The 115,343-nt window shown below is 42.6% G+C and carries 99 protein-coding genes, 2 tRNA genes and 1 riboswitch (2 of these 102 only partly in view); of the genes, 66 read left to right on the top strand and 35 right to left on the bottom strand.

Going from position 1 to position 115,343, the window contains the following annotated elements; genetic code table 11:
* The 3 genes from AAFN85_RS09790 to AAFN85_RS09780 form a co-directional block, all read left to right on the top strand.
* A protein-coding gene (locus AAFN85_RS09790) for a hypothetical protein (RefSeq protein WP_347526999.1) crosses the window boundary here: on the top strand, positions 1–371 show its 3' portion. 253 nt of this gene lie to the left of the window's left edge; only the last 371 of its 624 coding nucleotides appear in the window; its start codon lies beyond the left edge, outside the window; the stop codon is at positions 369–371.
* Between the two features lie 193 nt (positions 372–564).
* Complete coding sequence (locus AAFN85_RS09785) at positions 565–834, top strand: autorepressor SdpR family transcription factor (RefSeq protein ID WP_119407300.1); 270 nt, start codon at positions 565–567, stop codon at positions 832–834.
* On the top strand, positions 835–1,494 hold the full coding sequence (locus tag AAFN85_RS09780; RefSeq protein ID WP_347526998.1) for an SdpI family protein: 660 nt from the start codon (positions 835–837) through the stop codon (positions 1,492–1,494).
* A 111-nt stretch (positions 1,495–1,605) separates the two neighbouring features.
* Here AAFN85_RS09780 and AAFN85_RS09775 read toward each other — a convergent pair whose 3' ends face one another.
* Both AAFN85_RS09775 and AAFN85_RS09770 read right to left on the bottom strand, forming a co-directional pair.
* Positions 1,606–2,412 carry a phytanoyl-CoA dioxygenase family protein gene (locus tag AAFN85_RS09775; RefSeq protein ID WP_347526996.1) on the bottom strand — a complete coding sequence of 269 codons (807 nt, stop codon included), beginning with the start codon at positions 2,410–2,412 and terminating at the stop codon, positions 1,606–1,608.
* A gap of 271 nt (positions 2,413–2,683) precedes the next feature.
* Positions 2,684–3,460, bottom strand: coding sequence for an SDR family oxidoreductase (locus tag AAFN85_RS09770; RefSeq protein WP_347526995.1), 777 nt, complete (start codon positions 3,458–3,460; stop codon positions 2,684–2,686).
* A 220-nt stretch (positions 3,461–3,680) separates the two neighbouring features.
* Between AAFN85_RS09770 and AAFN85_RS09765 the strand changes: the two genes are divergently transcribed.
* Positions 3,681–4,820: a hypothetical protein gene (locus AAFN85_RS09765; protein WP_347526993.1), complete on the top strand. Its 1,140-nt coding sequence runs from the start codon at positions 3,681–3,683 to the stop codon at positions 4,818–4,820.
* A gap of 193 nt (positions 4,821–5,013) precedes the next feature.
* Here the strand turns inward: AAFN85_RS09765 and AAFN85_RS09760 are convergent, their stop codons facing one another.
* Positions 5,014–5,814, bottom strand: coding sequence for a DUF5995 family protein (locus tag AAFN85_RS09760; RefSeq protein WP_347526992.1), 801 nt, complete (start codon positions 5,812–5,814; stop codon positions 5,014–5,016).
* A 216-nt stretch (positions 5,815–6,030) separates the two neighbouring features.
* Positions 6,031–6,144: riboswitch (SAM riboswitch) on the top strand.
* Between the two features lie 93 nt (positions 6,145–6,237).
* Between AAFN85_RS09760 and AAFN85_RS09755 the strand changes: the two genes are divergently transcribed.
* The 5 genes from AAFN85_RS09755 to AAFN85_RS09735 all read left to right on the top strand — a co-directional run bounded on the left by AAFN85_RS09755 (position 6,238) and on the right by AAFN85_RS09735 (position 13,051).
* Positions 6,238–6,807, top strand: coding sequence for a TlpA disulfide reductase family protein (locus tag AAFN85_RS09755; RefSeq protein WP_347526991.1), 570 nt, complete (start codon positions 6,238–6,240; stop codon positions 6,805–6,807).
* A gap of 390 nt (positions 6,808–7,197) precedes the next feature.
* Positions 7,198–10,380, top strand: coding sequence for a SusC/RagA family TonB-linked outer membrane protein (locus AAFN85_RS09750; protein WP_347526989.1), 3,183 nt, complete (start codon positions 7,198–7,200; stop codon positions 10,378–10,380).
* A gap of 5 nt (positions 10,381–10,385) precedes the next feature.
* Positions 10,386–11,822 carry a SusD/RagB family nutrient-binding outer membrane lipoprotein gene (locus tag AAFN85_RS09745; RefSeq protein WP_347526987.1) on the top strand — a complete coding sequence of 479 codons (1,437 nt, stop codon included), beginning with the start codon at positions 10,386–10,388 and terminating at the stop codon, positions 11,820–11,822.
* Between the two features lie 42 nt (positions 11,823–11,864).
* Positions 11,865–11,936 (top strand) — tRNA-Cys (locus AAFN85_RS09740).
* Positions 11,937–12,115: 179 nt separating this feature from the next.
* Positions 12,116–13,051 carry a PIG-L family deacetylase gene (locus AAFN85_RS09735; protein ID WP_347526985.1) on the top strand — a complete coding sequence of 312 codons (936 nt, stop codon included), beginning with the start codon at positions 12,116–12,118 and terminating at the stop codon, positions 13,049–13,051.
* A 13-nt stretch (positions 13,052–13,064) separates the two neighbouring features.
* Here AAFN85_RS09735 and AAFN85_RS09730 read toward each other — a convergent pair whose 3' ends face one another.
* Both AAFN85_RS09730 and AAFN85_RS09725 read right to left on the bottom strand, forming a co-directional pair.
* Positions 13,065–14,282, bottom strand: coding sequence for an MFS transporter (locus tag AAFN85_RS09730; RefSeq protein WP_347526983.1), 1,218 nt, complete (start codon positions 14,280–14,282; stop codon positions 13,065–13,067).
* Between the two features lie 177 nt (positions 14,283–14,459).
* Entirely contained in the window at positions 14,460–15,158 is a 699-nt protein-coding gene (locus AAFN85_RS09725) for a DUF2461 domain-containing protein (RefSeq protein WP_347526981.1), read from the bottom strand.
* 173 nt (positions 15,159–15,331) lie between these two features.
* Between AAFN85_RS09725 and AAFN85_RS09720 the strand changes: the two genes are divergently transcribed.
* From AAFN85_RS09720 to AAFN85_RS09700, 5 genes are all read left to right on the top strand, one after another.
* Positions 15,332–15,553, top strand: coding sequence for a YdeI/OmpD-associated family protein (locus tag AAFN85_RS09720; protein ID WP_347526979.1), 222 nt, complete (start codon positions 15,332–15,334; stop codon positions 15,551–15,553).
* A 246-nt stretch (positions 15,554–15,799) separates the two neighbouring features.
* Positions 15,800–17,413: a tetratricopeptide repeat protein gene (locus AAFN85_RS09715; RefSeq protein WP_347526978.1), complete on the top strand. Its 1,614-nt coding sequence runs from the start codon at positions 15,800–15,802 to the stop codon at positions 17,411–17,413.
* A gap of 264 nt (positions 17,414–17,677) precedes the next feature.
* The gene (locus AAFN85_RS09710; protein ID WP_347526976.1) at positions 17,678–20,452 is read left to right on the top strand and encodes a TonB-dependent receptor; all 2,775 of its coding nucleotides are present in this window, start codon (positions 17,678–17,680) and stop codon (positions 20,450–20,452) included.
* Between the two features lie 25 nt (positions 20,453–20,477).
* Positions 20,478–21,743 (top strand): right-handed parallel beta-helix repeat-containing protein, encoded by a 1,266-nt coding sequence (locus AAFN85_RS09705; RefSeq protein ID WP_347526975.1) that lies wholly within the window; start codon positions 20,478–20,480, stop codon positions 21,741–21,743.
* A gap of 45 nt (positions 21,744–21,788) precedes the next feature.
* Positions 21,789–22,808: a phytase gene (locus tag AAFN85_RS09700; RefSeq protein ID WP_347526974.1), complete on the top strand. Its 1,020-nt coding sequence runs from the start codon at positions 21,789–21,791 to the stop codon at positions 22,806–22,808.
* 362 nt (positions 22,809–23,170) lie between these two features.
* On the opposite strand, the gene AAFN85_RS09695 is transcribed toward AAFN85_RS09700, so the two are convergent.
* A complete protein-coding gene (locus tag AAFN85_RS09695) occupies positions 23,171–25,603 on the bottom strand; it encodes a TonB-dependent receptor (RefSeq protein WP_347526973.1) in 2,433 nt (810 codons plus the stop codon).
* Positions 25,604–25,960: 357 nt separating this feature from the next.
* Between AAFN85_RS09695 and AAFN85_RS09690 the strand changes: the two genes are divergently transcribed.
* Positions 25,961–26,212: a hypothetical protein gene (locus tag AAFN85_RS09690; RefSeq protein WP_347526972.1), complete on the top strand. Its 252-nt coding sequence runs from the start codon at positions 25,961–25,963 to the stop codon at positions 26,210–26,212.
* An 11-nt stretch (positions 26,213–26,223) separates the two neighbouring features.
* Here the strand turns inward: AAFN85_RS09690 and AAFN85_RS09685 are convergent, their stop codons facing one another.
* The gene (locus AAFN85_RS09685) at positions 26,224–26,577 is read right to left on the bottom strand and encodes a DUF1801 domain-containing protein (protein WP_347526970.1); all 354 of its coding nucleotides are present in this window, start codon (positions 26,575–26,577) and stop codon (positions 26,224–26,226) included.
* 76 nt (positions 26,578–26,653) lie between these two features.
* Here AAFN85_RS09685 and AAFN85_RS09680 point away from each other — a divergent pair, with 76 nt between their 5' ends.
* The 5 genes from AAFN85_RS09680 to AAFN85_RS09660 all read left to right on the top strand — a co-directional run bounded on the left by AAFN85_RS09680 (position 26,654) and on the right by AAFN85_RS09660 (position 31,754).
* Positions 26,654–27,256 (top strand): TetR/AcrR family transcriptional regulator, encoded by a 603-nt coding sequence (locus tag AAFN85_RS09680; RefSeq protein ID WP_347526969.1) that lies wholly within the window; start codon positions 26,654–26,656, stop codon positions 27,254–27,256.
* Positions 27,257–27,363: 107 nt separating this feature from the next.
* Positions 27,364–27,834, top strand: a complete 471-nt coding sequence (locus AAFN85_RS09675; protein WP_347526967.1) for a (2Fe-2S)-binding protein — start codon at positions 27,364–27,366, stop codon at positions 27,832–27,834.
* Between the two features lie 26 nt (positions 27,835–27,860).
* Positions 27,861–28,439 carry a hypothetical protein gene (locus tag AAFN85_RS09670; protein WP_347526966.1) on the top strand — a complete coding sequence of 193 codons (579 nt, stop codon included), beginning with the start codon at positions 27,861–27,863 and terminating at the stop codon, positions 28,437–28,439.
* A 26-nt stretch (positions 28,440–28,465) separates the two neighbouring features.
* On the top strand, positions 28,466–30,616 hold the full coding sequence (locus tag AAFN85_RS09665; RefSeq protein WP_347526965.1) for a molybdopterin cofactor-binding domain-containing protein: 2,151 nt from the start codon (positions 28,466–28,468) through the stop codon (positions 30,614–30,616).
* A 31-nt stretch (positions 30,617–30,647) separates the two neighbouring features.
* Positions 30,648–31,754, top strand: coding sequence for an XdhC/CoxI family protein (locus tag AAFN85_RS09660; RefSeq protein ID WP_347526964.1), 1,107 nt, complete (start codon positions 30,648–30,650; stop codon positions 31,752–31,754).
* Positions 31,755–32,002: 248 nt separating this feature from the next.
* On the opposite strand, the gene AAFN85_RS09655 is transcribed toward AAFN85_RS09660, so the two are convergent.
* Positions 32,003–33,439: a DUF4419 domain-containing protein gene (locus tag AAFN85_RS09655; protein WP_347526963.1), complete on the bottom strand. Its 1,437-nt coding sequence runs from the start codon at positions 33,437–33,439 to the stop codon at positions 32,003–32,005.
* Between the two features lie 204 nt (positions 33,440–33,643).
* Here AAFN85_RS09655 and AAFN85_RS09650 point away from each other — a divergent pair, with 204 nt between their 5' ends.
* From AAFN85_RS09650 to AAFN85_RS09625, 6 genes are all read left to right on the top strand, one after another.
* Positions 33,644–34,741: a histidine kinase gene (locus tag AAFN85_RS09650; RefSeq protein WP_347526962.1), complete on the top strand. Its 1,098-nt coding sequence runs from the start codon at positions 33,644–33,646 to the stop codon at positions 34,739–34,741.
* Positions 34,741–35,463, top strand: a complete 723-nt coding sequence (locus tag AAFN85_RS09645) for a response regulator transcription factor (protein ID WP_347526961.1) — start codon at positions 34,741–34,743, stop codon at positions 35,461–35,463. Before AAFN85_RS09650 ends, AAFN85_RS09645 begins: the two co-directional genes overlap by 1 nt.
* Positions 35,464–35,488: 25 nt before the next feature.
* On the top strand, positions 35,489–36,367 hold the full coding sequence (locus AAFN85_RS09640) for a hypothetical protein (protein WP_347526960.1): 879 nt from the start codon (positions 35,489–35,491) through the stop codon (positions 36,365–36,367).
* Between the two features lie 90 nt (positions 36,368–36,457).
* Positions 36,458–39,346, top strand: a complete 2,889-nt coding sequence (locus tag AAFN85_RS09635; RefSeq protein ID WP_347526959.1) for an outer membrane beta-barrel protein — start codon at positions 36,458–36,460, stop codon at positions 39,344–39,346.
* A 137-nt stretch (positions 39,347–39,483) separates the two neighbouring features.
* Positions 39,484–40,929, top strand: a complete 1,446-nt coding sequence (locus AAFN85_RS09630) for an MFS transporter (RefSeq protein WP_347526958.1) — start codon at positions 39,484–39,486, stop codon at positions 40,927–40,929.
* 32 nt (positions 40,930–40,961) lie between these two features.
* The gene (locus tag AAFN85_RS09625) at positions 40,962–41,531 is read left to right on the top strand and encodes a Crp/Fnr family transcriptional regulator (RefSeq protein WP_347526957.1); all 570 of its coding nucleotides are present in this window, start codon (positions 40,962–40,964) and stop codon (positions 41,529–41,531) included.
* Between the two features lie 42 nt (positions 41,532–41,573).
* Here AAFN85_RS09625 and AAFN85_RS09620 read toward each other — a convergent pair whose 3' ends face one another.
* Positions 41,574–43,664 (bottom strand): hypothetical protein, encoded by a 2,091-nt coding sequence (locus AAFN85_RS09620; RefSeq protein ID WP_347526956.1) that lies wholly within the window; start codon positions 43,662–43,664, stop codon positions 41,574–41,576.
* Positions 43,665–43,819: 155 nt separating this feature from the next.
* Here AAFN85_RS09620 and AAFN85_RS09615 point away from each other — a divergent pair, with 155 nt between their 5' ends.
* Positions 43,820–44,221 (top strand): hypothetical protein, encoded by a 402-nt coding sequence (locus AAFN85_RS09615; protein WP_347526954.1) that lies wholly within the window; start codon positions 43,820–43,822, stop codon positions 44,219–44,221.
* Positions 44,222–44,346: 125 nt separating this feature from the next.
* Positions 44,347–44,853, top strand: coding sequence for a DUF3347 domain-containing protein (locus tag AAFN85_RS09610; RefSeq protein WP_347526953.1), 507 nt, complete (start codon positions 44,347–44,349; stop codon positions 44,851–44,853).
* A 79-nt stretch (positions 44,854–44,932) separates the two neighbouring features.
* Here the strand turns inward: AAFN85_RS09610 and AAFN85_RS09605 are convergent, their stop codons facing one another.
* Both AAFN85_RS09605 and AAFN85_RS09600 read right to left on the bottom strand, forming a co-directional pair.
* Positions 44,933–45,724: a (Fe-S)-binding protein gene (locus AAFN85_RS09605; protein WP_347526951.1), complete on the bottom strand. Its 792-nt coding sequence runs from the start codon at positions 45,722–45,724 to the stop codon at positions 44,933–44,935.
* A 72-nt stretch (positions 45,725–45,796) separates the two neighbouring features.
* On the bottom strand, positions 45,797–47,095 hold the full coding sequence (locus AAFN85_RS09600; RefSeq protein ID WP_347526950.1) for a (Fe-S)-binding protein: 1,299 nt from the start codon (positions 47,093–47,095) through the stop codon (positions 45,797–45,799).
* 206 nt (positions 47,096–47,301) lie between these two features.
* On the opposite strand from AAFN85_RS09600, the gene AAFN85_RS09595 reads away from it, so the two are divergent.
* Positions 47,302–47,374 (top strand) — tRNA-Phe (locus tag AAFN85_RS09595).
* Positions 47,375–47,849: 475 nt separating this feature from the next.
* Here AAFN85_RS09595 and AAFN85_RS09590 read toward each other — a convergent pair.
* Together AAFN85_RS09590 and AAFN85_RS09585 are read right to left on the bottom strand one after the other, a co-directional pair.
* A complete protein-coding gene (locus AAFN85_RS09590; protein WP_347526949.1) occupies positions 47,850–48,695 on the bottom strand; it encodes a hypothetical protein in 846 nt (281 codons plus the stop codon).
* Positions 48,695–49,360, bottom strand: coding sequence for a hypothetical protein (locus AAFN85_RS09585; protein ID WP_347526948.1), 666 nt, complete (start codon positions 49,358–49,360; stop codon positions 48,695–48,697). The genes AAFN85_RS09590 and AAFN85_RS09585 overlap by 1 nt, the downstream gene beginning before the upstream one ends.
* Positions 49,361–49,655: 295 nt before the next feature.
* On the opposite strand from AAFN85_RS09585, the gene AAFN85_RS09580 reads away from it, so the two are divergent.
* Complete coding sequence (locus tag AAFN85_RS09580; RefSeq protein ID WP_347526947.1) at positions 49,656–49,799, top strand: hypothetical protein; 144 nt, start codon at positions 49,656–49,658, stop codon at positions 49,797–49,799.
* Positions 49,800–50,163: 364 nt separating this feature from the next.
* Here AAFN85_RS09580 and AAFN85_RS09575 read toward each other — a convergent pair whose 3' ends face one another.
* From AAFN85_RS09575 to AAFN85_RS09545, 7 genes are all read right to left on the bottom strand, one after another.
* Positions 50,164–52,353 (bottom strand): peptidase domain-containing ABC transporter, encoded by a 2,190-nt coding sequence (locus AAFN85_RS09575; RefSeq protein WP_347526946.1) that lies wholly within the window; start codon positions 52,351–52,353, stop codon positions 50,164–50,166.
* A 6-nt stretch (positions 52,354–52,359) separates the two neighbouring features.
* On the bottom strand, positions 52,360–53,415 hold the full coding sequence (locus AAFN85_RS09570; protein ID WP_347526945.1) for a hypothetical protein: 1,056 nt from the start codon (positions 53,413–53,415) through the stop codon (positions 52,360–52,362).
* Positions 53,396–54,586, bottom strand: coding sequence for a radical SAM protein (locus AAFN85_RS09565; RefSeq protein WP_347526944.1), 1,191 nt, complete (start codon positions 54,584–54,586; stop codon positions 53,396–53,398). The genes AAFN85_RS09570 and AAFN85_RS09565 overlap by 20 nt, the downstream gene beginning before the upstream one ends.
* 223 nt (positions 54,587–54,809) lie before the next feature.
* Positions 54,810–55,019, bottom strand: a complete 210-nt coding sequence (locus tag AAFN85_RS09560) for a hypothetical protein (RefSeq protein ID WP_347526943.1) — start codon at positions 55,017–55,019, stop codon at positions 54,810–54,812.
* Positions 55,020–55,195: 176 nt separating this feature from the next.
* Positions 55,196–55,405, bottom strand: a complete 210-nt coding sequence (locus AAFN85_RS09555) for a hypothetical protein (protein WP_347526942.1) — start codon at positions 55,403–55,405, stop codon at positions 55,196–55,198.
* 107 nt (positions 55,406–55,512) lie between these two features.
* Positions 55,513–57,960, bottom strand: coding sequence for a TonB-dependent receptor (locus tag AAFN85_RS09550; protein ID WP_347526941.1), 2,448 nt, complete (start codon positions 57,958–57,960; stop codon positions 55,513–55,515).
* A gap of 464 nt (positions 57,961–58,424) precedes the next feature.
* On the bottom strand, positions 58,425–58,742 hold the full coding sequence (locus tag AAFN85_RS09545; RefSeq protein WP_347526940.1) for a DUF6249 domain-containing protein: 318 nt from the start codon (positions 58,740–58,742) through the stop codon (positions 58,425–58,427).
* Between the two features lie 150 nt (positions 58,743–58,892).
* Between AAFN85_RS09545 and AAFN85_RS09540 the strand changes: the two genes are divergently transcribed.
* Together AAFN85_RS09540 and AAFN85_RS09535 are read left to right on the top strand one after the other, a co-directional pair.
* The gene (locus tag AAFN85_RS09540; protein WP_347526939.1) at positions 58,893–59,432 is read left to right on the top strand and encodes a sigma-70 family RNA polymerase sigma factor; all 540 of its coding nucleotides are present in this window, start codon (positions 58,893–58,895) and stop codon (positions 59,430–59,432) included.
* Positions 59,433–59,435: 3 nt separating this feature from the next.
* Entirely contained in the window at positions 59,436–59,852 is a 417-nt protein-coding gene (locus AAFN85_RS09535) for a hypothetical protein (protein ID WP_347526938.1), read from the top strand.
* Positions 59,853–60,351: 499 nt separating this feature from the next.
* Here the strand turns inward: AAFN85_RS09535 and AAFN85_RS09530 are convergent, their stop codons facing one another.
* Positions 60,352–60,834: a hypothetical protein gene (locus tag AAFN85_RS09530; protein ID WP_347526936.1), complete on the bottom strand. Its 483-nt coding sequence runs from the start codon at positions 60,832–60,834 to the stop codon at positions 60,352–60,354.
* Between the two features lie 46 nt (positions 60,835–60,880).
* On the opposite strand from AAFN85_RS09530, the gene AAFN85_RS09525 reads away from it, so the two are divergent.
* Both AAFN85_RS09525 and AAFN85_RS09520 read left to right on the top strand, forming a co-directional pair.
* Positions 60,881–61,366: an ABC transporter ATPase gene (locus tag AAFN85_RS09525; RefSeq protein ID WP_347526935.1), complete on the top strand. Its 486-nt coding sequence runs from the start codon at positions 60,881–60,883 to the stop codon at positions 61,364–61,366.
* 168 nt (positions 61,367–61,534) lie between these two features.
* Positions 61,535–61,951, top strand: coding sequence for a hypothetical protein (locus AAFN85_RS09520; protein ID WP_347526934.1), 417 nt, complete (start codon positions 61,535–61,537; stop codon positions 61,949–61,951).
* Between the two features lie 90 nt (positions 61,952–62,041).
* On the opposite strand, the gene AAFN85_RS09515 is transcribed toward AAFN85_RS09520, so the two are convergent.
* The gene (locus AAFN85_RS09515) at positions 62,042–62,176 is read right to left on the bottom strand and encodes a hypothetical protein (RefSeq protein ID WP_347526932.1); all 135 of its coding nucleotides are present in this window, start codon (positions 62,174–62,176) and stop codon (positions 62,042–62,044) included.
* Between the two features lie 324 nt (positions 62,177–62,500).
* Here AAFN85_RS09515 and AAFN85_RS09510 point away from each other — a divergent pair, with 324 nt between their 5' ends.
* Both AAFN85_RS09510 and AAFN85_RS09505 read left to right on the top strand, forming a co-directional pair.
* Positions 62,501–62,902 (top strand): hypothetical protein, encoded by a 402-nt coding sequence (locus AAFN85_RS09510; RefSeq protein ID WP_347526931.1) that lies wholly within the window; start codon positions 62,501–62,503, stop codon positions 62,900–62,902.
* A 135-nt stretch (positions 62,903–63,037) separates the two neighbouring features.
* The gene (locus tag AAFN85_RS09505; protein WP_347526930.1) at positions 63,038–64,240 is read left to right on the top strand and encodes a DUF3472 domain-containing protein; all 1,203 of its coding nucleotides are present in this window, start codon (positions 63,038–63,040) and stop codon (positions 64,238–64,240) included.
* A gap of 5 nt (positions 64,241–64,245) precedes the next feature.
* Here AAFN85_RS09505 and AAFN85_RS09500 read toward each other — a convergent pair whose 3' ends face one another.
* Both AAFN85_RS09500 and AAFN85_RS09495 read right to left on the bottom strand, forming a co-directional pair.
* Positions 64,246–64,932, bottom strand: a complete 687-nt coding sequence (locus AAFN85_RS09500; RefSeq protein WP_347526929.1) for a PAS domain S-box protein — start codon at positions 64,930–64,932, stop codon at positions 64,246–64,248.
* Positions 64,933–65,010: 78 nt separating this feature from the next.
* Positions 65,011–66,213: a BamA/TamA family outer membrane protein gene (locus AAFN85_RS09495; RefSeq protein WP_347526928.1), complete on the bottom strand. Its 1,203-nt coding sequence runs from the start codon at positions 66,211–66,213 to the stop codon at positions 65,011–65,013.
* Positions 66,214–66,568: 355 nt separating this feature from the next.
* On the opposite strand from AAFN85_RS09495, the gene AAFN85_RS09490 reads away from it, so the two are divergent.
* From AAFN85_RS09490 to AAFN85_RS09455, 8 genes are all read left to right on the top strand, one after another.
* On the top strand, positions 66,569–67,042 hold the full coding sequence (locus AAFN85_RS09490; protein WP_347526927.1) for a hypothetical protein: 474 nt from the start codon (positions 66,569–66,571) through the stop codon (positions 67,040–67,042).
* 256 nt (positions 67,043–67,298) lie between these two features.
* Positions 67,299–67,736 (top strand): 50S ribosomal protein L13, encoded by a 438-nt coding sequence (gene rplM / locus AAFN85_RS09485; RefSeq protein WP_090529488.1) that lies wholly within the window; start codon positions 67,299–67,301, stop codon positions 67,734–67,736.
* Positions 67,737–67,762: 26 nt separating this feature from the next.
* Positions 67,763–68,149: a 30S ribosomal protein S9 gene (gene rpsI / locus AAFN85_RS09480; protein ID WP_119407418.1), complete on the top strand. Its 387-nt coding sequence runs from the start codon at positions 67,763–67,765 to the stop codon at positions 68,147–68,149.
* A gap of 18 nt (positions 68,150–68,167) precedes the next feature.
* Positions 68,168–69,010, top strand: a complete 843-nt coding sequence (gene rpsB, locus AAFN85_RS09475) for a 30S ribosomal protein S2 (protein WP_347526926.1) — start codon at positions 68,168–68,170, stop codon at positions 69,008–69,010.
* 174 nt (positions 69,011–69,184) lie between these two features.
* The gene (gene tsf / locus AAFN85_RS09470; RefSeq protein ID WP_347526925.1) at positions 69,185–70,036 is read left to right on the top strand and encodes a translation elongation factor Ts; all 852 of its coding nucleotides are present in this window, start codon (positions 69,185–69,187) and stop codon (positions 70,034–70,036) included.
* Positions 70,037–70,338: 302 nt separating this feature from the next.
* A complete protein-coding gene (gene nagA / locus AAFN85_RS09465; RefSeq protein WP_347526924.1) occupies positions 70,339–71,463 on the top strand; it encodes an N-acetylglucosamine-6-phosphate deacetylase in 1,125 nt (374 codons plus the stop codon).
* A gap of 125 nt (positions 71,464–71,588) precedes the next feature.
* Entirely contained in the window at positions 71,589–72,293 is a 705-nt protein-coding gene (gene pyrH, locus AAFN85_RS09460; RefSeq protein ID WP_347526923.1) for a UMP kinase, read from the top strand.
* Between the two features lie 125 nt (positions 72,294–72,418).
* A complete protein-coding gene (locus AAFN85_RS09455; protein WP_347526922.1) occupies positions 72,419–72,925 on the top strand; it encodes a lipocalin family protein in 507 nt (168 codons plus the stop codon).
* Between the two features lie 182 nt (positions 72,926–73,107).
* Here AAFN85_RS09455 and AAFN85_RS09450 read toward each other — a convergent pair whose 3' ends face one another.
* Entirely contained in the window at positions 73,108–75,606 is a 2,499-nt protein-coding gene (locus AAFN85_RS09450; RefSeq protein ID WP_347526921.1) for a M1 family metallopeptidase, read from the bottom strand.
* 481 nt (positions 75,607–76,087) lie between these two features.
* Here AAFN85_RS09450 and AAFN85_RS09445 point away from each other — a divergent pair, with 481 nt between their 5' ends.
* From AAFN85_RS09445 to AAFN85_RS09430, 4 genes are all read left to right on the top strand, one after another.
* Positions 76,088–78,871: an ABC transporter permease gene (locus AAFN85_RS09445; RefSeq protein WP_347526920.1), complete on the top strand. Its 2,784-nt coding sequence runs from the start codon at positions 76,088–76,090 to the stop codon at positions 78,869–78,871.
* A gap of 159 nt (positions 78,872–79,030) precedes the next feature.
* Positions 79,031–81,460, top strand: a complete 2,430-nt coding sequence (locus tag AAFN85_RS09440; protein ID WP_347526919.1) for an FtsX-like permease family protein — start codon at positions 79,031–79,033, stop codon at positions 81,458–81,460.
* Positions 81,461–81,656: 196 nt separating this feature from the next.
* Entirely contained in the window at positions 81,657–83,981 is a 2,325-nt protein-coding gene (locus tag AAFN85_RS09435; RefSeq protein ID WP_347526917.1) for an ABC transporter permease, read from the top strand.
* A gap of 169 nt (positions 83,982–84,150) precedes the next feature.
* Positions 84,151–86,544, top strand: coding sequence for an ABC transporter permease (locus AAFN85_RS09430; RefSeq protein ID WP_347526916.1), 2,394 nt, complete (start codon positions 84,151–84,153; stop codon positions 86,542–86,544).
* A gap of 419 nt (positions 86,545–86,963) precedes the next feature.
* Here the strand turns inward: AAFN85_RS09430 and AAFN85_RS09425 are convergent, their stop codons facing one another.
* Positions 86,964–87,374 (bottom strand): BrxA/BrxB family bacilliredoxin, encoded by a 411-nt coding sequence (locus AAFN85_RS09425; RefSeq protein WP_347527117.1) that lies wholly within the window; start codon positions 87,372–87,374, stop codon positions 86,964–86,966.
* Positions 87,375–87,575: 201 nt separating this feature from the next.
* On the opposite strand from AAFN85_RS09425, the gene AAFN85_RS09420 reads away from it, so the two are divergent.
* The 7 genes from AAFN85_RS09420 to AAFN85_RS09390 all read left to right on the top strand — a co-directional run bounded on the left by AAFN85_RS09420 (position 87,576) and on the right by AAFN85_RS09390 (position 93,808).
* Positions 87,576–88,448, top strand: coding sequence for a M23 family metallopeptidase (locus AAFN85_RS09420; RefSeq protein ID WP_347526915.1), 873 nt, complete (start codon positions 87,576–87,578; stop codon positions 88,446–88,448).
* A gap of 87 nt (positions 88,449–88,535) precedes the next feature.
* On the top strand, positions 88,536–88,919 hold the full coding sequence (locus AAFN85_RS09415; RefSeq protein ID WP_347526914.1) for a polymer-forming cytoskeletal protein: 384 nt from the start codon (positions 88,536–88,538) through the stop codon (positions 88,917–88,919).
* 271 nt (positions 88,920–89,190) lie between these two features.
* Positions 89,191–90,507: an adenosylhomocysteinase gene (gene ahcY, locus AAFN85_RS09410; protein ID WP_347526913.1), complete on the top strand. Its 1,317-nt coding sequence runs from the start codon at positions 89,191–89,193 to the stop codon at positions 90,505–90,507.
* A gap of 199 nt (positions 90,508–90,706) precedes the next feature.
* Positions 90,707–91,432 (top strand): BatD family protein, encoded by a 726-nt coding sequence (locus AAFN85_RS09405; RefSeq protein ID WP_347526912.1) that lies wholly within the window; start codon positions 90,707–90,709, stop codon positions 91,430–91,432.
* A gap of 85 nt (positions 91,433–91,517) precedes the next feature.
* Positions 91,518–91,787: a hypothetical protein gene (locus AAFN85_RS09400; protein ID WP_347526911.1), complete on the top strand. Its 270-nt coding sequence runs from the start codon at positions 91,518–91,520 to the stop codon at positions 91,785–91,787.
* 174 nt (positions 91,788–91,961) lie between these two features.
* Positions 91,962–92,333 carry a BlaI/MecI/CopY family transcriptional regulator gene (locus AAFN85_RS09395; protein WP_347526910.1) on the top strand — a complete coding sequence of 124 codons (372 nt, stop codon included), beginning with the start codon at positions 91,962–91,964 and terminating at the stop codon, positions 92,331–92,333.
* Positions 92,330–93,808, top strand: a complete 1,479-nt coding sequence (locus AAFN85_RS09390) for a M56 family metallopeptidase (RefSeq protein WP_347526909.1) — start codon at positions 92,330–92,332, stop codon at positions 93,806–93,808. Before AAFN85_RS09395 ends, AAFN85_RS09390 begins: the two co-directional genes overlap by 4 nt.
* Before the next feature lie 190 nt (positions 93,809–93,998).
* On the opposite strand, the gene AAFN85_RS09385 is transcribed toward AAFN85_RS09390, so the two are convergent.
* Positions 93,999–94,997 (bottom strand): polysaccharide deacetylase, encoded by a 999-nt coding sequence (locus tag AAFN85_RS09385; RefSeq protein ID WP_347526907.1) that lies wholly within the window; start codon positions 94,995–94,997, stop codon positions 93,999–94,001.
* On the bottom strand, positions 94,978–95,499 hold the full coding sequence (locus tag AAFN85_RS09380) for a hypothetical protein (RefSeq protein ID WP_347526906.1): 522 nt from the start codon (positions 95,497–95,499) through the stop codon (positions 94,978–94,980). Before AAFN85_RS09380 ends, AAFN85_RS09385 begins: the two co-directional genes overlap by 20 nt.
* A 56-nt stretch (positions 95,500–95,555) precedes the next feature.
* On the opposite strand from AAFN85_RS09380, the gene AAFN85_RS09375 reads away from it, so the two are divergent.
* Positions 95,556–96,275, top strand: a complete 720-nt coding sequence (locus tag AAFN85_RS09375; protein WP_347527116.1) for a pyridoxine 5'-phosphate synthase — start codon at positions 95,556–95,558, stop codon at positions 96,273–96,275.
* On the opposite strand, the gene AAFN85_RS09370 is transcribed toward AAFN85_RS09375, so the two are convergent.
* Positions 96,268–99,648, bottom strand: coding sequence for a gliding motility-associated C-terminal domain-containing protein (locus AAFN85_RS09370; protein WP_347526905.1), 3,381 nt, complete (start codon positions 99,646–99,648; stop codon positions 96,268–96,270). The two genes, AAFN85_RS09375 and AAFN85_RS09370, sit on opposite strands and share 8 nt — an antisense overlap.
* A gap of 126 nt (positions 99,649–99,774) precedes the next feature.
* On the opposite strand from AAFN85_RS09370, the gene gcvP reads away from it, so the two are divergent.
* The 3 genes from gcvP to AAFN85_RS09355 all read left to right on the top strand — a co-directional run bounded on the left by gcvP (position 99,775) and on the right by AAFN85_RS09355 (position 103,724).
* The gene (gene gcvP / locus AAFN85_RS09365; protein ID WP_347526904.1) at positions 99,775–102,666 is read left to right on the top strand and encodes an aminomethyl-transferring glycine dehydrogenase; all 2,892 of its coding nucleotides are present in this window, start codon (positions 99,775–99,777) and stop codon (positions 102,664–102,666) included.
* 55 nt (positions 102,667–102,721) lie between these two features.
* The gene (locus AAFN85_RS09360; RefSeq protein WP_347526903.1) at positions 102,722–103,099 is read left to right on the top strand and encodes an antibiotic biosynthesis monooxygenase; all 378 of its coding nucleotides are present in this window, start codon (positions 102,722–102,724) and stop codon (positions 103,097–103,099) included.
* Positions 103,100–103,304: 205 nt separating this feature from the next.
* Complete coding sequence (locus AAFN85_RS09355; RefSeq protein WP_119407438.1) at positions 103,305–103,724, top strand: response regulator; 420 nt, start codon at positions 103,305–103,307, stop codon at positions 103,722–103,724.
* Here the strand turns inward: AAFN85_RS09355 and AAFN85_RS09350 are convergent.
* Positions 103,721–104,491, bottom strand: a complete 771-nt coding sequence (locus AAFN85_RS09350; RefSeq protein WP_347526902.1) for an MBL fold metallo-hydrolase — start codon at positions 104,489–104,491, stop codon at positions 103,721–103,723. The genes AAFN85_RS09355 and AAFN85_RS09350 overlap by 4 nt on opposite strands.
* Positions 104,492–104,573: 82 nt before the next feature.
* Between AAFN85_RS09350 and recJ the strand changes: the two genes are divergently transcribed.
* The 3 genes from recJ to AAFN85_RS09335 all read left to right on the top strand — a co-directional run bounded on the left by recJ (position 104,574) and on the right by AAFN85_RS09335 (position 108,824).
* Positions 104,574–106,277: a single-stranded-DNA-specific exonuclease RecJ gene (recJ, locus tag AAFN85_RS09345; RefSeq protein ID WP_347526901.1), complete on the top strand. Its 1,704-nt coding sequence runs from the start codon at positions 104,574–104,576 to the stop codon at positions 106,275–106,277.
* Positions 106,278–106,529: 252 nt separating this feature from the next.
* The gene (gene lptB / locus AAFN85_RS09340; protein ID WP_347526900.1) at positions 106,530–107,270 is read left to right on the top strand and encodes an LPS export ABC transporter ATP-binding protein; all 741 of its coding nucleotides are present in this window, start codon (positions 106,530–106,532) and stop codon (positions 107,268–107,270) included.
* A gap of 9 nt (positions 107,271–107,279) precedes the next feature.
* Positions 107,280–108,824: a GH3 auxin-responsive promoter family protein gene (locus tag AAFN85_RS09335; RefSeq protein ID WP_347526899.1), complete on the top strand. Its 1,545-nt coding sequence runs from the start codon at positions 107,280–107,282 to the stop codon at positions 108,822–108,824.
* A gap of 272 nt (positions 108,825–109,096) precedes the next feature.
* Here the strand turns inward: AAFN85_RS09335 and folP are convergent, their stop codons facing one another.
* Positions 109,097–109,951 (bottom strand): dihydropteroate synthase, encoded by an 855-nt coding sequence (gene folP, locus AAFN85_RS09330; protein WP_347526897.1) that lies wholly within the window; start codon positions 109,949–109,951, stop codon positions 109,097–109,099.
* A 165-nt stretch (positions 109,952–110,116) separates the two neighbouring features.
* Here folP and AAFN85_RS09325 point away from each other — a divergent pair, with 165 nt between their 5' ends.
* Genes AAFN85_RS09325 through AAFN85_RS09310 form a run of 4 tightly spaced genes read left to right on the top strand, consistent with a single transcriptional unit; the run spans position 110,117 to position 113,351 of the window.
* Positions 110,117–110,608, top strand: coding sequence for a DUF1599 domain-containing protein (locus AAFN85_RS09325; RefSeq protein WP_347526896.1), 492 nt, complete (start codon positions 110,117–110,119; stop codon positions 110,606–110,608).
* 5 nt (positions 110,609–110,613) lie between these two features.
* The gene (locus AAFN85_RS09320; protein ID WP_347526895.1) at positions 110,614–111,777 is read left to right on the top strand and encodes a BT_3928 family protein; all 1,164 of its coding nucleotides are present in this window, start codon (positions 110,614–110,616) and stop codon (positions 111,775–111,777) included.
* A 4-nt stretch (positions 111,778–111,781) separates the two neighbouring features.
* Positions 111,782–112,840: an ABC transporter permease gene (locus AAFN85_RS09315; protein WP_347526894.1), complete on the top strand. Its 1,059-nt coding sequence runs from the start codon at positions 111,782–111,784 to the stop codon at positions 112,838–112,840.
* A 10-nt stretch (positions 112,841–112,850) separates the two neighbouring features.
* Positions 112,851–113,351, top strand: coding sequence for a shikimate kinase (locus AAFN85_RS09310; protein WP_347526893.1), 501 nt, complete (start codon positions 112,851–112,853; stop codon positions 113,349–113,351).
* A 256-nt stretch (positions 113,352–113,607) separates the two neighbouring features.
* On the opposite strand, the gene AAFN85_RS09305 is transcribed toward AAFN85_RS09310, so the two are convergent.
* The 4 genes from AAFN85_RS09305 to rlmD all read right to left on the bottom strand — a co-directional run.
* Positions 113,608–113,751 carry a hypothetical protein gene (locus tag AAFN85_RS09305; protein WP_347526892.1) on the bottom strand — a complete coding sequence of 48 codons (144 nt, stop codon included), beginning with the start codon at positions 113,749–113,751 and terminating at the stop codon, positions 113,608–113,610.
* A 29-nt stretch (positions 113,752–113,780) separates the two neighbouring features.
* Positions 113,781–114,293, bottom strand: a complete 513-nt coding sequence (locus tag AAFN85_RS09300; protein ID WP_347526891.1) for a phosphoribosyltransferase family protein — start codon at positions 114,291–114,293, stop codon at positions 113,781–113,783.
* Positions 114,294–114,374: 81 nt separating this feature from the next.
* Positions 114,375–114,770, bottom strand: coding sequence for a hypothetical protein (locus AAFN85_RS09295; RefSeq protein ID WP_347526890.1), 396 nt, complete (start codon positions 114,768–114,770; stop codon positions 114,375–114,377).
* Positions 114,771–114,924: 154 nt separating this feature from the next.
* A protein-coding gene (rlmD, locus tag AAFN85_RS09290) for a 23S rRNA (uracil(1939)-C(5))-methyltransferase RlmD (protein WP_347526889.1) crosses the window boundary here: on the bottom strand, positions 114,925–115,343 show its 3' portion. It continues 988 nt past the right edge of the window; only the last 419 of its 1,407 coding nucleotides appear in the window; its start codon lies beyond the right edge, outside the window; the stop codon is at positions 114,925–114,927.

Here is a 115,343-nt window from a genome sequence, read left to right as displayed (position 1 = left end):
AAAATGAATCAAGCTTTCAAAAGGATATTGACGTTCCAAATGAAATTGTGATTAATTATGATTTTAATTCCAGGAAGGCAACCAGCGTAACCTTCTATCTCAATCATTTTAAGACGAATAATATTAAGATGCGCGATTGTAGGAAGTTAGTTGAATTTATAGATTTCTTTGACTCGAACGCTTCAAAATATTTGAAACAGAATTTCAATACAATTTTTTACGATGAAGCGGCTAAAGAGAAATTAAATAATTATAAAACCAATGTTATTGAAATGTTTATCGACCATAATTTATTTGACGCACGAAAATTTGACAAAAACAGCGATGGATCAACCACATCTCAATATGTTGATTGTATAATTAAATTTTAAGCATAGTAACATCCTGGTCGAAGTTTAACGCAGCGTACCTTCGACCAGGTATTGACTTAAGTAATTTTACACCACGGGTTACGCTATCGCTAAACCCGCGGCAGATTACATATTATAAAGAGGATTAATCACCTCTTTTTTTGTAACAAAATATTTAGATATTTGTCTAAATATATAAATATCCAAAATCAAATTGAACGCACTATTTAAAGCCCTTAATGACCCAACCCGCCGCGAAATACTCGAGCTGCTAAAAGATAAAGACATGACGGCCGGTGACATAGCCGACCAGTTCTCCATCTCCAAGCCAAGTATCTCGCACCACCTCGACCTATTGCGTCAGGCCGGTTTGGTTGTTTCGGTAAAAGAGGGGCAGTTTATCTATTACTCTATCAACACCACCGTAATGGACGAAATGCTGAAATGGATAATGCAATTTAAATCATCACAAAAAAATAAATAAATGAAAAAGTTTACCTGGATCGATGCCGCAGCCTTGATCATTTGGCTATTGCCGGTTGCCTATATCGCTTATATTTATTCTTCATTGCCGGTTTCGGTACCGGTACATTTTGGTCCGGGTGGGCAACCAGATCGTTATGGTAGCAAGGGAGAATTTATTGGGGGTGAAGCCATTTTGATGGGCGCATCCTCCCTGGTATACTTGTTAATGAAGTTCTTGCCCGCTATCGACCCTAAAAAATATGTAAAATATGGCGAGGCAACGTTTCAGAAACTGGCTTTTGGTATGGTGGCGTTTTTTGCAGCATTAGGTATTGCTATAGCTTTCGCTACGCTAAATCACGCGTTCCAGATTGATAAGCTGATATATCCTATTATCGGGTTGTTGTTTGCATTTATTGGTAACATGATGCACAGCATCAAACCAAACTATTTCGCGGGCATCCGCACACCCTGGACTTTAGAAGACGATGATACCTGGCGCGCAACCCACCGCCTTGCAGGTAAACTTTGGTTTACGGCGGGCATTTCGTTAACTGCTTTGGTGTTGTTTCTCCCGGCCAAGGCAAGTACAGTAGTTTTTTTGGTGGGTGTTGGTATTATGGTGCTCATCCCGGTTGTTTACTCGTACACTTATTTTAAAAAGCATAGGCCGCGGTAAACAGGTTATGCTACCTGTTTACCGGGCAATTTTGCAGAGAGATAATTTTTAACGGCAGCTATTTTGCCTGTGCGTACCAGATAGCTGATGAATAAGGCTATTAACATATTTTTATTTTACTATACCTGCAAAGCGTTGATAAAAAGCCGTTGGGCTATCGGCATGTTTCGGCTCGAATTTACCGGCGATGATGGGAATGTATATTACCCGGCGGCGGCTTTTTTCACCGATTACTGATGATTGGGCTACGCGGTGCCACAGGCGGCCATCATGAATGGTAAGGTCGCCCGCGGTGGGGGTAATAGCAATCTCATTTTCATCGGTATCGTGATCCAGGAAATACTTTTTACGGAAAAGCAACTGGTAAAGGTTTTGCTTGTGCGTGCCAGGCAAAATGCGCAAACCTCCGTTTTCAGGCTTTAAAGTACTGAGGTGGATGCCCACATTCAGCATCGGGTTTAGTTTTTGCCCCTGGAAAATATCGCGCAGGCCATCAGTATGCCAGCCCATTTTAGTAAAACTGCTGTTTGGGCCGTTTACGTAGTGGTTAAAAACCATTCCGTCCTTCTCTTCAGTTCCTAAGCGTGCGCCTTCGCCAACAAGGTTTAACAGAATCTGGAAACGCGGATCTTTTGAAAATTCATCAAGCGTGCTGCTATGTTTATTAATAAAGGCGAAACGCTGTACAATTGGCGAGCCATCAAGGTCTTTACCATATTTAATCGGCACTCCGTTCACTTTTTCGGTTTTCTCGTCAATCCATTTTTGCTCAACCTGTTTTGATGCATTGATGATATCGTTTACCGTTTCTGGTTTGATGAAATTTTTAAAGTGGATATAACCGTGTTGATTAAAAAAAGCTTGTTGTTCGGGCGTAATAGTTGAGCCTAAGGTGAATTTTTGATACGAAGCAGCCATGAGTGGAATGATTAAAATGCTGGAAATGAATTTGTAAACCTGGGTGTTACCCTGGGTGTTACCTGCTGAGGCAACGGTAGAAGGACCGAAATCCGATAGGGAGAATTAGCAACAACAGCTACACATCACCCTTGTTAACAAGGGCATTCGCATTGGGCATGCAGATGATATGTGGTGGTTATTATTCAATGTATATTAAGTCTATCTTTTTAGTGGACTAATGCAAATGTAAACAAATTGTTAATCGTACCAAATATTTTTGAAAATATTTTTAATGCTTGTAAAGATTGGCCGCAATGCCTTCGCTAAAGCTTTTAGGGATATGCCGCACCCCGAATACCGAAAGCCTGTTTAAAAATCCCGGCACTATTTCCGCTTTTTTATTGAACATACCTTTAAGGCCAATGCGGGCAACATCATCAGCCTGCATATTAAATTTTTCGGCCAGTTCGGCAAGGGCTTCCATTCCGGCGCGTTTGGCAAAACCGGTATCGGTAGGGCCGGGGCTAAGGCAGCTTACTGCTATCGCGGTGTCTTTTAGCTCATACCTCAACGCCCTGCTGAATGATAATACAAATGCCTTAGTTGCCGAATATACTGCCAACACCGGTACAGCCTGGTAAGCAGCGGTGCTTGCTATATTAAGGATATTTGCCTGTTTTTGCTGTTTTAGTAAGGGGATAAACAAATGCGAAAGTTCAACAAGGGCATTCATGTTCACCTGCATCATGTTGGTTTGGCCGTCAAGAGGCAGGGCTTCAAAATCGCCCCAAAGGCCATGGCCTGCGTTATTGATCAATATAGATACCGGAACGGCGATTGTGTTAACCCAGTTAAGTACGGTTAAAGCAGCAGCATTTACGGAAAGATCGACAGAGAGATACTCAACATTAATTTTATAGTCGGCAATAAGCTGGGTAGCCAGGCTTTGCAAGTCGCCTTGTGAGCGTGAAACCAGCAGTAAATTATACCCTTTTTGTGCAAGTTGTAAAGCCATTTCCCGGCCAATGCCTTTGCCTGCACCGGTTATTAAAGCGTATCCATCCATCCGTATCGCAATTGTTGATGAATTGCAAGTTTAAATAAAAATAATCTACTAAACTTGTAGACTATTTAAAATGTTTTTACGTTTGTAGTGATATAGCAAAACATTATGCTCCGTTTTCATATTTTAAGCTGTAGCCCGCCAGGGTGTTGTTGTTGCCGATGCTGATTAACAATTAGTCGTTAAGCACTATCGTACAATAATAACCGTTTAAAAAATTGCCATGAAAACCTTTAACATAAAGTATTTTTTTACTGCTTTTACAGTTATCAGTTTTGTTCTTTTTACTTCTACGGCCTCGGCTCAGCTCTCGGCATCGTTAAGATTTAAGAATAAACTGCCCGATACACTGCTGCATAATATTATCGATGATAATTACATGGCTGCCATTGCCAGCCCTAAAGCTGATAATAAGTTAAGCACTGAAAGTATAACAAGCTTTGAAAGCAATATCGAAAGTCAGCTGGATACCCGTGCCGGTCGCGAAAAACTGTTAGGCTATTTAAAAGATCTGAGCGATAACAACAGCAACGAGCTTGCATATAATCAGGCAAAAGCGCGAGGTTACTACAAACTGGCCAGCGTGTTTGCCAAATTACGCATGTATCCCCTGGCTATGAAGTGTTTTTTTAAAACGATGGGCTACAAGCAGAAGGGGCAAAGCAAGTCGGATTCGGTGGTGGCGGATACCGCGTTTAGGTTTAACGGCAATGCCCTCACCATTAATGCCGCCGATGATTCAGTATTTGTAAATAATCCGGTTCAGATCAAAGAGAAGAAGGAAAAGAAAAGCAAGTCTATCACTTACAATCGCATCCTCAATACATTTAACGATGGTAAAAAAGCTGCCGCTTATGCTTTGCTATTTCACGTTAAACAGCCAAAACCAGGCAAGCCAACCGTATTTGTGCGGGCTAATACCGGGCATACTTTTATCACGCTTATAAAATATAATACCGATTCAACCTCGGTTTCGGTGTCGTTTGGGTTTTATCCTATTAAGGACAATATCTTTTCGGCCACTCCTTGGGAGCCTGAAACTACCGGAGGTTTCAAAAATGACTCGGAACATCACTGGGACGAGGTTATGGGTAAGTTCATTTCCGAACGGAAGTTTAAACGCATCCTGAAACTAACCCAGCGTTACGAGGGGTTGGAATATCATCTATCAAAAAATAACTGTACCGATTTTGCTTTGCAGGCCGCGGCCTTCGCTGGCTTTGGGGTAACCAACTCTAAAGGGGCATGGCCGCTGGGAAGTGGTAATAATCCGGGGATAACCGGGCAAAGTATTATCGCCGGCGGTGTTTATGATGATGATAACGATGATGTTTTTATCAATTTTGATGAGGCGGTGAAGTAGATTTTTACCCTTGTTTAGCAAGAAAAAAGCGAGGGCTTGTGCGATTCCCTCCCTTGGGAGGGTGTAGGGAGGGGTTTCGCCTCTATGCATATTCGCTTAGCATAACGTACAAACCCCTCCCTGCAACTACACTTCTCCATCGCGCCCCTCCCAAGGAGGGAATTAAAAAAAAATCTCCGATTGTGGCGTTACTTTACCCCGCTTTCACCACCATTTTATCATCCACACTAAAATATTTCTTCTGATCTTCCTGTAGCAATTCAATCACTTTTGCCGGATTTTTCCATTCAAAAAGATGGATGAGCCAAACTGTAAACCTTAAAAAGCCGGTTTGGTTAATGAGGCTTTTACCTATGGCCAAAACATTCTGGTCGCGGGCTTTGATCTCGGTTGGTCTGTCGGTTATTGTTTTGGCGTATAGTTCTTCGGCAAAACACCAGGCACCATCACGGGCATTATCGATGCTAAATTGGATGAGTACCGAATTGCTGTTACCCGCGTGCAGGCCAAGTAAAGAGAGCAGGGGGGATGATCGGTCAATTTCGCTCAGCACCTGGTAGGTTAGTGAGGATATGATGGTATTGATCATATTAAAATCATTATGCAGATCCTGCATCGGTTTATCTCCCGATACTTCAACTGCCGCTACCCCAAGATCAAGGTTGATATGGGCATTCATCCCCAATAACAAATGCTGTAAAATTAAAGGTGAGGAGCGCTTGGCTGTTTCAAACGCGAATTTCCAACAGGCCGATGGTTCGGCACCCTGTTGCCACAAAGTGTAGGCTTCGAGATAGCGGTTGGCAAAAATAACATCCAGCTTTTCCATCCGTGGGCCATCCTGAAACTGGCCGTTCCGAATGCCGTCGCGTACGCTGGCGGTCACTTTATAGTACAAAACCGCGAAGTAACCGAGGCGGTTGTTACTTTTCTTGCTATCATCAATAATAGTTTGCAAAGCGGTTATCACTTCATCAATGCTTGTTGCCTGCATAAGGTAGGTAGGGTTTAATTGTTGGTTAATGCGCTGTAAAATAGATAAATAACCGGCGTAATGCAAGCCTTGTAACGTTTTAATAATTAAATCCGCAATAGCCCGGCAGGTAATTTAAATGTCATTTGAAAGAAAAATATAATTAATTCTATAATATCTATGTGATTAGTAGTTTATTTATATATATTTGCACCATCAAATGGTTCTTTAATATTTTAATTATCAAGAAAGACTGAGGGAAAGGCCCTGTGATGTCTTAGCAACCTGTAAGCCCATTGTTATAAAGGTGCTAATTCCTGTCTGCCGGTTTTATGGCAGTGAAGATAATAAAAGTAAATAGCGCATGATTTACATACCGTGCATCTTCTCCTTTTATTCTCCGTTTTTCCTGATAATTAAGTATTGAGGTTAATACGTACAACGATGAATATTAAACATCTACTTTTTACTTTCTCGCTGGTTGTTACTACCGCGTTTGCATCGGCCCAAACAAAAACAGCTGCCAATCCTGCCGATGTGGATAGGGGATATATTGTAAAAGTTGGCGATACCGCCCCTGCTGATTTTGAACTGGCTTTAACCGATGGCACGAAAACATCGCTGAAACAACTGCGTGGCAAAGTGGTGATACTACAATTTATCGCAAGCTGGTGCAGTGTATGCCGCGAAGAAATGCCACACCTGGAAAGCGACATATGGCAGGCTTATAAAGATAAAGGCTTGGTGCTGATAGGCGTTGACCGCGATGAGCCGCTGGAAAAAGTAAAAGGTTTCCATCAGCAAATGAACATCAGCTATCCGCTGGCACTTGATCCCGGTGCTGATATTTTTGGCCGCTTTGCCAACAAAAAAAGCGGCGTAACCCGCAACGTGGTAATTGATAGGGATGGCAAAATAGTGTACCTCACCCGCTTGTATGATAAGCAGGAATTTGCATCAATGCTTAAAGCTGTTGATGCTTTGGTGAACAATAAAACCGCATCACTAAACTAAAACTATAAACACTATGGTGACCGGCTTGGCTGGTCGCCATTTACAAAAGCAACACTATCTATCGCATTTATATTTATACTATCGTCATGAACAAAACCATTACCCCCGTAGCACAAAGCGGCCTGGTTCCTGCCTCAAATTCATCATTGCAGTTTGCCTGCACAACCTCCTTTTTAAGTATGCAAAGCATGCGTTGTTGCTGTTGATCCTAAACAGCAGGTGATAAACGCTTAGGCCATTAGCGGCTTAAGGGCATGTTATCTACCTCAACAATCAATCAATTCTTTACAGTTTTAAGCTTTTCGGCAGGACTTTACACACCTGTTTCAGCTACTGCTATGCTTTGTTTAAGCTGTATCGACATTAAAAATCAATCACAATTATTTGATCATGTTAAAAATTTACAAAGTATTACTGGCAGTTTTATTGCCATTTATTCTCATCCAAACGGTTGCGGCGCAATCTGTTAAAATAAGCGGCCTGGTAACCGCCAAAGCCGATGGCTTACCCCTGCCCGGCGTAAGTGTATCAGTTAAAGGAAAAAATACCGGTAGCCAAACAGATGTGAACGGTAAATTTACGGTTACCGCCAATGTTAACGATGTACTTAGGATAGCCTATATCGGTTTTACCACGCAGGAGATCCCGGTAACCGGCAACACTACCTCACTCAATGTGGTATTGGTTGAACAAGCCAACTCACTTAACGAAGTTGTGGTTACGGCCCTTAACATCTCTAAGGATAAAAAATCACTGGGCTATTCGGTTCAGGGGTTAAAAGCAAAAGATATTTCTGAGGCTAAAGAAAGCAATTTTGTTAATGCTCTTGCCGGTAAAATTGCAGGTGTACAGGTAACCAACAGCCAGGGCGATATGGGGTCATCGCGTATCGTTATCCGCGGTGAAACTTCTATCTCGAAAGATAATCAGCCATTATTTGTGGTTGATGGTGTTATTGTTGATAACAGCCAGCTTTTAGGTTCTGGTGGTTCGAGGGATTTCGGCAATGCCCTTTCTGATCTCAACTCAGAAGATATTGAATCGATAAGCGTATTAAAAGGCCCCAACGCGGCTGCTTTATATGGCTCACGTGCAGCTGCAGGTGTGGTGCTGATCCGTACCAAAACGGGTAAAGGCGTAAAAGGACTTGGCGTAACTGTTAACTCAAACACCAGTTTTTCGAGCGTACAGATCTTGCCCGAATACCAAAACCAATATGGACAGGGTTCGAATGGCAAATTTAGTTACGTAGATGGCAAAGGCGGCGGCGTAAACGACGGTGTTGACGAAAGCTGGGGCCCGGCGCTTGATGGTGCTTTGATCCCGCAATTTAACTCTAACGGTGTGGCTGTTCCGTTTGTGGCACACCCTAACAACGTAAAAGATTTTTTTAATACCGGTGTTACATTAAATAACGGTATCGCATTAGCAGGTAGTAATGAAAAAAGCGATTTCCGGGTATCGTACAATAACCTGCACCAAACAGGTATCGTGCCTAATACATCGCAAGGTCGTAACTCATTTGCGTTTAATGCAAGCTACAGGTTAAGCCCTAAATTAACAGTAAACACATCTGCCAATTATATTAAAGATGATGCCGATAACCTGCCGGGTACTTACGGCAAGCGTGCTACCAGTACCATGTTGCAATTTACCTGGTTTGGCCGCCAGGTTGATATCAGCCAATTAAAAAATTATAAAGATGCCAATGGCAATACCTTTAACTGGAACAACAGCTACTATAGCAACCCGTACTGGTTGGCTTATGAAAATACAGTTGGTCAGCATAAAAACCACCTGATCGGTAATGTTGAGTTGAATTATAAAATTATTGACGGTTTATCGGCAAACTTCCGCACCGGTACCGATTATTATAATGACCGCCGTAAAATAAAAGTAGCTTATGGTACTAATGGTACACCTTTCGGCTCGTACGAAGAAGATGCTTATAGTGTAAATGAAAACAACACCGAAGGCAGGTTACAGTACACTAAAAAGCTAAGCAATGATTTTTCGCTGGATGCTTTTGTGGGTGGTAATATCTCGGTAAAAACATTCGAGCAAAATGACCAGGTAGCACCTAAACTTGCCATTGCCGGTTTATACAACATGAGCAACTCGCGCGATCCGCTGGTATCAACAAACTACTACTACAAACTGAAAACCAACAGTGTGTTTGGATCGGCACAGCTTGGGTTCAGGAACTATGCCTTTATTAACGTAACAGCACGTAATGATTGGTCGTCATCATTGCCAATCGAAAACATGTCGTACTTCTATCCATCGGTAAACGGTAGTTTGGTATTATCAGAAGCTTTGGATATTAAAAGCGACGTACTTACCTATGCTAAGGTAAGAGGCGGCTGGTCGAAAGTGGGTAAAGCTACTGATCCTTATCAGTTAAGAAACATATTCGCATTAGGTACCCTTTTAGGTGCTAATCCGCAACAAAGTTTACCTGCTATCGATGCCAATAACAAATTAAAGCCAGAGAGCACAACCTCGGGCGAGGCTGGCTTTGAATTGGGCTTTTTCCAGGATAGGGTGCACTTAGATGTAAGTGCGTACAACACCAATAGTGTTAACCAGATCATTCCGGTACAGGTTAGTTCGGCAACAGGCTTTAGTCAGAAAATCATCAACGGTGGCCGTATTAACAATAAAGGTTTAGAGGTGCAGCTGGGTATCACCCCAATTAAATCAAAAGGGTTTACCTGGGAAGTTACCACAAACTACTCGTTAAACCGCAGTAAAGTGGCCGCGCTCGACGCTGAAGGCCGCCTTCAAAGCATTGTGTTAGGTAGCGACCGTACCGTGCAGGTATTGGCAGCACTTGGCCAGCCATATGGTACCTTGTATGGTAACGCTTATCAACGCGATGCCCAGGGACAGATAGTTATTGGTGCCAACGGTACACCGGTTATCAATCCAACCAAACAATACCTTGGCAAATACACGCCAAATTGGTTGGGAAGTATCAACAACAGCTTTACCTATAAAGGCATTAACCTGAGCTTTTTGGTTGACGCGCGCTTTGGCGGATCGATCTATTCAAACACCAACCGTACCGGTACTTACACAGGTGTATTGGCCTCAACATTGCCAGGCCGTGGTACTGCTAACGGAGGTTTAAGCTATTACTATCCAGGCAATAATACAGCAGCTGCTGCTGTACAGGTAAGTGGAGCTGCACCAGGTGGCGAAACCGTTTATCATGATGGTATGATATTTAAAGGTGTAAAAGCTGATGGTTCGGCAAATAACACTATCCTGTCTGCACAATCATACTATAAAGGGTTTACCAATGTTGATGAGGCTTTTGTTTACGATGCTTCATACATCAAACTGCGTGAGGTGAAATTAGGCTATAGCCTGCCTGCAAAATGGATCAATAAAATAGGTTTCCAGGGTGCTACATTTTCGGTAGTTGGTCGTAACCTGTGGATCATCCATAAAAACGCACCAAATATCGATCCTGAAACAGCCTTTAACGCCGGCAACGGTCAGGGTTTGGAAGATTTAACCTTGCCAACCGTACGTAACATTGGTTTTAACGTAAACCTTAAATTTTAATCATCATGAAACTTAAATATATAACCATATTATCCGGTGCTGTTTTACTATCAATAACATCGTGCAAAAAAGAACTCGCCCGTACCAATATTAACCCTAACGGATCGGAAGTGGCACAGCCCGATTATTTGCTTACTGCTGCCACTAAAGCCAGTTCAGATACGTATTGGGGCGTAGCTAATAACATGGATGCCAGCCTGCTTTTTGTGCAGTATTGGTCTAAAATTCAATATACCGACCCCGACCGCTATATTTTTACCAACAGTTCGTTTGAAGATCTGTGGTCTACAGGTTATTCAAAGGGGATCGTGAATTTTAACCAGATCATTAAGCTTGCCGATAGCCAGAGTAATCCTAATTATAAAGGAGTTGCCTTAGTGCTGCGCTCGTGGGTGTTTAGTTTGCTTGCTGATTCGTACGGTAATGTGCCTTACAAACAAGCAACCAATATTGATCAATACCTTACCCCGGCTTATGATAGCCAAAAGGATGTTTATTTTGCTTTGTTAGATGATTTGAAAGCAGCCCAGGCAGCGCTCGATCCATCGGGTAAAGCCATTGCAGGCGATTTAATATATAGCAACAGCATCGCCTCGTGGAAAAAGTTTGCCAACTCTTTAAGGCTTAGGATAGCTTTACGCATTGCCGATAGAGAACCGTCCAAAGCGAAACAGGTATTGGATGATATTAAAGCTGAGGGCGGCTCATACATCAGCACGAATGCCGAAACAGCGCAATTCGTTTATCTAAGTTCGCCTAACCAAAACCCGGTAAGCAATTTGTTTGATACCAGGGACGATTACCGTATCAGCAAAACAATTGTCGACCAGTTGTTTGCGCTGAATGATCCACGCCTGCCGATATATGCGGCAAAAACGCAGGATGCTACCCCACAAACCTACGTTGGTTTACCAAACGGATTGTTAGTGGGCGATGCCAGTAACTACGGGTTTACCAAAACCTCAAAACCCGGCACCTATTTCAGGGCACCGAGTGCCCCGGCAGTAATATTAAGCTACGCCGAAAGTTTGTTTGACAGGGCAGAAGTAGCAGCCCGTGGTTTCACTGCCGAAGACGCAGGTGCACTATACCAGCAAGCGGTTACAGCAGCCCTTACCCAATATAGCGTAAGCAGTGCGGATATCACAACCTACTTAGCTCAAAATTCGGTGAAATATGATGCCTCTAACTATAAAAAATCAATTGGCAATCAAAAATGGTTAGCCTTATTTGGTCAGGGACTTGAAGGCTGGACAGAATGGCGCAGGCTTGATTATCCGGTATTACAGCCTGCGGTAGCCGGTACTTTAAGCGGTAAAATACCGGTAAGGTTTATATATCCAGGATCGGAGCAATCATTAAACAAAACAAGTTACAGTGCAGCAGTTGCCAGTCAGGGTGCAGATCTGCTTACAACCAAGCTTTGGTTTGATGTAAACTAAAATAAAACGGCGGCTATGTTTTAAACCGTAGCCGCCTAATAAGGCGGAGTGGCCGAGTGGTTAGGTGGGGGTCTGCAAAACCTTTTACGACGGTTCGAATCCGTCCTCACGCCTCTTATTGCAGCTAAAAGCGGAAGGCAGAAAGCTTAAAGCTGTTTAGGATTAACGAAACTTATACGCCACGTCATTGCGAGGTACGAAGCAATCGCATGCTATACAGGGCGGCTTTGCTTCCGTGCGATTGCTTCGTACCTCGCAATGACATGTTATTAGAAAGCTCTTTAATTATTAAAATGAAAAAGCTCATCTTATTATTGCTGACGATAATTGGTCTGGATGTTAACACGATCAGTGCGCAAACAACCGCACCAGCACCCCGTGCCCTGGTGGTAATAGCCCATCCCGATGATGAAAGTACTTTTTCGGTAACGCTATACAAAATAGCCAAAGAGCAGTATGGCATTGTTGATATGTTTGTGATCACCAACGGCGAAGCCGGCTACAAATACTCAACCCTTGCCGAAGATTACTATGGTGTTAAGCTTACTGAGGAACCTGTTGGCCGTGCAAACTTGCCCCGCATCCGTAAAAAGGAACTGACTAATGCAGGTAAGATACTTGGGGTTAATAAATATTATTTTGAAGATCAGCTGGATGCCCATTTTACGCTTGATGAAAAAGAACCGCTGGATACCAGCTGGAATGTTCCGACAGTCAAGAAACGCTTGAACCAGGTACTAACTGCAAACCACTACGATTACGTTTTTACCTTATTGCCAACTGATGATACCCATGGAGGCCATAAAGCGGCCGCAATATTAGCGATAGACGCGGTGAAAGAATTGCCAGCTCAAAACCGCCCCGTAATTTTAGGAGCGGGCACGGCTAATAAAACAGATGCGGTGAGCCGGTTTTCATACTACAAAGGATATCCCGAAACGCAAACTATAACAGATACGGCTTTGTTTAAAATTGACCGCACAGCATCATTCAGCTATAAAAACCGCTTAAATTATAAAGTGATTGCCAACTGGGAAATTGCCGAACATAAATCGCAGGGCTTTACGCAGATGAGCATGAGTGATGGAGATTGGGAGCAGTTCTGGTATTTCTCGGTGAACGATAAATCCAACATTCAAAAAACTACCGATTTTTTTAATAAGCTTAGCATAACTCCATATCCTGCTAAAAGCTATCCCGAAGCTAAGCCTGTTTATACAAAGTTTTAAGTTTAGCGAGTGCTTAAGCCACTGCAGCCAATGATGATACTTTCGCTTCCTGTTTTTTATTTAGGCGATGGATAAAGTACATACCAATGGCCGACAGTACGATCAATATCATATAGCTATAGCTAAGGTTCCGCTCATCATGTGCAGGTATGAAGTACACAATACCATAAGTTAAAAACGACAGCAAAACATATACGCCACCACCTGTTAAACCGCCCGCAATGCCAGCGTTTTTAGGGAAGCGGCTCATGCTGTAAGTGAAATAGTTGTTATAGGTATAACCCGCACAAACATGGATCAAAAATGCGAAGGTTACCATAGCGTACAAGCCGGTTATAAATTTCAGGCTGATGATCATGATGGTTACTAAGAGCAGTTGCAGCGTAATATTTGTGGCCATTTTTTTGAAGAACGGGCGCTCGATAGTGGCTTTGCCGATAAAGCCGCCCACCATCCAGGCCAAGCCTAATATCAGCGAACAGTAGCCTGCAATAACAGGGGTGAGGTGGAGTTGGTGCTCAATAATGAATGGCCCGGTCATGTTATAAACCATCACCATCGAATAAGCGAAACACAGCATCAGTAATCCAAGAGTAAAATCGGTTGATCGGATCATGGTGCCGTAAACGGCAGTAATTTTTTTGATATGAAATTCGGCAGGTTTCTTTAATGTTTCGCCGCTGAAGATGAGTTCAAGCACAGCGATCACCAATGCCAGGCCTCCCAAAAAGTAAAAATTATACTCCCAACCTAAGGCGCTTTCCAAATATCCACCCAAAAATGGTGCTACAATAGGCCCTGCAGACCAGATAATGGTGAATAGACTTAAATAATGTTTTAACTGTTTATCCTTATAAACATCCACAAAAAACGCCCTTTTTGATACCACAATAAGCGCCACAGTAATACCATGGATGATACGCATAAGGTACACCAAATAAATATTATGTGTTAAAGCGATAACAAAACTGGCTGCCGCAAACACCAGCAAAGCCACCAGGCTAAAGCGGTAACGGCCAAAACTATCCAATATGCTACCAATAAAAAGCTGTGAAATACCGTAGCTAATGAGGAAGAAGGTAAGTGTCATCTGCACCTGCAAACTACTGGCGTGCATACTTAGCCCCATGCTGGGTAGCGAGGGTATGTATATATCTGTGGCAAAGCCCGATAACGGTATGAGGGAAAATGCCAGCAGGGTGGCAATTTTTTGATTTTTTTCTTTTAACATCGCACTAATTGTTATAGTCCGTAACGGCCTTTACAAGGGTGTAGATAGATCAGATCTCATCGACGCCCCGGCCGATAATGCTGCGAAGTTAAGCAATGAATAGGCGGGTATGTTGTAAAAAATACAATCGCCGGTACGTTTTTACTTAAAAGTTATAATTGATGCCTGCGCTGACTTTTAAATGATCTCTATGCCGTTGATATCGGTGCTCAACACTTCGCTCATATAATCAAAAAACGGCCGCATGGCTTTGAAGCCTTCGTTCATTTTATATAAAAAGTCATCAGCCAATACCTCTTCATCGGTAAAACGCCTTCTGAGCAAAAACTGTTTATAGCGAAGTAGATCGATAGCTTCATTATCGGCGTCAAAGCCTTTTGGTGTGGTTTTAAGTTGCTCTCCTTCTAATTGCCCAAAATTACTTATGAACAGATCACTGTTCAGGATTTCCCTCAAACGTGTGGCATCGTAGGCAATTTCTTCCCTTATTCGTTTCAGGTCATCGGTGTTGGGGCCCCAGAAGCCACCGCCAACAAAGCTATTGCCCGGTTCTATGTGAAAATAGTAACCGCCACGGCGGTTTTTACCGGCACGTTTAAAGCCGCCGCTCCAGTTGGTTTTAAACGGTGTTTTATCGAGGCTGAAACGGGTGTCGCGGTAAATGCGGTGCAGGCTTTTTTTGCCCGATGGGGTTTCGATAACATCATGTACGTTCATCAGCTTTAGCAACTCGGTGGCAAATAGTTCAATGTTGGCAAGCTCTTTTAAATAAATGGGCTTGTTAGTGTTGAACCAGTTGCGTTCGTTATTTTCTCTTAGTTGTTCAAGAAAATTAAGGTTGGATGATTGTATGATGGCTGGTGTTTGTTTTGTCATGACAGATGTTGTACCGGTTAACGGCAAATATATTATCGCTATGCTATATATTTTAGCATAGCTTTAAAAATTACAGGTTGATGATCCATTAGACATGATCAACTCAAATTTTTAATGCCGCATTGATGTATTACATTTGATAAAATCAGATAGTTATAAAAGGCAAAACATATATGCTTAAAAAAGGAGAACATATTGAAGGCACGCCTGCAGAGTTACAGGTTTTATTGGATCAGGATGCCGAAGCGAATGAGTTTTTTGAAGGCCTCTCAAAATCATACAAACAAGGCTACTGCGATTGGGTAGGATCTGCTAAACAGGAAGAAACACGCAAGGTAAGGGCTGACAAAGCGATGATCATGCTTAGGAATAAGCAGAAGACTTTAAAAACCTAACTAAAGAACCGCAAAGTCCAGACTTACGAAGTTTTTAAAACTTCGTAAGTCTTATCTGCATAGCGGCCTTGCAAGGTGTACAAGATTTCTCCTCACGCCATTACTTTGCCCCGCGTCGTTCGTCGAAATGACAGTGGACAGGTGATATTGTTAATAGAAAGCCCTGTAATGTTATCCTTAACATTAAATTAATATTAAAGCGCGTCATTTGTTGATTATTCTCTCATAAAATCAGCTGATTAGCAAATGTTTAAGCGCTTCTGTTTCCTCATCGCAGTTTTTAGTTTCATATTATCAGGTTTAAATGCCCATGCCGAGGACGATCGGTTGCTCTCCATTCATTCCTTCAGCCAAAAACACCCCGACTCGGCACTGATCATCCTGAAAAAGATCTACGCCCGCGCCGTAGACAAAAGCGACGGTGTAGCTGAAGGCATGTGCCTGCAGCAAATGGGAGAGATCTGCTTTAACCAGGGCCACTACGCACAGGCTCTGGAGTTTTATCTGCATGCCGATAAGGTTTTCAGCAAGATCAATAACCCCAATTTACTCGCAGCCAACATGGGCGAAATGGGTGTTTTGTACTACTACAACAAACAAGTAGGCAAATCTCGGCAGATGTACAACAAGGCGCTGGCCATCTACAAAAAGAATAATAATTTGAAGGGGCAGGCGGCCATTTTCGGTAACATCGGTCACCTGTACGAAAAAAGTCACCAGTACGATAGTTCATTCTATTACCAAAACCTCGCCCTCAAAAGTTATAATCAGGCAAACTATAAGCAAGGCGCTGCAAAAATTTACGAAAACCTGGGCAGTGTATATGAAGATCTGGCTAAGTACGATTCCGCCTATGTATGTTTTAATCGCTCATTGCAATTATACAAGGAAGACCATAACGAGATCGGTTCGATAGAAGTGATCAATAACCTTGGTGATATTCTGCGAAAAACGGGGAAGTATAAAGAAAGCATAGTCCAATCCCGTCGGGCTATGGAACTGGCGCGGCAAACGGGGAATATTTATCAGTTGGCATCTTGCAGTAAAGACCTTGGAAAAGTGTATGAGCTGATGAACCAGATGGATAGCGCCTATCATTATGCCGAGTTAAGCCGCAAATATTCGTTAGAAGTTTACTCGAAGGACGGTGTTAACCAAACCGCTTTTTTACAGGTGCTTTATGATATGAACAAAAAGAGCGACGAGATCAACCGCCTTAACAACGTACGTAAATTAAACCAGGTGATGGCTATTGCCGGGGTGATTGTAACAGTGCTCATCATTATTTTGAGTCTGGTGATCTTTAGCAGGCAGCGATTTAAAATTAAAGAGCAGCAAACACTGGCCCGACAAAAGGAGGCCGAGCACGAGCTGGTGCAGATGCAGTTGAAAAATCAGCAGCTGGAGGAAGAAAATCTGAAACAGCAACTCGAAATAAAAAGCCGGGAACTTTCAAACCATACTTTAAACCTGATCAAAAATAACCAGTTTTTGGAGCATTTGCGCACCACCCTGCACACCATGGTTAAAGATGATAAGCGCGACCAGAAAAAGCAGATGCAACAGCTCATCTCGCAAATAAACGACAGCTTCAATCACGAACAATATTGGAAGGAATTTACTACCGCCTTTGAGCAGGTGCACCAGCAATTTTTTGATAATATCCGTAAGTATAGCAACGAGCTTACCTCGGCCGATATGCGGCTCATCGCGCTGATGCGTATCAACCTAAACTCTAATGATATAGCCACATTACTTGGCATTTCGCCCGATAGCCTGCGTGTTTCGCGTTACAGATTGCGTAAAAAGCTTAATATTCCGCAGGGAGATAACCTTACAGCCTTCATTCAGGCTTTATAATAGCGTTACATGAGCACAGTTTTTTGGCCGGATTTTGACTAAAAACACAGCTTAACAATTTGTTAATGTAACGGTAACGAAACGATAACGGAGGTTTTTAATTGGTTTAAATATTTGATATTCAATTGTTTGTTATTTATTGTTTCCTTTTGATATACGGTGTTTGTAACGGTGTTGCCTTAATGTAACAGCCTAAGTTTCATTGCTGTTTGGATGTTACACAACTTTGCACCGTCAACCAAAAACGGACACAATCCCTAAGTGATGAATAAACTTTTACAAATTCTGTTACCGCTGCTATTTTGTGCTACGGTAGCCAGTGCAGCCAAAATTAAAGGTCATGTTTATGACAAGCAAACGGGCGAGGCCCTTGTTGGCGCAACCGTTGTTTTAGAGAAAACCAACAAGGCCACCACTACAGGCCTGGATGGCTCGTTCGAAATTAAAGATGCGCCTAATGGCCCGGCCACCATCAAAGTAACTTACATTACCTACAAAACAGTTATACAACAAATAACTGTTGAAAAGGATGCTCCGCATGTTAAAATTTACATGGAGCCGGCCTCTAAAGATCTTACCGAGGTTACCGTAAGGGCGTCAGCCGGAGGATCAACTGATAGGATGGCTCGCCGCATTGAGCAAAACGCGGCGCAGGTAATGAACATTGTATCGGGCAAAGCTATCGAGGTATCTCCGGATTTAACTGTGGCAAACGTAATGCAGCGTGTATCGGGCGTATCTATCGAGCGTAACAGCAATGGCGATGGTCAGTATGCTATTTTGCGCGGTATGGATAAACGCTACAATTACACATTGGTAAACGGCGTTAAAATTCCAAGTCCGGATAACAAATACCGTTACGTACCACTCGATCTTTTCCCTGCTGATATGTTAGACAGGCTTGAAGTTTACAAAACTCTTACTCCTAATTTAGAGGGCGACGCCGTAGGCGGAGCTGTAAATATGGTAATGAAAAACGCACCTGAGCGTTTGCAGATCAACGCTAACATCGCTACTGGTTACAGCCAGTTGTTTTTCGACCGTAAATTTACCAGCTATGATGCATCGGGCATAAACCATAAATCACCTTACGAACTTCATGGCCGTGATTATAATGCCACTCAGGCCGATTTTAGCAAAGGCGTGTTTAATTACACCACAAAAAAACCGGCACCTAATGTTATCGGCAGTTTATCTATCGGGCAACGTTTTTTGGATAATAAATTGGGAGTTATTGTTGCCGGGAGCTATCAAAATACATATCGCGGTAGTAACAGTACTATATACAACCCAAGCGTAACCGGTACTGATGAGTATAGTATTATTACCAACAAAAGCTACCGTGAATATTCTACACAACAAACCCGTTTAGGTTTGCATGGTAAAGTAGATTACGCGTTTGATAAAAACAATAAGATCAGCTTATATAATGTATATGTTGATTTAAAAAGCCAGGAAATTCGCGATGCCGTAAGTACAACTTATAATGGTGTTTATGATCCGGCCAACGGTAATGCCGAATTGGTTTACAACACCCGCAGCCGCTTAACCGAGCAGAAGATATACAACAGTACCCTGCATGGCGATCATAAGTTTTTCAATGATAAATTTAAGGTACAGTGGTCGGCTGTTTATTCTACTGCGCAAAACGATGTGCCTCAAAATACCAATATTGAGTTAAACGGTTTGCAACAAAATTTTCAGCAAACCCGCACCTCGCTGGTAAATACATCGCCTGTTGAAATGCGCTGGGAGCGTAACACTGATAATGATAAAGCAGGATATTTAGATCTTACCTATAACATATTCAGGGGCGACAAAAAACTTGATATAAGTTTTGGTGGTTTATATCGCGATAAGCAAAGAAGCAGTTTTTACAACAATTATACTTTGTCGCCATCAGCAGCAAATGCCGGTTTGTTATACGGTAAAGATTTTCAAAATTATTCCGATCTGCAATTGGTTGTTACCAATCCTACCGGTGGCGTTGCTAATCCGCTTACTTACGATGCATCAGAAAAAACATCGGCAGGTTACGGTATGTTCACCTACAAATCAAATACCTGGGAGTTTATCGGCGGTGCACGTATTGAGCATACCAACCAGGGATATCACATGTTATTTGCCCAAGGCGAATCAAGACCCTCTGGTAATCAAGTTTATACTGATGTTTTGCCAAGCTTAACAGCAAAGTATCACTTAACGGATAAATCACAATTACACGCTTCGTATTATAAGGCCATTAACCGTCCTGGTTTTTATGAACTTATTCCAGGCGGTGCACCGGGTGAGGATTATGATGAAAAAGGTAACCCTGATTTAAAAAGGGCTTTAGCTGATAACTACGACCTACGTTACGAACTTTTTCCGGGTGCATCTGAGCAATTACTGGTAGGTGCGTTTTATAAAAAAATAAAAGACCCCATTGAGTTTATTTTCCAGACTGATGGTACCACACACTCAAACGTTTATTTTATACCGGGTAATTTTGGTAATGCTAAAAACTACGGACTGGAGCTTGATTATATAAAATTCTTTAACAAGATAGGTATCAAAGCCAACTATACCTATACCCACTCGCGCATTACCACTCCTAAAAACAAACGCGAGATTGATGCTACCACCGGCGATATAAGAACCATAAGTGTTAACCAAACAAGGCAGCTTTACGGTCAGTCAGAACAAATAGCCAACCTATCATTCCTGTATAAGGATACTAAAAGAGGCTGGGACGCTCAGGTTGCTGCGGCATATACCGGTCCGCGTATAGTAGCTGTATCACAGTTTGTAAATAACGATCAATGGCAGCAAGGCTTTGTGCAGATGGATGTATCGGCCGAGAAACGTTTTAAAGGAGGCATAAGCGTATTTATAAAGGCAAACAACCTGCTTAATACACCAGCTAAGGTTTACATAAAAGGTACTAATCCGGCAAATGATAAGTTAGGCGATAACATCGTATCAGACGGGCATACGCTTATCCGTAACGATTTATTCGGACAGAGTTACCTGATAGGTGTTAGATACAAATTCAATTAATCAATAAAATATTAAAATTTTCGAGATGAAATTTAAACAGATTATAGCCGTGCTAACGGTGGCATCGCTGGCTTTTACAAGCTGCGAAAAGGCTAATAAAGACGTTGATACAACCCCGCAAAATGGTTCGGCAATTGGCGAGGTTTCGGGTGTATGGGCAAAAGGTAGCGTACATGAAATTAAAGGAGATATCATCATCCCCGAAGGTAAAACCCTTACTATCGAAGAAGGTGTTACCGTTTTAATGGATGCAACCGCCAAGCCCGAAATTGTAGTTAAAGGTAATTTATACTCATTAGGTACAGCCGATAATCCTGTGAAGTTTACCGTTAGCGATGCTTATCGTACTGCCGATAATAAATTTGGTAAACTTTGGGGCGGAATCCTTGCCGGGCCTACCTGTGCCGAATTACTTCTTGATCATACCATTTTAGAGTATGGCGGTAATACCACTTCTGATGCATCAACATCAGTAAAAATGGGTTTATACAAAGCGGTTGCGGGTGAAAACCTGCCGGCACTTTGGTTTTCCAACGTAAACGGTAAACTGGTTGTAACTAATAGTATTATTCGCAACTTTCAGGAAGATTGTACTTACATTGAAGGTGGTAAGATCATCTTTTCAAACAACGTGTTTTATACCACAGGTGTAACAGGTGGCGAGGCCATGAACTTTAAATCGGGCTGTTTGGCTGATGTAGCTTATAACTTTGTTTACAGCTGCAATACCAACGCGCTTAAACTATCAAACAGCGGCGACCGTAACCCACAGGCCTATATCATCGCTTACAATAATACCATGGTTAACACGGGCTGGAGAAGACCAACTGCAAAAGGTGGCTCGGTATGGTTAGAGGCTACCGTGCATGCCGATTTGTACAACAACCTGTTTGCAAACACTCGTTTCGGCATCAAACGCGATCCGAAAAAAGTGGAAGATGCCCGTTCTAAAAATGATTATAACTGGTACTATGGTTATGATCAAACCACGGTTAATCAATTTCAGGTGGGTAGCAATGACGTTGTAACTGGTGGCACGCACGATGTAAGGGGAACTACTGCCGGTCAAAACGATCCTAAGTTTGTGAACTTTCCGTTAGATAACCCGGTTACCAGTCCTGATTATAACACCGCATGGGATTTCCATTTGCAAGGTAATTCTACCGTGTTAGGTAAAGGTACAACCGATTTTACCCGCCAACATAAGGCCGGTATAACATTTAGCAATGGTTTAACTTATACGTCGCCCGATCCTGCAACATACATTGGCGCTTACGGAACTAAATTGTAAACGATGGGGATAGGTAATATTTTTAGTTTAGCGCCCCTGGCGTTAATGTCGCTAACATCTTGCAAACCTGCTACCGATACAACTGATATTAAACCGGTTGTGATAACCCAGGCGGTTAAGTATGATACTGATGATCCTGCTATCTGGGTAAACAAAACAGATCCGGCAAAAAGCCTGATCATAGGTACCGATAAGGATGCTGATGGTGCTTTATATGTGTTCGATTTGCAAGGCAAGATCATCGAAGATAAAGTAGTGCGCGGTTTAAAACGCCCAAACAACGTTGACTTGGCTTATGGTTTAATGCTGAATGGCAAACCAACCGACATAGCCATAACCACCGAGCGCATCACCCACAAGCTGCGCATTTATTCCTTACCGGATATGAAACCGGTTGATAAAGGCGGCATTGATATGTTTGTTGGCGAAAACGGTTATGAATACCGCGATTTGATGGGCATCTCGATCTATACAGCAAAAGACGGTAAAATGTACGCCATTGTAGGTCGTAAAAATGGCCCTAAAACCGGCGGTTACATCTGGCAGTATTTACTGGGCGATGATGGTACAGGTAATGTAAAAGCAACCTTGGTACGCAAGTTTGGTGAGTACAGCGGCAAAAAGGAGATCGAATCAATAGCGGTTGATAATGAGTTAGGTTATATCTATTACTCTGACGAGCAGGTTGGCGTACGCCAATACTATGCCGATCCTGAAAAAGGCGATAAGCAATTATCGATGTTCGGTACAACAGGTTTCGCTGCCGATCATGAAGGCATCTCTATTTACAAACTGACTGATAGCACAGGCTATATCCTGGTATCAGATCAGGGTGCTAATCGTTTCCAGATCTTCAGCCGCGAGGGCACTAAGCAAAAACCGTTTGAGCATAAGCTGGTAAAAGTAGCTAACGTAGCTGCCCGCGAAAGCGATGGATCGGACGTGGTGAATGTGCCGCTTAACGATACTTTTAAACACGGCTTGTTTGTGGTGATGAGTACCGATAAAACTTTCCATTACTATCGTTGGGAAGATATTGCCGGTAAGGATTTGAAAGTGAAATAATACCCCTATTAAACCGGCCGGGTTGTAGAGCACCCGGCTGATTTTTTTTAAAGCTCATCGGCTGTTTTGCTGATGGGCTTTTTTGTTTGGAATTACTAAAAAGATGTTAAATCCTTAAACCCGATGAATCGCCTTGAAAGGAGGCACCTACGGAGCCGAAAGGCTTATGTTATCAAGCTATAAACATGGTACTCCTACGGAGTTAAAAATATCCGCCATTAAAACTCCGTAGGAGTACCATGTTTATAGCAAAACGCAAAGATGGGTTTTGGCTCCGTAGGTGCCTCCTCTTTCTTTTTCAAATTAAACACAAAAGGCTGCCTCCCGCAAGGAAACAGCCTTTTGTGTTGATATAATTATGATTAAAACTTAAGCGCCAGGCTCGCTATAAAAGCCCTTGGGCGTTGTGCCTCTAAAGTAGACCAGCCTTTGTAATATTCTTTATTGGTTAGGTTATCCATCTTTAATGATAAGTTCCATGATTTTACATTGTAAAATACCGAAGCATTAAGTACAGTATAAGCAGGCAGCGTAAATACGCCTGTAGTTTGCCTGTTCAGGATCTTGTTTTCGCTGGCGTAGTTACCGCCAAAGCCTAAACCAAAACCTTTTATAGCACCTTGATCAAAACGATAGCTGATCCAGGCGTTAGCCATATCCTGCGGACCAGCCTCTTCTGGGCGACGGCCTAAGTAATCAGGATCGGCGGTTTTTACTACTTTGCTGGTGTTGTGACTGTAACCTGCAATAATATTCAGACCAGATACCGGGTTGGCAGCTATATCAGCCTCAAAACCTTTGCTCGAATTTTGGCCATCCTGAAGATATTCGTTAGGGCCTAATTGCCTTACTTTATCCGATACCTTGATATCGTAATAGCTTACGGTAGCAGTTAATTTGCTATCCCAAAAATTCATTTTAGCACCGGCTTCCACCTGGTTAGCATGTTCTGGTTTAAAAACGATAGTTTGACCTTCTTGCGTCCTAACCGGGGCAACGTTGCTGAAGCCGTTCATATAGTTGGCAAATACCGAAAGTTTATCGGCAATAGGTTGGTAAACCAAACCAAATTTTGGCGATAATGCAGTTTGAGAATATTTATCTGAAGATGCAGTTGAAAGGCCGCCATTTTTAAAGTGGTCAACCCTTAAGCTCAACATAGCCGAAAGCGTTGATGTAAAATTGATCACATCTGATGCATAGGCACTGTACACCTGTTGTTGCGTATTGCTTGGGCTTCCCTTAGCACTTACCAATGCCGAATCAACATACTGGCGTGATAAATTACCGGTATCATCGCCTGCCATATTAACCATGCCGATGCTTGCATAACCGGTGCCATTGTCAATGGCAACACGGCTAAAATAATCTAAGCCAACCAAAATGCGGTGACGGATGCTACCGGTTTTGATATCGCCATTAAAGTTTTGCTGAATATCGGTTGTATTGGTAACGGCGTTTTGATCGCTAATGTAACGGCCAAAAGTTGAAGATATATTAGGATAGCCGGGCAGGTATTGCGAAACCTCGTACAGGTATGAGTAATATCCTAACGATTTCGCGGTACTGCGCGATAATACAGTTTGCGAGGTCCACTGGTCGTTAAACCTGTAGTTCATTTGTCCCTGTAACGTTGTTGTTGGGTTTTTGATAGTAAGGGCGTTACTGGTGTATGATTTTTTAGGATCGTAACCTAATTCGGCCAGATTTTTGGCGCGCAGGGATGTGCTGCGGTCAAAAAATAGCATAGCCGGGTTGGTACCTTCCGAACTTAAAAACTCGGCATTCACCAAAAATGATAGCTTGTCATCAACCTTGTAAGATAATGATGGCGCGAAGAACCTTACCTTTTTAAAGCCCGCATCCTGAAAGCTGTTTTCATCGTGATAGGCTGCGTTAACGCGTAATAGTAATTTTTTATCTTCATCTAAAGGCGTATTCACGTCAGCTGTGATCCTGTTCAGACCAAAGCTTCCGGCTGTGTAGTTAACCTCACCTTTAAAAGTATCAAAAGGTTTTTTGGTTACCACGTTGATCACACCACCGTACGAGATCAGGCTGCTACCGAATAAAGTACCCGATGGACCACGTAAAACCTCAATGCGCTCTATGTTTGCAACATCAAGGCCACCGTTAGTTAAGCCAGGTAAGCCGTTAACCATGGTTGGCTGTACAGCAAATCCTCTTAAAGAAAAATAACCTGCGCCATCACCACCACGACCAGTCGAGGTCCATAGTTTATCAACGCCCGGCGCGTTTTTCAAGGCATCATTAAAGCTCGTTATTACCTGCTCTTTGATCAGTTCGCTTGATATTACGCTGTAAGCTTGTGGGTTTTCGAGGTTTTTAAGTGGCATACGCGCTACGTAAGCACTTTCTTTATTACCAAACTTATTGGGTTTGTTGCCGCTAACAATAACCTCCTGCAGTTTCTGGTTGTTTTCTGATAAGATAAAGTCAATAATCTCTGTTACGTTTGCTTTTACCTCAACGGTTTGGCTTTGAGATACCAGGCCTATAAGCTGGGCTGTTAGTGTATATGTGCCGGGAGCAACATGGTTGATTTGATAAGTGCCTTTTTCGTTTACCATTGCACCTTTAGATGTTCCTTTTAGGCTGATGCTTACAGCTTCGGCGGGTTTACCATCGGATGTTTTTACTGTACCCCTAATGGTGCCCATTTGTTGAGCAGAGGCCGGGGTGATCATAAATAGTGCTATTAACAGGGATAGCAGCGAAAAAAAATTTGTCAACGCGTCGCGCGTTGCTTTACTAATGCGTAGATTAGAATCCATAGCTTTGTTTTTGATGAGATCGTGAAACAGATTTTGTCAATTCAACCCGGTGTGAAGTTTGCCGACCGATCACCGGGTTTTTTGTTGCCGCAAAGTTATCTTTATTTAGATTGATTACAAATAATAAAGCAAATGTAAGTAGTTCTTTATCTGTTTGTTATGTTGGTGTTATTTTGAATTGAGTTTTATTGTGTAGAAAATACACTTAAAATAGGCTTTGGGTTACGGGAGTGAGGTAGGTCTATGTGGACGATATCGTCGTTGACTTCCTTAGCTAAAACCACCTCCACTTCATAACAATTTATTCATTTTAGGTTAAAAGCCAGTTTGCATACAAGTGTTATCATTAAATAACAAATGACACGCATAGCATTTTCACGCCAAACCTTCGAAAAATTTCAAACCTGCCCGCTCGATGAGCTGGAAGGAGAGATCTCCCGTGCATCTATTCGCCTAAAACTACAGGATCAAACCAGTATAGAAAACAACCGCAGCCAATATCAACAGGAACTTGACCGCCTAAGCGTAATAAAATACATCAGCCAGATGCGGAGAGGAAAGTTGAACCGGGAAGATTTTAGCGCAAAAGTAGAATTGGTTACACCCTGATAATTAGGTAATCATCCTCTGTCAATAAGTTCGAGATAATATTCAAGTTTTTCAATGATGAGTTCTATAGGCAGATCGGCATTGGGGTCTATTAACATAGATTCATATTGGTCTTTGGGTTTAACTCCTTCTGGTACCTCAATTAAACTTTTATCCAGGCAAAAGCCTAACAAAAGCTTTTTGCGGTTAAGCCAGATATAGCCTAATTTTTTGCCTTTATAAGTGAAAAACGGGATTTGAAATTTGCGTTCGTGACAAATCTCCGCATTGAAGTTTAGTATCAGATCTTTCAACGCCAGTATGCAACTTTGGTACGGCTCGGGCTTGCTGAGGTAGTACAATTGCAGTGTTGGCTGATCTTTCATGCTTGTAATTTACTATTCTTTGCTTTGTTAAGCGTGTAAATAATGTTTATAATTACCTCACCAAAAATAAAGCGTAATGGGTAGTAAAGAAAGGGTTGAGCGCCTGAAAGCGGAAGTGCACCAACATATTCTGGATGCCGCGATGGATATTATTAAAAATGAAGGCTGCCAATCGTTAAGTCTCCGCAAAATTGCCGATAGTATTGATTACAGCGCGCCTATCATTTATTCCTATTTTTTGAATAAGGAAGCTGTACTTATCGAACTATCAAAAAAAGGATTCGTGCTCCTGATCGATTGTGTGCAGCAACACCTCTCAGGCATTACAGACCCACGCGAAAGGATGGAAGCTATGCTGATGGCCTACCTTCAATTTGCGACCGATGAAGACCAGCTTTACCAGTTAATGTACACCGTAGGCACTGGCATCGACGATGTAACCAAAGCTTTCCCCGCCCTGGCCACCTTTATAGGCTTGTTTAAAACCGCCATTCAGGATCTGAACAAGAGTAAACCTCTTACCGACGAAGCTTTCCGGTGCAACTACCTCATATGTATTTCTTTTGTTCACGGTTTGGTTGCGTTAAACCGCTACCACAAGGATATCGACCCAGCTACCAATAGCATGGTTTTAAAAAAGGGCATCAGCGGTATCATCAGCACCATCGAGCATTCTTAAACCTCATATAAAACCAAAGGCGGCTGGTTTTGTAATTAAAATGATATTGGACGATTTACGGTTTGATAAACTTTTTAATTAGATTTACTTAACTAATCCAACGCTTTATGATCAACATCACCGTTAACGGGCAACGCCATGATATTGATGCCGACCCCAATATGCCTCTGCTTTGGGCAATCCGCGATATTATTGGCCTCACCGGCACCAAATTTGGCTGTGGGGCCGCGCAATGCGGGGCTTGCACCGTGCATTTAAATGGCGAGGCTGTACGCTCGTGCGTAACTAAGCTAAGCCGTGCCGCGGGGCAACAGGTTGTCACTATCGAAGGGCTTTCGCTTCATAATAACCACCCTTTACAAAAGGCCTGGAACGAATTGAACGTGCCGCAATGCGGCTACTGTCAGTCGGGCCAGTTAATGTCGGCAGCGGTGTTGTTGCGCGAAAATCCAAACCCTACCGATCAGGATATTGACGATGCCATGTCGGGCAATATTTGCCGTTGCGGAACCTACCAACGGGTTAGGGCTGCCATTCATAAAGCTGCAGCCATGCAAATGGAGGGGGCTAAAATATGAGGAAGCTGTTGGTAATCATTTGCCTGTTGATCATAATAGGAGGCGTTTCACTTTCATTTAGGCCCGAAGCCAAGAAGAAGATGGATTACGTTGCTTTGCCAAAAGATAGTGTTGGCTCGGTAAAAGCCTTTATGTCGGTATATAAAGTAATAATGAGCGCCCGTTGCATGAACTGCCATCCCGCAGGTAACGCGCCATTGCAAGGCGACGATAGCCATATTCACACTATGAATGTAAAACGCGGTGAAGATGGACATGGCGTTTATTCGGCACGTTGTAGTAATTGCCACCAGGCCGAAAATACTGCCGGTTTACACATGCCGCCGGGCAACCCTAAATGGGGACTGCCTCCCGCGAATATGAAAATGGTATTCCAGGGCCGTACGCCACGCCAGTTAGCATTGCAACTGCTCGATCCTAAGCAAAACGGCGGGCGGAGCAAACAGCAGATTATCGACCATATGGCCAAAGATGACCTGGTAGGCTGGGCATGGCACCCGGGTGATGGCCGTAAATTGCCACCCATGAGTCGTGCCGCTCTGGTAGCGCAGGTGAAATTATGGATAGCAAAAGGTGCATACGCGCCATTGGCAAAAGCAAAATAACAGGTTTAACGCTAAAATGAATCACTATGGAAACTAACGCCATATCAAGAAGAAATTTCCTCAGGGTATCTGGCCTTGCCGGTGCAGCGCTTTGCCTGGGCTTTTATTTGCCGGCCAATGCTAAAAAGGAAGAACTGGTAGCTGCAAATGCCGAATCTGGTTTTGACTTTAATGCCTGGATCAGGATAGATACCGATTGTAAAGTTACGCTTACAGATCACCGTGCCGAAATGGGACAGGGCTCTTATCAATCGGTACCGCAAATTATTGCCGAAGAGCTGGAAGTTAACCTAAGCGATATTAACGTAATATTTGCCCAGGGCAACCCAACCAAGTTTGGTAGCCAGGTTACCGGTGGCAGCTCAACCATCCGCGGATCATATAAAAAATTACTTAAGCTTAGCGCCACCGCGCGCGAAATGCTGATCACGGCCGCTGCTAACCAATGGAAAGTTCCGGCAAGTGAATGTTATGCCGAGGGCGGTCATGTTATCCACAAACCATCGGGCAAAAAGCTGAACTATGGCGAACTGGTAACAGCTGCATCACAACTTACACCTCCTACCGAAGTTAAATTAAAAGAAACATCACAATATAAATTGATCCGCAAGCCGCTGCAGCGGATGGATACCCCAATGAAAACCAACGGGGAAGCCATTTTTGGCTTGGATAAAAGGTTGCCGGACATGCTTTTCGCATCGGTTGAGCGTAGCCCGAGGTTGCGTGGAAAGATCAAAAGTTTCGACGCTACTGCCGCGCTGAAAGTTCCGGGAGTTAAAAAAGTGTTTAAGATCCAGATGATGGTTTTTAAAACCACCCGCGATGGCGTTGTGGTTATTGCCGATAGCACCTGGGCAGCCATGCAAGGCCGTAAAGCTTTAAAAGTTGAGTGGGACGATACAGGATTTGATCATGTAAATACTGTCGATATATACAAAGCCCATGAAAACCTGCTTAAAACACAGGAAGGCTTATCTGCCAAAAAACAAGGCGAGCCTGATGGGATTTTATCAAAGGCAGATAAAAAGATAGATGTAATTTATCAAACCCCTTACCAGGCCCATGCGGCCATGGAGCCTTTAAATTGCATTGCACATTATCAACAAGATAAAATAGAGATCTGGGGGCCGATCCAGGCACCGGACTGGGTGCAGGGCGATATAGCCGATAAATTTAAAATGCCGCCAGAGAAAGTGATCGTTAACATGACCTTTTTAGGCGGAGGTTTTGGCCGAAAAGCTTTCCTTGATTATACGCACGAAGCTGTTGCCATATCCAAAGAGTTGAGTGGACCGGTACAGGTGATCTGGACAAGGGAAGATGATGTAAAACAAGGCCCGTACCGCGCCGGGATCTCCTACCGGGGACAAGGATCTATCGAAAACGGAGAGATCACTGCCCTGAAATTTAAAATGGCCGGCCAAAACATCGACCATTGGAATGGCCCGGACAGGGGCAAGGCTAACGATAGCACTACCGAAGGTTTCCTGAAACCATACTACGAAAGCATCAAAAATATCAGCTTTGCCGATGTACCTTACGAAATGCCGCTGCCTAATATGTGGTGGCGTTCGGTTTACGCTTCAACAAACGGCTTTGCCTACGAAAGCTTTATGAATGAGATGGCTGCATTGGCCAAACAGGATCAGCTTGATTTCCGCAGAAAATATTTAAAAGATGAACGCTGCCAGCGCCTGATAGATAGAATGGAAGAAGTTTCGGGTTGGAAAGCCCGGAAACAGAACGAAGGCTTTGGCGTTGCCATTACCGAATGTTTTGAAACTACCGTGGGGCAGATAGTTAAAGTATCGCGCCACGCAGATGGCAAAGTGAAAATAGATAAAGTTTGGGCGGTGATGGATTGCGGCTGGTATGTTAATCCCGATATTATCAGGGCACAGGTTGAAGGTTCAGTAGTGATGGCACTGGGCGCGGCTACCATCCACGAGATCACTTTTAAAAACGGCCTTGTTGAACAGAATAATTTTTATGATTACCTGATGCCCCGCATGAGCGATGTGCCACTGGTAGAAGTACACGTTATGGAAAACACCGCCGATGCAGGTGGCGTTGGCGAACCCGGTTTGCCTCCTTTTGCGCCGGCGCTTACCGATGCCATATTTGACCTCACAGGTAAACGGATCCGCAAATTACCATTCAATTTAAATGAGGTTTAATAATTTCAAACAGTAGCAGGCCGGGTTAAGGATGAAGGAAATTATTGACATTGTAGTAGCGTATGAGCGCGCGGTAGCCGAAAATAAGAAAACCGCGCTGGCTACTGTGGTGCTTGTTGAGGGTTCGGCCTATCGTAGGGCCGGTGCCAGGATGCTCATTACCGAAGATGGGCAGCTTACCGGTGCCATAAGCGGCGGCTGCCTGGAGGGCGATGCCCTGCGCAAAGCCCGCATGGTAATACTACAACAGGAAGCCCTGCTGGTTACCTATGATACCATGGACGATGACGATGCCAAACTGGGCATTGGCCTGGGCTGCAATGGCATCATCCATATCCTGATAGAACCAATCCACGCAGGCAAAACCAATCCCATCACTTTATTAAAAGCGACAATCACAGCAAACGGAAACTCAGTTTTAGTAACCCTGTTTTCGCTGGCAAACCGCAAGGAGCCACAACCGGGCTCTTGTTTATGCCTTACCGATGAAAGCGTATTTTCAAACGGGTGGGAAGCGTTACCTTTTCACACCGAATTATTGGAAGATGCCCGCGAGGCACTGATAGCTCAACATTCATCTGTTACTACTTATCAACATTATACCGCCTTTGTTGAGTTTGTAAAACCACTAACATCGCTGGTTATCATCGGTGCAGGCAATGATGCTATCCCACTGGTAAAAATGGCTGCAATTTTGGGTTGGGATACAACCGTTATCGACGGGCGACCAATGTATGTTACTGAAGAACGTTTTCCATCAGTAAAAAAAGTAATTGCCAAACCAGACCAGATCCTGCAAAGCCTGCAAATAAAACAGTGGACCGCCTTTGTACTCATGACCCACAATTACAATTATGAGCTTGCTTTTCTAAAACATCTGCTACCGCGGCATCCATCCTACATCGGCATTTTAGGCCCGAAGAAAAAGCTGGAACGCATGCTTGATGAGCTGGAACAAAACGGCACAATAATAAGCCAGGAAACCCTCGACGCCATCCACGGCCCTGTAGGTCTTGATATCGGTTCAGAAACTGCTGAAGAAATAGCCTTATCTGTTATAGCCGAAATAAAAGCCGTTTTTTCTGAAAGGAACGGAAAATCATTAAAGTATAAAGCTACCGTGATCCATAGCGCATAGGCTGTTTATCCGGCGAACCCGCTTTTATAATTAGGAGGCACCTACGGAGCCAAATTCAGATTTATTTTAGCTACAAACATGGTACTCCTACGGAGTTTTCTGTAATTTATTCCAAACTCCGTAGGTGTACCATGTTTATAGAAATGGAGAAAGATTTTGTGGCTCTGTAGGTGCCTTCTGATTGCCAATGATTTTTTACGCAATTTCACCGACTGTTCATCCTCTTAAATACAAATGAAAAATAACGGTTATTGCCCTTTCGGTGCGGTACTCACTTCTTGATTATTAATAATAAGTTTAGTACCCGGCATTAACTTTTGTATTCTCTCAGTCTCGGCGGCATCAATATCTCCATGGATCTTAAACTGTTCCACTTTTATGTCCGCCATCTGGTTGGGGATATGCACACCGTTGGTAAAGAAAATTTCAAGCTGTTTTATGGGGCCGATGTGAAAAAGCTCGGGCGGAACATTTTTGCTGCGTAATATGATCCCACCCCAGGTATAGCCGTTGTTTTGTTGTTTTAACTGATCAACCAAAAGCGGGCTAACTGCCGTTGTATCCTTTTTCCTGATCATCCAGCCAATTTCGGGCCTCAAACCAAAGGTTTTATTGTTTTGCTTTAAGCCTACAAAGCCTGCCCATAGCTCAAGCGGTGTTTTGCCAAAATTGCCCGCTCCATCGCCTAATTGATATTCCAGGTCTACTTTCACTATTTCGTTTGGTAAACTGCCTGCCCCGGCTATTTCTTTCAATCCCATTCGTTTGCCATCCTTATCATAAGGGAAAAACTTAACTATCCAGCCATCAATAATAGTAGGTGCCCCGCATTTGCCTTCCGAGTGGTATTTAAACATAGCTTTCCAAAAATCCTTGTCTACCTTTCCCTTCGATGCCTGTATAAATTGTTTTAATGGAGGTTCGATCCCGTCTACCCACCAGTCGAGTTTGTATTTTCTTAGTGCTTCGGTTTTAGCCAAAACGCGTTCCCAATCCTGCGGGGTTCCTTCTAATGTTATCTGGGGGATCCCACAACCTATCCGCATCACTATAAACTCAAAATAGGATTTCACGGCGTTCATTAAAGTAGCTTGCGATGCCACCCTGGTAACTGGTGTAGTAGTGGTAAAGTCGGCAGTTAAGGCATCGGTAAGCTCTTTGCCTGTATGGGCTGCAATTTGCTTGCTAAACTCCGGGAAAACTTCCTCCCAGGGGCTTTCCGGATCGTCCAGTTTTATCTTGTTGTTGACTACGATCAAACTTGTTTTTCCGTCGTACTTAACAAATAATTTGCGCAGTTCCTCGCTGTTGTTGTTAACGTGGTTGGCAAATCCCTGGCTAATGAGCAGCCAGATCATATCCGGCGAAAGGGTGAACGGCCGGTGATCTGCATAAGCGGCAAACATACCTTCAAAAAAAGGATGGTAGCCCCGCGTTACCAGGCTATCTTCAATTTTACTTTTCGCAATGATGTTAAAGGCAGGTTCAGCATGCGATCTGTTTGTTGGAAATGTTGAAACGCCGTTGTCCTGCCGGATAAGGTTTTCAAGTATTACCGAGTAGCTTTCAACTTTTAATGTTGTTTCTGGTGATTTTAAATCCTCTACCTTAAATGTTATGCTTTTTTGGGCGTAACCATAAAGTATATTAAATAACAAAAAGGTAGTAATGTAAATTGATCTCATCGTTATAGGTTTTAGGTTAGATGCAAAGGTGCTTGTTATTCCATAAATAAATTGAAAATAATTATCTATAACTGTTTGATTTTGTTGCTCCATTGCTCCATCTGGTGTTAAAGTTAATCGCAAAAAAATAAACCCTCGTCTATTATTTCTGCACCTTTATCTCTTATGTAAATTCCGTTTATCGTTTATGCGTAGTTTTATATCATGGCGATAAAAAGAATATACGCGAACAAATATCTGAAACCCGTGATCCATGTATTATTCTGGACGCTGGTTATCATTTCGCCATACCTTTTTCGTAACCCCAATACCTGGCGGGGCTTTAGCAACTGGCATTATAAACTCATGATCAATAATGCTATACTGGCCGGTGTGTTTTATTTTAATGCCTATTTTTTATACCCCGTAGTTTACAACGAAAAAAAGCAACTGTTACGCTATGTGTTAGCGCTGATTGGCACAATAGCGTTGGTGCTGTGGCTTTCGCGCTTTATTGATAGCCAGCTTTCGTTGTTTAACCAGGCAGATATGGCCCGTTTGCATCCCCGCAGATGGGGAGGGGATAACCGCCCTCGCGGTGGCTTTAGGGATAGGGGCTGGTTTGGCTGGTACTTTACCAATATGCTTACTTATTTATCCATTACGGGTATCAGCATCAGTTACCGCATTATTATTGATAACGCGCAGCAGGAAAAGATCAGGAAGGAAAAAGAGAACGAGAACCTTAAAACCGAGCTTAGTTTTTTACGGTCGCAGGTTAGTCCGCATTTTATATTCAATATCCTGAATAATATGGCATCTATGGCGCGCAAAAAATCAGATATGCTCGAGCCGTCTATCATCGAGCTTTCAAACCTAATGCGGTATATGCTTTATGAAAGTGAAGGATCGAAGGTGTTGCTGACCCGCGAGGTTGATTACCTGAACAGCTATATGGCCCTGCAGCTTTTACGTTTTGGCGATGATGTAACAATTGTGTTCAATATTCCTGATAACATAAATGCTTATTACATTGAACCCATGATACTTGTACCCTTTGTGGAGAACGCGTTTAAACACGGCATTGGTATGCTTACCGAGCCGGTTGTAGCTATTGATCTGCAAATTGACGCGGACCACTGGTTAAATTTTACGGTCACCAATAAAGTTGCGCCGGTGAACGATTCGAAGGATAAAAGCTCGGGCATTGGCCTGGCAAATGTAAAAAGGAGGCTTGACCTGCTTTATGGTAATAACCACGATCTGCAGATCACGAACGATGGCACAACCTTTACCTGTAACCTTAAAATTAAATTGAATTGATGATGAGGTGTATTGTTGTTGACGATGAGAAGCTGGCGTTGGAGTTGATGGAAGACAACGTGAAAAAAATGCCGGGCCTCGAGTTGGTAGCCACCTGTAAAAACGCGATGGAAGCCATGGCTTTTTTACAGCAAGGCCAGGTAGACCTTATTTTTCTGGATATCCAGATGCCGGGCATCTCAGGCGTTCAGTTTTTAAAAGGTTTGGTTAAGCCGCCCATGGTGATTATGACAACGGCTTATGAAAACTATGCCCTGGAAGGTTTTAACCTTGATGTGGTTGATTACCTGGTGAAGCCTTTCTCGTTCGAGCGTTTTATGAAAGCGGTAAACAAAGCCTTTGAGTTGGGCAGTGTAAGATTGAAAAAAGATACGCAACCCAAAGCGCAGGTAAATGAAGGGTTTATGTTTGTTAATGCCGATTATTCAATAGTGCGCATTAACCACCCGGATATCATTTATATAGAGGGATTGAAGGATTACATTAAGATATACCTTAAAAGCACCAGCAAACCGGTAATTACCCGGCTTAGTATGCATTTTATGGAAAGTAAACTACCATTTGAAGGGTTTGCGAGGGTGCACCGGTCTTTTATCGTATCGCTTGATAAAATAACCGCTTTTAAACGCACCCGGATACTGCTTAATGATGTTGAGATACCCGTGGGCGATAATTATAAGGAAAGGATCCTGGCCTATATAGGTTACCAGGAAAATCAATAGAAAGGTTTTAAATAGATCATCCAATATGAAATACAATATTAAGGGTTTAGGTAAAGGGTTTTTAGGATTGGTGCTTACGCTCGCGCTGGGTTATTCGGCCCAGGCCCAAAAACTCAATAATGTGCAGGAAGGTGCTGTATTAGCCCCTGCCGATGTTAAGGCCGACGGAAAACTGAAGGAATGGCCCGCCACCTTGCAGGCTTATAATAAAACCACGCAGCTTTATTACACACTGGCAAACGATGGCCAAAACCTTTACCTGGCCATACAATCAACAGATCAGACAAATAACAGGAAGATCATTGCCGGGGGTATTAGTCTTACCATTAATACCGAAGGCAAGAAAAAAGATAAAGGGGCTTTCCTAATAACTTTTCCGGTAGTTAACCAATCGGCAATGCGTGGCCAGTTTAGGCGAAGGGGCGGAGCCGGAGGGCAGCAGGGTGGCCTGGATTCGGCTGCTATAGTTGCTATGCGTAAACAGATAACAGCTTCGGCTAAAGAAATTACGGTGAGCGGATTTGAGGCTATCCCGGATAGCGTGATCTCTATTTACAATGAATATGGTATTAAGGCCGCCATTGATTACGATGCCAAAGGCAACCTTGTTTATGAACTGGCTTTGCCGTTAAAGCTATTAAACATTAATGCCGATGCCCCTAAAGAGTTTGCATACAACATAAAAGTGAACGGCCTGCAATTTGGTAACCGTGGTGAAGGCGGCGGAAACGAAGGCGGTGGCGGTTTTGGTGGTGGTGGCGGCAGACGTGGCGGAGGCGGTGGTGGCTTTGGCGGCGGCGGAAATGGTGGAGGCGGCGGCTTTGGCGGTGGCAATGGCGGCGATATGCAAAGCGTGATGAGCCCGACTGATTTTTGGGGTAAATACCTATTAACAAAAAAATAATTAACTGAAATATCCCGGTGTAATTAACCAGCCAATCAGGCTGATAAAGCATCTTATTGCCTTAACTAAGCGTTTGAAACCTACCTATCTATGAAACCAAGATTCCTTTTGATATTGCCGTTCCTGTTACTATCGGCGGGGCTGTTTGCGCAAAACGTACCCGCGCGTAAACCGGCTGCTTTACCCCCTCCGCTTTTGTTGAGGCAGGTTAGCGGGATAGTAAAAGATTCTACCGATCAAACAGTAGTGGGTGCGGTAGTTAAATTGGTATCTAAAAAAGATACCGTAAGCACAGCTACTAACGCCGATGGAATCTTCATTTTTAAAAACGTAAAATCGGCCACTTTTACGCTTACCATCAGCAGCATTGGTTACCGCACACTGGTTAAAAAAATGCTTAACAACGATGCCGTGCCGAGGCTTACGTTAGATCCTATTATTTTAAAAGCCGAAACTAACGCCCTTAAAGAGGTTGTGGTTAACGGTACACCAAGCATTGTGTACAAAACTGATACGGTAGAATACCGCGCCAGCGATTATAAAGTGCGCGAAAACGCCACCGTAGATGAACTGCTGAAAAAGATGGAGGGCATGGAAGTAGGTACCGACGGAACAGTAACACACCAGGGGCAGCAAATTACAAGGGCCAAGTTAAACGGTAAGGAATATGCCGGTGGCGATGTTGCCCAGGCCATCCAAAACCTGCCTGCAGATATTGTAGATAAGATCCAGGTAGTTGATGATTATGGCGACCTGGCCGCACGTTCGGGCGTTAAAGATGGCGACCCTCAAAAGATACTGAACATTACCACGCGTGCAGACAGATCGGTAGGGAATACAGCCCGGATAACAGCCCAGGGAGGCAATAACGACCGATACAACGGGCAGGTTTTCGCACAGCGGATCAATGCCAATGAGCAGCTTGGGGTTATTGGCCGGATAGCAAACACCGTTACGGGCATAGCTTCAACCGGGATAGCGGGTGGGGCGACCAATGGTGGTGGTGGCGGCACAGGCGTTGGTGCAGGTGCGGGGAGAGGCGGCAGCCCGGGTACAACTTTCTCTGCTTCGCCATCGTTAAATTACCGCGACCAATGGAATAAAAAGATCCAGATGATATCCAGCTACGCTTACCGTTATAGTGATAATAATTCGGTAAACAGCAGTTACGGGCAAAGCAACTCTACTTTAGGATCCACCGATTTTACATCGCAAAGCACCCGGCAAAATAAAAGCAAAAGCCATAATGTAAGCTTTGAGATGGATTATACTATTGATAGTGCCAATTATTTACAGGTAACGCCTACGTTCAGTTATTCCAACTCGTCAAGCTTCAGTTCATCGGTTACTGATAATATCAACAACTTTTCAACCGGTTTTGAGCACCCTGTAGTAAACGGCTCAAATGCCAGTTTAAACAGCGCGCCAAACTATGGTGCTACCGTTTTATATCAGCATATATTTAAAAAACCGCACCGTAATGTTTCTGTGCAGTTCAGCATCAACAGGTCAAACAGCCAGGCAAATGGCGATAGGGATAACGATTATCATTACTATTTTGATAACACCCGCGATTCTTTGCTGCGCGATTCGGCCGCGCACCTGTTAACCAATCGCACCAGTAAAAACACCACTTACCGTACCAGCTTAACTTATGTTGAACCTATTAACCTGGTATCGCAATTTGAATTTAACGGCCAGGTGCGTACCGCTGTTTATGATAATAAAGCCCTCTCAGATACCGTACTGGCCAACGGCGATGTGGTTGAACTTACCCGGCTGGATAATATTTATAACTACTCCTTTACCGAAACCCGGGCCACGTTAAACTATCGGTACAACGGTAAAAAAGTAAACCTTTCATTAGGCGCAACCTTAGTGCCTACGCTGTTAACAGGTACTAAAGTAAATAATGGTACCAGCGAGAATGTATCTACCTCACGGTCGGATTTTAGGGTTATCCCGGTATTCAGGTTCTCTTATTCATGGTCGCGTACCGAGCGCATTTCTGTAGCGTATTCGGGGAGCAATACTGAGCCTAATTTTCAGCAGATCCAACCATTTACCGATCGATCCGATCCGAATAATATTATTGTGGGTAACCCAAACTTAAAGCCAACGTTTACCAACTCGCTTAATGTTATTTACAATAATTACCTTCCAAACTCGCGGTTTAATTTATCCTTCAACATCAATGGTACTACTATTGATAATCAAACTACAACCAACGTTTTACAGATCAGGCAATTCCTCTCTGCCGATCCGCTCGACCCTACCAACGAATCAAAATTCAAGTATAAAACCATCAACGAGATCCACTATATCAACATCAATGGCTCGTATGCCATAGTTGGGCGCTATAACATTGCCAAACAGTTTGATGATCGCCGTTACAACCTTTCGCTTAATGGTAATGTAACTTATGCTTATAACAACGCTATGAGTAACAACATACTTTATCATAACACCAACTGGCGTTTCGACGAACGTTTTGGTCCGCGGATAAACCCTACCGATTGGTTTGAGGTAAACCCATATGTTGGCTATGATATTTCTCGGTCGTTCACCACCCTACGTAATGCCGATCCTACTTCGCTCCGGACAACATCGTTGGGTATAGATGGCAAGGTTTACTTTTTGCAAACCTTCCAGGTAAATTACAGCGCGTCTAAAAGTTATGTTACCGGCTTAACAGGTATTAACAATAACCCTTTTGTTATCAATGCCGGTTTTGAAAAAGAGTTTTTCCAAAAAAAGAACCTGGTGCTAACCTTCAACGTGTACGATATCCTGCACCAAAACAATTTTATACAGCAAACACTTTCACCGCAGGGTGGCTACACTAACACGCTATCCAGCACGCTGAGCAGGTACTTTTTGGTTGGCCTACGCTTAAACCTGCAAAAATGGAGCGGTGCGCCAAAACGTAACGGCAAAACCATGAACAGAAGGGGCGATGGCAGCTTTATTTATGAATAAGGTAATTGGAAATGTTTTGATATTTAAAAACATCAGCAAAGCCTCACATACATGTGGGGCTTTGTTGTTACTCAGCTCTCCGCCATTTTTTAACATACATCAATGCTTATTTATTTCCTGCTCCTCAATTTTGAAGCATGAAAACAGGAACATTACAAGCATCACATCATACAGATATTGAAGCAGGTGCTGATCACAAAATCTCCGGCCTGAACCTCGCCATCGCCGGTATTTCCATCAGTTTGTTTATGATGAACCTCGATACCAGCATTGTGAGTGTAGGGCTACCAACCATGATCAAAACCCTAAAAACAACTTTTGCCTCGGCGCAATGGTTTGTGCTGGTTTATCTGCTTGTGCTTACCGCTTTAATAACCGCCGCCGGGCGACTTGGCGATATCATAGGCAAGAAAAAATTGTACCTGGCCGGTATTGCCATATTCACAACCGCGTCCCTGCTTTGCGGCTTATCCAATAGTGCAACGTTGTTTATCATATTCCGTGGTTTGCAGGGTTTGGGAGCAGCCTTGATATTGGCTTTAAGTATGGCCATAGCCACGGAACTCACACCCAAAAAGCAACTGGGCAAAGTAATGGGGATCTTATCAACAATAACAGCATTGGGCATTGCAAGCGGACCAACCATTGGCGGCATATTGCTCTCGTCTTTTGGGTGGCAATCTATGTTTTTGGTAAACGTACCTTTTGGTGTAATAGCTTACGGGTTAGGGCATAGGTATATAGTTAGTGCTGCTATTAAAAAAACAGTATCGATAGATTGGGCAGGAATAGTTTTGTTGGCGATAATCTTATCATGCTATTGTATCGGGATGACGAGGATAGAGAAAAGTGGTTTTACCCACCCCGTAGTTTTAACGCTTTTAGCAATTACGGTTTTGGGATTATTTGCATTTATTGGGTTAGAGAAAAGGATAGCACAACCCTTAATAAATATCGCCATTTTTAAAAACAGGCTTATCAGTAAAAATCTGGTGGCTACGGTACTGGTTTACACGGTAATTATAACAACGGTAATATTGCCTCCATTTTTTCTGCTAAAAGCTGCGCATTATAGTTTGGTACAGGTGGGGCTGATCATGTCGTTCGGGCCTTTGTTAACCGTTGCGTTAAGTATTTACGCGGGTAAAATAGGGGATAGGTACGGGGCAAAAACGGTGATGTTTTACGCGGTGGTCACCATAGCCATTGGATGTTATTGCATGAGCACCATCACCCCGGCCGTAGGTATTGTAGGTTATCTTTGGCGAATAGGCATAATCGCCCTCGGACTTAACTTTTTTAAAACCCCTAATAATACTGTTATCATGGAAGCAGCGCAAGCCGATCAGCGAGGGTTGTTGAGTGGTTTTTTATCGTTATCTCGGATCCTGGGGCAGATAACCGGCACCACGGTTATGGGCGTTATTTTCGCGGTTTTGTCGGGCGTGTCTGATGCTTCGGGAAAGGGCGGTTCGCCGCAGGCGGTAGCTTACGGCTTTGACCGGGTGTTTTTGATTAACGCGTTTATTGCCTTGTTTGCCGCGTTGCTGATCTACCCTAAGTTCTTTAAGCAAAATGTATAATTTTATCAGGTAATCAATCCGATCGCATATTTATGAAAGACGCCTTAGCCAAATACATCCTTAAAAAAGTTAAGATAAGTGATGCCGATCTGCAATTGGTGCTTTCGTATTTTAAACCACGTTTGGTTAAAAAGAAGGAGATCTTATTGCACGAGGGTAGCCTATCAAACAAAATGTATTTTGTGGTGAAGGGTTGCCTGCGCATCTATTTTATAAAAGATGTTGGCACCGAAGTTACCCGGAGGATCATATTTGAAAATGATTCGTCATCATCGATGGTATCTTTCATCACCGAAGATCCATCAAACGAGTATATTGAAGCCGTAATGGATTCGGAGCTGCTTTATATGGATAGGAAGGACTTTTATCACCTGGTAGAAACATTGCCCATATGGGAAAAGTTTTATCGCCGTCAGTTAGAGTACGCCTATGTAATAAATACCAAAAGGTTAATGAGTTTTATTACCAACGATGCTACCGAGCGTTATTTAGAACTGCTTAAAGAAAATCCCGAAATTATAAAACGCCTGCCCAACAGATTGGTGGCCAATTATCTGAATATTACGCAAGAGGGGTTGAGCAGGCTGAAATCGAAATTATAAGGCTAACAACACATCCACCATTTATAATGATTGATTTTGCCCTTACCCAATACTTATCAGCGCGCATCCTCTTTTAAGAGGCACATTTAACTTTAAGGTTTTAGCATTTGCTGTGTTTTTGAGGGATCGCCATTTAGTTTCTCCGGGATACAATACCCTAATTTTGATGCTTTTTGCACCTAATTCAGATGAGGGCAGTTTAATGTTCACCGATGCAGTCTTTGCGCTTCCACCCAGCACTACCGGAATAATTATTTTTCCATTTACTTTAAAAGCGTTAGCCTTAGCGGTTCCGTTGGTTATCTGTACTACATGTGGGGCAAGCAACCACTCACGGCCTTTTATTGCTGATAGCATGGGACCGTAATCAAGGTAATATTTCTCGGCCCAGGCATCGGGTTGTATGGTATGGTCATTGCCGGGGTAGGGGGCCGTAAGGAAAGCGCCGAGGTATAAATGCCTTTGGAAATAAGCATCTGGATGGGGCGTCAGGTTTTCTTTAGATGCGGTCCATGCTATGATGGGTTTAAAAAATGCCATTTGGGCGCATAGGTTCAGGCTGGATGCCATGTAGCCAAATTCATCGTAAATGCCGTCGATGTGTGCCATCAGATCTATCCGCCTATCCAGCGGGTTGCAAAAAATAACTTTATGGGCGTTGTGCATGATCTGGCTTAGCGGATGCATCAGGTTTTTCCAGGATAATAGAAGGGATTGGGTTTTCTGCCGGTCAACCATGCTGGTCTGGTCGTCGCCATTACTATTGTAAAATCGCATCCAGTCGAGCCTGTCGATACATATACCCGAAGACGCCGGGATATTCTGTATATGCAACCTGGCCTGGTTCAGTAAAAAGGATTTATAGGTAGAATCGGCCGGATCAAGCACGATACAATCTTCCCAGTTTGAAAACACCGGGCGATCATCCCAATCGGGAAGCAGGCCTGCTGGTTTTAAAAAGGCTTTTTTTAGCCTGGTGTAAACAAAATTGTTTGGGTTTTTCCAGAGTGAATCATCGGTAACTGGTGTGGTTTTATAGGGGTAAACTATGCCGTTGCCAAACTCATTCACATTAAAATAACTAATAGTGTGAAACCCGAGTTGGTTTAAATGTTCGGAGTATTTGTTCAGTCCGTTTATAGTTGCGTAGCCATCACCTACCTGAACGCCCCGCTGTTTATATTTCAGCCATTTCTCATCGTTGTTTTTTACCGGGGGAATGAACATGCCCATGTAAGGAAAATCCAGCGATGCCTTCCAATTAAGGCTGAAAGCCATTTTACGATATTTGGCTGTATCTAATTCGCCCTCGTACGATGAATAGGCGGCACAACCGGCAATGGTGTTTACCAATGATTCTTCAGGGAAAAAGTAAGCTTTATAGTTTTTTGCCATCCAGGCTATGCCATCGCGCCAGTCGGCCTGGTGCAAGACTATCTGATGCAGGATGTGAATGCTGTATTTAGAGTTAATGCGATGGTTAAGGTGGCGGTATGCTATTTTTCCGTCGGCTGTGGTGTACATTTCCAGATCGAGAATGGTATCATTTAACGATTGCAGGAAGCTAAGCCCAATATTATCATTATTAAAAAAAGTACTGGCAATAGGTATCACAAACGCGTTGCGCGAAAGGTGCGTTTCGCCACCGTAAGTTAATGACAGGCTCCGAAAATGAGCTGGTGTAAATGGATCATGCCAAGCATCTGTTTTAACGTCGGGTTGGTTATCGGCCCAGGTAGTCCAAAATAAGGCCGAATCCTGGTGCAGCCATTGTAATGAAGTTTCGATAGGGGTATTCCAGCTGTTGGTGTCTTTCGCCGTGATCTCGATATCCCATTGCAGTCCGTATATTGTTCTCTTTACTGTATTGGTCAGATCACATTCGTTGTTAAAATATTTGATGTGTTTTTTTACAACCATGCCGGTACTATCGGCAGATATCAATTGAGTATTTGAGCTTTGATATGTGGAGGGCATAACTGCATCCAGTATAAACGCCTTTTCGCCATCGGGACTTTTAAAGCTGCTTTTTATTTGCCCGTTTTCAAACTTTAACTGTATGGGTTTTATCTGACCGAAAGCTACTGCGGGGAAAAGAGATACAAGCAGCAATAACAAATTTTTGGGGGCCATGGCATCTGCATATTGAGTTTGTAATATAAGATATTTTCGGTACAGCGAAATGCTAACAGATACAGAGGTTGATTCACTTTAAAATGATTCTCTTTAAATTGTAAAAGGAGCAAAAAAATATACCGGGAGCGTTTATTAAAACCCATATTTGTGTAGTGGCCAAAAAACTGTTTATAACCTTTTTAACCGTATTGTACCTCGGCGTTTCGTCGGGGGCTACGCTGCATTATCAGTACTGCATGGGCAGGTTGGTAAGGGTTGTACTTTGGCACAGCGATACAGACCCAAAATGCCGTACCTGCGGTATGCGCAAGGAAATGAAAGCTGCAAAAAAATGCTGTACAGATCAGCACCAGCAGCTCAAATCAGAAAAAAGCGTTCCGGTAACTTACAGTCACATTAGTTTGGGCTTAAGCGCTGCATTATTGCCTGTTGCATTGTTTCCGTTAATGGCTAACAGCCAGTTTTCACTGGCAATCAGTTACCCGGTAAACCATGCACCGCCTCCACAGGCACGCATTCCGGTATTTTTGCGCAACTGTACTTTTCGTATTTGATCTTAGTTTCATTTGCTTCGCCCTGAAGTAAGGATAACGCTATTCGTTATCAATTAATTCCAAAACTTCTTTATCAACTGTTGCTGCTTAGGCGGTAACGCGTAATTATTTTTTAATTCAAGATCATGAAAAAACTTCAAATTTTTATTTGCGCTATTATCGCGCTATTTTATGTTACATCGGTTAACGCACAAGATAATTCATCAAACCAGGCCGTGCTAAACGCCTATTACGGCGTAAAAAACGCGCTCATTAGCGGTGATGCCAGCGCAACCAATGTTAAAGCAAAGGCATTGCTTGCAGCAATCAGTTCATTTCCAGCCGGGAAACTTTCGGCCAACGATAAAACCACCTGGTCAAAATATGCAGATAAGCTAAAGTTTGATGCCCGCCATATTTCAGAAAGCAATGATATAGAACATCAGCGCGAGCATTTTGCCAGCCTTTCAGAAAATATGTTCGGGGCAGCAAAAGCAATTAAACTGAATACGGCTACCCTATACCGCGATTATTGCCCAATGAAAAAATTATATTGGCTTAGCGAAACTGAGGCTATCCAAAATCCATACTACGGCAATCAAATGTTGACCTGTGGTGCGGTGAAAGAAACCCTGCCTGCATCGGCCAAATAACATAAAGGGCCGCGGTAGAAACGCGGCCCTTTATGTTATTTAAAATTGAAGTCTGAAATTCTTATTTCGGATAGTATTTTTATAACCCGTTAGCTTTAACAGTGATCTCGGCAATATCCAGCACCTGTATCTCCTGCTGCTTATCCTGGTGTTTTACGCCATCTGTAAGCATGGTCATGCAAAACGGACAGGCCGCGGCAACAACTTGTGCATTAGCTTCGATAACATCGGCAATGCGCTCCATATTGATATCCGTTTTACCCGGCTCCGGTTCTTTAAACATCTGCGCGCCGCCGGCACCACAACATAATCCGTTTGATTTGCAGCGTTTCATTTCAACCAGTTCGGTATCCAGTATCTCTAAAGCAGCGCGTGGGGCTTCGTAAACATCATTCCCTCTGCCTAAATAACATGGGTCATGATAAGTGATCCGTTTGCCTTTAAAGCTTTCTCCGCCTTCGGCTTTAAGCTTACCATCGTTTATCAGCTGCTGAATAAGTTGTGTATGATGGATCACCTCATAATTGCCGCCTAAGCCAGGATACTCGTTTTTTATGGTATTAAAGCAATGCGGACAACCGGTAACTATTTTTTTGATGTTGTAACCATCCAAAAGCTGAATGTTCATCATGGCCTGCATCTGGAATAGAAATTCGTTACCGGCACGCTTTGCCGGATCGCCGGTACAACTCTCCTCAGTACCCAAAACTGCATAGCTAATGCCTACATGATGCAGTATCTTGCATATATCGCGGGTTATTTTGCGTGCACGATCGTCAAAGCTACCTGCGCATCCTACCCAAAATAAAATTTCGGGTTCTTTGCCCTCGGCAGCCATCTCGGCCATGGTAGGAATTTTTATTTTACTCATAAATTAAGTCATTGAGTCATTAGGTCATCGAGTCATTAACCCATCAAACAATGACTTAATGACTTAATGAATTTATTCTTCAGCCCAGTTAAACCTGTCGGCCTGGCTATATTTCCAGGGGGCACCGTTGTTCTCTACATTACCAAACATATTGTTAATACTTGCGGGAGCCTGCGATTCTTCCATCACGGCGTAACGTCGCAATTCGGTAATAATTTCGAGCGGGTTGATATTTACCGGGCAGGCATCCGTACAAGCGTTGCAGGTAGTGCAGGCCCAGATCTCTTCGCGGGTAATGTAATTATCAAGCAGGGCTTTATCGTCCTGGTAATCCTTTCCGTGTTTATCTATATTGTTCCCAACCTCGGTGATCCTGTCGCGGGTATCCATCATGATCTTGCGGGGGGAGAGTAATTTACCAGTGATATTTGCCGGACAGACCGAAGTACATCTGCCACACTCGGTACAGGTATAGGCCTCCATCAGGTTTTTCCAGGTAAGGTCGGTTACATCTTTCGCTCCAAACCTGCCAGGTTCGCCCGTTGTTTCCGGTACAAAAGATGGATCGAGCATAGCCTTAACCTCTGTAGTAACCGTTGCCATATTGGTAAACTTACCCTTAGGGTTTAAGTTGGAGTAGTAAGTGTTTGGAAAAGCCAGTAGGATATGAAAATGCTTGGAATAAGGCAGGTAATTTAAAAAGCACAAAATGCCTATGATGTGGAACCACCAGCAAGTCCGCTCAATAATTACCAATGCAGAAGCGCTATCTGGCAGCAGGGGAGTAAGTAATGAACTTACTGGAAAAGAGCCAGCTTTAACGTAATGTTCAAAATGCAGTAGTTGCAGTTTATAATCGGCAGCATTCATGGTAAGGAAGGCCGTCATGAGTAGGATCTCGGTAATGAGAATATAATTAGCATCAGATTTTGGCCATTGGGTCATCTCCGTGCCTGAAAAACGTTTAAGCTTTACAATATTGCGTCGGCATAGAAACACAATACAAGCTACAAGGACCAACACCGCAAGCCCTTCAAAGCCTCCTATTAACAAACCATATAAACTTCCCAGCGGATGCGAAAATATTCTGTGCGAACCGAAGATGCCATCTATCATAATCTCCAGCACCTCGAGGTTAATAATGATAAAACCCACATAAATGAAAAAATGCATAACCGCGGCAACCGGCCTTTTAGTCATTTTGGTTTGGCCAAGGGCTACTTTAGCCATCACTTTCCAGCGCAATGCAGGTTGGTCATTCCGATCTACCTCTCTGCCCAACAGTATGTTGCGCCTAATTTTAGCAACGTTTTTACTGAAAAGGTAAACCGCTGCACCAAGAATGGTGATGAATATAAGCTGTGCAATCATTATGCGTGCATAGTAATTTGTTCAAAGTTAAATGAATTGTTGAAAGCCCGAAATGTTTTGAGATCGAAAAAATATTTGAAAATTAATTGGCTGATTTCCTGTATAGTTATTTCAAAAACGGCGACTTATTCAATCTTTTTGCAAAAAAAATTTTCAAACTTAAAAAAAGACACTACATTTGCACTCCCCAATCACGGGAACGGTTTGGTACCATAGCTCAGATGGTAGAGCAAAGGACTGAAAATCCTTGTGTCACTGGTTCGATCCCAGTTGGTACCACAGAAACAGAAATCCTCTTAGTTAATTTTAAGGGGATTTTTTTATGTCTTAAAATGCCTCTCTGACCGCGGAGTGCGGGTTCTTAAATATTGTTAGCTAACTCTTGCCTATCTATCAACAGGCTCTGGTTTGACTTTGTAGTGCGCCATTTCCCTTTAGCGACGGTCTATTTGGCACACTTTTGGCGCGCTTTGAAATTGATTTTTTAGCAGCTGGCTCTTGTATCCTCCTTTCGAAATATGATTATGTGAATAAATGAATTACGGAACCCCTCTACGCTTATAGCAATCAAGTGCAAGATGGCAAACGAATAAATGGCCTGAGTGTTAGCTTGTGGTTTATGCAGGAAGCTCTTGCACGCTTCAGCAGCTATAAGCGTAACTTTGCAGAGTAATTCATTCCGTTCCTATCTATGCCTATAGCTAAACAGGAGAGTATTGCTTAACTGCCATATCATCTTTCATTTACTTTGCCATTATGTTTCTGATAACGGGAAATCTATTTCGAGTGCAGGTATAGCAATCAAGCAGTTTCCGACCCAACGCCCTATTTCTTCTAATTGATCGATGTTACGATATTTCTGCGTATGTGTCCGAGGAGATATTCCTTCAACTGGGACTGACATTGCGAAATGGTTGAAAGAACCATTTGATGGGATTATAGCTAACTGTATATTGCCACCAATTTCTTCGTACGAATTTTGTTTAATAACATCCCTTAGAACTTTTATAGGAGTTCGCCAGTAGTCGTGACTCTTGGAATTTGCCAGCATTGCGCATCGAGCAGCTATTTCACTGTTAACTTCAGACTTGTGACTACCGATTAAACTACAGTAAAGCTGGTCTTCGTAGCCGTACTTTATTTCTACTGTGTAGACCACTTCTGTCGTTTTGACTGCGCTAACTACGCCTATAAATGGAAGGTGAGTAATTGGGCAAAATCCCCATATGCTAATTTCTGCGTAACTCTGAACAGAAATAGTGTAAACCTTCAGAATATCCTTTGCCTTATTAACGATACTAATGTGATCTGGCAAATTAGGTGGGCCGCTACCCAAGTTGCTGAGTACGGAGCAAAGGGTTGCGTAGGTATTCAACCCAATCATAGAACTGCCAGCATAAGAGAAGCCTAAAGACGTTTTATAATATACGTTGCCGTAGGAACTACCGCCCAGCGTTCTGCATGATAACGGTAGTTCAAATACCTTTGAACCTTCAAGCATGATCGTCTCCTTACCATCCGAAATTTTCGTGTCCGCCGCCGTCCAAATAGATGGTGCAATCCCTGGTTCGAGATTTACCCAAGTGGCTACAAGTGTCATTACTTAACCTCCGCTAAAAAGTTCAACACCCCTTGATACATTAATTTGACTTCCGCTAATGTATAATCATTATAGTGTCCATGTGCTGCGCTATTTCTCGTCCCTAACCAGGCAGTCACCTGCTTTTGCTGTATAGGGCCATACGCACCAGCCTTTTTTAAATCGTCATTTATTGCTGCTGCTTTTTTTGCAACGCTATCGGTGCCTTTTAACACATGCGTATCTATGCTATGAGATTGGCATAATTGACGTAAGTGTTCTTCAAGTACAGAGCCTACCATAACTGCCGCGGCGTCTTTGTAACCTTCATCAAGTAGGTGTTCACTCATTTCCAAGAAGTCAGAGAAGACCTCTGCTGTAACCAATTGTTTAACTGTTGTTAACCAACCATTTTCTACTTCATGCTTAATTTGATTTAAAATATTTACGCCGCCTTCGATAGTGCCGATATAGGAATCTGTTATAGATCCTTTAAACATAGTGTAATACGAATGTGTTTCACCATATATCAACGAAATAAACGATAAAGAAGCCGCTTTAAATCCTAAGTAATCTCCATGATGTACGTAGTCGGAGCCGTAGTCTCCTCTAATCTTACGTGCAAGGCCTGTGTTTGCCAGGTTTATGAGGTGATCTACTTGTTTTAGGATATCTGGTGTCTTCATACGATAAATATATATAATCTTTATAAATCTGCGAACCGTCCTGCGAATAGAGGAGAGGATCTTTGTGGAGATAGAACGAAGTGCGGCCACAAAGAATGCTTCACACAAAAAACTGGCGTTGTGTTTGACTTCTAAGGGTTGTGCTTTGGTCTTTCAAATGCCATGACAGTTGTGAAGCCCTCGACGACGAAGCAGGTGAGCCTTACAATATGAGCGACTGGCTGAATTAATCTTGAACGTTGCAAGCTCACCTAGTTGCCAAACCAAGTGAAAGCGCAGCACAGGTGAAAGGTTGATGAAGACAGAGAAAGCTAATGTGATGAACGACTTTGCTGCTAACAACAAGCCTGACAGGCTGCTCAAGTGGTGGCCGGTGAAGATCTGCTTTGCGAGGGAGTGCGCATGTGTGCCGGGATGGCAAAGGGAAATCTCTACCTAAGAAGCAAGGTAAAGCAATGGAGTGAAATGTGTGCGATAGCACTCATTAAACGCAATGAAGCCTGGCGTGATTGTATGTGTAGCTTACAAGTGAAGAACACCGATCTTTCTGGAGTGTGGATGGCCTGTGCGCCCCGCCATAAGCAAAGCTACCCTAAGCAACCAAAGAGGGAAGGGTAGCGCAGGCTTGTGGTCTAAATTGATTATCGGTTATTACCAAAACTTCCACCATGCTTTTTGGGGATCTGGCTTCACTTCCTTTTGTTCTAACGGCTCCGGCTGCTGCACCAGGATAACAACTAAAGTATTAATATCATCACGCTTTAGCGGCGGATTTAAGCTTCTGCGAGGGTTGATAATTTCAACTAATTTCCAAGTTCCAGCTGATTCCTAACCAATTCGTAATAGTGACTTTGCATACCGGCAAGTGTTTCGTGATTACCAATTTCAACAATTTCGCCTCTATGCAATACAACAATCTGGTCGGCATTCTTTACTGTGCTAAGCCTGTGTGCCACAACAACTACAGTTTTCCCAACCAGGTAGCTGTTAAGATTAGCCATAATGTCTGATTCGTTCTTTGCATCGAGGGAGCTTGTTGCTTCATCAAAAAAGATAAATTCAGGATCCTTGTAAATGGCCCTGGCAATTAATATTCTTTGTTTCTGACCACCGCTCAGGTCACTTCCGCCGGTTCCAATCCGGGTATTGGCACCCAGTGGCAACTGGCTTACAAATTCGTCAAGGCAAGCCGTTTTTAAACAAAAATCCAACCTCACCGGGTCAGGCAAATCGTCTGAGAGGGATACATTCTCGGCAATTGTTCCATTAAAAATGTAGCCATCCTGCATTACAGTTCCGCACCTGTCGCGCCACCAGTCAGCATTTATATTCAACATATTGTTTGTATCAACAAAAATGCCGCCGATTTGCGGATTATAAAACTTTAACAATAATTTCAATAACGTGGTTTTCCCACTTCCACTGCTGCCCACAATAGCTGTAGTTTTACCCTGCGGAACATGTAAAGTGAGATCCCGCAATACATAAGGACTAAAGCTTCCTTCGTATTTAAAACTTACGTTATCTAAAAATATACCGTTTTTTATTTGTTCGGGAGGAATGATGTCATGTCCGGCACTTTCATTTTCTTTTTGGTGAACCTCATCTATCCGGTCAAAAGAAAGTTTGGCGTCCTGGCCAGATTGGACAAGATCCACAAGGGATTCCATGGGGCCTGACATCATGCCGGTGATATAACCAACACTCAGCATTTCGCCTATAGTGAATTTACCCTCTATTATCCAAAGCGCGCAAAAAAGTGTAATAATAATATTCTTTACCTGGGTGATCGCGTTAACGCCAATTGTTTGGTACAGGTTGAGATTCAGCGACCTGACCTTTAGCTTAAAATATTCCTTTTGAATCGCAGTCCACAGTTTTATCTTTTGCCGGTGAGAATTGTTTATTTTTATTTCCTTCATGCCCTGTATTATTTCAATAAGTGCATTCTTGTTGTCGGAAGCCAGCTTGAAGGTATAGTAGTCAATATTCTTTCTTTTACCAAGAAAAAGAAAGATCCATGCAAAAGAAAACAGGCTGAGGCCCAGGAAAACATAAAAGATATTTACATTATAGCTGGCCAGTAATACTGAGAAAACAACGATAAGAATCAGAGAAAACAAAGCCTGCGTAATTTTCTGCGACAAAAATGACTCTATTTTTTGCTGATCTTCTATCCTTTGCAATATATCTGTGTTTAGCCTTGTGTCAAAAAAACTGAGTGGAAGCCGCACCAGTTTATTGAGCAGGTTACTGATAATATTGATACTGATCTGCATGCTAAAGTTTACTCTAACCAGTCCCCTTACCCAATCAGATAGGATCTGCCCCAACATTATAGCCAGCTGAAAGAAGATTACCAGGTAAACTACTGATGTGTTTTTGTTGTTCACCCCCTTATCTATCAATCGTTGCATACTTAGCGGCAATAAATAAAGAAACAGCGCCCCGATGCCCAGCAAAATAAAGAGCCCGGCGAGCTTGGTATATTGCCCCTGAAGGTTATTTTTCAAAAAACGGAAACTTTTTTGCCAGTCATCACGCCTGGATTGTTCAGGCAACGTGCTGTCAAAAAAACTATCATTCGGAATAAGGCGTAACGCCACTCCCATTGGTTGCTTATCTTTCCACAAGGCCTCAAATTCTACACTGGAAAGCCTTAATTTCCCGAAGCCCGGATCCGAGATATAATAAAATCCAGTATTGGATATTTTATAAAGTACCACAAAATGATCGCTGTTCCAGTGAAGGATACATGGCAACAGGATGTTTTTCTTTAAACCATCCAGCGAAACTTTGGCGGCTACAGCTTCAAAATCCAGAACTCTTGCAGCGCTTAAAATGTCGCCCAAGGTAATTCCAGACCTCGTTACCGGGCAAATCGTGCGCAGGTATTCCATATTGCAGTCTTTGCCGTAATATTTAAGAATTATTCTTAAACATGTAGGCCCGCAATCAGTAAAATTTAGTTGTGAATAGTGTGGAAACCTCATTTTTAGCTACGCAACCTCTTTTATTTGCCTTGTTATTACCGAGCTTGATTCAGGATTAAGTTCGGCTGAATAGTTTAAGAACGCCTGATAATTTTGATGAGTATGTACCTCTGTTTCAAAATGCATAAACAGGTGCTCCAATTCTGAAAAAATAGCGTGCTGAACGCTGTTGTTAGCATTTAACACAGCATTAAAATTATTTATAACGCCTGTTATAAATGCCTCTGGTTTATGATTGTATAATTCGCTCAGTACAGATAATGCCTGCTGGTTATCGCCTTGTTCAGGCTCATCTATCAACTGTTGGGCCAACCCAGTTACCAGTTGCTGCTTATATTGGTTCAGGCTGAAATCATTCCCGGATTCGTTGGGTATATCGCTGAGGTAACGGAGAATATTATTAAGAATATGATCCTGCATCATGTGCCTGGTATCGCTGGAAAGGAGCAAATAGCCCTGTTCAACATCAGGGTTACTTCTATATCTTCCAGTTAGGGAATGAACAATAAGCGATACAGACTCCGCTAACGAGGTAGTAAAATCCTTCTTTTTATAATATACCCTAACTTTATTTAACCATTGTTCCTGGATACAGGCATAGAACATCGGAAAAGATTTACCCTGCTCTTCGGCCTTTTCAATCGCGCCTGACAATTCCGCTATGGCCTGCTGATGGTTTCCCTTCACATAGGAATTATAGGCAACAACAGCCATAAAAAGAGAATCCATACCGGCCCGCACAGCCGGGTTGTAATCCGCATTAAGATTGATGATGTTATTGATGATATACTCGCCCGAGTGGAACTCCCGGCGCTTTAAGCACTGAAGGCTTTCCTCAAATTTCAAAAAGTTATAGAACATTGTTAAAATTTCATTTTTGCTCAGTTTTGCTTCAAAGGCTCTTTCAAGATCGTGGAAAATATGCCTTGGGCTGTAATTGTTAGCCGGCTTAACATGATTTTCCAACATACCGAATTTATCAAGCAACAAATCCAACCGGGCCTTTATCAGTTCCGGCTCTTCATATTTGGTGGTATTTATATTAAGCTTTGATTGTTTCATATTGTTTAAGTTTACTCATAAACAGGCGGTCGTCGATATTGAACTTAAATGATGGGCACGCAGGGCTGTTATTGTACCATTCTTTCGGACATGATCCCCCGCATACCGGCAAAAATTTGCAGCTTTTGCACCAGGTGTCATTGGTAGGGATTTCATCGTACCAATTCCGCATCGCCGCATCTGAAGTATCTATCAGCGGATTTTCTACCATATTTCCCGAGATAAAAGGTGTGTTTTCAAAAGCAGGCGTAAGCGGTACTTCCCAACAGGTAGAAACATTGCCAAAAGCATCGAAAACTTCTGATGTTTCGCTTACCACCATGCAGGTATATGTTTTTCTGGGCGGGATAAGGTTATTGACATTAAAACCGTCTTTCATCAATTCCAGGAAAACATCAATTTCAAACTGTGCAAAATCTTCTTTGCTGATCCCATTGATCTTTGTTGCATTATTATCACCCCAATCATGGATAGGCGATATATAAAAATCAATTTTGGAAAGAATACCTTCTGTACGCAAAAGGTTGATCAGCTCAAATACATTTTCCTTATTCTCGGCATCAACATTACATCTCATGGCAATTCTGGCACCTGAGGTTTGGTAAAATTCAGAGTTTACTATATTAAGGATATTTTTAAATATAATATCGAACGATGCCGTTCCGCTTTTCAGCATCCTGCGTTTATCATGAAATTCTGCAGTGCCGTCAACCGTGATCTGGTAATGCATAATTTTATATTCTGAAACAAAAACCTTGAAAAGTTCCTCTTTCAAAATGAGGCCATTTGTAATAATATTGGCGTTATACTGCAGATTGTGATCACTGGCCAGCTTTAACAATTTTTTAGAATTGTACTCTATACTACTGAGACCGGTAAGCGGCTCCCCTCCGTACCAGGTAACACTCAAGGCCTTCACAGCTGGTGACCGCTCTTCCACCTTAGATTTAATCCTGTCATACATGATGTCAGCGATATCTCTTTTCATAACTTTTTTGGTGTGTACCTGGCCGCAATAGTGACAGCCTAACTGGCAATTACTTGACGGCTGTATGGTAAAACCGAGCGTATTCTCATCTTTGGTTTTGGCTTTGTTGAAACTAAGAACCGATAACAGTTCATTTTCTGTTTCGGGTACAAGTATCTCGAGGTTGATCAACATTTTCAACATTTGCGTAGATAGCTTGTCAAACTCCCCGCTCTTCAGAATCTGAACATCAGTATTCAGAATTTCGACGAGGGCCCCAGACCGCGTACCATACAAGAGCGAATGCATAGGCAATATATCCTCATCTGTACAAAAATGAGTATACTGTGATAGTTTTAGATTCATAAAAAAAGAATAAAAAGTTTAAAGCCAGAAGATCTGATCTTCTGGCTTGCTTTGCTTTACACTAAAAATTAAGCGTGCAATCATTCTGACCGCAATCCACGGATTTAATACCGCAAGAGTTTTGATCACATTTAGATGGCGCGGAGTTACCACCCTGCAGATGGCTCAGTTTCTCTTCGTTTAATACAACCATTTCTTCAGAATTGTTAAGATTCTGCTCAAGGTTGTTTTTCTTCTCAAGCATTAGCGATTTTAGTTTGGCGCTTTTCATGTTAATTAATGTATTTTTTTGTTTTTCATGCATAGCTACACCCTGTATGCATTCAGGCCTGGTTACTTCTGCAGAAAGCACCTACATATATACATTCGAATGATATATTCTATTTTGTTCGGTTGATCTCATTGCGATTTTCGGTATCTCTTTTCTGCATACTTCTTAATTTTACACTAAAAATTAAGCGTGCAATCGTTCTGACCACAATCTGCGTGTTTAAGGCCGCAAGAATTTTGATCACATTTAGATGGCGCGGAGTTACCACCCTGCAGATGGCTTAGTTTCTCTTCATTCAATACAACCATTTCTTCAGAATTGTTAAGATCCTGCTCAAGGTTGTTTTTCTTCTCAAGCATTAGCGATTTTAGTTTGGCGCTTTTCATGTTAATTAATGTATTTTTTTGTTTTTCATGCATAGCTACATCCCGTATGCATTCAGGCCCGGTTGCTTCTGCAGAAAGCACCTATATATACATTCGAATGGTATATTCTATTTTGTTCGGTTGATCTCATTGCTGTTTTCGGTATCCCTTTTTTTCATGCTTTTTAATTTGCCGTTACCAAACCTTTTCACAATGGAGATACGTACTGATCGGCTGTCATTAAATGTTTTTAAGCTTGAGCGATAATTATATCCGTCAATATTGAATGTTTTTAATTTTTGGGTATTCAGCAGATCTGCCCCATATAAAGAAATTACCATAGCCTGGGCCGGAAATTTTCTGCTAAGCCCGATATTCAGATCGCCGTAAGCGCTCACTTTGGTATTGGCATACTTTTGAGCCGTATAATAATTACTATTTACAGAAAGATCGAGTTTTGATTTAAATATGCCGGGGAACGTTTGGTTGAGGTTGCCGCTATAAAAGTAATTATGTGTTTTTCCGGTAAACACGGTGGTAGCTACATTCTGATACTGATAACTAAATGTATTAGTCAAATTAAATATCCATACATTTTTAATAACGGTTTGATTAATAACGTTTGTAAGGTGAAGGTTATCTGAATTACCGTAATTAAACCTTTCAAGAAAAATTGTATCGGGCCGGTGAACATTTGGTAACTGGCCAATAAGATGACTGCTGTGGTTATAACCTAAAACAAACGTATAGTTATCATGATATATATAGCTTAACTCGGCAAGTAGTGTATTGGAGGGCCTCAACGCCGGGTTACCGCTTACAAAATATTTATCCCCAAGTACATAAGTAAATGGATTAAGCTGGCTGTACCCTGGTCGGTTGATATCGCTTTTTACCGCGAAAGAGAAAGCATGGTTTTCGCCCGGTTTAAAGTCAACATAAACAGAGGGGAAGAAATTCAGGTAGTTTTGCCGGTAATTGCCACCTGTAGAAAAACTACTGTTATCAAGGCGCGTGTTTTCAACCCGGAGGCCAGCCATTGCGCTCCATTTTTTACCAAATGAGCTTTGGAGTAGTGCGTAGCCCGCAATGATTTTTTCACGGTAAATAAACCTGTCAGAATAAAGCGGATTGGCTACCCAATTATTTTCAACAAATGATTTGTAGCTATAATCGTTATTACTATTAGTGCCTGAAAATCTTAATCCAGCTTCAAAATCCATCTTTTTCAGCACTTTTTTATCATAGTCGGCCTGCACTCCATAATTTTTAATAAGCTGCGTGCTTCCATTTTGTATGCCGCTGTAAACAACATCCAAGCTGTCCTGATCATAAGCTAAAAATGTTGAATGATTATCTGATTTGTAATAAAGATAATCTGCGTTAATAGTCAGTTTGCTACTATTCTTTTTATCTATAAACTCATAATAAATATTATTATTGAGCAGGTTGCGCGACTCTTGAAAAGGTGATTCACTCTGTAGCGTTTGTAAATCATCGCCTGTTTTGAAAATCTGGTCAATCGCGGTATTAAACCTGTTTACATGAGTATTTCTATAGTCGCTTTGAAAAGATATCCTTGCACTGGCGGTCAAATCATAATCTAATTCGGCTGTGAGGCCCAGGTTGCGTTGCGGTTTTGTATCAAGTTGTGTAACTAATTTTTCATCTTCAGCCGGTTCCAGATAATGAATTGAATTATCGGTACTTACATGAAGATTGGTTGAAGCTGCGTTAACAGTTACTAAAGCATTTAACTTTTTCTTTTTATAAGTTAATTGTGCCGACGCATTCTGAGAATTATAGGTAGCCTGCTGATCGGAGAGTGTTGCCACAACGTTAAAACCCTCCAGCTGGTTCTTTTTCATTACAATATTAATTATCCCACCTGAGTTACCCGCCTGATATTTACCTGAGGGGATGGTTATAATCTCCACTTTTTCAATATTGTCGGCAGGAGTTGTTTTCAGATACTGATAAAGATCATTACCCGAAAGGTTAACTTTACGCTCATTGATATAAACGGTTACCCCTTGTATCCCGGATATTGAAAGATTCCCCCCATTATCTGCGTTTATCATTGGTGTGCCTTTTAATACAGACCATGAATCATTCCCTGTTGTGATCCCGGTTTGTTGCACGTCAAAAACAAAGCGATCGAGTTTTTTCTCAAATGTTGGCTTCCTGTACTTTACTGTCACCTCTTTCAGGGTGTTAACAACTGGCACAAGCTTAATAAGTAAAGGTTCGGGATGTGCGGCACTCTGCGAGTTAACCTGCAGCGTTGTATCCCGAAAAAAGAGATGATGTATCCTGATGTAGTATCTCCCGTGTTGCAATTTAGTAAACTGAAAACTACCGTTTACGTTTGTTGTGGTTGATTGCAATACGGCCATACCGCTTTCCCGCAAGAGTGTAACGGATATTGAATCCAATGTATGCTGTTGATTATCCGTAACAATACCTGTTATTTGTTGTGCTTTGCTGTTCAGAAAAAACGTAATGGCCAGCATAGTTAGGATTGTTTTGATAAGGTATTGAAAGGTCAAGGTTGTAGATGTGTTATTTAAAGACATAAGGTTTATAGGTATTTTTCATTGTTTAATATTATTAAAAGACCAGGGCCATCCATTTCCTAATAATTAAGATACGTAGAGCATGGCCATATCAGCTAAAAATGAAATAATACCTAACCAGAAAACAAAAGGACGTATTTTATGTAATCATAGCATATAGTATTGAGAAATAGATTGATATTGAAATTATGTTTCGTTAAGACAAAATTATTATAATATTCCACAAGTCAAAATTTAATTTATAGTTTTAACAAAATTTAACCATTGATAAAATATATTTCACAAAAAGCATCAATATGACTATTCAAAATACTTTTCAATGAAATATTATAAAAATGTGTACAAAGAAATAATACAAAATGAGAGGAAAAGCATGACAGGCTTTATAGCACAGATGCTGTTATTGCCAGGAGTGGACGTGCAGTGACAAGATTGGCCAGAATCGATCTATCAGGAGGGGATTATTAGTCGGCCTCCTGCGAACTTTTGTTTCGTCCGGTGATCATATAATAGGTAAATAATCCAGCGGCAATGAATAAAGCGATTATACCGTAGGGCGCGGTTGAATTGAGCGTAAAAGAAAAACATTCAAGCACCAGCAAACCTGCACCTGCAAAAGCCAGGACCAATGCCCATTTAAGTGACTTGAATTTTGAATCTACAGAAACCTGGCTCAATGCTTTTAACAGATCAATATCAGTTAAGCCGCGGTTAATTAGTTTAGATTTTAGCCGGTAGTTTAAGATCGCTCCGAAAATATAACCAATTGTAAAAAAAATCACAATGATTAAAGTTGCTAAGGTTGAATTTTTGTCCATGTCAATTGTTTTTACACATTTGACATTTATGGAAAAAGAAAAGTTGCAAAAATTTTAAATAAATAATTACTTACCAACGCAACATTGAAAACGTTTTTTTTGTCTAACAGCCAAATGCTGGCCGAAAAAGATCTGATAATCCGAATACATGATGGAGACCTGGGCGCTTTCAGACAACTTGTATCTGAGCACGAAAAGCTGGTGTTATATATGATCTCCAAGATTTTAAAAAATGAAGATGATATAAAAGACGTAAGCCAGGATGTGTTTATAAAAGTTTACAAAAATCTAAAAAAGTTTAACTTCGAATCCAAGCTTTCCACTTGGATTGCGCAAATCGCATATACTACTGCTTTAAATTTCTACAAAAAACAGAAAAAAAACCAAACTGAGATTCTTACCGAGGATATAAAACCTTTCACCAATATTACACCCGAAGCTATTTCTATCAAAAAAAGCGATAGTGAGTTTCTTCAGGCTCAAATAGATCAGTTGCCTGTAATATATAAAACCGTTTTAACGCTATTTCATATTAATGAATGCTCTTATCAGGAGATAGAAGAAATCACAAGGCTTCCTGCCGGAACAATAAAGAGCCATTTATTCAGAGCACGAAAAATTTTAAAGGAAAGATTGGAAAAATATTTATCATAAATTATGAAAGAATTAAATGACGAAGATATTCAGCGATTGCTGGAGCAGGGAGAAACCGCCGACGATTCCAGAGATTCAGATTTATACAAGATCATTTTTCGGGAACTTAAGGTTAAGCCATCTATACCGGCTGTTGACCTTGGCACAGAAGTGATTGCCGTAATTCAACGTAAAAAAGATCGTCTATCAGCAATTAAAACGCTGGTTGCCTATTGTGTTATGGGCTTGGCAGGAATTGTTTTTACCCTTATTGCGTTGCTCATATTCGGAAACAACTTGTTTGACGGGATAATGCCTTTAAATCAAATATTGAATTCCGGGCTTTTCATTTTAGCTATGACATTATTCGCACTATTTGCAGATCGTTACGTTTTATCAATACACAATCATCTGTTTAACAAAAGGGATCAGCTTGCCTGATAAGTAGTGGTCGGGAGTTTTGAAGTACAACCGCGTACTTCAAAACAGTTAACAGCAACAGCCTATTTCTGATCGGTTTGTTATCTCCGTAATTGTATCGTGTAAACCTGTGAAATGTTTCAAACATAAAAAAGCCTCACATTTCTGTGAGGCTTTTTGCTCCCCTAACTGGGTTCGAACCAGTAGACAATTTATTGGAGTATTAAATTTAAGAAATCAAATTTCATTATATTGGATTATCGGTTTGGAGAGACCGTGCTTTGTTTTCCCAATGTTTTACAGTAAGAGAAGTAAATTTCTAACGAATTGAATTTCAACAACATAAAAACATTGTCGAAAGGGCTGAAAATCCTTGTGTCACTGGGTCGATCCCAGTTGGTACCACAGATAAAAAGGTTATTTTCGATAAGAAAATGGCCTTTTTTGTTATGTCAAAATATTTTTCACGTCCTTCCCCAGCCGTGATTGATCATTCGATTCTGCTGCAAATCAGGTCAACCTATAAACTTTTCATCTTAAAATAATTAAGCGCGCTTTTCAGGCTGTCAAATTTAGCCGGGGTCATGTTATGCATGGGTAGGTCGAGCGTGGTTGCCATCGAGTCGAGGTTTCCTGCCGGATCTTCATAGGTTTGCACAATAATATCGTCGGTTTGAGTGTTTAATCTGAGTGTGCCAATCGTATCGGTGGCGAGGTAATCAACGTTGTTTAGCCGGTGTAAATTAAACGAATAATATTCCTGCTTACCCTGTTGATAAGTTTTTCGAAGGCGCAGAAAATAGTCGTTAGTAAGGCCGATCTCCCACTTTTTAAGGTTTGGTTCTGCTACAGGATTAAAACTCGTGCTGAGGCATTTATTGCTCCAGCTTAACCATTCCTGTTCGCTCATTTCGGCTTTAAAACCGTAATTTAGCGCACTAAAGGCTAAAATTGATGTAATGAGCATGGTTTTCCCGATAGCCGGAATAATTGATGTTTTCATGACAACATAGATGTAACCCGAAATTAATAAATTGATATTTTTGGAAATGAATTTTTCTCCACAGTCAAGAGTTTGGATCTATCAGGCAGACAGGAAATTAACTGATGCCGAGGTAGCCACGATACAACCCGAGTTGGATAAGTTTACCGCCGGATGGACAGCCCATAACAACCAGTTGAAAGCCAAAGGCGAGATAAGGTATAACCGATTTTTTGTTTTGATAGTTGACGAAAGCCAAGCCGGTGCAAGCGGATGCTCGATAGATAAATCGGTGCATTTTATGCAGCAGGTACAGCAGCACCTGGGGGTAAATTTGTTCGATAGGTTTAACCTGGCCTACCGCGATGGGGAAGAGGTTTTATCATTACCCCGCCATGGTTTTGAGGATAAATTGAAAGATGGCAGCATCAACAAAGAAACCATTGTGTATAACAACCTGGTGCAAAACTTAACCGAGCTGGAAACAAAATGGGAAGTGCCGTTTAAAGATAGCTGGCATATTCAATTGTTCCGCGATTTGGTTAATGCTTGATAAGTTCTACACAAATCCCCCCCCCAAAAAAAAAAAATCGTCATTGCGAGGTACGAAGCAATCGCACATAGGCAGGTTCGCCCGGTATAGTTCGCGATTGCTTCGTACCTCGCAATGACGTTTTTTTTTGATGATATTTATTTAAATTTATACCAGTAAACCTAATTGATGATGAACTGGAAACTGGTTATCCAACTCTCGTTTTTTGGCCTTATCATGGCCTTTGGTACAGTATCACTTATCCCCGAAAAAACCGAATGGATATTTTGGCTGGTGATCTTCGCTTTTTGTGCCGTGGTGATAGCCCGGTCTGCCGGAGGAAAGTATTTTTTACACGGCTTTACGCTTAGCATTTTTAATAGCATCTGGATCACTGCTGTGCACGTGATCTTTTTTACCAGCTATTTTAGTCACCACCCCGATATGGCACCCGCCAATATGGGTTTACCTGTTTATTTTGCAAGTCACCCGCGTTTGGCGATGGTTTTATTGGCGTTGCCTTTTGGTATTGTGTTCGGCGTTTTTCAAGGACTATTCGCCTTTATAGCCTCGAAGTTGGTTAAGCCGCAAACACGGAGGCGCTAATGGGCAAAGGTGCTGAATGTGGTTAGCACAAGCTCCTTTGCTTTTATGCGTGTAGCGGGCCTTATGGAAGCGGGTGGGCTTGTTAGCCTGCTATTTCTTTTTTGTCGGCGCGGCAATGGGTTTTACAACGTCTTTTTTTCCTGATTGATAATCCGACGGGGCTTTTTTACTTCCCTCTGCGGCTGGTTTCTTCTTTTCTTTTGTGGCATGTTTTTCTTTGCTCATGATTTTTAAATTAGCGTTTGATAGAATTAGCGGTCACTGTTATTTGCAGTAACCATAAATAGTGATGATGGGAGATTGCGGGAGAGGATTTGCCTTGCCCGGCTAAAGGAGTAAAAAGATAGCTCAATTTTAAAACATACAGATCTGTACGTATTATTGGGCCTTTAGTTAAAGGTACGTGTTTTAAGTCGTAAATAGCAGGTAACGCAATTTTTATATTATATGTTCAATTAAATATGCGTGTGCCGATGCAAATTATTAACTTTGACACAATTTTTGATACGAACAATTTATTACAGGCACTTAATAACAATAAGCTAAAACATGAAAGGCTTCATTTCAACCAAAACTTACGGATTTTTAAACTACGTTGTAGCCCTTGCAATGATCTCATCATTATGGACATTTGATACCCTGCATGTAGGTGGCGCGGCTTTGTTCCTGCCTTTACTTATCGGTTGGTTGCAATTGATCATGGCTATTTTCGCTAAAAACGAAATGGGCTTTATTAAACAATTCCCAATGGTAATGCACAACTTTGGTGATGTAATTATGGGTTCATTTTTGTTTTGCTCGCCATGGGTTTATGGTTTTCATGATAAATTGGTTGCCCCGCAATTAATTTTCGGTGCTTACCTTTTAATTGTAGGTTGCTTTACCAAAGGTTCGCCTTTCATCAACCCACAGGTTGAACAAGATCATGATGTAAGCTACAACGCAGAGTAATCGCGTTTTGCTGATAAGATATAAAAGCCGTTTCATAAGTTATTATGAAGCGGTTTTTTTGTTTTAGAAGGTATTGTATTTGCTGATGTAGGTAATGTGTTGATTGTAATTGTATTTTCATTACCCTATTTTTAGATGATGAAAAAAACTGCTTTATCAAAATTAACCTTCGCAATATTTGCTATTACTGCTTTTTCGATGAAGACGGCTCATGTCAAATTAAAGGATATCACAACTTCGGTAAATAATAACCTACCCCAGACCGAAAACGCCGCACCGTCCGAGCATATATTTTTTGATTTTCCTTCGGATGCTATTGCCAAGATACATAAGATCAAGATTGTCGCTTCGGCAGATGCCGAGTATTTTTCGGCCCATAACTTTAGGGGCGGATATAATGGATTGCAGCAAACCCCAGATACTCAATTTAGTACATCCAATATATTGATAGCATCTTTATGGGATCCAAATACTGCAGGCAAGGTATTTTCAAAAATAGCTTATAAAGGCGCAAATACTTTTACCGATAGATTTGGTGGTGAGGGTGATGGTTATAAATCCATCAACCCTTATAAATGGCAGTTGAATACATGGTATAACATCGCTACCCGTTCATGGAAGTACAACGGTGAATTTTATGTAGCTACTTTTATTCAAAATACCAATACCGGCGTATGGTTTCACACCTCCACGCTGGCCGAACCAGACAGACCCGGTTACCTTGGCCAGGGGAATGATGCTTTTTTAGAAAACTGGGATGGTACAGATGAAAGGTGGGATGGCCGCTTTGTGCGTAAAGCGTTTTTTAAAGATTGCTGGAACCTTAATGCTGATAATGTTTGGCAAAAGCACACCAAGCGTAGGTTTAATGCCAACGAAAATGATAAAGTAAGAAACGGTAAGTACGACCGGGCATTTAATTCGGGATATGACGCTGCCGAAGATGCTTATTTTATGCAGCATGGCGGGGATACCCAACCTGATAAGGCTTTCGGCGCAGGTCGCGGCATTAGTTTGCCGGAACAAGCACATCAAAACGCTTTGCCTCAGCTTACTGTAGGTGCCATATCCAGCATTGCTGTTATGTGTGGTACCCAGGATATCAAAGTAAGCTGGACAACCGATGCTACAAAAACTCCGCAGCTATCATCCAAAATAGAAATATTAAATGCATCCGGAAAAGTGCTGCAAACAGTAAATGAGGTTTTGCCCGAAAAAAGATCGGCAGTTATAAAAATGTTACCGCCGGCCGGTAACTATGCGGCACGCGTTACAATAACCGACATTTTTAACCATGTGGGTAAGTCTGTTAAAAAGGGTTTTGTGACTGTGCGATAGCCATTTTATATCCCCTTGCTTTTTGCTTCCTGCTCCTCCCGTTGATTTCGCATAATTTTAGTGAAGCCCCTGTGGTTATGCTCTTCATCAAACAGCGGAAAAACTAACCCACTGCCCCAAAATCTGCTTTTATCTTTGCGTACATGGTATCGCTCATCTACCGCGCGACCTTTGCTTAGCGCCTTTTTTAGCTCCAGTTCGGGCTTGCCTTCTGCTACATCCTCATCAGTGAAAAATATGCGGGCGCTTAAACCTAAAGCCTCCGGTTCGGTGTAGCCTAACAGGTTCTGCGCGCCGGTGTTCCAACTGTTAATGTCGCCGTTTTTGTCGGTGGTTATTACAGCATAGTCTTCCAGGCTGTCAAGCACCTGCCTGAAAAATTCTTCGCTCATCCTAAAGTAGGTGTCGTTAAAAATATCGGCACCGGTTATGGTATCATCAAACGTTTGGTATTCTATATAAACATTGGTATTGTCGATGCCGCAAATCAATTGCATGGGCTCGCGGGTGATGCGGTAAAAAGTTTCAAAATCGGCAGGGAGCTTATGGAGTTCAGGCTTTTGCTTAATGGGTACCAGGGTTATGTCGGCAGCTTCATTTGTTTGCTGGTTTATGGTGATCTTAACCAGCATGTAGGTGTAGCCCTTTTCAATCAGATCGCCGAGTAGCTGCGAGGTTAACGGAGTGCGCATAGTATATTGGTTTGTATCGGTAAAATACCAACCAGCACAAAAATGACACCAGTTGTAATATTATAAGGAAAGCCCGATTTAAAACACCTCGTTTAAACCTAAAAAGAAACCGCTTGAGCCATACGTACCCCTACCATAATCAATACATAAGTTTGATCGGGTGTATTTATTAAACAACAATCTTAATCCGGCACCGCCACCTGGTTCCCAATGGCTAAATAGTTTAATGCGCTGCTGGTTGTTAGCGGTTTCGGCGTTAATGAATGCTACACCGCTAAGGAGTTTGTTACTTGTGAGCGGGAAGCGATATTCAGCCTCGTTATAAACAAACGACATGCCTTTAAACCTCCCGATAATAAACGCCCTGCCAATGCGCCCGTAGGCATCGCTGCCGGTACCCGGCAGTTCGAGATAAGGGAGCGCGCCACTGATTAAATAATTTGACCAGTGCCACAGGGCGAACACATGCTCCGGGTTGGTTTTTGAAAGGCTCCAGTATTTCCTAAACTCCAGCTTAACCTGCATAGCATCGCGGTTGCTGCCCAGCCAGGTTTGATTACTACGGAAAACGATATCAGCATAAATACCCCTGAATGCACGGTTAGGCTGATCGCGGGTGTTGAATTGAAAATTAAGCAGCAAGCCGTTGGCCTGGTACGAGTTTACCGGGAAGCCATTGCGGATGCTGTAGCGGTAATTATGAGTTTGACTGATGGGAATGTCCTTACGGTCGTCGTCAATATGGCTATAATAATTAAAGCTGAGGCCCGCGCCTACATATATGCTGTTGGCCAGCTTGCGATAAATACGCTCGTTGGCTTTGATATACACGTAGCGGATAGGGAAGGCGTCGGGATTGTTTTCAAAGTGGGTATCATTCATAAAAAAGTTGCCCTCGCCAAAGCTCCTTCCGCCGGTGCCGATGCCGTTATCCGTGGCAACTGTTTTGCCAATTTGCACAGTTCCTTGCAGGTTCCATTTATTTTGTGCCGAGAAGGCGTTTTGCTTAAACTCGAATGTTGATAATCCTCCTGTTGAAATATAAAAGCCCGCGTTGATAACCGATAGGGTAGTATTAGAAGGATCGCCAAAATATTTACCGCCTGATGAGATTACCCCGGCCGCAAAACCAACGCTGGGGTTATAAGCCGCAGATGGCAATACCGACCAATATGTGCGGTTTTGTAAGGGTTGATCGGGCGCGGCGGGTTTACTGCTTTTACCGCTGAAAATAGATGCGAGAATAGTATTGGCATCCAGTTGAGATTTTAATGAATCCACTGGATCGGCTACGGTTTGGGCAAAACTGTTGCAATTGCACCATAGTGCAAACAGTAAAATTAGGGTAAGCCGGTAAGTAACGCGAGCCAAGCAGCAATAGTTTATAAGTGTTAGGGCTAATATAATATTATATCATCTGAATGTAAAAAACTTATTACTAAATAAAACGCGGTGTTTAATGGAACACGGATTTTGCGTTAGGGATAGGAGCGGAAAGCCCGCAGCGCGGGAGGGAATTGCGCGCAGGAAAGGCGAGGACTTGCAGCGTATAGCCCTAATGCAGGCAACGCCCTGGTCATTATAGAGGTAAGGTTACTTTTTTAAATAGCCGGTATTAAACAAAAACAAATTTGTGATGCATTATTTAAATTTCACTACACGTTTATTGCTGTCAGTAATTTTTACAAGCATGACGTTTGTAATGGCATGCAATCAGCCTGAAGAAAAAGAATACGCCTCAATAAGTTTGAACACCGCAAAAATGATTGAAGCTGATAGTAATCTGGTAGATACTTCTTTTAACGGGCCAGGAGTATTAGCAGCTTACTTGCACGATACTACAAAACGCGCCAAAAATGATACTGTACCTGCTGTGGACGTATTTATTTGCATATCACATAAACGGGATACTGTTTTAGGCGACACTATTGTAATTTTTGATACACAACTATGTGGTAAAATTCCGATAAATATAGAAAATTACTGGACCCAATTACACTACACAAAACAATGGCGAAACTGTGAGGTGCCAGTATCTGCTAAGGAGTTAGGCAATATTAAAAGGTATAAGTATAAATATGCAAACGTTACGCTTATAACCGATGATTGATTTGTCTGAACTCGAATTTGTTTAATTGATGAATTTACAGAATGATTAGTAAATTCGAAAAATTCTAATAATTCCCCCAAATTCGAGTTCAGACAAACCACCCAAATCCCGGTTCAAACAAACCATCTCCCCCTTCCCTAAAATCAAGCTCAATAATTTCCTCAAAATCTATTTGCTAATAAGATAATTAACTCTATCTTTGCAGTCCCGAAAATACGGGGTATAATAAACGTTTAAACAATTTAATTTAAAGCAAGTGAATACGTTAAGTTACAAAACTGTCTCAGCCAACAAAAAAACCGTTAACAAACAATGGGTTGTTGTTGACGCGGAAGGCGAGATTTTGGGGCGCTTGTCTACAAAGATCGCAATGATCATTCGTGGAAAAACCAAGCCTGATTTTACCCCAAACGTAGACTGTGGTGATAATGTGATCGTTATCAACGCAGACAAGGTAAAACTGACCGGAAACAAACTAAGCGACAAGGTTTATGTTCGTTACACTGGATATCCAGGTGGTCAGCGTTTTATTTCTCCTAAGGAGTTATTGGCGAAACATCCAACCCGCATCATCGAGAAAGCGGTACGTGGTATGTTACCTAAAAATCGTTTGGGCAAAGCATTATTCGGCAATTTGCATGTATATGCAGGTGCTGAGCATCCTCATGCTGCGCAAAACCCAACAGCCATTTAATTTTTTAATTTTTAAGGAGAAAAAAAATGCCAACAACTAACACTTCAGGCAGAAGAAAAACAGCCGTTGCCCGCATCTACCTTACAGAAGGAAATGGCGCGATCATCGTTAACGGTAAAGATTACAAAGAGTATTTCCCTACTTTGCCATTGCAATACATCGTTACTCAAAGCACCGAAGTTTCTGGTAGCACCGGAAAATATGATGTTAAAGTAAACGTTGCAGGTGGTGGTGTAAAAGGACAGGCAGAAGCCGTTCGTTTAGCTATCGCTAAAGCTATTGTTGAACTTGATGCTGATAAGAAACCAGCATTACGTGCTAAAGGCTTAATGACCCGCGATGACCGTATGGTTGAGCGTAAGAAACCAGGTCGCAGGAAAGCACGTAAGAGATTCCAATTCAGTAAACGTTAATCACAGGAGGACAACAAAATGGCAAGAACAACTTATCAGGATTTACTGGACGCTGGTGTACACTTTGGTCACCTTACCCGCAAATGGGATCCGAAAATGTCACAGTACATTTTCATGGAGCGTAACGGTATCCACATTATCGATTTAAATAAAACCTTAACTAAGGTTGAAGAAGCTGCTGCAGCTATAAAACAAATTGTAAAATCAGGCCGTAAGGTATTATTCGTAGCTACAAAGAAACAAGCGAAAGATATCGTTGCTGATTATGCAAAAAGCGTAAACATGCCATACATCACCGAGCGTTGGTTAGGTGGTATGTTAACCAACTTTGCTACTGTACGTAAGTCGATCAAAAAGATGTCAAACATCGATAAATTGACTAAAGACGGTACTTACAGCAACCTTTCTAAAAAAGAGCGTCTGATGATTCAGCGTGAGCGTATCAAATTAGAAACCCTTTTAGGTGGTATCTCTGATCTGAACCGTTTACCAGCTGCATTATTCCTGATCGACGTTAAGAAAGAGCACATCGCGGTTTCTGAAGCATTGAAGTTGAACATCCCTACATTTGCTATGGTTGATACCAACTCTGATCCTTCAAACATCGATTTCCCGATCCCTGCGAATGACGACGCTACTAAATCAATTTCATTGATCACCAGCATCATCATCAAAGCTATCGAAGAAGGTTTAGATGAGCGCAAACGCGAGAAAGAAGACGAAGCTGAAAAAGAAGCAGTAGCTGCTAAAGCTAAAGCTGATGCTCCAGAAAGCAACGAAGGCGGTAAAAGAACCCGCAAAGTTGCTGAAGTAACTGCAGAAGGCGAAGCTGAAACTCCAGCTGCCGAAACAGAAGAGTAATCTTCCTTGTTATAACCCTTTAAGGGTACATATAGCATAAAATATATTAATTCTCTCACCTCCAAAACGGGGTGGGAGATTTTTAATATTAAAAATAGTTGCAGGTTAATAATAGCGTAACACGCTTACGGTAACTTGTAACCCGATATAAAAAATCTTAAAACTCAAAAAAACATGTCTACAGTACAAATTTCTGCAGCCGACGTAAACAAACTGCGCCAACAAACCGGTGCCGGTATGATGGATTGCAAAAAAGCATTAACCGAAACTAACGGTGATTTTGAAGCAGCTATCGATTTTTTAAGGAAAAAAGGTGCTAAAGTTGCAGCAAGCCGTCAGGACAGGGAATCAAACGAAGGTGTTGTTATTGCACGTACTTCGGCTGATTTTAAAACCGGTGTTGTAATTGAATTAAATTGCGAAACCGACTTCGTAGCTAAAAACGCTGAGTTCGTTGCATTTGCTAACCAAATTGCTAACACTGCTGTTGAAGCTAAACCAGCTTCAATTGAAGAACTTTTAGCATTGGAGATCGACGTTGAAACTGGTCGTCAGGTAATATCTGAAGCTATCATCGAAAAAACCGGTAAAATCGGCGAAAAAATCGGTGTATCTAAATATGAAGTAGTAACAGGCGAAAAAGTTGTTGCTTACATCCACGGTAACTTCCGTTTAGGTGTATTAGTAGCACTTAGCGCTGGTGGCGATGCTGCTGAAGAAGCTGGTAAAGACGTAGCTATGCAAATTGCTGCTATGAACCCTATCGCTTTGGATAAAGACGGTGTTGATGCTACAGTAATTGAGCGTGAGCTTGAAATTGCTAAAGATCAGATCCGTGCAGAAGGTAAACCAGAAGCGATGATCGAAAAAATTGCTGCCGGTAAACTGAACAAATTCTACAAAGACTCAACTTTGTTAAACCAGGAGTTTGTGAAAGATTCTTCTAAGAGCGTTTCACAATTCTTAAACGAGGTTGAAAAAGGCCTTACAGTAACCGCCTTTAAGCGAGTAGCTTTAGGAGCTTAATTATATTAAATCCCCCGATGAAAATCGGGGGATTTTTTTTGCCCTGTTGTTTTGTGAAGCATATGGGCGAAAAGCAAGCCGCATAGTTTACTCACCCGGTCTGCGCTTCGCTGGACCACCCTCTCTACGACAAGTCGTAAAGAGGGTAGAAGAAGTAGAAAAGTAAAACTTGAAAATCCCCTCTTTACGCGCAGCGTAGAGAGGAGTGACAAGCGTAGCGATGTCGGGGTGAGTAAATACGGGGGGATAATGTGCCCCGGTTTATAATTTATCAGGTTTAATCATTTATATCATTAAATCATATGCCTATCCTCGCCCTCCACAACCTCAAACTCATCTCCAGCGGCACCATCGCCGAAGGCAAAGCCGTTTTAATCTCAAACGGCGTAATTACCGATGTTATTGACGAAACCGCTATCCCAACGGATGCAGAGAAGAAAGACCTAAACGGCGCATATCTTGCACCGGGTTTTATCGACCTGCAGATCTACGGCAGCGGTGGTAAATTATTTGCCGGCACCCCAACGGTAGAGGCACTTGAGCAATTGGAGAACGATCTGTTAAACCAGGGTACTATTGGCGTATTTCCTACCATCGGTACCAACACAAATGAAATTGTTGAGGCAGGTATTGAGGCGGCGAAGGCCTTCCGTGAAAAGGCGAGAGGAGCTTTCTGGGGACTGCACCTCGAGGGCCCGTATCTTAATCCTGCAAAAAAAGGCGCGCACCCCGAGAAGTTTATCAAAAAAGCTACGCTCGACGAGGTAAAAGGCTGGATTGAAAAGGCCGATGGTGTTATTAAAATGATCACCATAGCACCAGAGTTGCAGGATCAGGAAGTGATTGATTACTTGTACGATCAGGGCATTATTATTTCTTCAGGCCATAGCAACGCTACTTATGCTGAAGGGAAAGCATTTTTAAAGAAACCTATACAGGCAGTAACGCATTTGTTTAATGCCATGCCATCAATGCATCACCGCGAGCCGGGCTATATCCCTGCCATTTTTGAGGAAAGGCCTTATACCAGTATTGTAGCCGACGGCATTCATGTTGATTTTGCCATGATCCGTTTGGCTAAGCGCGAATTAAGCGATAAACTTTTCCTGATCACCGATGCGGTAACCTCAACCAAGGAGGGAGCTTATCAGCATGAACTGCGAGGTGACAGGTACACCATGCCCGATGGCACATTATCCGGCTCGTGCCTTACTATGCTTAAAGCGGTTGAAAACTGCGTGAAAAAAGTAGGTATTGAACTGGCGGAGGCGGTAAACATGGCTTCATTATACCCTGCCGAACTTGCATCGCAAACCCAAAAGGGTAAAATTGAAAAAGGGTTTGATGCCGATCTGGTTGTGTTTAACACTGATTTTGAGGTGCTTGAAACCATCCTCAACGGTAATTTTTTAACAAAGACAACATAAAATTTTAACACTGCAATATATTCGCTATTTTTGGCGAACTACTCCCATATGAACAGAGCTTTATCAATTCTTGATATAAACAAAAGCAGGTTTCATTCATTTCTATTATTAACAAATCACACCAAATGAAATACAAAAGAATATTACTGAAACTTTCGGGCGAATCGCTGATGGGCGGAAGGCAATATGGTATTGATAACAACCAGGTATTGCAATATGCTCAGGACATTAAAAACGTTTATGACGCCGGTATCGAAATAGCGGTAGTTGTTGGAGGCGGTAATATTTTTAGGGGACTAAGTGCCGAAAAATCAGGCATGGAACGTGCCCAGGCCGATTACATGGGTATGCTTGCCACAGTAATTAACTGTATGGCATTACAAAATGCGCTGGAAAGTATCGGTGTGGAAACCCGCCTGCAATCGGCCATTAAAATGGAGCAGATCTGTGAGCCTTATATCCGTCGTCGTGCTATGCACCACCTGGAAATGGGGAAAATCGTGATCTTCGGTGCAGGTACCGGTAACCCTTATTTCACTACTGATACTGCCGCTTCATTGCGCGCTATCGAGATCAAAGCCGACGTTGTATTGAAAGGCACCCGCGTTGATGGTATCTATACCGCCGATCCGGAAAAAGATCCGACTGCGACCCGCTACGACGAAATCACCTTCCAGGAAGTATATGACAAAGGCCTTAACGTAATGGACATGACCGCCATTACCCTTTGCCAGGAAAATAAATTACCCATCATAGTATTTGATATGAACAAAGAAGGCAACTTTATGAAAATTGCCAACGGCGAGCATATCGGTACGTTGGTGAAGTAAGCCCCACCCAAACACTCCCCTAAAGGGAGAGGGGTTTCACAACCTCCCTCTATAAACTCATAAAAACTTGAAACCCCTGTTATTCCGTAATTGGATATAACAGGGGTTTTTTAATTTTTTATGCTATGAAGTTTATTTTCAGTATATTAGTTTTGTTTTTAACAACAGCCGCTCCGGGGCCTGCTAATAAACCCGTTGCAAAGGTTGATCTGGATAAATTCGCGGGTAAGTGGTACTCATTATATTCAATCCCTACCATGTTTGATAAGGGAACCCGCGAAACTACTACTACCTACACATTAAATAACGATGGCTACTACAACGTAGTAACTGTTGCCAAAAAGGGAGATAACGAAGATTTGCACACCTACAAATCGAAGCTGTTTCCCGAAAAAGAGAAGGATGGTGAGATGAGGGCCCAGTTTATATGGCCTATAAAAGTTGACTATTGGGTTATCGACCTCGCTACGGATTATTCGTACGTGGTTGTTGGTCACCCGGATCATAAGTTTTTATTTATCATGAGCCGGAAGCCATCAATGCCCAAAGCCGAATATGATGAAATTGTGGAACGTTGCAAAGGGATGGGGTATGCTGTTGACAAGCTGGTATCGCAACAACACAAGGGTTGAGCTGAAAGCTAAAGGCTTAAAGCTTAAAGCAGAGAATAACTACGAATATACGATTCAACAGAAGCTTTTGGCTTTCCGCCTTACGCTTTCAGCTAAAAATAACCTACGCCCTACAACTATTATGAAACAGAAAGGCCGCTCTGGTAACAGAGACGGCCTTTCACGTTATATATGCTTAAAGATTATTTAGCGTCATTAACAGCTTTGATAGCGTCATCGGCAGCTTTGGCTGATGCATCATCTTTCATGGCTGTGCGGGAAGCTTTAATGCCCTCCAGTTGGGTTACAATAAATGGTGCAGCACCATAAACTTTAAACCTTATACCTGCTTCTTTCAGCTGGCCAATGCCTTGCTGGGCATATTCCGATTTGTTTACCTTACCGGTCATATCGGCAAAGTTTTTAAGATTGTTGAATTTTTCCTGGATACCGGCATCAACAAAGTGCTGGTAAACGTATGGCCATTCAGCATCATTACCATTCGCAGTATAAAGGTTCATGATGGCCGAAGTAAGCGCACCCCTGTTATCTTTTTCAAGACCCTTGGCAAGGCTCATGGCTTTAGCCGGATCAAGAACCGCAATAGCGTTTAAAGCAGCGCCTTGAACAGCGTATGATTCGCTTGAAAGCGCTTGGGTGAACAAGGTCATGTTACCGCTTGCTTTTAGCTTACCTAATGCGCTGATGGCAGCTGCACGCACCAATGTGTTATCATCAGTTTGGGCCAACGAGATCAGGATAGGTTGAGCAGCATTGCGAACATCATCTTTAGTTAGGTTTAAAGCTTTGATAGTTTTAACACGCAAACCATAGTATTTATCTTTCAAAGCAGCGATCATGATCTTTTGAGCCTCTTTACGGGTCTGATCTGATGCGGCAGCATCAATAGCCTCAAAACGATCAAGATAGTTTGGCGCGTTGAAGTATTGGAACGAAAACTCTTCGATGGTTTTGCTATCGGTTTTCTTGGTTAACAAGATCTTGTCCGCGTCAACGTTAACTAAATCGGGTTTACCGGCGAGTTGGTAGCTGATAGAATCAACCTTGTTGTTTAACCAGGCTTTGTAGCGTACTTTTTTACCACCCTGGTAAACATCAATAGCCATTGGCAATTTAAAGGTTTGGCCATCCTGAGTTTGTTTCAGGTAAACAGTTTCGGTTTTGGTAGCCTCATCCCATTTGTAGCTGATATTCAATATCGGGTGACCGGCACCGTAATACCATTGGTTAAAGTACCAATTCAAATCCTGTCCGCAGGCTTCTTCAAATGCTAAGCGCAGTTGCTGTGCTTCACCATTTTTAAATGCGTTGGTTTTTAGGTAGATGTTAAGGCCTTTGTAAAATGCAGCGTTACCTAAATAGTTACGCAACATGTTCAGGATGCGGCCACCTTTTTGGTAAGTAACGGCATCAAATACCTCTTCTTTATCGCCATAGTAAAAACGCACCAGGTTTTTGGTGTTTGCACCTGGCGAACGCAGGTACGATTGCATATCGGCATAGTTGTGGTCATCGCCGGCATCTTTGCCGTATTTATGTTCGGCCCAAATGGTTTCGCTGAAGTTAGCGAACGATTCATTCACTGTTAAGTTACTCCAGCTTTCGGCAGTAACATAATCGCCAAACCACTGGTGAAACAATTCGTGTACTATGGTGCTTTGGCCGTTGCTGAAATAAGCATCTTTCAATTCACGGTGAGTTGCTTGTACGTAATCGCCGTGCAGGGTGGCCGAAGTGTTTTCCATGGCACCGCTCACATAATCGCGAACAACAATTTGCGAGTATTTAACCCATGGGAAATCAACGCCCAAAGTTTTTGAGTAAAAATCGATAGCCTCAGGTGTAGAAGCGAAGATCTCCTTAGCGTATGGGGCATATTTAGGCTCCAGATAATAGCTTACTTCTTTATCCTTCCACTTGTCTTTATAGATCTTGAAATCGCCAACGGCCATCATAAACAAGTATGGCGAGTGCGGCAGTTCCTGTTTCCATGTATCGGTGCGGGTGCCATCGGCATTTGTTTTTTGCGATACCAGTTTACCGTTTGATAGCGTAACGTACTTTGCAGGTACGGTCATGGTGATCTCTTCAGTAGTTTTCTGACTTGGCTTATCAATGGTAGGGAACCAGGCCGATGATGATTCGGTTTCGCCCTGTGTCCAGATCTGTACTGGCTTATCTTTCTCGGTGCCGTCTGGGTTAATAAAATATAAACCTTTGGCATCGTTAATTGCCGCGCTGCCTTTTACTTTTAGTTCGTTTGGCTTGGCGGTGTAATCAATGTAGATGGTATAATTTTCGTTGTTTTGATAAACTTTATCAAGCTTAATAGCAACCGAAAGGCTGTCCTCGTATTTAAACTTCAATGGAACGTTTTTACCGTTTTTTATTACCGAGATGCTTTTCAGATCCATGCCTTTGGCATCAAGACGAAGGCTGTCGGTTGGGTAAAAGTGAGGTTTTAGCGTAACCCATTCCTTACCATACAGGTAACGTTTTTTGTAATCGAACCTAACATCAAGTTTGGTATGGATGAGGTCGTTAATTTTGGTAGGTACGGCACGGTAAATTTTTAATGCCGGGTCTTCAGGAGCCGGTGCCTGCTGGGCGTAGGCTGTTGCCATAGCTGAGGTGAGCGCGCACGACAGCAAAAGTTTTTTGAGTAGTTTTCGATCAGTCATATATAGTTTATAACAACAAGTTTGTTTTACAGGCTGTTAATGATAGTTAATTTTCAAATATAATATTTAACAACCAAAACGTATTGTGCGTAAATCACCTATGACGCGCGGGAGGGGGATATGTTACGGGGATGAGGAGCAATTTTAGTCTATCGTTAGATAAAAACCGCAAGTTCAAGCGTCCACGCTTGAATTATTTGAAAGGTAAGCGTCCACGCTTACGTTTAACACGAGCGTTGACGCCCAAAACTCATGTCATTCAAGCGTGGACGCTTGAATGTGCGGATTCCTTGTTTCAAAATGACATTCTTTTTTAGACTAATCCCGCCTAAAATCGAACACCAGATGTACGCTTTCGTACAGTTACAATCAAAAACTTTATATAAATAATTGATAATTAGTTTTTTATATAAATGGCATGGCTTTTATCTACCAAAACAGTAGTTTACCGCCTTTTGATGAAAAATAACCTAATGGGGATATGAACTTAGATGATCATGTTTGGGATCTGGCTTCGAAGAAGCTGGCCCGCGAAGCTTCGGAAAAGGAGTTGCGCGAGCTGAATGCTTTGCTTGCCGAAAACCCTGAATTACATGCCCAGCTAAAGCTAATGTCCAAATGGTGGGATGAAGGGGAGGAAAAACCGGAGATTGAAAGTTCGGCCTTGTTCAGCAGGATCCAGGCTAAGATAAAAGATGTAGAGAATGCCACGACACACGAATTTGTTGAGGCGGAGCAAACAATACCCAAGCCAATTAAAACCTGGCAAGCTGATTATAATAGTACTAAGAATTTAACACAACATAAACCGTTTTCAAACCATATAGCCATGCTCAAAAATTACCTGAAAATAGCCTTTAGGCAATTGCAAAAGCAAAAAATGTACACCGCCATTAAAATAGGCGGTTTCGCGTTTAGTATTGCCGCCTGCCTGTTAATTGCATTGTATATAAAGGATGAATTAAGCTTTGATAAAAGCTATCCCAATGCCGCCAATGTTTACCGTGTGCTTGGGCATTACCACGATGGCTCGATAGATGAAAAAGGGGTAGACTGGCCATCGGTGTTAGGAAAAGTGATCAAGCAGGATTTTCCTGAGGTGGAAAAATCGGGTAGGTTGATGCCTAACTCGTTGTTTTGGGGAGCTGGTGCCAACGAATTAAAACGTGCCGATCAGCCCGATAACACCCACGAAGAAGGTTTTGCCTATGCCGATCAGGGCCTGATAGATATTTTAAACCTCCCCATGGTTTACGGCGATCCAAAACATGCCCTGAGCGAACCACTAAGCATGGTGATATCAAAAAGTAAGGCGGATAAATACTTCCCCGGTCAAAACCCGGTGGGCAAGGTGATGTACCTGAACAACAACAAAAGCAAGCCTTTTAAAATTGCCGCGGTAATGCAGGATATCCCGAGCAATTCGCACCTGCACGATTTTAAGTTTTTCATCACCCTTGCCGGCGTAGAATTTTGGAATGGAGAACAGGCTACCTGGGATGCCAATAATTATCACATATATATAGCGCTGAAGCCCGGCACCAACATAGCGCAGTTTAATAAAAAACTTAACGATGGCATACTGAAAACTTATTATATCCCTAACATGACCCGTAATGGCGATAAACGCGCCAGCAAAGTAATGAGCATGTTTAACTTGGTGGTGCAGAATGTGCAGGATATTAATCTGCGTTCGTACGATGTTCATGATGGCATGTCGCATGGGGATATCCGTTTTGTTTGGTTGTTTGGCGCGGTTGCCGGTTTTATATTGGTGATCGCCTGCATAAATTTTGTTAACCTGTCTACAGCTAAATCGGCTAACAGGGCTAAGGAAGTTGGTTTGCGTAAAGTAGTTGGCTCACAACGTAGCGGGTTGATCCAGCAATTTCTGGCCGAATCATTATTATATAGCTTTTTCTCGTTTGTATTAGGGTTGATATTGGCCTGGATACTACTGCCGTATTTCAATACGCTGGCATCCAAATCGCTTGTTATGCCATGGGCGGCGTGGTGGCTGGTACCGGTAGTTTTGGTATCGGCGTTTTTAATTGGAGTTGTGGCCGGTATCTATCCGGCGTTTTATCTTTCGGGCTTTAAACCAGCCGAGGTACTTAAAGGTAATTTAAGTAATGGCAGTAAAAGTTCGGTATTGCGCAATGTGCTGGTAGTTTTTCAGTTTGCCACATCTATTATCCTTATCATCAGTACAGTGGTTATTTATAACCAGATGCAATACCTGCTTAACAAAAAAGTAGGTTTTGAAAAAGACCAGGTAGTGATGATACAAGGCACCAACACGCTCGATAACCAGGTGAAACCCTTTAAAAGCGAATTACTGAAATTATCTACCGTAAAAAGCGCATCCATCAGCGATTTTCTACCCGTATCGGGTACCAAGCGTAACGGTAACCAATTTTTTATTGAGGGTAGGGAAAAACTTGACCCAACGGTTGGCGGTCAGTTTTGGGATGTAGATCATGATTATATCAAAACGCTTGGCATTAAACTGGTGGCGGGCCGCAATTTTATGCCCGATATGAAAACCGATTCGCAGGCGGTAATCATTAACCAAATGATGGCCGACAAACTGGGGCTAAAAAACGCGATAGGCAAGAAGATAGTGAACTATGGTCCGGCTAAAACCATTATTGGCGTGGTTGCGGATTTCAATTTTAACTCGATGCGCGATGGTATCGAACCACTGGTTATGCACCTAAGCCCAAGCGAATCGATAGTGTCGGTAAAAATAAAAGCAGGCGATGTAAAAGCCGCGCTTGATCAGATCACCGCTACCTGGAAACAATTTGCGCCAAACCAACCCATTCGTTACGCTTTTATGGATGAACGCTTTGCCAGCATGTATGCCGATGTGCAACGCATGGGCCGCATTTTCACAAGCTTCGCGGTATTGGCCATTATGATAGCCTGTCTTGGTCTGTTTGCCTTAGCCGCCTTTATGGCCGAGCAACGCAGCAAGGAAATAGGCATCCGTAAAGTGCTTGGTGCCACCATTGGTAACATCACAGCCATGCTCTCCATGAATTTTGTAAAACTGGTATTCATAGCCATTGTAATAGCCACCCCGGTAGCCTACTACGCCATGACCAAATGGCTGCAGGATTTTACCTACAGGGTAACATTAAGCTGGTGGATGTTTGCGCTGGCAGGTGTGGTTGCTATTATGATAGCACTGGTAACGGTAAGCTATCAAAGTATAAAAGCCGCGCTGATGAACCCGGTTAAAAGTTTGAAGGCGGAGTAGAGAGGTTAGTGGTTGGAGATTAGAGGTTAGGCTTTTTGTCTGAACGATGATTTTTAGGATTTAAGGATGTCTTAATAGTTAGAGTGAAATCCCGACAATCAAAAAAATCCACCCAAATCCCGGTTCAGACAACATTAAATCATACAAATCAAGATTCAAATGCTTAAAAGTTATTTAAAAACAGCATGGCGTTTTTTGCTGAAAAACAAAACATTCAGCCTTATCAATATAGTAGGTCTGGCTACGGGTACTCTATGCTGCCTGTATATTTTGCTTTATGTGCAGGATCAGTATAGTTATGACAAACAACACAGGGATGTAAAAGACCTGTACCGCATTACCACCACGCTCGAGCTAACAGGCGACAAGCATGATGGCGCAGCAAGTTCGCCGCCTATTGCTCCGGCCATGAAAAATGATTTCGGTGAGGTTTTGCAGTTTACCCGTGTAGTAGATGCCGAAAGTTTGGGTGCTAAAGAGCATTTATTAAAATATAAAGAAAAGTCGTTTTATCAACAGAACGCGGTGTATGCGGATTCGACCTTTTTCGAAATGTTTAACTATCATTTTGTTGCCGGCAATGCTGATAAGGTGTTGAATGAACCTTATTCGCTGGTGTTGATGAAACCGGTTGCCGATAAACTTTTCGGATCTGAAAATCCGATAGGTAAAATGATCTCAATGGATAATGCCTTCGGGAAGCATGATTTTAAAGTTACTGGTGTTGTTGACGAAAGCGCGGGCCAATCGCACATAAAAACCAACATGTTTATGGCCATGAACAGCGGTGGTGCAGGCGGATATGTTAGGGGCAGCAATGCCTGGGCGGGAAATAACTTTTTATATGCCTATGTAAAACTGCGACCCAATACCAACGCCGCGGCCCTTGAGAAAAAGCTGCCAGCCTTTTTAAATAAGTATGGAGCCGATCAGTTAAAGGAGATAGGCATGAAAAAAGCCTTGCACCTGCAAGCGGTTACAAGTATTCATACTACACCTGGCCATGAGCATGAGTTAACCAAAACGCTCGATCCTTCGTTTTTATACATCCTGATATTGGTGGCTGTGCTGATCCAAGTGGTGGCCTGTATCAATTTCATGAACCTGTCGACAGCGCGTGCTTCAAAACGTGCTAAAGAGGTTGGCGTACGCAAAGTGATAGGCGCGGGTCAGGGCGATTTGATGAAGCAGTTTTTGGGCGAATCGTTTATGCTTACAATTATTGGGGTAGCCGTGGCATTGCCTTTATTGGTTGTATTGATGTCTTATTTAAACCAGGTAACACATGCAGATATAAAGCTTACGTTTTTTAGTGACTATAAGCTTTGGGTGATGCTGGTAAGCATGGTATTGGTTACAGGTTTGGTGGCGGGCAGTTATCCGGCCTTTTACCTGTCGGCTTTTAAAGCTATTAAAGTAATTAAGGGCAATTTTACCAATCATATTTCGGCGGGGGGCATCCGTAAATCGTTGGTGGTATTTCAGTTCGTGCTTTCTATTGTGCTGATAGCCGGTATTATTGTTATATACAGCCAGCTCAATTTTGTAAAGAACAAAAACCTTGGTTTCGACCCTAATCAAAAACTCATTTTTAACTTTTACACCAACACCACGCAAGGCAAAATGAAAGATTTTGCCAACGACTTAAGAGGTTTGGCCGAAGTAAAAACCGTAAGCAACGCCGATAATTACCTGAGCCAATTTGTGCCGCACGATCATGGAGTTTATACCGCCGGAGGCAACATGACCACGGCCACCGACGCGCAAAATATAGAAACCGACGAGTTTTTTGCCAAAGCCAACGGCATCAAAATTATTGCCGGCCGCGATTTCAGGATAGGTGATAGCTCCCGTGTATTAATTAATGAAACCTTATGCAAGCGTTTAGGATTAAACCCGCAAACAGCCCCGGGTACAAGGCTTTACACGCAGTACGCGCCGGATCCGGTAACTTTTGTTGAGGTGGCCGGGGTAATGAAAGATTTTAATTACAACTCGCTGCACACGCAGATTAAACCTTTTATGTTGGTTTATTTCAACGATCCGCGGCATTTTAATTTAATGGTGGTATCAACCGATAGTAAAAACTATAAATCGTTGTTAAGCAAAATAGAAACCCTATGGCGTAAAGACGTACCCGATGCCCCATTTGAGTATTCCTTTTTAGATACAGAAGTACAAAAGCAGTACGAGACGGAAGTTACCCTATCTCAAATTATCAATGCCTTTACACTGATGGCAATCGTGATCTCTTGCCTGGGTTTATTCGGTCTCGCTGCCTTTAGTGCCGAGCAGCGCAGCAAGGAGATAGGGGTACGCAAAGTGCTTGGTGCAAGTGTAACCGGAATTGTGCAACTGTTGTCGAAAGATTTTGTGAAGCTGGTTTTGATAGCCCTTGTTATAGCTACGCCAATAGCCTGGTGGGGAATGAGCAAATGGCTGCAGGCTTTTGAGTACCGGATAAATATAAGCTGGTGGATGTTTGCCCTGGCAGGTGCACTGGCAATGGTTATAGCCCTGATAACGGTAAGCAGCCAGGCCATTAAAGCGGCCCGGATGAACCCGGTGAAGAGCTTGAAAGCGGAATAGGTTGGTCATTGGGGCATTTGCTTCGCGTCATTGAGTCATTTTTTGGATGGCAGCGAGCCTAAATGAGGTAGAGAAAAAAATGACTCAATGACCTAATGACACAAAGCAAATGACCAACTAAAAAAATGACTTAATGACCCAATGACTTAATGAAACAATCATGATAAAGAATTACATTAAAATCGCGTTTCGCAATATGGTTAAGAATAAGGTGCATGCCTTTATTAACATTGCGGGCTTATCGGTAGGGATGGCGGTGGCTATGCTTATCGGATTATGGGTGTGGGATGAGTTATCGTTTGATAAATACCATAGTAACTACGATCGTGTGGGGCAAATTATGGTAAGCCAAAAAGGTATTGATGATGTGGTAACCTTTCCATCAACGGTAGTGCCCCTAAGTGCCGATCTGCGTACCCGCTTTGCTGATGATTTTAAGCGTATTTCGCTGATCTGGCGTAGCACCCATATCCTGGCTGTTGGTGATAAAAAGATCTCGCAAACAGGCAGCTGGGCCGAGGCTGATATGCCGGCCATGTTGGCGCTGAAAATGGTGAAGGGCAGTTATGCCGATTTTAAAGACCCTTCATCTATAATCATATCGCAATCTATCGCCAAATCACTTTTTGGTGATGCCGATCCGATCAATAAAACCATTAAGGCCGATAATAAAACCAACCTTAAAGTTATTGGAGTATATGAAGATCTGCCTCGGAACACTACGTTTTACGAAACGAAGTTTTTTATGCCTTTCTTCAATAAAGATAATTGGTGGAGTACCCAAACCGATAAATGGGACAACCACGGTTGCCAAATGTATGTTCAGCTGGCTGATAATGCCGATTTTAATAAAGTTTCGGCTAAAATAGCGCGGGTTACCGCTGCGCATTTTAAAGTTTATGACGAAACCATTCAGGTGCACCCCATGAGCAAATGGCACCTCTACAGCGATTTCAAAAACAGGAAAGCAGTGGGTGGCCGTATTGAAATGGTTTGGCTATTTGGAATTATCGGTGTGTTTGTACTGCTGCTGGCCTGTATCAACTTCATGAACCTGAGCACTGCCCGTAGTGAGAAACGTGCTAAGGAAGTAGGCATCCGTAAATCAATAGGTTCTTTACGTTCGCAATTGATCAAGCAATTTCTAAGCGAATCGGTACTGTTTGCCTGCCTGGCGCTGGTGGTTACTTTCGGGATAGTTTCAATAGCACTGCCGGCATTTAATCAAATTGCCGATAAACAGATCGTGATGCCTTTTGCCAATACATGGTTTTGGGCGATGGCTTTAGGCTTTACCTTATTTACAGGGATCATTGCAGGTAGCTATCCGGCGTTTTATTTATCATCTTTCCAACCGGTGAAAGTGTTGAAAGGTACTTTTAAAGTTGGCCGTTTAGCCTCGGTGCCGCGCAAGGTACTGGTGGTAGTTCAGTTTACGGTTTCGATAGTGTTGATCATCGGTACTATTATTGTTTTCAGGCAGATCCAGTATGCCAAGAACCGTCCGGTTGGTTACTCTCGGGCTGGCCTGCTTACCATCGAGATGAATACCCCCGAAATTTATGGCCACTACGAAGCCATGCGCAACGAGCTGATCCAGACCGGTGCGGTTGAAGATATGGCCGAATCGAATAGTACCACCAACGCCATCTGGGCACGTAACGGCGGTTTCGATTGGGAAGGGAAGCCGCCAACCTTCGAGCCTACATTTGCATCCATCGCCGTTACCTACGATTTTGGCCACACCGTAGGCTGGAAACTAACCCAGGGCCGCGATTTTTCAAGAAGTTTTCCTACCGATACAGGCGCGTTTATCATGAATGAGTCGGCTGTGAAATTAACCGGACTTAAAAATCCGGTAGGTAAAATAGTGAAGTGGGGAGGTGCACCGCACAAAGTTGTTGGTGTGGTTAAAGATATGATCATGGAGTCGCCTTATGAAAAGCCTGTGGCTTCGATGTTTATGATGTTGCCGGGTTGGGTTAATTTTATCACTATAAGGGTTAAACCAACCATGGCCATGCAGGAGGCTTTGAAAAAAATAGAACCAGTATTTAAAAAATATAACCCCGGCAGTCCCTTCGATTTTAAGTTTAATGACGATGAATACGCGCACAAGTTTTCGGACGAGCAACGTATCGGCAACCTCGCCACCATTTTCGCGGTGCTGGCCATCTTCATCTCATGTCTCGGTTTGTTTGGCCTGGCCTCATTTATAGCCGAGCAGCGGATAAAAGAAATAGGCGTGCGCAAGGTATTGGGCGCTTCAGTTGCCAACCTATGGCGGTTGCTCTCTACCGAGTTTGTGGTACTGGTAACCATATCGCTACTGATCGCCATACCAATGGCTTATTATTATATGAATAGCTGGTTGTTACGCTATGAATACCGGTCGACGATAACCTGGTGGATCTTCGCAGCATCTGGCGTGGGGGCCATAGTGATCACCTTATTAACGGTTAGCTATCATGCAATAAAAGCAGCATTGGCTAATCCGGTGAAGAATTTGAGGAGTGAGTAAACTCGTCATTAGGTCATCTGCTTCGCGTCATTAAGTCATTTTTTGCATGGACATCAATTAAATGATCAACAGCCTGCTAATCAAAAAATGACTCAATGACTCAATGACCCAATGACGCAAAGCAAAATGACCCAATGACCCACTGAAACGAAGTAAAATGATATAAATCATGTTAAAAAATTACATCACAATTGCCTGGCGTAACCTTGTTAAGAACAAGGCGTATACGCTAATCAATATCACCGGCCTATCGGTAGGTATGGCGGTGGCCATGCTGATAGGCCTTTGGATCTGGGACGAACTATCATACAATAAAAATTTTGATAGCTACGACCGTATTGTGCAGGTTTGGCAAAACCAGACCTTTAATGGGGTAACCAGTTCGCAAACGGCTATGCCTATACCATTAGGGTATAAATTGAGGGAAGATTACAAGCACGATTTTAAGTACGTGGTGCTCTCTACCTGGACCTACGGGCACATCATAGCCTACGGCGATAAAAAGCTGAGCAAAAACGGTAACTACATGCAGGAGGAAGCCCCTGATCTGTTCACTTTAAAAATGCTGAAGGGTACCCGATCGGGCCTCAAAGATCCATCATCTATTTTACTTTCGGCCTCATTGGCCAAAGCTTTATTTGGTGATGCCGACCCGATGCTTAAAACCATTAAAATTGATAACGAGTGGAATGTAAAAGTTACTGGAGTTTATGAGGATATGCCGCACAACTCCGATTTTAGAGATCTGGGTTTTATAGCTCCCTGGGATTTGTACATGACCACCATGGGGTGGTTAAAAAACGCGCGCACCCGCTGGGGGAATAATTCGTGGCAAATTTTTGCGGAGTTGAAACCTGGTGTTCAGGAGGCTAAAGTATCTGCCGAGATCAGGGATATCAAAATGCAAAATATAAAAGCCACAGGTGATAATGTGGGCGCTATGGCTAAGCCGGCTGTGTTTTTATACCCCCTAAGTAAATGGCACCTGCACTCGGAATTTAAAGATGGTTTTAACACCGGAGGAGATATCAAATTTGTATGGATGTTTGGCATTATCGGCGTGTTTGTATTGTTGCTGGCCTGTATCAATTTCATGAACCTGAGCACTGCCCGCAGCGAGAAACGCGCTAAAGAAGTTGGGATCCGCAAAACTGTAGGCTCGCTAAAAAGCCAATTGATCAGCCAGTTTTTTATCGAATCGGTACTTATATCCACGTTCGCGTTTTTTGTTTCGTTATTGCTGGCCCAGCTTACATTGCCCTGGTTTAATGGCGTGGCCGATAAAGCCATGCATATGCTTTGGGGTAACCCTGTTTTCTGGCTATTGGGTTTAAGCTTTAGTATTCTCACCGGTTTAATTGCCGGGAGTTATCCGGCTTTCTATCTGTCGTCATTTCAGCCGGTTAAAGTACTCAAAGGAACTTTTAAAGCAGGGCGTTTTGCCGCTATCCCACGTAAAGTATTAGTAGTGGTACAATTTACAGTTTCTGTAACACTTATTATTGGTACTGTTATAGTTTTCAGGCAGGTACAGTTTACTAAAAACAGACCTATAGGTTATGAACGTACGGGTTTGGTACAAATGGATATGCGTACCAACGAAATCCATAAACATTTTGAAGCCGTGCGGAATGATCTGATCAAATCGGGTGCTATTATTGAAATAGCCGAGTCGGGCAGCCCGCTTACCGGCGTTTACTCCAACAATAGTGGTTTAAACTGGAGAGGTAAGCCGGCAGGATTAATGGACGATTTTGCTACCATAACCGTTAGTCCGGAGTTTGGTAAAGTTGCACAATGGAAAATAACTGAAGGCCGTGATTTTGAACGGGGCAAAGTGGGCGACTCACTAACCATGATTGTAAACGAAACCGCAGCCCGTTTCATGAATTTTAAACATGCAACAGGCGAAACGGTAGATTGGGGCAAAAAATACAAGATCATCGGGGTAGTGCAGGACATGGTAATGTCATCGCCATATGAGCCGGTTAAGGCATCGATATTTTTATTTGATAGCGATCCGGGCAGCCTTACAGATATCCGCCTTAACCCTAAAATGAGCGCACATGATGCAATTGCCAAGATAGAGGCTGTTTATAAACAGTACGCCCCCGGCAGCCCGTTCGAATATAAATTTACCGACGAGGAATACGCCAGCAAATTTGCCAACGAAGAACGTATTGGCAAATTGGCAGGTTTCTTTACCCTACTGGCCATATTCATCAGTTGTATGGGCTTGTTCGGCATGGCATCATTTATGGCCGAGCAACGTACCAAAGAGATAGGTGTGCGCAAAGTACTGGGTGCATCGGTGTTTAGCCTGTGGCAATTAATGTCGAAAGATTTTGTGATCCTGGTATCGATATCATTGCTGATAGCTATCCCAACTGCCTCTTACTTTATGCAAGGCTGGATAAACAACTATAAATACCATGCTGAGCTATCGTGGTGGATTTTCGGTTTGACAGCGATTGGAGCTATTGCTATAACCTTACTAACCGTAAGCTATCAAAGCATCCGCGCGGCAACTATGAACCCAGCGAAGAGTTTGAAGACGGAGTAGGGAGGTTGGTGATTGGAGATTAGAGGTTAGGACAAAAAAAAGCAACCATGTCATTGCGAGGTACGAAGCAATCGCACGGAAGCAAATCCGCCCTGTATAGTATGCGATTGCTTCGTACCTCGCAATGACATGAGTGAAAATATAACATTTGCACGTATCTTTACCTTACGGGATACAGAAGGAGTTTAAACAATAGAGGTGAAATGAGATTGTTATAAACTGCAAAAGCCGAAAGGCGAGCTTCCGGCTTTTGCCTTATCCCTGTTTTTGAGGTAAAAGGATAAAGATGAAAGGCAAAAGGTATTTGCAATTTGCCTGAAATTATAAAATACGAAAGGCTAATGAGGGTCACTCATTAGCCTTTCGTATGTATTAGTGAAAGCCTTTAACCTTTTACCTTTCAGCTTTCGCCTTGCAAATTAGCAGTATTGCTCAAACGCGTCGATCAGGTTATCGGCAATCATTTGTGCCGGGCGACCTTCAATTTGGTAACGCTCAATGATGTGTACCAGTTTACCATCTTTAAACAAAGCCATTGATGGCGATGATGGAGGGTAAGGCAACATATAGTTACGGGCTACGTCAACAGCTTCTTTTTCCATACCGGCAAAAACTGTTACCAGTTTATCGGGGTGTTTACCGTTTGCGGCAGCAATTTTGGCAGCAGGGCGCGCGTTAGCAGCAGCGCAACCACATACCGAGTTAACCATTACAAATACGGTACCTTCGCTTTCGATGGCGCTTTTTACAGCGTCGGCATCTTTCAATTCCTCAAAACCAACTTTAGTAAGGTCTTCCCGCATTGGGGCTACCAAATATTCTGGATACATCATGTCTTTTTTTGCTTTTAAATAAAATCAGTAATACAAAAATAAGAAATGATAAACTGTTTACGTTTATAAAATTCAATAATAACAATTGCTTGACTATTTCCGTATCAGGCTATCTGACTAATAACGTATTAACACACATTTAATATTGTTTTATTATCAGGAATTTATATCTTGCGAACCCTAATTTATTTGAATTTGATGAAGCCAAAAACATCTGATATTAGTACCGTTGTAATTATCAACAAAAACCAGCAGCAGGCAAAATCCCTACAAATCAAAACCAAACATATTGAAAGGCTCAGGCACTATGCATGGGGGATTTTTGGTGTTGTGGCTGTACTAAGCGGACTGGTGTTTTACCTTCATCGCGAAAATGGATTACAGGAAGCCCAAAACCTGCAATTGCAGGCACAAATAGCAAAACTGAAAGGCGCTATGCCGGTTGCGGCCGCTCCCGCTGCTAATGCAAAACAGGGTTCGGCACAATCATACATCCAATCTATCGAGGTAAAACTCAAAACAATTAACGAATACTTAAAGCGTCGCGGCCTTAAAGGTTTTGCTATAAAAGGCACTGGCGGCAGCGGAAATAACGAGGCAGCTAAACTTCCGGATTCTGAAGCCTATAGCCTTTACGATGATTATCTGAAACATTTAACCAGTACCATCGCTTTCACGCCAATGGGCTACCCTCGCATAAGCTCATTCACATCATTTTTTGGTTACCGCAGCGATCCCTTCAATTCGGAACATGCCGAATTTCATCCAGGTATTGATTTCCAGGGCCGCCGTGGGGATGAAGTAAAATGTACGGCCAGCGGTAAAGTTGTTTTTGCCGGATGGGCCGGTGGTTATGGTAATTGCGTGCGCATTCAGCACATTAATGATCTGGAAACTTTGTATGGGCATCTTTCAAAAATTGATGTGAAAGTTGGTCAGAAAGTTACCGTTGGCGATGATATAGGTAAAGTGGGTTCAACCGGCCACTCTACAGGCACACACCTGCACTACGAAGTGCGTAAAAATGGTAAACCAATAAACCCTGTTAAGTTTTTAACCCTGAATAAATAAGTCGGAAGTCTGTAATTCGAAGTCGAAAGTCAGTTAAAATACTTGCGACTTTGAACTACAGACTTATGACTTAATACTTACAACAACATGGCTATTTTTTCAAAAAAGGAGAAGGTTTCGCTCGACCTGCAAGCTATCTCGACCCTTATTAGCGAAGGCAGTGTTTTGGATGGAAATTTAAAAGCCCCGGCTTTTGCCCGTATCGACGGCCTGGTTAACGGTGATGTAACTGTTGACGAAGGACTGATCCTTGGCGAAAAAGGCGAGGTTAAAGGAAATATCACCACCAAAGAGATAGTAGTTTACGGTAAAGTAACAGGCGATATCAATACGTCTTCGCTCGAGATCAGGGCTTCCGGAAAGATCACCGGCAATATCAAAACGCAGAACCTTTCGGTTGAAAATGGTGGGGTTTATAATGGGAATCTGAGCATGCAGCAAGGGGAGGTGCAAAAGCAGTTGCAAGCTTAGTCATCTACAATCCTTAGATTGCGGTTACGAGGCACCTACGGAGCCAGAGAATCTTTTTACATTTTCTATAAACACGTTACTCCTACGGAGTACTATAATTTGCGTTATCACCCCATACGGGTATCGTGTTTATAGCAATATTTCCTATCCGGGTTTCCGGCTCCATAGGAGCCCCGTGTGGTAAAAGCGATCTGCGTTACCCGTTAAAACCAAACATTTCATTTTCACAAGGATATAAGTTAACTTTGCACTCTCAAAAATAAAAATTGATATGTCATCAGTAGAAACTGCATTCGTTAAATACAAAGTAAAAGATCTGTCGCTGGCAGAGTGGGGACGCAAGGAAATTGAACTGGCTGAGGCTGAGATGCCTGGCTTAATGGCTTTACGTAAAGAGTACGGTCCGACGCAGCCGCTTAAAGGCGCAAGGATAGCCGGCTGTTTACACATGACCATCCAAACCGCTGTATTAATTGAAACCCTTACAGCCCTTGGTGCCGAAGTTACCTGGTCGTCATGCAACATTTTCTCTACTCAGGATCATGCTGCCGCTGCTATCGCTGCTGCAGGTATTTCTGTTTATGCCTGGAAAGGTATGAATGCCGAAGAGTTTGACTGGTGCATTGAACAAACTTTATTTTTTGGCGAAGAGCGCCAACCGCTTAACATGATCCTTGATGATGGTGGCGATTTAACCAACATGGTATTGGATAAATATCCTGAGCTGATTGCCGCAATTAAAGGTTTATCTGAAGAAACTACCACTGGCGTACACCGTTTATACGAGCGCATGAAAGCAGGTACCCTGCCAATGCCGGCTATTAACGTAAACGACTCGGTTACCAAATCGAAATTCGATAACAAATATGGTTGCCGCGAATCGTTAGTTGACGCTATCCGTCGTGCAACCGACGTAATGATGGCTGGTAAAGTAGCTGTAGTTTGCGGTTATGGCGACGTAGGTAAAGGTTCGGCCGATTCATTGCGTAACTCTGGTGTACGTGTTATCGTTACTGAGATCGACCCGATCTGCGCCCTGCAAGCTGCTATGGAAGGCTTTGAAGTTAAAAAATTAGGTACTGCTATTAAAGAAGCTGATATCGTTGTTACTGCAACAGGTAACAAAAATATCGTTCGCGAAGAGCATTTCCGCGCTTTGAAAGATAAAGCTATCGTTTGTAACATCGGTCACTTTGATAACGAGATTGACATGGCCTGGTTAAACGGGGCTTATGGCAATACCAAAATTGAGATCAAACCACAGGTTGATAAATACACTATCGAAGGCAGCGACGTTATTGTTTTGGCCGAAGGTCGTTTGGTTAACTTAGGTTGCGCAACCGGTCACCCAAGCTTTGTAATGAGTAATTCGTTCACCAACCAAACTTTAGCTCAATTAGAGCTTTGGACAAACGGTGGCGCTTACAAAAACGAAGTTTACACCCTGCCAAAACACCTTGATGAAAAAGTAGCCCGTTTACACCTTGCTAAAATTGGTGTTGAGCTGGAAGTACTTGATCAGGATCAGGCTGAGTACATCGGCGTAACTGTTGATGGTCCGTTTAAACCGGAGTACTACCGTTACTAATTTAAGGTAAAAGGATAAAGGCGAAAGCTGAAAGGTTTTCGCCTTTGAAAATATGAAAGGCATGGTTTTTAACCATGCCTTTTTTATGGCTTCTATTTTATTGCGGATTTGCATAGAAACGAGGAGGGGTTAACTTGTGTTTTTATCTAATGATAAAACAATTATTAACGCTATAATTGTGTACAATAACCTTAGTAATATGAAAACCTCCCTTATCACGATGCTGCTGTTTAGTTTGTCTGTATTTTATTGTACCGCGCAAACATTGGAGTTAAAGATCTCTAATCCGCAACCACGGCTTGGACAAAGTTTTACCATCTCGGTTGATATAGATACGGTATCAAGCACTGTCTTTAGCTCTCTATCAAATAAGTTTAAGTTATCTACAGGGAAAAACGCGGGCGGCGATGCGTTATCTGCCATAGCAACAGAAGCTGTAGCCACAAAAACGGGGCGAAATAAAATCGGACCGATATCAATTGATATCAATGGGAAAAAGTACAGTACCAATGCCGTAGAGTTTGATATTGTAGATTCGTTGCCGGCCGTAGATAAAGGATTTTGGATCAGGACAAGCAGGCTCAACGATAGCACCGTTTTGGTATTGACCGATCAGCGTATCCCGGCGTTAACATATTATGATCATACCGACAATTCATTGACCATAACCAAACAAACAAATGGAAATGATGAGGAGGCCAAGTTAAACGAAGCAGAAGATGTAGAAAATGCAAAGGTTAACATGCAACTTGGTCAGAGCGAAATGCAAAGCATTCAACTGGCAGCGCGTGAACTTAATTTTAAATCCCATTTCTGGGTATATAAGGTAAGCATCATTAACAAGAGCAAGCCGGTTGTATTACATAAAGCTGTTTTTAAGAATATTCCGGATTATTATAATTTTAAAGATATCAAGATCAATTAAGTCTTTGTATTTCTTTGTTAGCTTGTCAAATTCCTGGTGATGGTTTTTCGGTTTATCTGTTAATCAATTTTGATTATTCCCTTTTATGGTTATCGCTATTATCATTATGCTTTTAATTGGTCTGGTGCTTTCCCGCCGGCCATTTGTTGTCGGTAAGCAGGTGCGTTTTTTCATGATCAATATCTTGATCATGATATTTTATAATCTTATTATCTGGGGATGTATATCGTTATTTTGGAATGCCGGGGGAGCGGACATTGTCCCGATACTTTGTGGCGCACTATTAAACGTATTACATATCGTTTTTTTACTGATTGTAATAATAAAAAATGCGGTAAAAGAGCAAAGTCAATAATTACTTAAAACTCATATCTGCTAAACTCGTTCGTAAATACGGCGTAAATCATCTCTCCAGATCTCTTTCACTTCCATTAATTGTCTCTGTAGCAATAAAGTATTTTTCTGAAAATTTGCTTTCATGAAAATTTACTCTACATTTGTAGAGTAAATTCTAAATATGTAGAATGTTATGAAACTAACCAAAACCGAAGAACAACTCATGGAAGTGATCTGGGATAAAAAAGAGGTGTTTATGAAAGACATCATCGACGAATATCCCGATCCTAAACCCGCCACCACAACAATTGCCACCCTACTTAAGCGCATGCAAAATAAAGGCTTTGTGGCTTACAACCTGATGGGCAACTCCAGGCAATACTATGCCCTGGTTAAAAAAGGGGATTATTTTTCGAAGCATGTTAACGGCCTCATCAAAGATTTTTTTGGCAGTTCGGCCCTGCAATTCGCTTCGTTTTTTACCAGGCAGGCCGATATGACAGCCGATGAACTGGAAAGCCTGAAAAAGATTATTGACGATCAGATAGAAAGGAAAAAGAAATGATAACTACACTGTTAAAATTCGTAGCCTGCTCTGGCATCCTCTTGCTGGTTTATCATCTAATGCTTAAAAGCAAAGCCATTTATCGCTTTAACCGGTTTTTTCTGTTGGCATCGGTAGTGTTTGCTTTGTTGGTGCCTTTTGTTACCGTTAAGGTGCATCAAAATGTGGTAGAAGTTGTAGCCCCGGTTAAAGAACAGGTTGTTGTAATATCAGAAGCTGTTGAACAAACTATTAGTACTCCCGATGTAAAAGTTGAAACGCCTGTTAACTATGGCTATGCCATTACATTAGGTGTTTATTGCTTAGTAACGGGGATGCTGCTTTTCCGGTTTGCCAAAAATATTTACCATATCAGCCAAACAGCAAAACGAAACGTCAATATCAAATACAAACAAGGCTACATTGTATTGATAAAGCAACAATTAACTCCACACACGTTTTTCAACCGTATTTTCCTGAACGAAGAGGATTATTACCACGATAAAATAACCGACCAGGTATTTCAGCACGAACTGGCCCACGCCCGGCAATGGCACTCGGCAGATGTGGTTTTTATTGAACTGGTGCAGGTATTTTGCTGGTTTAGCCCTTTTGTGCCTTTTTATAAAAAAGCGATCCAGCTTAATCACGAGTTTTTGGCCGACGAAGCTGTATTGCAGGGTGATGCCGATGTTACAAGCTATCAATACCAATTGTTAAATAGCGCCGGTAGCCTTAGTGGGCTTTCGGTGGCAAGTCAGTTTAATTATTCATTAACCAAAAAACGTTTGATCATGATGACCAGAAAAACATCAACGCTAAGCGCTGTGCTTAGCAAAGCAGCCATTTTTACGGTAATGGCAGCTGCTTTTATTGTGTTTTGCAATGCAGTGGATGTTAGTTTGCCAAAGCAGGTAGCCGACCTTAAAAAAGCATTGACCAATGTTGTTCAGGATACTACGCGACAGGATACCTTCCCTAAGGTAATAGCCACAAAATATCCTGAATATCCATACTCGAAAGAAGGGGTTTCGGAGCAATTATTAAATGAATATCACACTATGGTTGATAAACAGATAGTTTGGTATAACGCACACAAATTCGGGCCGGTTTTAGGTGCTGATACAGCACGTTTGCGTACTATTTACAGCCATATGAGTAAAGAACAACAAAAGGAGCAGCGTTTAGTTTTTCAGTATGTAGGGATGCCGCTTGCACCCAGTCGCCCAACTGCGGCCTTATTCCAATCGTTTAAAAACGAACGTCAATACGGCGTATGGCTCAACGATAAGCATATAAACAACAGTGAGTTAGATAAATATAAAGCCTCTGATATCGGGCAATATTTTATTAGCAGACTGGCAAAAACTGCCATCAATTATAATAAATATAAATACCAGGTTAATTTGGCCACGGTAGATTATTATAAAGAATACTGTAAAAAGGCGATAGCAGGCCGTTATAATAGCATAATGATTACAAGGAGTAGGCCTTAATTTACCTAATTGTAGGGCGTCAATATTAATAACCCTCTTTATGTGCGCATTAACAAGCACAAAGGTTTACATGCGTAAAGCATGGTAAGCCTTTTGCCGTTTCAAAGAATATGCACCAGCAAACTGCCAACCGCTATAGTAAACTATCGCTGCAACTGCAAACTGCCAACCGAAAACTGCCAACTGAACCTCACGGCGCTTCACTAAATTCTTCATCCACACTCTCGCGTAAATCATAAAGCAGCCATTGCTTACCGGCTATTGATCGGGTTTTTGATTGTAGCAATTTTATAAAATCATTTACGCCTACAGGCTCGTTGCCATTTCCATGTATCAGTACAATACTGCCGTTTTGTGGTTGTTGCCCTTTGGCTAACCATGCATCGGTACCAACCGGGATCAAGCCGAAATTGGTGATCTGGTAAACTAACTGCTGATCTGATACCAAGCCAGGGAATCTAAAAAATGCTGAGGGCAGCAAGCCATTTCTAAGCATGGCTTTTTCTGTTTCCAATACCTCATAACTGATATCAGTACCCGGTTCCAGTAAAAAGTTTTCTTTAAGCGGTGCTTTCAGGCTTACCCGATGGTTGAAGGAATGATTGATCCAGGTAATATAAATTTCGCGATTGGCCTGCATCTGTTTTAACCAGGCCAGATCCTGCGGATGCTGGCGCATCCAGATCCCGGTAACCGAAAGAGCTATCGGCACAGGGCGTTCTACTTTTTTAAATTCGGTGAAGATGTCTGTGAAGATCCGCTTGTCTAATGGGCGATGCGATGGGCATAAGTCGGCAGTTAGGCTGATGCCGGTTTGTTTGGGGATGCCGCTTTCAATGCCAGCGTCCTGGATACTTACCGATTGCTTTTCGGCTTTGCCCAGTGCTTTTATGTAAGGCGTACTTTTAAAAAATTCACGAGCCTGCTCCATGCTCATCGGTTTGACCTGGTAAAAGCTGCTTTCATTTACTTTGGTTTCCAGTGTTTGTGGGTTTACCATTAGCAGGTAATTACGCCCTTCATTATCAAAACGGCGAAGGATCATCCAGTCCTGCGGATAGTTATGCGCCCAACCGTAAAAAGCTTTGTAATTTTCAATTTTGCGGTAGATGGTTTGCGAAAAGGCATCGCCGCAAAAAGCTATCAGAATAAATAACAGGAAATATATTTTAGGCAGATGTTTGTTCATGGGTATTTGTTTTCCAGTTTTTGCCGGTAATTATACTAATGATAACCAATGTCAGCATAAAAACAATGACTACAATTGGCGTGAAATGTTTAAGGTTATTGATCATCAACGCATAATTTTTTTGTTGATTTTCTGCATCGGTAATGGTTGCATTGGGCAAGGCTGATAATTGAGGATAGACTGTCCATCCGGGTTGTGGCATAAGGTTGATAAATATTGCTGCGGGGTATAACCAAATTATAAATAAAAAGTTGGATATCAGGAGTATGAGATTTTGAAAACGCCGTTTATAGCCCGAAAACCATTCTTTAACAACATATATCAGCATAATTAATAAACACGATATTGGAAAGATGAGTGTGGACGGAGCCATGACAAAGTAAGTGTCGTGTAGCTGTACGTCAATCAGGTTGCTTAAATTTAATGATTTTACAGTTAACCAGGTAGTGATAACAACCGCGGTTATTATCGTCAGCTCAATTATAATTTGTTTAGGTTTCATACCATAAAGTTAAATATATCGGGCAATTTATTTAAATGATGCCTAACTTTGATGGCATGACCCGTCTATCTGTCAATATCAATAAAATAGCCACGTTACGTAACTCGCGCGGCGGCAATAATCCCGACCTGATCCAGGTTGCTAAAGATTGCGAACGTTTTGGCGCGCAAGGCATCACGGTACACCCACGCCCGGACGAACGCCACATCCGCTATAACGATGTTTTCGAGCTTAAAAAAATAGTAACTACCGAGTTTAATATAGAAGGCAACTGCCAGGAACAAAAATTTATCGACCTGGTGCTGGCCAACAAACCCGAGCAGGTTACCCTGGTGCCAGATGTACTGGGCCAGATCACCTCAAACCACGGCTGGGATACCATTGCCAATTACCATTATTTAACAGATATGATAGCCGTGTTTAAAGAAGCCGGCATCCGGGTATCCATATTTGTTGATCCTGATCCTGCGATGGTTGAAGGCGCCGCAAAAACCGGTACCGATAGGGTTGAACTATATACTGAGGGTTATGCCACGCACTTCCCGCAAGGAAAAGAATTGGCAATAGCTCCTTATATTGAGGCTGCTAAAGCAGCACAGCAAGCGGGGCTTGGTCTTAATGCCGGGCATGATCTTGACCTGCATAACCTGAAATATTTTGCCGAAAATATTCCCGGTTTATTGGAGGTAAGTATTGGTCACGCTTTGGTAAGCGATGCTTTGTACTACGGGTTGGAAAATACCGTTCAGATGTACCTGCGAGCCTGCGCTATCTGAGGATTGTTAAATTGCCCGAAAGTAGTTTGCAGCTTTTGCCCAGGTTAATAACGTAATAATAAACACCGCCGGGTAGTTTGTTGCCCTTGTAATTTCCGTCGAAAGGAACACTGTACCCCTTCGATTCAAATACCTTCATACCTGCCCGGGTAAATATTTGTACAGTAGCTTGTGGGTAGTTTTCTGCACCATTTATTTTCCAATAGTCGTTTTTTCCATCGCCGTTAGGGGTGAAGGCGTTAGGGATATCAATAGCCGACAGGCTTATGGTTATGGAGGCGAGTGTGCGGCTGCTTTCGCAGGTGCCGTTAACGCTACTGATGTAATAAATGCTTTGCGCGCTGGCATTTACACTGAATACACCACTGGGTTGTTCATCTAACGGTGAGCCTCCTGTTATACTATTGTATAAACGGTAGGTGTTACCGCTTTGTGGCGAGTTTACCGAAAGTTGTGCCAGCCTGGGCGCGCATAACTGTAAAGGGTTAATTACCGGTGGATCTATAATTGAGTTTTCATTTAAAATGGCATAGCTTCGGGTTGCGAGAGCCCCGCAGCTACCGGCATCATTTACCTGCAAGGTATACGTGCCCGCGCCAATGCCTGCTATATCTTTTAATGTTGATATTTGGGTGCCGGCTTCGTTGGTCCATGTATAGGTATACGGCGGCGTGCCTCCGGTAACCTGGATATCTTTTATACCCCCGGTATTTAGGCCGCACTGATCATTTATGTTGGTTTCTGAATTGGCTGCAATTTGTATGGGAGTGGTTTCTGATACTACAAAATCGTGCGGATAAAGTGTTTCGCAGCCATTGGCATCGGTAAAGTAAACTTTGTAGGTACCGGCTTTCAGGTTTTGAGGATTATTATCTGTGCCCGCAGTTTGGCCGTTGGCATCAATCCAGCGTATGGTTTTTACAAGATTGTTGATGTTTAAGCTTACGGAACCGGTGGCCTGGCCGGGGCAAGTATTGGTAATCCAGAACGTGTAGGTAGGGTAGGAGGTGGGTTGGATGGCGTTTATAGTATATTCGAGACTTTTTGCACTGCAACCAAAATCGTTACTTGCCGTTAGTTGATATGTGCCGGTACCCGCATCCGTAAGATCGGGATTGGTGCCCGCTATGCTATTGTTGCTTAAGTTTATCCATTTGTAACTGGTTGCACCTGTAGCTGTAATCCCTTTTATAAACCCATTATTTTGATTGCAGGTGCTTGCGCCTGCCGTGTATTGAGTTTCGTTAATAGTGATGCCGTTTTTAGTTTTAATTTTATGTGTTGTGCTTTGCACCGTGCAATTAAAGGTGTAATTAACAAAAAAGTAATACGTGCCGGCCGGAACATTTTCCAGGTCTATTTTATTATAATATGCCCTTGAGCCATCAACAGTAGCCCATCCATATGTTCCGGTGGTGTAGTTAGAAAGTTTAATGCCTTTAATGCTTCCGTTTACAGCACCGCAATCGTTGTCATTTATTTGTATCAAACTCTCATCAATAACCGGTGCGTCGGCCGGAGGAAATACTTCGTATTTTACGGTTTCTGAAGTACATCCGTTATTGTCGGTTATAGAAAGGTAGTAAACACCTTTTCCCATATTTTTTAAGGTAGGGGTATCTCCTATTTTATTGCCGTCCTTATCCGTCCAGGTGTAGCTTTTAATGCCATAATAGGTGCGGTCATAAACATCAAAATCAACAGATTGGGTATTGCAATCCAATTGATACGTTCTCGGGTCGATGTGCGGTGTAAGATCGGCGATATTAAATTGTCCGGATGCAGTAGGGCAAGTACCATCCTCGCTTATATCAAGCTTGTAACTGCCATATTGTAAATTATCGATGCTTTGCCCGTGGCCAACAATTGTTCCGTCATCTTTGGTCCAGGTAAAGGTGAATTTTCCTTCACGTTGTTCATTCAGTTTAATCGAGCCGAGGTGATGGCAGTCGATATTGGTAACCGTTACATCGCTTGGCAGTATGTGGAATGGTTCAACACCAAAGGTGTTATGATTAACGGTTGATGTTACCATTACTTTATGTAATACAGGCCCGTTGTATACCCATATACCGCTGCTGTTGGCGGTTATCGTTGCAAACCAGGTATCGGGATTGCAATAGCCATTACATTGTGTTGTTGAGTAATATAACTGCACTTTTGCGCCCGGCGGCGCATCGCCGGATACCTGATTGTCCGTAAGCTTAATTATGCGCACATAATTTGTTTCGTACTCGCTGTAATCCTGCATTAAAACAAGCCTGTTACACCTGAAACTGTTTTTGATCACCTCGAGGTTCGAAAAGTTAATATTATCAAATACTGATCCGTAATTTGCTATAATATTTGAATCTTCAGGCGCGTCACCTCCCACAAGGCAATCAACATGGCTGTTAAGCATAATCGCTTCTGTTTGTGAGCTGCCTAATGAACTGGCTCCCGTACGATCTACACCAATAAAGTTTCCCTTAATAATAGCCGAAGTCTGGTTGGAAGCAGATACGGCTGTGGCATTAGGCGCAAACACGTTTTTACTGATATTAAGTGTTAGGAAGTACGCGTTAGTAACAATATAAGCTTCGGGATAATTGCCGGCTACTGCTTTTTTACCTGTATAATCTGTTCCAAATGAATTGTTTTTGATAGTTACCGATTGCGCAGTGTTGCCATCATTGTAAAAATTTATAGCGTCTAAAATTATATTTCCATCCTGGAGCTGGTCGCCGCCTATAATTAATTTATCAGAGAGGTTTTGGTAGCCATTACCTATCCCGATTTGGTTATTTTGTGGTGTAACCCCATCAGGCGCAAGACCTATAAAATTTGACCGGATCGATCCGTTTTGTAATGTGCCAAGTATACCGTACCGGGTGTTGGTTATAACATTGCCTTTTGACGGTGCCCCAACAATAAGTTTACAGTTTGAATTGGAAACGATGCCATAACAATTACTTTGAATATCGCAGGTAATATAAAGCCCATAAAATTCAACGGTATCTGTTTGATTAATTGTTGGCGATAAGTTAAATATATTAACAACTGAACTTGGTTGAATAAATTTGATTATTACTTTGGCATCGCTAACGCCCAGTTTCGTACCCGGTTGTGTAGTGCCATCAATAATTACATTGCCGGTAACATCCGGCAGCTGCGTGAATAATATAATCGTTCGGCCCGCCTCACTTACATCCGGTAAATTAAAATTGATATAATCTTTAGTAGCGCTGCCATTAGCGGCTGCAAGCGTTAAAGCCTCGCGCAAAGTACCCGGCCCCGAATCGGCATTACTGGTAACCGTAAAAACAGCCGCTAAGCTTTTAAAGCTGATGAAAAGTAAAACTGTGATAAAAAGTAAAATCCGCCTGCCCGTCATGTTTAGGTAATCGATACCAAAATACGTTTTTTATCTGTAAATACACTGTCAATATCATATTACCCAATTGTTACTCATGTTGTAAAAGTGTACCTTTGCGCTAAATTTAAGAGGGACGACTATTTCATGAAGTTGAGCACAACCTACCAGGAGCAGTTTCAGTCGAGACACATTGCTCCGAGTGAGGCCGATAAGGCCAAAATGTTGAAAACCATCGGTGTAAATTCACTCGATGAACTGATAGGGCAAACAGTGCCCGAAAAGATCAGGCTTACCAAACCACTTAACCTGCCCGCCGCTAAAAGTGAGTTTGATTATTTAAACACCTTAAAGCAAACCGCTTCAAAAAACAAAGTTTTCAAATCATTTATCGGTAAAGGTTACTATGATGTGATCGTTCCGGGTGTTATTCAACGTAATATACTTGAAAATCCCGGATGGTACACCCAATACACCCCTTACCAGGCCGAGATTGCTCAGGGCCGTTTGCAGGCTTTGTTAAATTTCCAAACCATGATCATTGATTTGACAGGTATGGAAATTGCCAACGCGTCGTTGCTTGATGAGGGTACCGCTGCTGCTGAGGCTATGTTTATGCAGTACAGTCTGCGTAAAAATAACAGCGCCAATGTATTCTTCGTATCTGAAGATGTGTTCCCGCAAACTATTGACATTTTAAAAACCCGCTCCGAGCCTTATGGCATCGAGCTAAGAATAGGCGACCACCGTACCGTTGAATTAACCGACGATATGTTTGGTGCCATTGTACAATATCCAGCCGGCGATGGCTCGGTTTACAACTATGCCGATTTTGCTGCTAAAGGTCACGAAAAAGGTATCAAACTAACCGTTGTTGCCGATATCATGAGCCTTGCCCTGTTAACGCCTCCGGGCGAGTGGGGTGCCGACATTGTGGTAGGTTCATCACAACGTTTTGGCGTACCAATGGGCTTCGGTGGCCCGCACGCTGCTTTCTTTGCTACTAAAGAAGAATACAAACGTTCTATTCCTGGTCGTATTATCGGTGTAACTATTGATAGTGCCGGTAACTACGCTTTGCGTATGGCTTTGCAAACCCGCGAGCAGCACATCCGCAGGGATAAAGCAACTTCAAATATCTGTACCGCGCAGGCATTATTGGCTATTATGGCTGGTATGTATGCCGTATATCATGGTCCGGATGGCATTAAGCTAATTGCCGAGAGGATTCACGGTTTAGCCGTATTAACTGCTAAAACTTTAGGTCAGTTAGGTTACGAGCAATTGAACGAAGCTTATTTTGATACCGTTAAGTTTGATGTAGGACAGTTAGCTGGTCCTATCCATTCTGAAGCGTTGAATAACGAAATGAACCTGAATTACGAAGGTTCGGTAGTTACTATCAGCATTGACGAAACTACTTCGGTTGAGGATATTAAAACCATCGTTCGCTTTTTTGCCAAGGTAAAAGGTAAAACGATTAACGATGTTGACTTTGACGGACTTAACGCTGATATAGAAACCGTTATTCCTGCCGAATTACAACGTACCTCGGCTTACTTAACGCACAGTTTGTTCAATACCCACAGGTCTGAACATGAAATGCTGCGTTACATCAAATCGTTAGAAGCAAAAGACCTTTCACTTTGTCACTCGATGATCGCTTTGGGTTCATGTACCATGAAACTGAACGCCACTACCGAGATGGTACCAGTTACCTGGGCCGAGTTCAGCAAAATCCACCCATTTGCCCCAACCGACCAGGTTGGCGGTTATATGCAACTGTTTGACGAGATCAATAACTGGTTAAGCGAGATCACCGGTTTCGCGGCAATGAGCTTACAGCCAAACGCTGGTGCTCAAGGCGAGTACGCAGGCTTAATGGTGATCCGTGCTTATCATTTGGATAGGGGCGATGCTCACCGTAATATCGCTTTGATCCCTTCATCAGCACACGGTACCAACCCTGCATCAGCAGCTATGGCCGGTATGAAGATAGTTGTGGTTAAGTGCGACGATAACGGTAACATTGATGTTGCCGATATGCGCGCCAAAGCCGAGCAATATAAAAATGAGCTTTCGTGCTTGATGGTTACTTACCCATCAACCCACGGTGTGTTTGAAGAAAGCATCATCGAGATCTGCGAGATCATTCATGAAAATGGCGGCCAGGTTTATATGGATGGTGCCAACATGAACGCGCAGGTAGGTTTAACCAGTCCGGCTAATATCGGTGCCGATGTTTGCCACTTGAATTTACATAAAACATTCTGTATCCCTCACGGTGGCGGTGGCCCTGGTATGGGTCCAATTGGTGTTGCTAAACACCTGGTTCCTTACTTGCCTGGTCATGCTGTGGTAGATATCGATAGGGGCAAATCTATCCACGCGGTTTCGGCTGCGCCTTGGGGGTCGGCTTCAATCCTGATCATCTCTCATGCTTACATCGCGATGATGGGTGCCGAAGGATTAACTAACGCAACCCGTTACGCTATCCTGAACGCTAACTACATCAAAGCAAGGTTGCAGGATCATTACCCGGTATTATACACTGGCGCCAACAACCGTTGCGCTCACGAAATGATCTTGGATTGCCGCTCGTTTAAACCTGCAGGTATCGAGGTTACTGATATAGCCAAACGTTTAATGGATTATGGTTTCCACGCGCCAACCGTATCATTCCCGGTTGCAGGTACCGTAATGGTTGAACCGACCGAATCAGAGCCTAAGCATGAACTTGACCGTTTCTGCGACGCGATGATCGCTATCCGCCATGAAATTGCTGATGTAATGGACGGCGTATTTGATAAAACAGATAACCCATTAAAAAATGCACCTCACACTGTAACCGTAATTACCGGTAATGAGTGGGAGCATAGCTATACCCGCCAAAAAGCAGCTTTCCCGCTGCCTTATGTTGCCGCCAATAAATTCTGGCCATCAGTGGGTAGGGTAAATGATACTTACGGCGATAGAACGCTGATCTGCTCATGCCCTCCGTTAGAAGAGTATGAGTTTGAAGAAAGCGTGATAGAATAAGCTTTAACCAACCCTCCCCTTAAACCGGGAGGGTTTTTTATTTTATATTAGTTTTATGATGAGTTCAGATAATCCTAATCACAATTCAAAAACATCGCCCTTTGGCAAAAATTCAGAAACACTTGTAGCGCAAACGCCGGCACCTCCGTATTATGCTGTAATATTTACATCGGTACGTACACCGGGTGATGAAGGCTATGGCGATATGGCCGATGAGATGGACAAACTTGCCCGGCAACAGGAAGGCTTTTTAGGTGTTGAATCGGCCAGGAATGAAGTTGGGATCACGGTATCCTACTGGGCATCAGTAGAAGCGATAAAAAACTGGAAAGCAAACGCCCGTCATTTATTTGCCCAGCAGCAGGGCCGCGAAAAATGGTACGAAAGTTACAAGGTGCGCATCTGCAAGGTTGAGCACGACTATAGTTTTTAAACTGCCCGTATCAACTGTTAGTTTTTTTGTGAAATTTTGCGTTCACAAAACTTTATTTACTTTCCTGTTTAAAATAAAATACCCTTTAAAAGGTTATTTAAGCATGTACGTACAAGAGTAAATTTTAGCTATATTACAACTATAGCGAATATAACTTTTTAAACGGTGCTCTCGTATAACGAATACGCGCTTTAGAATTATAAACATGACAATTAACAACAAAGCCATAAGTGTATTACTGGTAGATGATGATGAGATCAATAACTTTATCTCTATTAAGTTGATAAAGAAGGCTTTATTGAATACGGAGATCATGGCTTGTTTAAACGGAAAATACGCGATTGAACAGCTCTCTGATATCCAACGAAAAGATCCCGAGAAACTTCCTGATTATATTTTACTGGATATCAACATGCCCATCATGAACGGATGGGAATTTTTAGATGAATATAAACGCCTGAACCTTGATCCGCTGGGTAAAAGCAAAATTTATATTATTTCTTCATCAGTATTTAGCAACGATATTAACAAGGCACGTTCATATCCGTTGGTAAAAGATTTTATCTCGAAACCGCTTAATGTTGAAAAAATAAAAGAACTTTTTGACGTAGCTAAAGAAGTTTAAACCGGTTTCACTTTAAAGTGATCGCCCTCTGTTTCAACAGTACCGATAGCAAATGATTTAGAATGGTAAAAAAGGCATTTCCAACCTTCGGAAGCGGCTTTTTTACCATATTCTTCGCGCAGCATCATAGCACGGCGACCGTCCATATCATATTTCGCAATAAATTTACGGAGTAGTTGCTCCGGCTCAGGCAGTTCGTCTCCTCCAAAAAATACTTTTTCGCCTTCCAAATCAAACCAAAATACCTGGTGCGCCGGGCAGTGACCTCCCGAATGCTCGTACCTGATGCCTGGTTTAAATTCGCCATTGCCTTCAATAAAAGTGATTTTAGCACTGGCCTGTAAAGCTTCAAATATTTCAACGTGGTATGAAGAGCCTTTGCCGCTGATGCCAAATTCCCATTCCTGTTTATTGATCACGTGTTCGGCCTCCGGGAAACTCGGTACCAGTTTGCCGCCGCGTTCTACAACGAGGCCGCCTGAGTGGTCGTAGTGCAGGTGCGACATTAGCACTAACGTTACATCATCCGGATCAAAACCCGCGTTACGGATATTTTGGTGCAGCATCAGTTCATCACGCGTATCCTTAAATCCCAAACCGGTATCTAAAACGATCAGATCGGTTTTAGTTTTGATCAAAAAGGGGTTAACGTGGATGAATAACGAGGCGGGACGATCTTTCGGGTTATCGGTTTCGGGGTTGAAAGGGATAAACTTTTTAGTAGCATCAACCGAATAAGAGCCCTCGCCTAAAGCAAAAAATTCCATAGTAAACTATCTGTCAGATTTTGGATGTAACTTTGCCCCTTTAACAGGGCATAGTATATTTACTGTTTAAAGCTGCAAAGATATGAATAAACGTTGGGCGCTAAGAGATAATATAAACCATGATGATGTAATAAAATTAGCCGCCGAACTCAATATCGATACCGTTTTAAGCAGTCTGTTGGTGCAACGCGGTATCACCACATTTGAAGATGCCCGCTATTTTTTCAGGCCAGATCATAGGCACCTGCACGATCCTTTTTTGATGAAGGATATGGAAAAGGCTATCATCCGCATTGAGCAGGCGATAGCTAATGGTGAAAAAATTATGATTTATGGTGATTACGATGTGGATGGTACTACTGCCGTAGCGCTGACCTATAGCTTTTTCAAAAAGCTGTATGATGATATTGATTATTATATACCCGATCGTTACAAAGAGGGGTATGGCATATCTACTCAAGGTATTGATTACGCAGCTGAAACCGGTGTTAATCTGATCATCGCGCTGGATTGCGGCATTAAATCCGTAGATAAAATTGATTATGCCAATGAAAAGGGAATAGATTTTATCATCTGTGATCACCACTTGCCGGGTGCTTCGATCCCTAACGCTATAGCCGTACTTGATCCTAAACGTGAGGATTGCGATTACCCTTATAAAGAACTTTCGGGCTGCGGTATCGGCTTTAAGTTGATCCAGGCCTATTCTATAAAAAATGATATCCCGGAAGAGGAAGTGAATTGCTACCTCGATCTGGTAGTGATCAGTATCTCTTGCGATATTGTACACATCACCGGCGAAAACCGAGTACTGGCACACTTCGGGCTGAATAAAATAAATACTGATCCATGTACCGGTGTGAAAGCGCTAATGGAAATAGCCGGAAGAACAGGGCCATATACCATATCGGATGTTGTTTTTCTGCTCGGTCCGCGGATCAATGCCGCCGGTAGAATTGATGATGCCAAGCACGCTGTAGCTTTGCTAATAGCCAAAGACAAAGACATAGCCAAAGAGCAGAGCGACCTGATCAACGTGCATAACACCGAGCGCAAAGGCCACGATGTGAATATCACTGATGAGGCGCTGAGTATGATAGACAATGACGCGGTGTTGGTAGCACGAAAATCGACAGTGCTATTTAATGAGAACTGGCATAAAGGTGTAATAGGCATTGTAGCCTCGCGCCTCACCGAAAAGTATTACCGCCCAACCATTGTACTTACCCGGTCAAACGGGCATGTGGCAGGTTCGGCGCGCTCGGTTTTGGGTTATGATCTGTACGAGGCGCTTTGCGATTGTAAAGACCTGCTGATCCAGTTTGGTGGTCACAAGTATGCAGCGGGATTAACTATGCACCCCGAAAACCTCGAAGCCTTCATCAATAGGTTTGAAGAAGTGGTAAGCACCACCATAAAACCCGAACAATTGATCCAACAAATACAAATTGACGCCGAATTACGTTTAAGCCAGATAGAAGCCAAATTTTTCAGGATCCTGAATCAGTTCGCGCCCTTCGGACCCGAAAATATGGCACCTGTTTTCATTAGTAAAAATGTGTATGTTAGTGGTAACGCGGGCCTGGTAGGCGGCTCACACATTAAAATGAGCGTAATGCAGGAAGGCTCGGCGGCGTTTGATTGTATCGCCTTTAATCATGGGCAATACATTGAGCAATTGCGGTCGGGAGTACCGTTTGAGATGTGCTACTCGATAGAAGAGAATGTGTGGAGGGAGAGAAGAACTATACAGTTAAATGTTAAAGGGATACGTTTTAGTAATTAGAAATTAATTAAAAAGGCATGGTTGCGAGGTGTGATAGGCATTGCGCATAATTGACTCACCCGGTCTATGCTTCGCTGGACCACCCTCTCTATCCTTCGGATAAAGAGGGTAAAAAGAAAATAAAAAATCCCCTCTTTACGCTTGCGTAGAGAGGGGTGACAAGCGCAGCGATGTCGGGGTGAGTTGATTCTACAGCATTAAGATATATCAGGGTAATCCATGAATCCCATAAATCATGGTTCAGACAAAAAAATGATACTAAGAGCAGATAATTTAGTAAAGAAATACAAGCAGCGTACCGTTGTAAACGATGTATCGTTTGACGTAGCACAAGGTGAAATTGTTGGTTTGCTTGGCCCGAATGGAGCCGGTAAAACCACTTCTTTTTACATGATAGTAGGGTTGATCAAGCCAAACGAAGGGGTAATTCACCTGGATGATCAGGACATTACCCAGGACCCGATGTACCGCCGTGCTCAAAAAGGTATCGGTTACCTGGCACAGGAAGCATCGGTGTTCCGCAAACTTTCGGTTGAGGATAATATCAAAGCAGTGCTGGAAATGGGCAACATGCCTAAGGATAAGCAGAAGGACAAGCTGGAAGAACTGATAGACGAGTTCAGCTTACACAAAGTACGCCGAAACCGTGGCGACTTACTATCGGGCGGTGAACGCCGTCGTACCGAAATCGCGAGGGCTTTAGCTGCGGAGCCTAATTTTATCTTGCTGGATGAGCCATTCGCGGGGGTTGACCCAATTGCCGTAGAAGAGATCCAGGCGATGGTAGCAAAGCTGCGTACCCGCAACATCGGCATCTTAATAACCGACCATAACGTGCAGGAAACCCTTTCGATCACCGATCGCGCCTACCTGCTGTTCGAGGGTAAAATATTAGAATCGGGCGTACCTGAGGTATTGGCTGAGAACGAAATGGTGAGGAAAGTGTATCTTGGGGCAAACTTTGTGCTTAAAAGAAAAGTTTTTCCTCAGTAAAACCAATATATGACCCTCTTTAACTCCGTGTTTACCTGGTTCATGAAAAAGCGAATCCACCAGATTGAGCTTTTCATGAAGTACCCGAATGAAGTGCAGGAAGAATGGTTTGAGCAACTGGTATCGGTCGCCGAAAACGCCGAGTGGGGTAAAAAATATCATTACAAAAGCATCGAAAACCTGAGCCAGTTTAAAGAGCGGGTGCCGATACAGAACTACGATACGCTGAAGCCTTACATCGAGCGGATGTTAAAGGGCGAGAAAAACGTGCTTTGGCCATCGGAGATCCGTTGGTTTGCCAAATCATCGGGGACTACCAATGATAGGAGCAAGTTTATCCCGGTAAGCGAGGAGGCTTTAGAGGAATGTCATTTTAAAGGTGGTAAAGATCTGCTTACCATCTACTTTAATAACCAGCCCAATGCCCGGATGTTTACGGGTAAGATATTGACGTTGGGAGGAAGTCACCAGATAAGTCAGTTAAGTGCGGAAACTTCTTTTGGCGATCTCTCGGCAGTGATCATGAAAAACCTACCCATGTGGGCCGAGTTTCACCGTACACCGCATCTTGACATTGCCCTGCTGGAGAATTTTGAGGAAAAGATCGAGAAAATAGCCCATGCCACCAAAGATGTAAATGTAACCAGCATCAGCGGTGTACCTACCTGGAACCTCGTGCTGTTTAAACGCATCCTGGAGATAACCGGTAAAAATAACCTGCTGGAAGTGTGGCCAAACCTGGAGATGTATTTTCATGGTGCGGTTAACTTTACTCCATACCGAGAACAGTTTAAAAAGCTGATCCCGAACGAGGACATGTATTACCTCGAAAATTATAATGCTTCGGAAGGTTTCTTCGGGATACAGGATACCAAAGAACCGGGCGATATGCTTTTGATGTTGGATTACGGTATTTTCTACGAGTTTTTACCTTTAGAACACCTGCACGACGAAAACCCTAAAACCCTCACCCTTGATGAGGTAGAACTGAATAAAAATTACGCGCTTATCATATCAACCAATGCCGGCTTGTGGCGATATATGATAGGGGATACCATTAAATTTTCTTCTTTGGATCCGTTCAGGATCCAAATCACCGGTCGCACCAAACATTTTATTAATGCTTTTGGCGAGGAGGTAATTATTGATAATGCCGAACGCGCTTTGGATGAGGCCTGTCAGCAAACCGGAGCTGTTATCAGGGAGTACACCGCGGCTCCCGTTTATTTTAACGGCAATGATTGCGGTGCCCACGAATGGATCATTGAATTTGAGAAGCGCCCTGCCGAGTTCGAGCGCTTTGTTGATCTGCTGGATGAAACCCTGCGCCGCATCAATTCTGATTATGATGCCAAGCGTTTTAAAGATATGGCTTTGCGCAGGCCAATAGTTCGTCGCGCACCGGATGGCACTTTCTTTAACTGGATGCGGGAGAAAGGGAAATTAGGCGGGCAGCATAAAGTGCCGAGGTTGGCTAACGACAGGGAGTATGTGGATGGGATATTGAAGATGATGGAGCTGGTGGGATTTCAGAATCAAGACTTCAAGAATTAAGAGCCAGGAAAGAAAAACCTCCTAATGTACCGCGGGTTTAGCGATAGCGTAACCCGTGGTGTAAAATTACTTAAGTCTCTGACTTAAGTAACAAAAAGCTACACCAGATTGGATGAGCCATGCGCCATAGGTTAAGCTGTCGCTAAGTCCATGGCAGATGGTATGTTGATTTGTTGGGGTTAAGTCAGAGACTTAACCTGTTATTCCCACGGGTTACGCTATCGCTAAACCCGCGGTAGTAAGCGGTGATGTGGGATTATTTTAGGGCGTGGTCATCGGCCAGCCGCCTCCCAAATCTTAACAGTCTCCACTGCCTCCTTCACATCATGCACCCGCAAAATACTTGTACCCTTAATTAAAGCGATAGTATTCAAAGCCGTAGTCCCGTTCAAAGCCTCCATCGCAGTACTGCCCAATAATCCATAGATCATCCTTTTTCGCGAAATTCCCGTAAGCACTGGCAAACCAAGCATTTTAAACTCATCTATCCGGTTCAACAAAGCGTAGCTATGCTCCGCAGTTTTGGCGAAGCCAAAACCAGGATCAAGGATTACGTCGTATACACCAAGGCGTTTAAGCTGCTGGTATTTTGCGGCCAAATCATCAAATACTTCATTAAAAACATCATTGTATTGTGCCAGTTGGTTCATGGTTTGAGGAGTGCCCTTCATGTGCATTAAAATATAAGGAACCTGCAAGCGCGCAACAGTAGCGAACATTTCCTCATCAAGCGTACCACCACCAATATCATTAATAATATGTGCACCCGCTTTAATAGCCGCTTCGGCAACATTGGCTCGAAAAGTATCTATCGATATAATCGCATCGGGAAATGAAGATGCAATAGCTTCAACAATTGGTAATAAGCGGTCTGTTTCTTCCTGCGCTGAGATATCCACCGCTCCCGGACGAGACGAATAAGCGCCGAGATCCAAAAAAGTGGCCCCATCGGTAAGCATTTTTTCGGCTTGTTGCAAAGCTTCGTCAACGCCCGTTTTACGACTGTTGGCGTAAAACGAATCGGGAGTAGTATTAATGATGCCCATTACCTTTGGCGATGACAGATCTATCAATCGGCCGCTTACGTTCAGTGTAACTTTTTTACCGAAAAATGTATTTTTAGCCACGGTTAGTTAAGTGTTGCAAAGTTATAATACGGCAAAGTTAACTAACTTTACAGGCGCGGGCTTCAAAACCCTGCAACATTTAATCTTTACAATCAAACAGATCATCCTTTGACTAACACAGCTGCAGAATACGAAGGCGTAATAAACATATGTAAAGGTCTTTTCATGAAAAAGACCCGCGATTACGGCACCGCATGGCGCATCCTCCGCCCGCAATCCATCACCGACCAGATCTTTATCAAGGCCCAACGCATTCGCACCCTCGAAGAAAAAAAGGTATCCAAAGTAGGTGATGACATTACTGGCGAATACATCGGTATTGTAAACTATTGCGTAATTGCCATGATGCAGCTGGAATGCGGCCCTGAAGTATCAAACGAACTCGTGCCCGACCATGTAGAGCAGTTATTTGATGAAAAGGTGAACGAAACCAAAGAACTGATGTTTGCCAAAAACCACGATTACGGCGAGGCTTGGCGCGATATGCGTATCAGCTCGTTGACTGATCTGATATTGATGAAGTTACTCCGCGTAAAGCAGATAGAGGATAACAAAGGCCTCACTGAGGCATCCGAGGGTGTAAAAGCCAACTACCAGGATATGCTGAACTACGCCGTGTTCGCGCTTATTAAACTAAATATTCATCTGGGTAAATAAGCCTCATGAAAAATACATCTTCAAATAGTGCCGTAATATGGATCCCACGGTTATTGGTGGGCTTGCTGTTTATATTCTCGGGTCTGATCAAGGCTAATGATCCTTTGGGCTTTTCCTATAAACTGGTTGAGTATTTTGAGGTATTTCATATTACGTTCCTCAACGGACTGGCGCTTACAATGGCCATTGTGCTTTGCGCGCTTGAAATGATATTGGGTTTTGCCCTGCTTATTGGCGTACGTGCGGTTAAAATTACCTGGGGATTATTGTTACTCATTATCTTTTTCGGCTTCCTCACCTTTTATTCGGCATTTTTTAAAGTGGTGCAAACCTGCGGCTGCTTTGGCGATGCTATTCCGCTTACGCCATGGCAGTCATTCAGTAAGGATATGGTGTTGCTCGCCCTGGTGTTGATTTTGTTTGTTAAACGCAAAGAGATCAAGCCGCTGTTTGCTGCCAAAGTTGGCGATAAATGGCTGATCGTAGCAACGCTGGCATCTGTTGGCTTTGGTGTGTACACCTATAATTTTTCGCCGATAGTTGATTTTCTACCATACAAAATAGGCGCTAACCTGCCCGAAGAGATGAGCACCCCACCCGGTGCGCCCCGCGATGAATTTGAGTTGACCTATCACCTCAAAAACAAAAAAACTGGCGAAACCAAGGTGATGAACGATAAAGATTACCTGAAAACCAATATCTGGAAGGATGCCAACTGGGAAGTGGTAGGCGACCCCGAAAACCGCCTGATTAAAAAAGGTTACGAGCCAAAGATCCGTGACCTGGCCATACAGGATGCGCAAAGGAATGATTATACCAAAGAATTATTGTCGAGTCCTTTTTATAGCCTGTTTATCGTAGCTTATGATTTGAGTGAGACGGATAAAGATGCCATCAACCGCCTCAACGCTTTGGCTATTAATCTTACCCAAAACTATAATATCCGCACTATCCTGCTAACCTCCAACTCCGCTGCTGATGCGCAGGCTTTTGCCAAAGAACATAAACTCATCAGTGAGATATTTTATGCTGATGGAGTACCACTAAAATCGATGGTGCGCTCAAATCCCGGTGTGTTGCTGATCAAAAACGGAACGGTGGTTAACAAATGGCATTACCATTCGGTACCCAAGTATGATGATATTGTAAAGCAGTACTTACAGAAATAATAAAATGATCCCCTACCTCCTCCGCAAATTATTGTACGGACTGGCAGTAATGCTGGGGGTAGTGGTTGTTGTATTTTTCCTGTTCAATATCCTGCCGGTTGATCCCGCCCGTATGACACAGGGCCAACGTGCCGATGTACAATCGCTACAGGCCGTACGCAAAGAGTTCGGTCTGGATAAACCTGTGCCGGTGCAGTTTGTCTACTATGTAAATGATCTTTCACCAATAGGGATTCATTTAAATACTGCTGAAGAACAGCAACGCTACGGCTATATAAATCTATTCCCGGTTAGCGAGCATAAAGTACTGGCTTTAAAATGGCCTTATTTAAGGCGCTCGTATCAAACCCGTAAGGATGTAGCTTCGTTGTTATTGGAGGTGATACCAAATACACTGATACTCGCCGCCGCAGCCATGATATTCGCTATTATTATCGGTGTGTTTTTAGGTGTGATGAGCGCAGTGAATAAAGATACCTGGATTGATAAGCTGGCCCTTAGTTTCTCTACATTGGGTATTTCTGCGCCTTCGTTTTTCGCGGGGATCATCATTGCCTGGATTTTTGGGTTTGTGTTGAGTAATTACACGCACCTCAACATGTCGGGCAGTTTATATAGTTATGATCCGTTTAAGGGGGAGGTGATCACCCTGAAAAATCTGGTACTGCCAGTTATTACTTTGGGTTTACGACCGCTGGCTATTATTGTGCAGCTTACCCGTAATGCCATGCTGGATGTTCTGGGCCAGGATTATATCCGCACGGCCAAAGCCAAGGGACTAAGCAACCGGGCTATTATTTATCGCCACGCGCTTAAAAATGCCATGAACCCCGTAATTACCGCTATTGCCAACTGGTTTGCATCCTTATTGGCAGGTTCATTTTTTGTGGAATACATTTTTGGATATAATGGACTGGGCAAAGCCACGGTAGATGCGCTCGAAATGTCAGATTTTCCGGTGGTGATGGGCTCTATATTGTTTATCGCGTTTATATTTGTGGTGATCAGTATCCTGGTTGATATTGTTTACGTGTGGATAGATCCACGGGTAAAATTAAGCTGAAGAAACTTTTATGAAATATTTTATTGTGGGCTTTATGGGCTGTGGCAAAACAACCTGGAGCCGCAAACTGGCCGCCAAATGGGGCTACGAATTTATTGACCTCGACCACGTGCTCGAAGCCAAAGCAGGCATGAGCATAGCCGAATATTTTTCGTCGTTTGGCGAAGACGCTTTCCGTAGCCTCGAATCGCAGGTGCTGAAAGAAACTGAATACGCCGAAAATACTGTAGTATCAACCGGCGGCGGCCTGCCTTGCTTTTTTGATAATATAGATTGGATGAATGCCAATGGCAAAACCCTCTACATTAAACTATCTCCCAAAACACTGGCCGACAGGTTGGAAAATAGCAAAACTGTTCGCCCGGTACTGCAAGGTAAAAAGGGGGATGAGCTGGTTGAATTTATAACAGGGAAACTTGCCGAACGTGAGCGTTTCTATTTACAGGCAAGTAATATAGTTGAAGGGATTGATATGTCGGTTGAGAAATTGGAGGAGGCATTAGAAGTCTGAACCGGGATTTGGGGAGATTTTTGGGATGAGTAGGATTTTTTTCTGAACGGGATTTTTAGGATTAAAGAACTTTCAGGTCAGGATGAGGCAAGGACAAACCAATTTGCTAATCAAATCCCATAATCTGAAAAATCACCCCAAATCACGGTTCAGACAAAAGCGTTAGGGATTGAAGCGGATACCGGCCTCGCGCCTAAGGCCTGCAGGCGTATGAGCGTAAAGCCCGGCCGCAGGCAACGCCAAAAAGAGAAACATTTTAGTTTTTTAACTGATTCCAAAATTCTTCAGAAGATATGGTTCTCCCATTTTCGGCATCCTCTATTCCTTCGATAATGTGGAGCTTTTGTTCTTCAGATAAATTGTCCCACCAGTCATTGGTGTTTTCAGTTGTATCTGCCATTTTAGGAAATATTTAAAACAGCAATTTTCCTATCTCAAATAAACCCCATCCTCTTCACCATCCTCTTCCTCAAGCACAACATCAACATGTTCTTTAATAACCGTTGATAAAGCCATACCTGCAAAATCGGTAGTAACAGGGAAGCTTTTATGGTTACGGTCGATCAAGATAGCGGTGCGTAGTTTTTTAAGCGGAACATCAAGGAAAACCCCAAAGCCGTAAGCGAGGGTTTTGCCGCTGTTCAATACATCGTCAACCAGTATCACAGCTTTGTTACTGCATTCTTCAACCTCAAAGTCAATATTGGCGCTTAGGCTGCTGCTTTGCTTTTCAAGTTCAATGGTAAGCAGGCGGCTTTTAAAAGGGGCTATGCCATCCAGAATTGCTTTGAGGCGGGCTGCGAGATGGTTACCGCGTGGTAAGATGCCAGCTATGAGTATTTCTTCCTCGTCAAAATTATCTTCAAGTATCTGGTAGGCCATCCTGTCCAGCTTTTGCTGAATTTGTTGCTTATTTAATATGAGGAGTTTTTTATCAGACATGTTATGCAGTAACGTTGGCTAAACAGTGGTAAATATACAAGTATGGCTTATACAAGCAACCCGATATTTTAAGTTTCAATATTATTTTACGTACGGAAAATATACAAAGTTGGCACCCTCGGGCACAACCACAAAAACGCACATATACTGGTATGGATCTTTGTAGCTTTTTGTAAAACGATCTTTCAATACGGGTTTGATCACATCGCGCTCAACAAATTCTTCTAAGGTAGAGGCGTGAATGCTCCACTCCGAGTTAAGATCGTTTTTATCCAAAATCAATTCGCCAAGGCTTAGTTCATGCTGATGGGCAACGAATATGGGGTAAGAAGATAGCCCCTCGTTCATGATTTCCTCAGCTACTTCTTTTATTGATTCGTTAAAATATTTCAAATCGCGCTCCAAACTTATCAGCGGACTATCAGCCGCCGGTTTGTTGCGATCATTGCTTTCATTAAGTAATTCTTCCGGGTTCATTTTTTTCTGGGATTACACCGATTGTTTTTTGATTACACCGATTATTGACCGTTGATGTTTTTTGATTACGTTGATTTCGCTGATCACAACTCATAACTCCGGCTATGAACTATGATTCATAAGCTAAAAACAACTAATCTCTTATCTCCAATCTCTAACCTCTTAAAACAAGCAACACCACATTCTCCACGTGCTGGGTATGCGGGAACATATCTACCGGTTGTATTTTTACCGTATCGTATTTTTCCTTTAACACCAGTAGGTCGCGGGCCTGAGTGGCAGCGTTGCAGCTTACGTAAACAATTTTGGGAGCTTCAATTTCCATTAAGCGGGCTACTACATCGGGGTGCATACCTGCGCGTGGCGGATCGGTAATGATCACGTCTGGTTTGCCGTGTTCGGCTACGAAACCGGCTACCAGTACATCTTTCATGTCGCCAGCGTAGAATTTGGTGTTAGTGATATTGTTGATGGCCGAGTTTACTTTGGCATCTTCGATAGCCGTTGGTACATATTCAACACCAACAACTTCGCGTACATGACCGGCCACAAAGTTGGCTATAGTGCCTGCGC

This window comes from Mucilaginibacter sp. CAU 1740 (assembly GCF_039839285.1).
GTDB lineage: Bacteria > Bacteroidota > Bacteroidia > Sphingobacteriales > Sphingobacteriaceae > Mucilaginibacter.
This window is presented reverse-complemented; position numbering and strand designations above follow the sequence as displayed.

Bases quoted from the DNA above. Each gene is read 5' to 3' on its own strand.
- AAFN85_RS09765 (WP_347526993.1), top strand. From the start codon at position 3,681: ATGAAAACCTTTAACATAAAGTATTTTTTTACTGCTTTTACAGTTATC.
- AAFN85_RS09335 (WP_347526899.1), top strand. From the start codon at position 107,280: ATGACCCTCTTTAACTCCGTGTTTACCTGGTTCATGAAAAAGCGAATC.
- AAFN85_RS09370 (WP_347526905.1), bottom strand. From the start codon at position 99,648: ATGACGGGCAGGCGGATTTTACTTTTTATCACAGTTTTACTTTTCATC.
- AAFN85_RS09780 (WP_347526998.1), top strand. From the start codon at position 835: ATGAAAAAGTTTACCTGGATCGATGCCGCAGCCTTGATCATTTGGCTA.
- AAFN85_RS09405 (WP_347526912.1), top strand. From the start codon at position 90,707: ATGAAAACCTCCCTTATCACGATGCTGCTGTTTAGTTTGTCTGTATTT.
- AAFN85_RS09385 (WP_347526907.1), bottom strand. From the start codon at position 94,997: ATGAACAAACATCTGCCTAAAATATATTTCCTGTTATTTATTCTGATA.
- AAFN85_RS09630 (WP_347526958.1), top strand. From the start codon at position 39,484: ATGAAAACAGGAACATTACAAGCATCACATCATACAGATATTGAAGCA.
- AAFN85_RS09755 (WP_347526991.1), top strand. From the start codon at position 6,238: ATGAATATTAAACATCTACTTTTTACTTTCTCGCTGGTTGTTACTACC.
- AAFN85_RS09750 (WP_347526989.1), top strand. From the start codon at position 7,198: ATGTTAAAAATTTACAAAGTATTACTGGCAGTTTTATTGCCATTTATT.
- AAFN85_RS09445 (WP_347526920.1), top strand. From the start codon at position 76,088: ATGAACTTAGATGATCATGTTTGGGATCTGGCTTCGAAGAAGCTGGCC.
- AAFN85_RS09610 (WP_347526953.1), top strand. From the start codon at position 44,347: ATGAAAAAACTTCAAATTTTTATTTGCGCTATTATCGCGCTATTTTAT.
- AAFN85_RS09580 (WP_347526947.1), top strand. From the start codon at position 49,656: ATGAAGACAGAGAAAGCTAATGTGATGAACGACTTTGCTGCTAACAAC.
- AAFN85_RS09645 (WP_347526961.1), top strand. From the start codon at position 34,741: ATGATGAGGTGTATTGTTGTTGACGATGAGAAGCTGGCGTTGGAGTTG.
- AAFN85_RS09745 (WP_347526987.1), top strand. From the start codon at position 10,386: ATGAAACTTAAATATATAACCATATTATCCGGTGCTGTTTTACTATCA.
- AAFN85_RS09680 (WP_347526969.1), top strand. From the start codon at position 26,654: ATGGGTAGTAAAGAAAGGGTTGAGCGCCTGAAAGCGGAAGTGCACCAA.
- AAFN85_RS09705 (WP_347526975.1), top strand. From the start codon at position 20,478: ATGAAATTTAAACAGATTATAGCCGTGCTAACGGTGGCATCGCTGGCT.
- AAFN85_RS09430 (WP_347526916.1), top strand. From the start codon at position 84,151: ATGTTAAAAAATTACATCACAATTGCCTGGCGTAACCTTGTTAAGAAC.
- AAFN85_RS09295 (WP_347526890.1), bottom strand. From the start codon at position 114,770: ATGAACCCGGAAGAATTACTTAATGAAAGCAATGATCGCAACAAACCG.
- AAFN85_RS09350 (WP_347526902.1), bottom strand. From the start codon at position 104,491: ATGGAATTTTTTGCTTTAGGCGAGGGCTCTTATTCGGTTGATGCTACT.
- AAFN85_RS09420 (WP_347526915.1), top strand. From the start codon at position 87,576: ATGAAGCCAAAAACATCTGATATTAGTACCGTTGTAATTATCAACAAA.
- AAFN85_RS09710 (WP_347526976.1), top strand. From the start codon at position 17,678: ATGAATAAACTTTTACAAATTCTGTTACCGCTGCTATTTTGTGCTACG.
- AAFN85_RS09695 (WP_347526973.1), bottom strand. From the start codon at position 25,603: ATGGATTCTAATCTACGCATTAGTAAAGCAACGCGCGACGCGTTGACA.
- AAFN85_RS09730 (WP_347526983.1), bottom strand. From the start codon at position 14,282: ATGTTAAAAGAAAAAAATCAAAAAATTGCCACCCTGCTGGCATTTTCC.
- AAFN85_RS09535 (WP_347526938.1), top strand. From the start codon at position 59,436: ATGAAAGAATTAAATGACGAAGATATTCAGCGATTGCTGGAGCAGGGA.
- AAFN85_RS09770 (WP_347526995.1), bottom strand. From the start codon at position 3,460: ATGGATGGATACGCTTTAATAACCGGTGCAGGCAAAGGCATTGGCCGG.
- AAFN85_RS09590 (WP_347526949.1), bottom strand. From the start codon at position 48,695: ATGACACTTGTAGCCACTTGGGTAAATCTCGAACCAGGGATTGCACCA.
- AAFN85_RS09575 (WP_347526946.1), bottom strand. From the start codon at position 52,353: ATGAGGTTTCCACACTATTCACAACTAAATTTTACTGATTGCGGGCCT.
- AAFN85_RS09685 (WP_347526970.1), bottom strand. From the start codon at position 26,577: ATGAAAGATCAGCCAACACTGCAATTGTACTACCTCAGCAAGCCCGAG.
- AAFN85_RS09775 (WP_347526996.1), bottom strand. From the start codon at position 2,412: ATGGCTGCTTCGTATCAAAAATTCACCTTAGGCTCAACTATTACGCCC.
- AAFN85_RS09660 (WP_347526964.1), top strand. From the start codon at position 30,648: ATGAAGGAAATTATTGACATTGTAGTAGCGTATGAGCGCGCGGTAGCC.
- AAFN85_RS09515 (WP_347526932.1), bottom strand. From the start codon at position 62,176: ATGAGCAAAGAAAAACATGCCACAAAAGAAAAGAAGAAACCAGCCGCA.
- ahcY (WP_347526913.1), top strand. From the start codon at position 89,191: ATGTCATCAGTAGAAACTGCATTCGTTAAATACAAAGTAAAAGATCTG.
- AAFN85_RS09320 (WP_347526895.1), top strand. From the start codon at position 110,614: ATGAAAAATACATCTTCAAATAGTGCCGTAATATGGATCCCACGGTTA.
- AAFN85_RS09715 (WP_347526978.1), top strand. From the start codon at position 15,800: ATGTTTAAGCGCTTCTGTTTCCTCATCGCAGTTTTTAGTTTCATATTA.
- pyrH (WP_347526923.1), top strand. From the start codon at position 71,589: ATGAAATACAAAAGAATATTACTGAAACTTTCGGGCGAATCGCTGATG.
- tsf (WP_347526925.1), top strand. From the start codon at position 69,185: ATGTCTACAGTACAAATTTCTGCAGCCGACGTAAACAAACTGCGCCAA.
- AAFN85_RS09415 (WP_347526914.1), top strand. From the start codon at position 88,536: ATGGCTATTTTTTCAAAAAAGGAGAAGGTTTCGCTCGACCTGCAAGCT.
- AAFN85_RS09500 (WP_347526929.1), bottom strand. From the start codon at position 64,932: ATGCGCACTCCGTTAACCTCGCAGCTACTCGGCGATCTGATTGAAAAG.
- AAFN85_RS09720 (WP_347526979.1), top strand. From the start codon at position 15,332: ATGCTTAAAAAAGGAGAACATATTGAAGGCACGCCTGCAGAGTTACAG.
- AAFN85_RS09325 (WP_347526896.1), top strand. From the start codon at position 110,117: ATGAAAAAGACCCGCGATTACGGCACCGCATGGCGCATCCTCCGCCCG.
- AAFN85_RS09425 (WP_347527117.1), bottom strand. From the start codon at position 87,374: ATGTATCCAGAATATTTGGTAGCCCCAATGCGGGAAGACCTTACTAAA.
- AAFN85_RS09400 (WP_347526911.1), top strand. From the start codon at position 91,518: ATGGTTATCGCTATTATCATTATGCTTTTAATTGGTCTGGTGCTTTCC.
- AAFN85_RS09700 (WP_347526974.1), top strand. From the start codon at position 21,789: ATGTCGCTAACATCTTGCAAACCTGCTACCGATACAACTGATATTAAA.
- AAFN85_RS09605 (WP_347526951.1), bottom strand. From the start codon at position 45,724: ATGAGTAAAATAAAAATTCCTACCATGGCCGAGATGGCTGCCGAGGGC.
- AAFN85_RS09725 (WP_347526981.1), bottom strand. From the start codon at position 15,158: ATGACAAAACAAACACCAGCCATCATACAATCATCCAACCTTAATTTT.
- AAFN85_RS09520 (WP_347526934.1), top strand. From the start codon at position 61,535: ATGATGAACTGGAAACTGGTTATCCAACTCTCGTTTTTTGGCCTTATC.
- AAFN85_RS09550 (WP_347526941.1), bottom strand. From the start codon at position 57,960: ATGTCTTTAAATAACACATCTACAACCTTGACCTTTCAATACCTTATC.
- rpsI (WP_119407418.1), top strand. From the start codon at position 67,763: ATGCCAACAACTAACACTTCAGGCAGAAGAAAAACAGCCGTTGCCCGC.
- AAFN85_RS09440 (WP_347526919.1), top strand. From the start codon at position 79,031: ATGCTTAAAAGTTATTTAAAAACAGCATGGCGTTTTTTGCTGAAAAAC.
- AAFN85_RS09525 (WP_347526935.1), top strand. From the start codon at position 60,881: ATGAATTTTTCTCCACAGTCAAGAGTTTGGATCTATCAGGCAGACAGG.
- AAFN85_RS09560 (WP_347526943.1), bottom strand. From the start codon at position 55,019: ATGAAAAGCGCCAAACTAAAATCGCTAATGCTTGAGAAGAAAAACAAC.
- AAFN85_RS09675 (WP_347526967.1), top strand. From the start codon at position 27,364: ATGATCAACATCACCGTTAACGGGCAACGCCATGATATTGATGCCGAC.
- AAFN85_RS09640 (WP_347526960.1), top strand. From the start codon at position 35,489: ATGAAATACAATATTAAGGGTTTAGGTAAAGGGTTTTTAGGATTGGTG.
- AAFN85_RS09600 (WP_347526950.1), bottom strand. From the start codon at position 47,095: ATGATTGCACAGCTTATATTCATCACCATTCTTGGTGCAGCGGTTTAC.
- AAFN85_RS09570 (WP_347526945.1), bottom strand. From the start codon at position 53,415: ATGAAACAATCAAAGCTTAATATAAATACCACCAAATATGAAGAGCCG.
- AAFN85_RS09650 (WP_347526962.1), top strand. From the start codon at position 33,644: ATGGCGATAAAAAGAATATACGCGAACAAATATCTGAAACCCGTGATC.
- AAFN85_RS09555 (WP_347526942.1), bottom strand. From the start codon at position 55,405: ATGAAAAGCGCCAAACTAAAATCGCTAATGCTTGAGAAGAAAAACAAC.
- AAFN85_RS09380 (WP_347526906.1), bottom strand. From the start codon at position 95,499: ATGAAACCTAAACAAATTATAATTGAGCTGACGATAATAACCGCGGTT.
- AAFN85_RS09510 (WP_347526931.1), top strand. From the start codon at position 62,501: ATGAAAGGCTTCATTTCAACCAAAACTTACGGATTTTTAAACTACGTT.
- gcvP (WP_347526904.1), top strand. From the start codon at position 99,775: ATGAAGTTGAGCACAACCTACCAGGAGCAGTTTCAGTCGAGACACATT.
- AAFN85_RS09395 (WP_347526910.1), top strand. From the start codon at position 91,962: ATGAAACTAACCAAAACCGAAGAACAACTCATGGAAGTGATCTGGGAT.
- AAFN85_RS09635 (WP_347526959.1), top strand. From the start codon at position 36,458: ATGAAACCAAGATTCCTTTTGATATTGCCGTTCCTGTTACTATCGGCG.
- AAFN85_RS09455 (WP_347526922.1), top strand. From the start codon at position 72,419: ATGAAGTTTATTTTCAGTATATTAGTTTTGTTTTTAACAACAGCCGCT.
- nagA (WP_347526924.1), top strand. From the start codon at position 70,339: ATGCCTATCCTCGCCCTCCACAACCTCAAACTCATCTCCAGCGGCACC.
- AAFN85_RS09530 (WP_347526936.1), bottom strand. From the start codon at position 60,834: ATGAAAACATCAATTATTCCGGCTATCGGGAAAACCATGCTCATTACA.
- AAFN85_RS09760 (WP_347526992.1), bottom strand. From the start codon at position 5,814: ATGCAGGCAACAAGCATTGATGAAGTGATAACCGCTTTGCAAACTATT.
- rpsB (WP_347526926.1), top strand. From the start codon at position 68,168: ATGGCAAGAACAACTTATCAGGATTTACTGGACGCTGGTGTACACTTT.
- AAFN85_RS09360 (WP_347526903.1), top strand. From the start codon at position 102,722: ATGATGAGTTCAGATAATCCTAATCACAATTCAAAAACATCGCCCTTT.
- AAFN85_RS09690 (WP_347526972.1), top strand. From the start codon at position 25,961: ATGACACGCATAGCATTTTCACGCCAAACCTTCGAAAAATTTCAAACC.
- lptB (WP_347526900.1), top strand. From the start codon at position 106,530: ATGATACTAAGAGCAGATAATTTAGTAAAGAAATACAAGCAGCGTACC.
- AAFN85_RS09505 (WP_347526930.1), top strand. From the start codon at position 63,038: ATGATGAAAAAAACTGCTTTATCAAAATTAACCTTCGCAATATTTGCT.
- AAFN85_RS09490 (WP_347526927.1), top strand. From the start codon at position 66,569: ATGCATTATTTAAATTTCACTACACGTTTATTGCTGTCAGTAATTTTT.
- AAFN85_RS09300 (WP_347526891.1), bottom strand. From the start codon at position 114,293: ATGTCTGATAAAAAACTCCTCATATTAAATAAGCAACAAATTCAGCAA.
- AAFN85_RS09665 (WP_347526965.1), top strand. From the start codon at position 28,466: ATGGAAACTAACGCCATATCAAGAAGAAATTTCCTCAGGGTATCTGGC.
- AAFN85_RS09305 (WP_347526892.1), bottom strand. From the start codon at position 113,751: ATGGCAGATACAACTGAAAACACCAATGACTGGTGGGACAATTTATCT.
- AAFN85_RS09735 (WP_347526985.1), top strand. From the start codon at position 12,116: ATGAAAAAGCTCATCTTATTATTGCTGACGATAATTGGTCTGGATGTT.
- AAFN85_RS09435 (WP_347526917.1), top strand. From the start codon at position 81,657: ATGGTTAAGAATAAGGTGCATGCCTTTATTAACATTGCGGGCTTATCG.
- AAFN85_RS09310 (WP_347526893.1), top strand. From the start codon at position 112,851: ATGAAATATTTTATTGTGGGCTTTATGGGCTGTGGCAAAACAACCTGG.
- AAFN85_RS09390 (WP_347526909.1), top strand. From the start codon at position 92,330: ATGATAACTACACTGTTAAAATTCGTAGCCTGCTCTGGCATCCTCTTG.
- AAFN85_RS09655 (WP_347526963.1), bottom strand. From the start codon at position 33,439: ATGAGATCAATTTACATTACTACCTTTTTGTTATTTAATATACTTTAT.
- AAFN85_RS09315 (WP_347526894.1), top strand. From the start codon at position 111,782: ATGATCCCCTACCTCCTCCGCAAATTATTGTACGGACTGGCAGTAATG.
- AAFN85_RS09450 (WP_347526921.1), bottom strand. From the start codon at position 75,606: ATGACTGATCGAAAACTACTCAAAAAACTTTTGCTGTCGTGCGCGCTC.
- AAFN85_RS09585 (WP_347526948.1), bottom strand. From the start codon at position 49,360: ATGAAGACACCAGATATCCTAAAACAAGTAGATCACCTCATAAACCTG.
- AAFN85_RS09375 (WP_347527116.1), top strand. From the start codon at position 95,556: ATGACCCGTCTATCTGTCAATATCAATAAAATAGCCACGTTACGTAAC.
- recJ (WP_347526901.1), top strand. From the start codon at position 104,574: ATGAATAAACGTTGGGCGCTAAGAGATAATATAAACCATGATGATGTA.
- AAFN85_RS09565 (WP_347526944.1), bottom strand. From the start codon at position 54,586: ATGTTGAAAATGTTGATCAACCTCGAGATACTTGTACCCGAAACAGAA.
- AAFN85_RS09355 (WP_119407438.1), top strand. From the start codon at position 103,305: ATGACAATTAACAACAAAGCCATAAGTGTATTACTGGTAGATGATGAT.
- AAFN85_RS09540 (WP_347526939.1), top strand. From the start codon at position 58,893: ATGCTGGCCGAAAAAGATCTGATAATCCGAATACATGATGGAGACCTG.
- AAFN85_RS09625 (WP_347526957.1), top strand. From the start codon at position 40,962: ATGAAAGACGCCTTAGCCAAATACATCCTTAAAAAAGTTAAGATAAGT.
- AAFN85_RS09620 (WP_347526956.1), bottom strand. From the start codon at position 43,664: ATGGCCCCCAAAAATTTGTTATTGCTGCTTGTATCTCTTTTCCCCGCA.